94 protein-coding genes, 2 tRNA genes, 1 pseudogene and 1 riboswitch (2 of these 98 running past the window's edge) are annotated in these 115,343 nt (G+C 63.7%); of the genes and pseudogenes, 55 read left to right on the top strand and 42 right to left on the bottom strand.

The window, feature by feature from the left end:
- From VOM14_RS10080 to VOM14_RS10060, 5 genes are all read left to right on the top strand, one after another.
- A protein-coding gene (locus tag VOM14_RS10080) for an NCS1 family nucleobase:cation symporter-1 (protein ID WP_327628547.1) crosses the window boundary here: on the top strand, window positions 1–382 show its end. The gene continues 1,130 nt to the left of window position 1, outside the view; the window shows 382 of its 1,512 coding nt (coding positions 1,131–1,512); its start codon lies beyond the left edge, outside the window; the stop codon is at window positions 380–382.
- A 72-nt stretch (window positions 383–454) separates the two neighbouring features.
- The gene (gene hydA / locus VOM14_RS10075) at window positions 455–1,906 is read left to right on the top strand and encodes a dihydropyrimidinase (protein ID WP_327628546.1); all 1,452 of its coding nucleotides are present in this window, start codon (window positions 455–457) and stop codon (window positions 1,904–1,906) included.
- Window positions 1,907–2,259: 353 nt separating this feature from the next.
- Window positions 2,260–3,042, top strand: coding sequence for an amino acid ABC transporter substrate-binding protein (locus tag VOM14_RS10070; RefSeq protein ID WP_327628545.1), 783 nt, complete (start codon window positions 2,260–2,262; stop codon window positions 3,040–3,042).
- Window positions 3,043–3,064: 22 nt separating this feature from the next.
- Window positions 3,065–3,742 (top strand): amino acid ABC transporter permease, encoded by a 678-nt coding sequence (locus VOM14_RS10065; RefSeq protein WP_327628544.1) that lies wholly within the window; start codon window positions 3,065–3,067, stop codon window positions 3,740–3,742.
- Entirely contained in the window at window positions 3,742–4,509 is a 768-nt protein-coding gene (locus VOM14_RS10060; protein WP_327628543.1) for an amino acid ABC transporter ATP-binding protein, read from the top strand. The genes VOM14_RS10065 and VOM14_RS10060 overlap by 1 nt, the downstream gene beginning before the upstream one ends.
- Window positions 4,510–4,613: 104 nt before the next feature.
- Here the strand turns inward: VOM14_RS10060 and leuA are convergent, their stop codons facing one another.
- The 5 genes from leuA to VOM14_RS10035 form a co-directional block, all read right to left on the bottom strand.
- Entirely contained in the window at window positions 4,614–6,332 is a 1,719-nt protein-coding gene (gene leuA, locus VOM14_RS10055; RefSeq protein ID WP_327628542.1) for a 2-isopropylmalate synthase, read from the bottom strand.
- Window positions 6,333–6,600: 268 nt separating this feature from the next.
- Window positions 6,601–7,254, bottom strand: coding sequence for a hypothetical protein (locus VOM14_RS10050; RefSeq protein WP_327628541.1), 654 nt, complete (start codon window positions 7,252–7,254; stop codon window positions 6,601–6,603).
- A 343-nt stretch (window positions 7,255–7,597) separates the two neighbouring features.
- The gene (locus VOM14_RS10045; RefSeq protein WP_327628540.1) at window positions 7,598–9,469 is read right to left on the bottom strand and encodes a glycosyl transferase family 1; all 1,872 of its coding nucleotides are present in this window, start codon (window positions 9,467–9,469) and stop codon (window positions 7,598–7,600) included.
- A gap of 141 nt (window positions 9,470–9,610) precedes the next feature.
- The gene (locus VOM14_RS10040; RefSeq protein ID WP_327628539.1) at window positions 9,611–10,879 is read right to left on the bottom strand and encodes a DUF3443 domain-containing protein; all 1,269 of its coding nucleotides are present in this window, start codon (window positions 10,877–10,879) and stop codon (window positions 9,611–9,613) included.
- 129 nt (window positions 10,880–11,008) lie between these two features.
- A complete protein-coding gene (locus tag VOM14_RS10035; RefSeq protein ID WP_327628538.1) occupies window positions 11,009–11,473 on the bottom strand; it encodes a DUF2844 domain-containing protein in 465 nt (154 codons plus the stop codon).
- A 345-nt stretch (window positions 11,474–11,818) separates the two neighbouring features.
- On the opposite strand from VOM14_RS10035, the gene bamC reads away from it, so the two are divergent.
- On the top strand, window positions 11,819–13,054 hold the full coding sequence (gene bamC, locus VOM14_RS10030) for an outer membrane protein assembly factor BamC (RefSeq protein ID WP_327628537.1): 1,236 nt from the start codon (window positions 11,819–11,821) through the stop codon (window positions 13,052–13,054).
- Between the two features lie 150 nt (window positions 13,055–13,204).
- A complete protein-coding gene (locus VOM14_RS10025) occupies window positions 13,205–13,360 on the top strand; it encodes a hypothetical protein (protein WP_327628536.1) in 156 nt (51 codons plus the stop codon).
- 452 nt (window positions 13,361–13,812) lie between these two features.
- Here the strand turns inward: VOM14_RS10025 and VOM14_RS10020 are convergent, their stop codons facing one another.
- From VOM14_RS10020 to rnk, 6 genes are all read right to left on the bottom strand, one after another.
- The gene (locus VOM14_RS10020; RefSeq protein WP_327628535.1) at window positions 13,813–14,739 is read right to left on the bottom strand and encodes a DMT family transporter; all 927 of its coding nucleotides are present in this window, start codon (window positions 14,737–14,739) and stop codon (window positions 13,813–13,815) included.
- A gap of 359 nt (window positions 14,740–15,098) precedes the next feature.
- Window positions 15,099–16,697 carry an L-lactate permease gene (locus VOM14_RS10015; RefSeq protein WP_327628534.1) on the bottom strand — a complete coding sequence of 533 codons (1,599 nt, stop codon included), beginning with the start codon at window positions 16,695–16,697 and terminating at the stop codon, window positions 15,099–15,101.
- Between the two features lie 227 nt (window positions 16,698–16,924).
- Window positions 16,925–17,458 carry a hypothetical protein gene (locus VOM14_RS10010; protein ID WP_327628533.1) on the bottom strand — a complete coding sequence of 178 codons (534 nt, stop codon included), beginning with the start codon at window positions 17,456–17,458 and terminating at the stop codon, window positions 16,925–16,927.
- A gap of 262 nt (window positions 17,459–17,720) precedes the next feature.
- Window positions 17,721–17,933 carry a glycine zipper 2TM domain-containing protein gene (locus VOM14_RS10005; protein ID WP_327628532.1) on the bottom strand — a complete coding sequence of 71 codons (213 nt, stop codon included), beginning with the start codon at window positions 17,931–17,933 and terminating at the stop codon, window positions 17,721–17,723.
- A gap of 223 nt (window positions 17,934–18,156) precedes the next feature.
- Window positions 18,157–20,088 carry a phosphomethylpyrimidine synthase ThiC gene (gene thiC, locus VOM14_RS10000; RefSeq protein WP_327628531.1) on the bottom strand — a complete coding sequence of 644 codons (1,932 nt, stop codon included), beginning with the start codon at window positions 20,086–20,088 and terminating at the stop codon, window positions 18,157–18,159.
- A gap of 139 nt (window positions 20,089–20,227) precedes the next feature.
- Window positions 20,228–20,346: riboswitch (TPP riboswitch) on the bottom strand.
- A 98-nt stretch (window positions 20,347–20,444) separates the two neighbouring features.
- Window positions 20,445–20,855 carry a nucleoside diphosphate kinase regulator gene (gene rnk / locus VOM14_RS09995; protein ID WP_327628530.1) on the bottom strand — a complete coding sequence of 137 codons (411 nt, stop codon included), beginning with the start codon at window positions 20,853–20,855 and terminating at the stop codon, window positions 20,445–20,447.
- A 932-nt stretch (window positions 20,856–21,787) separates the two neighbouring features.
- Between rnk and VOM14_RS09990 the strand changes: the two genes are divergently transcribed.
- Window positions 21,788–22,717: an EamA family transporter gene (locus tag VOM14_RS09990; protein WP_327628529.1), complete on the top strand. Its 930-nt coding sequence runs from the start codon at window positions 21,788–21,790 to the stop codon at window positions 22,715–22,717.
- 94 nt (window positions 22,718–22,811) lie between these two features.
- Here the strand turns inward: VOM14_RS09990 and VOM14_RS09985 are convergent, their stop codons facing one another.
- Window positions 22,812–24,863, bottom strand: coding sequence for an NADPH-dependent 2,4-dienoyl-CoA reductase (locus tag VOM14_RS09985; protein ID WP_327628528.1), 2,052 nt, complete (start codon window positions 24,861–24,863; stop codon window positions 22,812–22,814).
- 361 nt (window positions 24,864–25,224) lie between these two features.
- Here VOM14_RS09985 and VOM14_RS09980 point away from each other — a divergent pair, with 361 nt between their 5' ends.
- Entirely contained in the window at window positions 25,225–26,022 is a 798-nt protein-coding gene (locus VOM14_RS09980; protein WP_327628527.1) for a DUF4397 domain-containing protein, read from the top strand.
- Window positions 26,023–26,416: 394 nt separating this feature from the next.
- On the opposite strand, the gene VOM14_RS09975 is transcribed toward VOM14_RS09980, so the two are convergent.
- Both VOM14_RS09975 and VOM14_RS09970 read right to left on the bottom strand, forming a co-directional pair.
- Window positions 26,417–26,551: an entericidin A/B family lipoprotein gene (locus tag VOM14_RS09975; RefSeq protein WP_327628526.1), complete on the bottom strand. Its 135-nt coding sequence runs from the start codon at window positions 26,549–26,551 to the stop codon at window positions 26,417–26,419.
- A 199-nt stretch (window positions 26,552–26,750) separates the two neighbouring features.
- Window positions 26,751–28,253 (bottom strand): sensor histidine kinase, encoded by a 1,503-nt coding sequence (locus tag VOM14_RS09970; RefSeq protein WP_442955528.1) that lies wholly within the window; start codon window positions 28,251–28,253, stop codon window positions 26,751–26,753.
- Window positions 28,254–28,450: 197 nt separating this feature from the next.
- Here VOM14_RS09970 and VOM14_RS09965 point away from each other — a divergent pair, with 197 nt between their 5' ends.
- The 5 genes from VOM14_RS09965 to VOM14_RS09945 all read left to right on the top strand — a co-directional run bounded on the left by VOM14_RS09965 (window position 28,451) and on the right by VOM14_RS09945 (window position 30,867).
- The gene (locus VOM14_RS09965; protein WP_327628525.1) at window positions 28,451–28,627 is read left to right on the top strand and encodes a DUF1328 domain-containing protein; all 177 of its coding nucleotides are present in this window, start codon (window positions 28,451–28,453) and stop codon (window positions 28,625–28,627) included.
- A 123-nt stretch (window positions 28,628–28,750) separates the two neighbouring features.
- Window positions 28,751–28,912 (top strand): DUF1328 domain-containing protein, encoded by a 162-nt coding sequence (locus VOM14_RS09960; RefSeq protein ID WP_006052455.1) that lies wholly within the window; start codon window positions 28,751–28,753, stop codon window positions 28,910–28,912.
- Between the two features lie 128 nt (window positions 28,913–29,040).
- Window positions 29,041–29,613, top strand: coding sequence for a ferritin-like domain-containing protein (locus VOM14_RS09955; RefSeq protein WP_327628524.1), 573 nt, complete (start codon window positions 29,041–29,043; stop codon window positions 29,611–29,613).
- A gap of 172 nt (window positions 29,614–29,785) precedes the next feature.
- Window positions 29,786–30,418 (top strand): response regulator, encoded by a 633-nt coding sequence (locus VOM14_RS09950; protein ID WP_042322477.1) that lies wholly within the window; start codon window positions 29,786–29,788, stop codon window positions 30,416–30,418.
- A 20-nt stretch (window positions 30,419–30,438) separates the two neighbouring features.
- Window positions 30,439–30,867 carry a response regulator gene (locus VOM14_RS09945; RefSeq protein ID WP_327628523.1) on the top strand — a complete coding sequence of 143 codons (429 nt, stop codon included), beginning with the start codon at window positions 30,439–30,441 and terminating at the stop codon, window positions 30,865–30,867.
- Between the two features lie 11 nt (window positions 30,868–30,878).
- On the opposite strand, the gene VOM14_RS09940 is transcribed toward VOM14_RS09945, so the two are convergent.
- Complete coding sequence (locus VOM14_RS09940; RefSeq protein ID WP_327628522.1) at window positions 30,879–32,075, bottom strand: MFS transporter; 1,197 nt, start codon at window positions 32,073–32,075, stop codon at window positions 30,879–30,881.
- 226 nt (window positions 32,076–32,301) lie between these two features.
- Between VOM14_RS09940 and VOM14_RS09935 the strand changes: the two genes are divergently transcribed.
- Complete coding sequence (locus tag VOM14_RS09935) at window positions 32,302–32,799, top strand: DUF2569 domain-containing protein (RefSeq protein WP_327628521.1); 498 nt, start codon at window positions 32,302–32,304, stop codon at window positions 32,797–32,799.
- 16 nt (window positions 32,800–32,815) lie between these two features.
- Here VOM14_RS09935 and VOM14_RS09930 read toward each other — a convergent pair whose 3' ends face one another.
- The 6 genes from VOM14_RS09930 to VOM14_RS09905 all read right to left on the bottom strand — a co-directional run bounded on the left by VOM14_RS09930 (window position 32,816) and on the right by VOM14_RS09905 (window position 38,698).
- A complete protein-coding gene (locus VOM14_RS09930; RefSeq protein WP_327628520.1) occupies window positions 32,816–33,643 on the bottom strand; it encodes a phosphodiesterase in 828 nt (275 codons plus the stop codon).
- A 47-nt stretch (window positions 33,644–33,690) separates the two neighbouring features.
- On the bottom strand, window positions 33,691–34,743 hold the full coding sequence (locus tag VOM14_RS09925; protein WP_327628519.1) for an ABC transporter ATP-binding protein: 1,053 nt from the start codon (window positions 34,741–34,743) through the stop codon (window positions 33,691–33,693).
- Entirely contained in the window at window positions 34,740–35,645 is a 906-nt protein-coding gene (locus VOM14_RS09920) for an ABC transporter permease (protein WP_327628612.1), read from the bottom strand. Before VOM14_RS09920 ends, VOM14_RS09925 begins: the two co-directional genes overlap by 4 nt.
- Before the next feature lie 50 nt (window positions 35,646–35,695).
- Entirely contained in the window at window positions 35,696–36,520 is an 825-nt protein-coding gene (locus tag VOM14_RS09915; protein WP_327628518.1) for an ABC transporter permease, read from the bottom strand.
- Window positions 36,517–37,551 (bottom strand): ABC transporter substrate-binding protein, encoded by a 1,035-nt coding sequence (locus tag VOM14_RS09910; protein ID WP_442955531.1) that lies wholly within the window; start codon window positions 37,549–37,551, stop codon window positions 36,517–36,519. Before VOM14_RS09910 ends, VOM14_RS09915 begins: the two co-directional genes overlap by 4 nt.
- Before the next feature lie 79 nt (window positions 37,552–37,630).
- Complete coding sequence (locus VOM14_RS09905; RefSeq protein WP_327628516.1) at window positions 37,631–38,698, bottom strand: LacI family DNA-binding transcriptional regulator; 1,068 nt, start codon at window positions 38,696–38,698, stop codon at window positions 37,631–37,633.
- 183 nt (window positions 38,699–38,881) lie between these two features.
- Between VOM14_RS09905 and VOM14_RS09900 the strand changes: the two genes are divergently transcribed.
- Both VOM14_RS09900 and VOM14_RS31410 read left to right on the top strand, forming a co-directional pair.
- A tRNA-Leu gene (locus VOM14_RS09900) sits at window positions 38,882–38,966 on the top strand.
- 128 nt (window positions 38,967–39,094) lie between these two features.
- Window positions 39,095–39,409, top strand: a pseudogene (locus tag VOM14_RS31410) (Arm DNA-binding domain-containing protein); the annotation flags it as partial.
- 2 nt (window positions 39,410–39,411) lie between these two features.
- Here VOM14_RS31410 and arsB read toward each other — a convergent pair.
- From arsB to VOM14_RS09875, 4 genes are all read right to left on the bottom strand, one after another.
- Window positions 39,412–40,482, bottom strand: a complete 1,071-nt coding sequence (arsB, locus tag VOM14_RS09890) for an ACR3 family arsenite efflux transporter (RefSeq protein WP_327628515.1) — start codon at window positions 40,480–40,482, stop codon at window positions 39,412–39,414.
- A 22-nt stretch (window positions 40,483–40,504) separates the two neighbouring features.
- Complete coding sequence (locus VOM14_RS09885) at window positions 40,505–40,999, bottom strand: arsenate reductase ArsC (protein WP_327628514.1); 495 nt, start codon at window positions 40,997–40,999, stop codon at window positions 40,505–40,507.
- Window positions 41,000–41,167: 168 nt separating this feature from the next.
- Complete coding sequence (locus VOM14_RS09880) at window positions 41,168–41,503, bottom strand: ArsR/SmtB family transcription factor (RefSeq protein WP_327628611.1); 336 nt, start codon at window positions 41,501–41,503, stop codon at window positions 41,168–41,170.
- 340 nt (window positions 41,504–41,843) lie between these two features.
- The gene (locus VOM14_RS09875; protein ID WP_327628513.1) at window positions 41,844–43,031 is read right to left on the bottom strand and encodes a hypothetical protein; all 1,188 of its coding nucleotides are present in this window, start codon (window positions 43,029–43,031) and stop codon (window positions 41,844–41,846) included.
- Window positions 43,032–43,961: 930 nt separating this feature from the next.
- Here VOM14_RS09875 and VOM14_RS09870 point away from each other — a divergent pair.
- The 6 genes from VOM14_RS09870 (at window position 43,962) to VOM14_RS09845 (ending at window position 51,326) form a co-directional block, all read left to right on the top strand.
- Window positions 43,962–45,158, top strand: a complete 1,197-nt coding sequence (locus VOM14_RS09870) for a TIGR03118 family protein (protein ID WP_327628512.1) — start codon at window positions 43,962–43,964, stop codon at window positions 45,156–45,158.
- Between the two features lie 645 nt (window positions 45,159–45,803).
- Complete coding sequence (locus VOM14_RS09865) at window positions 45,804–47,315, top strand: sugar ABC transporter ATP-binding protein (RefSeq protein ID WP_327628511.1); 1,512 nt, start codon at window positions 45,804–45,806, stop codon at window positions 47,313–47,315.
- Between the two features lie 16 nt (window positions 47,316–47,331).
- Window positions 47,332–48,357 (top strand): ABC transporter permease, encoded by a 1,026-nt coding sequence (locus tag VOM14_RS09860; protein ID WP_327628510.1) that lies wholly within the window; start codon window positions 47,332–47,334, stop codon window positions 48,355–48,357.
- Window positions 48,358–48,457: 100 nt separating this feature from the next.
- A complete protein-coding gene (locus VOM14_RS09855; RefSeq protein WP_327628509.1) occupies window positions 48,458–49,399 on the top strand; it encodes an ABC transporter substrate-binding protein in 942 nt (313 codons plus the stop codon).
- A gap of 37 nt (window positions 49,400–49,436) precedes the next feature.
- Entirely contained in the window at window positions 49,437–50,735 is a 1,299-nt protein-coding gene (locus VOM14_RS09850; protein ID WP_327628508.1) for an L-fuconate dehydratase, read from the top strand.
- 87 nt (window positions 50,736–50,822) lie between these two features.
- Window positions 50,823–51,326, top strand: a complete 504-nt coding sequence (locus VOM14_RS09845; protein WP_327628507.1) for a M48 metallopeptidase family protein — start codon at window positions 50,823–50,825, stop codon at window positions 51,324–51,326.
- Window positions 51,327–51,330: 4 nt separating this feature from the next.
- On the opposite strand, the gene VOM14_RS09840 is transcribed toward VOM14_RS09845, so the two are convergent.
- Window positions 51,331–53,700, bottom strand: a complete 2,370-nt coding sequence (locus VOM14_RS09840) for an FdhF/YdeP family oxidoreductase (RefSeq protein WP_327628506.1) — start codon at window positions 53,698–53,700, stop codon at window positions 51,331–51,333.
- A gap of 166 nt (window positions 53,701–53,866) precedes the next feature.
- On the opposite strand from VOM14_RS09840, the gene VOM14_RS09835 reads away from it, so the two are divergent.
- Window positions 53,867–55,300: an aminotransferase-like domain-containing protein gene (locus VOM14_RS09835; RefSeq protein ID WP_327628505.1), complete on the top strand. Its 1,434-nt coding sequence runs from the start codon at window positions 53,867–53,869 to the stop codon at window positions 55,298–55,300.
- A gap of 33 nt (window positions 55,301–55,333) precedes the next feature.
- Window positions 55,334–55,657, top strand: coding sequence for a helix-turn-helix domain-containing protein (locus tag VOM14_RS09830; protein ID WP_327628504.1), 324 nt, complete (start codon window positions 55,334–55,336; stop codon window positions 55,655–55,657).
- A 45-nt stretch (window positions 55,658–55,702) separates the two neighbouring features.
- On the opposite strand, the gene VOM14_RS09825 is transcribed toward VOM14_RS09830, so the two are convergent.
- Together VOM14_RS09825 and VOM14_RS09820 are read right to left on the bottom strand one after the other, a co-directional pair.
- Window positions 55,703–56,452 (bottom strand): SDR family oxidoreductase, encoded by a 750-nt coding sequence (locus VOM14_RS09825; protein ID WP_327628503.1) that lies wholly within the window; start codon window positions 56,450–56,452, stop codon window positions 55,703–55,705.
- 136 nt (window positions 56,453–56,588) lie between these two features.
- Complete coding sequence (locus VOM14_RS09820) at window positions 56,589–57,155, bottom strand: lysozyme inhibitor LprI family protein (RefSeq protein WP_327628502.1); 567 nt, start codon at window positions 57,153–57,155, stop codon at window positions 56,589–56,591.
- A gap of 252 nt (window positions 57,156–57,407) precedes the next feature.
- Here VOM14_RS09820 and VOM14_RS09815 point away from each other — a divergent pair, with 252 nt between their 5' ends.
- The 5 genes from VOM14_RS09815 (at window position 57,408) to VOM14_RS09795 (ending at window position 63,250) form a co-directional block, all read left to right on the top strand.
- A complete protein-coding gene (locus VOM14_RS09815) occupies window positions 57,408–59,705 on the top strand; it encodes a putative bifunctional diguanylate cyclase/phosphodiesterase (protein WP_327628501.1) in 2,298 nt (765 codons plus the stop codon).
- 62 nt (window positions 59,706–59,767) lie between these two features.
- The gene (locus VOM14_RS09810; RefSeq protein WP_327628500.1) at window positions 59,768–61,168 is read left to right on the top strand and encodes an FAD-containing oxidoreductase; all 1,401 of its coding nucleotides are present in this window, start codon (window positions 59,768–59,770) and stop codon (window positions 61,166–61,168) included.
- A gap of 126 nt (window positions 61,169–61,294) precedes the next feature.
- Window positions 61,295–61,870, top strand: coding sequence for a TMEM175 family protein (locus VOM14_RS09805; protein WP_327628499.1), 576 nt, complete (start codon window positions 61,295–61,297; stop codon window positions 61,868–61,870).
- A gap of 2 nt (window positions 61,871–61,872) precedes the next feature.
- Window positions 61,873–62,679: a hypothetical protein gene (locus tag VOM14_RS09800; protein ID WP_327628498.1), complete on the top strand. Its 807-nt coding sequence runs from the start codon at window positions 61,873–61,875 to the stop codon at window positions 62,677–62,679.
- Window positions 62,680–62,761: 82 nt separating this feature from the next.
- On the top strand, window positions 62,762–63,250 hold the full coding sequence (locus VOM14_RS09795) for a metallophosphoesterase family protein (RefSeq protein WP_327628497.1): 489 nt from the start codon (window positions 62,762–62,764) through the stop codon (window positions 63,248–63,250).
- A gap of 60 nt (window positions 63,251–63,310) precedes the next feature.
- Here the strand turns inward: VOM14_RS09795 and proP are convergent, their stop codons facing one another.
- From proP to argA, 3 genes are all read right to left on the bottom strand, one after another.
- Window positions 63,311–64,810 (bottom strand): glycine betaine/L-proline transporter ProP, encoded by a 1,500-nt coding sequence (gene proP / locus VOM14_RS09790; RefSeq protein WP_327628496.1) that lies wholly within the window; start codon window positions 64,808–64,810, stop codon window positions 63,311–63,313.
- A 697-nt stretch (window positions 64,811–65,507) separates the two neighbouring features.
- Complete coding sequence (locus VOM14_RS09785; protein WP_082855080.1) at window positions 65,508–65,783, bottom strand: oxidative damage protection protein; 276 nt, start codon at window positions 65,781–65,783, stop codon at window positions 65,508–65,510.
- Window positions 65,784–65,894: 111 nt separating this feature from the next.
- Window positions 65,895–67,283: an amino-acid N-acetyltransferase gene (gene argA, locus VOM14_RS09780; protein ID WP_327628495.1), complete on the bottom strand. Its 1,389-nt coding sequence runs from the start codon at window positions 67,281–67,283 to the stop codon at window positions 65,895–65,897.
- A 23-nt stretch (window positions 67,284–67,306) separates the two neighbouring features.
- Between argA and hrpA the strand changes: the two genes are divergently transcribed.
- Window positions 67,307–71,503, top strand: a complete 4,197-nt coding sequence (hrpA, locus tag VOM14_RS09775) for an ATP-dependent RNA helicase HrpA (protein ID WP_327628494.1) — start codon at window positions 67,307–67,309, stop codon at window positions 71,501–71,503.
- A gap of 185 nt (window positions 71,504–71,688) precedes the next feature.
- Here hrpA and VOM14_RS09770 read toward each other — a convergent pair whose 3' ends face one another.
- Entirely contained in the window at window positions 71,689–74,631 is a 2,943-nt protein-coding gene (locus VOM14_RS09770; protein WP_327628493.1) for a YadA-like family protein, read from the bottom strand.
- A 569-nt stretch (window positions 74,632–75,200) separates the two neighbouring features.
- Between VOM14_RS09770 and VOM14_RS09765 the strand changes: the two genes are divergently transcribed.
- The 4 genes from VOM14_RS09765 to VOM14_RS09750 all read left to right on the top strand — a co-directional run bounded on the left by VOM14_RS09765 (window position 75,201) and on the right by VOM14_RS09750 (window position 79,163).
- Complete coding sequence (locus VOM14_RS09765; RefSeq protein WP_327628492.1) at window positions 75,201–76,217, top strand: YVTN family beta-propeller repeat protein; 1,017 nt, start codon at window positions 75,201–75,203, stop codon at window positions 76,215–76,217.
- A gap of 63 nt (window positions 76,218–76,280) precedes the next feature.
- Window positions 76,281–77,276: a sterol desaturase family protein gene (locus VOM14_RS09760; RefSeq protein WP_327628491.1), complete on the top strand. Its 996-nt coding sequence runs from the start codon at window positions 76,281–76,283 to the stop codon at window positions 77,274–77,276.
- 192 nt (window positions 77,277–77,468) lie between these two features.
- On the top strand, window positions 77,469–78,302 hold the full coding sequence (locus tag VOM14_RS09755) for an EI24 domain-containing protein (protein ID WP_327628490.1): 834 nt from the start codon (window positions 77,469–77,471) through the stop codon (window positions 78,300–78,302).
- A 30-nt stretch (window positions 78,303–78,332) separates the two neighbouring features.
- A complete protein-coding gene (locus tag VOM14_RS09750; RefSeq protein ID WP_327628489.1) occupies window positions 78,333–79,163 on the top strand; it encodes a competence/damage-inducible protein A in 831 nt (276 codons plus the stop codon).
- A gap of 120 nt (window positions 79,164–79,283) precedes the next feature.
- Here VOM14_RS09750 and VOM14_RS09745 read toward each other — a convergent pair whose 3' ends face one another.
- On the bottom strand, window positions 79,284–79,748 hold the full coding sequence (locus tag VOM14_RS09745) for a rhodanese-like domain-containing protein (RefSeq protein ID WP_327628488.1): 465 nt from the start codon (window positions 79,746–79,748) through the stop codon (window positions 79,284–79,286).
- Window positions 79,749–80,183: 435 nt separating this feature from the next.
- Here VOM14_RS09745 and glnA point away from each other — a divergent pair, with 435 nt between their 5' ends.
- From glnA to VOM14_RS09725, 4 genes are all read left to right on the top strand, one after another.
- Window positions 80,184–81,599 (top strand): type I glutamate--ammonia ligase, encoded by a 1,416-nt coding sequence (glnA, locus tag VOM14_RS09740; protein ID WP_327628487.1) that lies wholly within the window; start codon window positions 80,184–80,186, stop codon window positions 81,597–81,599.
- 140 nt (window positions 81,600–81,739) lie between these two features.
- Window positions 81,740–82,882 carry a nitrogen regulation protein NR(II) gene (glnL, locus tag VOM14_RS09735; protein WP_327628486.1) on the top strand — a complete coding sequence of 381 codons (1,143 nt, stop codon included), beginning with the start codon at window positions 81,740–81,742 and terminating at the stop codon, window positions 82,880–82,882.
- Between the two features lie 47 nt (window positions 82,883–82,929).
- Window positions 82,930–84,453 carry a nitrogen regulation protein NR(I) gene (gene ntrC / locus VOM14_RS09730; protein ID WP_327628485.1) on the top strand — a complete coding sequence of 508 codons (1,524 nt, stop codon included), beginning with the start codon at window positions 82,930–82,932 and terminating at the stop codon, window positions 84,451–84,453.
- 90 nt (window positions 84,454–84,543) lie between these two features.
- A complete protein-coding gene (locus tag VOM14_RS09725) occupies window positions 84,544–86,694 on the top strand; it encodes a prolyl oligopeptidase family serine peptidase (RefSeq protein WP_327628610.1) in 2,151 nt (716 codons plus the stop codon).
- 31 nt (window positions 86,695–86,725) lie between these two features.
- On the opposite strand, the gene xth is transcribed toward VOM14_RS09725, so the two are convergent.
- Window positions 86,726–87,502: an exodeoxyribonuclease III gene (gene xth, locus VOM14_RS09720; RefSeq protein ID WP_327628484.1), complete on the bottom strand. Its 777-nt coding sequence runs from the start codon at window positions 87,500–87,502 to the stop codon at window positions 86,726–86,728.
- A 190-nt stretch (window positions 87,503–87,692) separates the two neighbouring features.
- On the opposite strand from xth, the gene VOM14_RS09715 reads away from it, so the two are divergent.
- Both VOM14_RS09715 and VOM14_RS09710 read left to right on the top strand, forming a co-directional pair.
- Window positions 87,693–87,980 carry a hypothetical protein gene (locus tag VOM14_RS09715; RefSeq protein ID WP_327628483.1) on the top strand — a complete coding sequence of 96 codons (288 nt, stop codon included), beginning with the start codon at window positions 87,693–87,695 and terminating at the stop codon, window positions 87,978–87,980.
- Window positions 87,981–88,082: 102 nt separating this feature from the next.
- Window positions 88,083–88,159, top strand: a tRNA-Met gene (locus VOM14_RS09710).
- 114 nt (window positions 88,160–88,273) lie between these two features.
- On the opposite strand, the gene VOM14_RS09705 is transcribed toward VOM14_RS09710, so the two are convergent.
- Window positions 88,274–88,972, bottom strand: coding sequence for an aspartate/glutamate racemase family protein (locus VOM14_RS09705; protein WP_327628482.1), 699 nt, complete (start codon window positions 88,970–88,972; stop codon window positions 88,274–88,276).
- A gap of 184 nt (window positions 88,973–89,156) precedes the next feature.
- Here VOM14_RS09705 and VOM14_RS09700 point away from each other — a divergent pair, with 184 nt between their 5' ends.
- Window positions 89,157–90,449, top strand: coding sequence for an amidohydrolase family protein (locus tag VOM14_RS09700; RefSeq protein WP_327628481.1), 1,293 nt, complete (start codon window positions 89,157–89,159; stop codon window positions 90,447–90,449).
- A 142-nt stretch (window positions 90,450–90,591) separates the two neighbouring features.
- Here the strand turns inward: VOM14_RS09700 and VOM14_RS09695 are convergent, their stop codons facing one another.
- The 4 genes from VOM14_RS09695 to fixL form a co-directional block, all read right to left on the bottom strand.
- Window positions 90,592–92,700, bottom strand: a complete 2,109-nt coding sequence (locus VOM14_RS09695; protein WP_327628480.1) for a M3 family metallopeptidase — start codon at window positions 92,698–92,700, stop codon at window positions 90,592–90,594.
- Between the two features lie 372 nt (window positions 92,701–93,072).
- Complete coding sequence (folD, locus tag VOM14_RS09690) at window positions 93,073–93,933, bottom strand: bifunctional methylenetetrahydrofolate dehydrogenase/methenyltetrahydrofolate cyclohydrolase FolD (RefSeq protein ID WP_327628479.1); 861 nt, start codon at window positions 93,931–93,933, stop codon at window positions 93,073–93,075.
- Window positions 93,934–94,330: 397 nt separating this feature from the next.
- Window positions 94,331–94,975, bottom strand: coding sequence for an oxygen response regulator transcription factor FixJ (gene fixJ, locus VOM14_RS09685; RefSeq protein ID WP_062129599.1), 645 nt, complete (start codon window positions 94,973–94,975; stop codon window positions 94,331–94,333).
- On the bottom strand, window positions 94,972–97,488 hold the full coding sequence (gene fixL, locus VOM14_RS09680; protein WP_327628478.1) for an oxygen sensor histidine kinase FixL: 2,517 nt from the start codon (window positions 97,486–97,488) through the stop codon (window positions 94,972–94,974). Before fixL ends, fixJ begins: the two co-directional genes overlap by 4 nt.
- Window positions 97,489–97,763: 275 nt before the next feature.
- Between fixL and aceE the strand changes: the two genes are divergently transcribed.
- The 3 genes from aceE (at window position 97,764) to lpdA (ending at window position 104,231) form a co-directional block, all read left to right on the top strand.
- A complete protein-coding gene (gene aceE, locus VOM14_RS09675) occupies window positions 97,764–100,460 on the top strand; it encodes a pyruvate dehydrogenase (acetyl-transferring), homodimeric type (RefSeq protein WP_327628477.1) in 2,697 nt (898 codons plus the stop codon).
- An 86-nt stretch (window positions 100,461–100,546) separates the two neighbouring features.
- Entirely contained in the window at window positions 100,547–102,190 is a 1,644-nt protein-coding gene (gene aceF / locus VOM14_RS09670; protein WP_327628476.1) for a dihydrolipoyllysine-residue acetyltransferase, read from the top strand.
- Window positions 102,191–102,446: 256 nt separating this feature from the next.
- The gene (lpdA, locus tag VOM14_RS09665; protein ID WP_327628475.1) at window positions 102,447–104,231 is read left to right on the top strand and encodes a dihydrolipoyl dehydrogenase; all 1,785 of its coding nucleotides are present in this window, start codon (window positions 102,447–102,449) and stop codon (window positions 104,229–104,231) included.
- A gap of 322 nt (window positions 104,232–104,553) precedes the next feature.
- Here the strand turns inward: lpdA and VOM14_RS09660 are convergent, their stop codons facing one another.
- The gene (locus tag VOM14_RS09660; RefSeq protein ID WP_128589476.1) at window positions 104,554–105,126 is read right to left on the bottom strand and encodes a phasin family protein; all 573 of its coding nucleotides are present in this window, start codon (window positions 105,124–105,126) and stop codon (window positions 104,554–104,556) included.
- Window positions 105,127–105,896: 770 nt separating this feature from the next.
- Between VOM14_RS09660 and pbpG the strand changes: the two genes are divergently transcribed.
- Window positions 105,897–107,078 carry a D-alanyl-D-alanine endopeptidase gene (gene pbpG, locus VOM14_RS09655; RefSeq protein ID WP_327628474.1) on the top strand — a complete coding sequence of 394 codons (1,182 nt, stop codon included), beginning with the start codon at window positions 105,897–105,899 and terminating at the stop codon, window positions 107,076–107,078.
- A 110-nt stretch (window positions 107,079–107,188) separates the two neighbouring features.
- Here pbpG and VOM14_RS09650 read toward each other — a convergent pair whose 3' ends face one another.
- Window positions 107,189–108,004, bottom strand: a complete 816-nt coding sequence (locus tag VOM14_RS09650) for an IclR family transcriptional regulator (RefSeq protein WP_327628473.1) — start codon at window positions 108,002–108,004, stop codon at window positions 107,189–107,191.
- 179 nt (window positions 108,005–108,183) lie between these two features.
- Between VOM14_RS09650 and VOM14_RS09645 the strand changes: the two genes are divergently transcribed.
- Together VOM14_RS09645 and VOM14_RS09640 are read left to right on the top strand one after the other, a co-directional pair.
- On the top strand, window positions 108,184–108,906 hold the full coding sequence (locus VOM14_RS09645) for a (Fe-S)-binding protein (RefSeq protein WP_327628472.1): 723 nt from the start codon (window positions 108,184–108,186) through the stop codon (window positions 108,904–108,906).
- A 10-nt stretch (window positions 108,907–108,916) separates the two neighbouring features.
- Window positions 108,917–110,332: a lactate utilization protein B gene (locus tag VOM14_RS09640; protein ID WP_327628471.1), complete on the top strand. Its 1,416-nt coding sequence runs from the start codon at window positions 108,917–108,919 to the stop codon at window positions 110,330–110,332.
- Window positions 110,333–110,464: 132 nt separating this feature from the next.
- Here the strand turns inward: VOM14_RS09640 and VOM14_RS09635 are convergent, their stop codons facing one another.
- The gene (locus tag VOM14_RS09635; RefSeq protein WP_327628470.1) at window positions 110,465–111,007 is read right to left on the bottom strand and encodes a hypothetical protein; all 543 of its coding nucleotides are present in this window, start codon (window positions 111,005–111,007) and stop codon (window positions 110,465–110,467) included.
- A 240-nt stretch (window positions 111,008–111,247) separates the two neighbouring features.
- Here VOM14_RS09635 and VOM14_RS09630 point away from each other — a divergent pair, with 240 nt between their 5' ends.
- From VOM14_RS09630 to hscB, 7 genes are all read left to right on the top strand, one after another.
- Window positions 111,248–111,487, top strand: a complete 240-nt coding sequence (locus tag VOM14_RS09630) for a hypothetical protein (RefSeq protein ID WP_327628469.1) — start codon at window positions 111,248–111,250, stop codon at window positions 111,485–111,487.
- A gap of 134 nt (window positions 111,488–111,621) precedes the next feature.
- Window positions 111,622–112,119, top strand: coding sequence for a low molecular weight protein-tyrosine-phosphatase (locus VOM14_RS09625; RefSeq protein WP_327628609.1), 498 nt, complete (start codon window positions 111,622–111,624; stop codon window positions 112,117–112,119).
- 133 nt (window positions 112,120–112,252) lie between these two features.
- Window positions 112,253–112,783: a Fe-S cluster assembly transcriptional regulator IscR gene (iscR, locus tag VOM14_RS09620; protein WP_327628468.1), complete on the top strand. Its 531-nt coding sequence runs from the start codon at window positions 112,253–112,255 to the stop codon at window positions 112,781–112,783.
- A gap of 73 nt (window positions 112,784–112,856) precedes the next feature.
- A complete protein-coding gene (locus tag VOM14_RS09615) occupies window positions 112,857–114,080 on the top strand; it encodes an IscS subfamily cysteine desulfurase (protein WP_327628467.1) in 1,224 nt (407 codons plus the stop codon).
- A gap of 103 nt (window positions 114,081–114,183) precedes the next feature.
- Complete coding sequence (iscU, locus tag VOM14_RS09610) at window positions 114,184–114,597, top strand: Fe-S cluster assembly scaffold IscU (protein ID WP_327628466.1); 414 nt, start codon at window positions 114,184–114,186, stop codon at window positions 114,595–114,597.
- A 129-nt stretch (window positions 114,598–114,726) separates the two neighbouring features.
- Window positions 114,727–115,050 carry an iron-sulfur cluster assembly protein IscA gene (gene iscA / locus VOM14_RS09605; RefSeq protein WP_327628465.1) on the top strand — a complete coding sequence of 108 codons (324 nt, stop codon included), beginning with the start codon at window positions 114,727–114,729 and terminating at the stop codon, window positions 115,048–115,050.
- Window positions 115,051–115,214: 164 nt separating this feature from the next.
- On the top strand, window positions 115,215–115,343 hold the start of the coding sequence (gene hscB, locus VOM14_RS09600) for a Fe-S protein assembly co-chaperone HscB (protein WP_327628464.1). 399 nt of this gene lie beyond the right edge of the window; 129 of the gene's 528 nt are visible here — the first part of the coding sequence; the start codon lies at window positions 115,215–115,217; the stop codon falls past the right edge of the window.

The following is a 115,343-nucleotide window of genomic DNA, read 5'->3' as shown; positions in this document are numbered from 1 at the left end:
TGCCACCACGCAGGGCTATATCTTCACGTGGCTTGTCGGCTATTCGGCGCTGCTCGGGCCCGTGGCGGGCATCCTGATGGTCGACTACTTCCTGATTCGCGGCACGCGGCTCGACACGCGCGAACTGTTCGACGAGCGCGGCGAGTACAGCTATACCGGTGGATGGAATATCGGCGCGGTGGTCGCGCTCTTGATCGGCGTGCTGCCGAATCTGCCCGGCTTCCTGCACACGGCGTTTCCGGCATCGTTCGCGAACGTGCCGTCGATCTTCAATACGCTCTATACGTATGCATGGTTTGTCGGTCTCGCGTTGGCTTCCATCGTGTACAGCACGTGGATGAAGTTCAGCAAAGGTCCGAGCCCGCGGGTCGCACGCGCGTGAAGAATGCGCGCAATACGCGGTACAGGTAGCAGCGAAATGCACAAGTTCAGCAAGTAACGAGGAGGCGCAAACATGACGACCCTGATTCGCGGCGGCACCGTAATCGACGCGGAAAATACATACCGTGCGGACGTGCTGTGCGCCGACCCGCAAGACGGCGGCACGATTCTGCAGATTGGAGCGGACCTGGAAGCGCCGGCGGGCGCTGCGATAGTCGATGCCGGCGGGCAGTATGTGATGCCGGGCGGCATCGATCCGCACACGCACATGGAGTTGCCCTTCATGGGCACGACCGCCAGCGACGACTTCTTCACCGGCACCGCGGCGGGCTTGTCAGGCGGCACGACGAGCATCATCGACTTTGTGATTCCCAGTCCTAAGCAAAGCTTGATGGAAGCGTTCAGGCAATGGCGCAGCTGGGCGGAGAAGGCATCGGCGGATTATGGCTTTCATGTCGCGGTCACGTGGTGGGACGACTCGGTGTATCGCGACATGGGCACGCTCGTCCACGAGCACGGCGTGTCGAGCTTCAAGCACTTCATGGCCTACAAGAACGCGATCATGGCCGACGACGAAGTGCTCGTGAACAGCTTCTCGCGATCGCTCGAACTCGGCGCGCTGCCCACCGTGCATGCGGAAAACGGCGAACTGGTGTTTCAGTTGCAGCGTCAGTTGCTCGCGAAAGGCTTCACGGGGCCGGAGGCGCATCCATTGTCACGGCCGCCCGAAGTGGAGGGCGAAGCGGCCAATCGCGCGATTCGCATCGCGCAGGTGCTGGGCGTGCCGGTGTATATCGTGCACGTGTCCTCGAAAGATGCAGTCGATGCCATTTCGCGCGCGCGCAGCGAGGGTCTGCGTGTGTTCGGCGAAGTGTTGCCGGGGCATCTCGTGATCGACGAAGCGGTGTATCGCGATCCCGACTGGACGCGCGCGGCGGCGCATGTGATGAGCCCGCCGTTTCGCACGTCCGAACATCGCGAGGCGTTGTGGCGCGGTCTGCAAGCCGGGCAGTTACACACCACGGCGACCGATCACTGCGTGTTCTGCGCGTCGCAAAAGGCGATGGGCCGCGAGGACTTCACGAAGATCCCGAACGGTTGCGGCGGCGTGGAAGATCGCATGGCGGTGCTGTGGCATCACGGCGTCAACACGGGGCGTCTCACGCCGAACGAGTTCGTGCGCATTACATCGACGAATGCCGCGCATATTTTCAACCTGTATCCGCGCAAGGGCTGCGTGCAGGTGGGCGCGGATGCCGACCTCGTCGTGTGGGACCCGCACGCGAGCAGGACGATTTCGGTGAAGACGCATCATCAGAACGTCGACTTCAATGTGTTCGAAGGCATGACGGTGCAGGGCGTCGCCATGCATACGCTCATGCGCGGCGCGCTCGCGTGGACCGACGGCGACTTGCGTGCCGTGCGCGGCGCCGGGCGCTATCAGAAGCGCCCGCCGAACCCGGCCTACTTCGACGCGATCCGCGTGGCCAACAAACTGAAAGAACCGCATCCTGTCGAGCGGTAGAGCCGCTGCTTCTCCTCCCCATGCGCCGCGGGCATGCAAGCCCGCGCGCGCTTTCTCGGGTCGCCGCGCATTCGTCGCGGCATGACTGTCTCGCGTTTTCCCCGATGGCGGCGCCCTCATGTTCCATGTTGCGATGCATGCCGCGTCTTCGCATCTGCTGTAAAGTCGAAGGTCACGCGATAACGGAGACGATGGCTGCGGCTTAGCATGCATGCGCATATGGATTGAAAAGCTGATTCTTTGTAAAAAGGCAGGCCGTTTGCTACAGTCCGCCCACTCCGCCGGGCGCAAGTGCCGGCGGGACTGCCAACACAAGACCAGGCATACGGTCTGGCCACTTTAGGGAGCCACTCATGAAGTCGATTCGTTCCATTCTGCTGGTTGCGCTGTTTCATGCGGTAACTGTGACCCCCGTCTTCGCCGCCGATGAACTTGCGCAGATCAAGTCCTCGGGCGTGTTCAGGATCGGCACCGAAGGCACCTATGCGCCGTTCACCTTTCACGACGAAGCGGGCAAACTGACCGGCTTCGACGTGGAGATCGGCACGCAGATTGCGCGGCGTCTCGGCGTCAAGCCGCAATTCGTCGAAGGCAAATGGGACGGGCTGATCGCCGGTCTCGACGTGAACCGTTACGACGCGGTGATCAACGAAGTGGCGGTGACCGACGCGCGCAAGGTCAAATACGATTTCTCCGACCCGTACATCACGTCGCACGCGGCGCTGATCGTGCGTTCGGACAACAGCGCGGTCAAGAACTTCGACGACCTGAAAGGCAAGAAGTCGGCCAATACGCTGACCAGCAACTTCGGCAAGATCGCGGCTGCGCACGGCGCGGAAGTGATTCCCGTGCAAGGCTTCAATGAATCGATCGATCTGTTGACGGCGGGCCGCGTGGATGCCACCGTCAACGATTCGCTGTCGTTCCTCGACTTCAAGAAGCACAAGCCGGATGCGAAGGTGAAGATCGCGGCGCTGGATACATCGTCGGAAAGCAGCGATAAATCCGCGGTGCTGATCCGCAAAGGCAGCCCGGACCTGGTCGCGGCGATCAACAAGGCGCTGGCGGACATGAAGAAGGACGGCACGTACCTGAAGATCTCGGAGAAGTACTTCGGCAAAGACGTCTCCCAGTAAACGCCTTTTGCGAGTCTGAATCATGCCGGCATGGTTGCATCTGATGGCGCAGTCGCTGTGGCCGCTGCTTTACGCGGGGCTCGTGTTCACGGTGCCGCTCACGTTGGCGTCGTTTGCCATCGGGCTCGCGCTTGCGTTTATCGTCGCGCTCGTGCGGCTCTTCGGGCCGAAATGGGCGGTGGCGGCGGTGCGCTTTTACGTGTGGCTCTTTCGCGGCTCACCGTTGCTCGTGCAACTATTCGTGATCTTCTACGGGTTGCCGAACGTCGGCATCGTGCTCGATCCGTTGACCGCGGCGATCATCGGCTTCTCGCTGAATGTCGGCGCGTACAACTCCGAAGTGATCCGCGGCGTGATCGAGTCGATTCCGAAAGGGCAATGGGAGGCGGCATATTCGATGGGCATGACGCGCGAGCAGGCGCTGCGCCGCGCGATTCTGCCGCAAGCGGCGCGCGTCGCGTTGCCGCCGCTGTCGAACTCGTTCATCGCGCTCGTGAAAGACACCTCGCTCGCCGCCGTGCTGACCGTGCCCGAAGTGTTCCAGGCCGCGCAGCGCATTGCGTCGGTCACTTACGAGCCGTTGATTCTCTACACCGAAGCCGCGCTGGTGTATCTGCTGTTCAGCTCGGTGCTGTCGTCGGCGCAAGTGAAGCTCGAACGCAAGTTCGGCCGCCATGCACTTTTTCAGGCGGGGAACTGATGATCCGACTGGAGAAAATCGACAAGTATTTTTCCGGGCACCGTGTGCTCAATGCCGTCGATTTGCAACTCGCGCAAGGCAACGTCACCGCGTTGATCGGTCCGTCGGGCAGCGGCAAGAGCACGCTGTTGCGCTGCGTGAATCTGCTGGAAATTCCCGAGGCGGGTTCGCTGCAGATCGGCGATCAGCAACTCAAATTCAGCGCCGATGAGCGGCCCTCGCGCGAAACGGTGCTGACCATTCGCCGCCGCACCGGCATGGTGTTTCAGAACTTCCAGCTGTTTCCGCATCTCACGGTTCGTCAGAACGTGATGGAAGGTTTGCTGACCGTGCTGAAGTGGAACAAGGACAAGGCGCGCGCCCGAGCCGACGAATTGCTGGAGAAAGTGGGCATTGCGCACAAGGGCGATGCGTGGCCCGTCACGCTGTCGGGCGGCCAGCAGCAGCGCGTTGCGATTGCGCGGGCATTGGCGCCGTCGCCGGAAGTGTTGTTGTGCGATGAGCCGACTTCCGCGCTCGATCCCGGCCTTGCCGCCGAGGTCGTCGAAGTGCTCAAGCAACTCGCGAACGAAGGCATGACCATGCTGATGGCCACGCACGATTTGCGGCTCGCGGCCACCATCGCGCGCGATGTGGTGTTTTTGAACAACGGCGTTGTCGTGGAAGCGGGCCCGTCGCGCGAGGTGTTCATGCGGCCGCGCGAGGAGGAAACGGCGCGCTTCGTGTCGACGCTCACGCATAGCTTGCCCGACGCCTGGACTGAGTGACGCCGCGCTGCGGAGTGTGGAACCCGAAATAAAAGGGGCGCCTCAGTTTGAACTGAGACGCCCCTTTTTGCAGATCGGGCCGTCACGGCCCGGATAGCCGCGTTTTATGCTTCGGCGCGCTCGGCTTCATCGTTCAGGGCGGTTTCGAAGAAGCGTTCTTTCGCCGCCGCATTCGCTCGTGCATACGCGCGATTCACGCCGCTGATCACCGCGCGGATCGACGCGGTCACCAGATTCGCGTCGATGCCGACGCCGAACGCGCTGCCGGTCACTTCGGCGCCCGCCATTTCGGCGACGGCGACCGCGCGCGCATCGGCGCCTTGGGTCAACGCGCGCTCTTCGTAGTGCTGGATGCGCACGGGCACGTTCATCGCGTGCATGAGCGCGTCGAGCGGACCATTGCCTTCGCCGTTCAGCACGCGCCGCACGCCGTGGATCTCGACCGTGAGCTTGATGCGCTCGCGTCCGTCCTGCTCCGCGAGACTGTGGCCGATGTAATGCACCGGCGCCGTGTTCTGCACGTATTCCTGCTGGAACAGTTCCCAGATCTGCGACGACGTGACTTCCTGGCCGCTCTCGTCGGTAAAGCGCTGCACGGCCGAGCTGAAATCGACCTGCAAGCGGCGCGGCAACACGACGCCGTAAGTCTGCTCGAGCAGATAGGCAATGCCGCCTTTGCCCGACTGGCTGTTCACGCGAATCACCGAATCGTACGTGCGGCCGAGATCGTTCGGATCGATCGGCATGTACGGCACTTCCCAGAGCGCGTCGGGCTTCTGCACCGCCAGGCCTTTCTTGATCGCGTCCTGGTGGGAGCCGGAGAACGCGGTGAACACGAGATCGCCGACATACGGATGACGCGGATGCACCGGCAATTGCGTGCACTCTTCGGCGGTGCGCGCGACTTCGTTGATGTTGGAGAAGTCGAGGCCCGGATCGACGCCCTGCGTGTACAGATTCAGCGCGAGCGTGACGAGGTCCACGTTGCCGGTGCGCTCGCCGTTGCCGAACAGGCAGCCTTCGATACGATCCGCGCCCGCCATCACGGCGAGTTCGGCGGCGGCGACGGCGGTGCCGCGATCGTTATGCGGATGCACGGAAACGATCAGCGAATCGCGGCGCTCGAGATTGCGGTGCATCCATTCGATCTGGTCCGCGTAGACGTTCGGCGTCGCCATTTCAACGGTGGCCGGCAGGTTGACGATGGCCTTGTGCTCGGGCGTGGGTTGCCAGATGTCGAACACGGCGTCGCAGACTTCCTTGGCGAATTCGAGTTCGGTGCCGCTGAACACTTCGGGGCTGTATTGCAGCGTGAAGTGCGTTTCGGGCGCGGCATCGGCGAGGCGCTTCATCGTGCGCGCGGCTTTTTGCGCGAGTTCTTTCACGCCACTCTTTTCGAGGCCGAACACGATCTTGCGGAATTCCGGCGCGGTCGCGTTGTACAGATGGACGATCGCGCGCGGCGCGCCACGCAGCGATTCGAAAGTGCGCTCGATGAGGTCGTCGCGCGCCTGCGTCAACACTTCGATCGTGACGTCGTCGGGAATGTGGCCGCCTTCGATCAGCTCGCGCACGAAATTGAAATCGGTTTGCGACGCGGACGGAAACGCGACTTCGATTTCCTTGAAGCCGATCTGCACCAGCGTCTTGAACATGCGCATCTTGCGCGCGCCGTTCATCGGCTCGAACAGTGCCTGATTGCCGTCGCGCAGGTCGGTGCTCATCCAGATCGGCGCGCGCGTGATGGTGCGCGACGGCCACTGGCGATCCGTCAAATTGATCGGCTTGAACGAGCGGTACTTGGTGGCAGGGTTCTTCAACATTTTCATCATCCGTAGGTTCGACAAGCGGGTAGTCGACCGGACGACAAAAACGCAAAGCAGGGCCGCCGGTCGGAAACCGGGGCTGGGTCAGTTACTGGGGAACTATGCGGTGCTTCGGGTGTTTCAGATTCAGATGGAAGCGCGCAGCAGCAGACCTAGCCCGGTAGAGCGGGCTAGTAGTAGCGATAGGGTGGTCTGGGCGCGGTACATGGTGTGCAATGGAAACATATTATTAGGAAGGCGTCAAGCAAGCGCTCCGACCCGCCGCCTAAGCTACAATTCGCGACGGCTCGAAAAACGGAACGTCAATGAAAATTCGGATTCTCACCCTCGCGTGCGCCACGACCGCCACGGCGCTCCTCGCGGCCTGCACCGCTGTCAACAAAAACTCGGACGCGTGCGAGCAGATGATGCGCAGCAAGCTTGCGGAAACGTCATCCGATACGTTGAAGATTGGCCATACAGGCGCTGGGATTCGCGGGTCGCGGGTTGTGGTGGAAGGGTCCATCGAGCATGTGATGACGGCGTCGGAGGTGGCGGCAGCGGCGGCGCCGCTGGGCGCTTCGGCGGTGGGCGTGGCGCGGGCGGTGGGTGCGTCGGGTGTGCGGGGGAGTGGGGGCTCGGCGGGCTCTGCTAGTTCTGTGGGTTCTACTAGTTCCATGGGTTCTGCTGGTTCTGCGGGTTCCTCGAACTCCGTGGCTTCCGCGACTTCTATGGATTCGGTGGCTTCCTCGACTTCCATGAATTCAACCGTTCCCATAGGCTCTGCGGCCTCCATCGATTCCACCGTTTCCAGCTCCACCTCGCCTGAGGGCTTGAGCGGGGCGTCGGCGGCGTCTGGCGTGTCGGCTACGTCGGGAGTTTTGAGCGCGTCGGATTCGGCGGCTTCGGAGGTGCGAGCGCTCGCCGTCAAGCCGGCCAAGCCCAAAAAGACTCTTCAGGCCGCGGCCGCCGAATGCACTTTCCACGGCCCCACGCTCGACGTTTTCCGCTGGCTCGCGCCGGCCAAGCTGGCTGAGCCGGCCCCGTCGGCGGACAGTGGCGCCGACGAGTAAGGTCTTCGCCGCGACGATGCATCGCGTGCCTTTGAGTCGGCCCGCGTGCGCGCACGCGTCGAAGCACGGCTACTCAGGCACATACGCATGCACGCATGCGCCTAGCAGCCAATCGTAGACACAGAGCCGCGCGACTACTCTCCCGCGGACCGAATCGCGCGGCGACTCCCGCACCCCCGCGAAGCAATTGCTTCCATCTTCACTGGAGCATCAACTGACCGCCTCAGCGCGACGCCGGCGACGACTCTTTTTCATCAGCGCCAGGACGCTTTCCGCAAACGCCTCCGGCCTGCCTTCAAAGCAACTCTCCACCGCGTGCGTATCGATCAAACGCTGCCGCAGCGCAATGCGTTCGTCGTGCCCGTCGATCATGCGGACGGCCGCTGCGATATAACTCTCGACGCTATCTGTGATAGTCCATGGCGGCAAGCTCACACGCTCGAACAGCGCGCCGTCGATTTGCTCGAACACTTCAGGCCCGCGCTTGCACACACCTGGCAAACCGAGCGTGAGCGCGTCGACAATGCCATTCGTATTGCCGAACGGAAACGGGCTCAGGAAAAGATCCGAGCGATTGACGCGCTCCAGGTAGCTTGGATACTGATGAAAGCCATGCACGACAGCGCGCGGCAGCGCGTGCCCGATGACGCCGCGCATGTGATCGAGCGCGAGACCGGCCGGCACGCCGCTCATGAAATGAAATTCGACCGGCGTTCTGGCGCGTGCGCCGATCTCGCGACACGCATCGAGAAACGCGGGGTTCAGCTTCATCGCGCTCGCGGTAATGACCACTTCGAGCGTTTCGCGCGCCGGCGGAATAGAAGCGCCGATGTCCGGCAGCGCGACCGACGGCCGGTACGGCTGGCCGACTTTCGGCAGCTTCATTAGCTTTTCGCTGAAGCACGCTGGATCGCCGACATAATCTTCCTCGACGCTGACGTAATCGATCTTGTCGGAATGCGTGGTGGCCGGATGGCCAAGCCCCGCGATCTGCAGCGGTGACACGCGCAGATTCGACATGAATACCGTCATGACGAACATGCCGACGCTCGGCATATACAGCACGTCGGGTTGCTCGCGCTCGGCGAAATCACGGATGGTTTGCAGGCACTCGCCAATGTACTCGGGCTCTTCCAGTTCGATAAAACGGTCGAAAGCCGTTCGCCCGATGTCGTCGATTGCATAACCGAAGCCGAAGCCCACTACCTCGAAATGCTCGCGCGCGGCCTCCAGTGTGCGCGAGTGCGTGCGGTAGATCGAATGAGCGCCGCCGAACCACTCGATCACAACCATCATCAAAGGCTTCTTGCCGCGTTTTTTTGCGCCAGGCGCGCGCGGCGCCGCCGGGAGATCGGTCAGGCCGAGTTGCACGAGTTTGCGGCGCACCAGCACGTTGATGTCGCGTTTGATCTCGTGGCGGCGCGGCGTGTCGGCGTAGCTGCAAAACATGTAGGCGTTATGCAGCAAGGCCGTGGGCAGGTCGTCCAGGTCGGGAATCTGCTGGAGTTTGCCAGGCAACCACTCGATCAGCGCTTCACGCTTGATATGCGCGCTTAGCGAGCCCTTGAAGACAGGCGCGAGCAGCACGAGCGCAAGGCAGGCCGCGAGGACTTTGTCGTAGGCCCACAGCGCCGCGAAATCGAGTTCCAGTTCCGACTCGGTCGAATACAGCACGCAGAGTTTTTCCACGAAGCTGTCGCCGGGCAGAAATTGCCTGTCTTGTGCGCCGCGCGGATTCAGATGGCACGCGACGTGGTCGGCGGTTCCGAACGGCGTGACCGAAAACATCAGTTCGACCCATTCGTGCAGCGTGAGAAAGAGCCTGAAGCACTCGGCGGGCAGTTTGAATTCGGCGTCGGCGAACAAGACGGAGGCCGCGCTCGCAAGACGCGTGCAGAAGCGCGTGCGTTGCTCGGCGGGGGTAAGGCCGGTCATGCCCGACGCAAGAAAGCTCTCGTCCAGCATCCCGCGTTTTTGCTGAAACAGAGCCAACGCGGACAGGAGCTGGATCGACGCCCGGATATGCTGCCGTGTGTAAACGAGCTGCTCGAAATCGTCGAGCGAAAAGGTGGCTTCTTGCATCGGGTAATGAATTTAGTTATGCATGACTAACGATTTTTGGGAGGTGCTAGCCGCGAGCGGCAATTATGGCAGGCGGCCAATATCGAATTCGCGGCGCGCCCCAGTTTGCGAATTTTCGGCACTTCAAATACGGCGTTCGATTCAGAAGGCGTAATAAGGACCGGGCCCCGCGGACGTTTCGCGCGAGGCGATCGCCGTGTAGACACGCCGGCCGAAAAAGAACGGCAAGCCCCAGCCGAAGCCGCTGCCGACCGGGCCGGCAAGATTGTCGAAGGCATTGTTCGCCGACGCGAACAGCGCGCGTGAATTGCCGACTTCGAAGGTCACCGTGTTCGATGCGCCGTTCGTCCCGCCAAGCGTCGCGTTCGCGGTTTGCGTGGTGCTCGGGCAATACCAGTAGCCGCACTGCGGCAATTGCGTATTGCGATAGAAAAGGCCGTTCGAGCCGGTGTCGAGATAGCTTTGCGCATAGGTCTGGCCGCCGCTCGTCGTCGTCACGTAGCCGGTTTGCGAATTGCCCTTCAGCACGCCCGCGCTGCCGAGCGTGTTGTTCGCCTGGGTGTCGATGCCGAAGATCATCGAGCCGGACACGGTGACGGCGCCGCCGTCGGGGACCGCGGGAAGATCGATCACGACGCCGTTGTTGTCGAGAGCGAAACGGCTGACCGGATTCACCACTTGCTGCGCGAGCGCCTGCGCGACTGGCGCGCACGCGCCGCTCCCGTCGCAACTGTAGTACCAGCGAGGCAGCGCGGCGTTCACGCAGGCGCCGCCGCAGTCGGCCGCGAACGTGCCGACGCCGAGAATGCCGTTGGCCCGCAGCGTGTCGACGGTGAGCATGGCGGGGCCCGAGCCGGCGCAGTCCGCCGGTACAGTCGGCACGGAAGGATCGGCGATCAGGTGGATCGGAATCGACGCGGCCAGTTGCCCGGCCATGCGCACGTCCGCGCTGCGCACCGCGCCCCATGCGTAGCCGCCGCCGAACACCGCGCATTCGCCCGAAATGCCCGCGCCCGACGCGAGCGCGGCGAGCGGCAGGTTCGCCGGCAGCGCCGAAGCGAGAATGCGCAAGCCGTGCGAGCCGGTGTCGACCTGAATGTTGTCGATGGTCGCGCAGGTGTCCGTGCCGGGCTGACAAACGGTGACGCTCGTCGTCAGCATGTTGCGCGTGAGATGCGGCGCGGCCGTCACCGTGATCGGCTGGACGTTCGGCGTGTTCGACTGCGGGACGCTGGCGCCGCTATCGCTGGCGGCGGCCGGCGCAGCAGGGGTCGAAGGCGCGCCGGGAGCGCCGGGAGTGCTCGCGCCGGTGGCGGCGGGCGCGCCGCTGCCGCTGCTGCCTCCACCTCCGCCGCAAGCGGCAAGCACGGCGCAAAGGAAGAGGGCGGGGAGAAGGAAGTTTTGCGTCATGGCGTCAGGTCCGATCGACGGTTGTTCGGGTTGTTGTGAGACGCAGGGTCTTGCCGGGCGGGCGTCGGGCCGGGCTCGTCCGGTTTGGCATTGCGCTGGAAGCGCACCTCGCGTGCGCCGGACGCGGCCTCAGCGGAAATCGTCGGCTGTGACGCCGGGCGGCAGCGCGCCCGGCAGCCACGCGCGGCCCACATAGCCGCGCATCGCGCCGCCCGATTCCACGACGACGTCCGGCCGCACGATGCGCGATGCATGCAGATTGCCGTCCGCAGGCGCCGCCGCCGCGCCCGCCTTGTATGAGCCGGCGTACTTCCCCAGCAGGCCGACGAGATCCGGCATGGTCGGTCCTTGCCACGTGTACGCCACGATCTCGCCGGCGCCGTCCGCGTATTCGTTGATGGTCGTGTTGCCCGCGTCGGTCGAGGTGCGCAGGCGCAGCGCGCCGTTCAGGAGGCTTTGCGGCGCCGTGGCGCTCGCGCCGGGCTTGAGCGGCATCACGCCGCCCAGTTCCGCGCAAGCGTCGGCACTGACGCACAATGTCGCGGCGGCCATCGCGGACGCCGCAAGGGCATGAATGAAGGAAATTGTGGGCATGGGCGAGTCTCCGGCGCGAGCCGTTCAGGCTTTATTGGGATGTCGATTTGAAGATAGCATCCGACCTTTCCAACGAAGCCTGGCGCGCGTTTGGCCGCCTCATGACATCTCGGAATTATGGCGCTCGGGAGCGATGAAAGTGCCTTTGTAATCAATGTTCTGACACAGCGACGTCATAGGTCTGACAGACGGTTGGGAATAGTTGGCGATTGTTAAAAAAGGCGCATGCGAGGGCGCCTGCGGGAGGGGCAAACCCGGGTTTTTGCACACGGCTCGCCGGGATCGGTAAAATGTTGGGTTGATCCACGGAAACTTGCCGTGGCGTAGCGGAAGGATTCCCCGAACATGACTGATCTTCGTCTTACCAAGCGGTTTGCAGTAATGCTGATGGCAGGCGGGCTGGTCGCCGGCTGCGGCACGTCGTCGCCGACCAGAATCGACTACAAGAGCGACTCGAAGTCCAAGCAGGTGTCACTCGCCGTCCCGCCGAACATGATCGATGAGACGCCCGATCAGCGTTCGTTGCCCCCGCAAGGCGGCGAAACCTCGCTGTCCACGCTGCGCCAGGTTCAGGCGCAGGCGCCGGCGGCCAATACGCTCGCCGTGGTGCCGCCCGTGAACGGCATGCACATTCAGCGCGACGGCACCGAGAGCTGGCTCGTGATCGACGGCAAGGCGCCCGCCGACGCATGGCCACAGATCCGCCGCTTCTGGCAGGAGCAGGGCTTTCTGCTGGTGGTCGATCAGCGCGACAAGGGCGTGATGGAAACCGACTGGAACGAAACCCACGCGCAGATCAACGACGGCCTGATCCGCAGCACGCTCTCGAAAGCCATGGGCAACAGCTATGTGACTTCCGAGCGCAACAAGTACCGCACGCGTCTCGAAGCGGCGCCGAATGGCGGCACGTACGTGTTCATCAGCCAGAAGGGCATGCGCGAGGCGCTGACCGGCACGAACAACGAGTCGAGCAAGTGGGAGCCGAAGGCGAACGATCCCGGCCTCGAGCAGGAGTATCTGAAGCGGCTGATGGCGGCGCTCGCGCTCGCCGATTCGCGGGCGAAGTCGGGCGGCACGCAGACCGCGGAACTGTCGCCGGCCGGCGCGCAGACGGCGCCTAACGCGGCCACCGCGGGCGCAAAAAACGCGGCGGCGGCCACGGCGGCGCAGAACGTCGCGCTGGCGGCCCAGCAGCCGGCGCGCGATCCGGACGCAGCGAACGCACCGCCGGCGCAGTTCTCGTCCACGGAACTGACGCTGGGCGAACCCTATGACCGCGCGTGGCTGCGTGTGGGTCTGGCGCTCGACCGCAGCAACTTCACCGTCGACGACCGCGATCTGACCCGCGGCATTTACTTTGTGCGCTACGTCGATCCGAAGGATATGACGTCGGTCGAACAGGGCTTCTGGAGCCAGGTGTTCCACGGCAAGAAGGAAAAGGTGGCCAAGCAGTATCGCGTGAACGTGCGCGCGCTGACGCCTGACCAGACCCGCGTGGCTGTGGTCGACGACAAGGGCGGCATCGACGAAAGCCCGCAGGCGAGGCAGATCATGAGTCTGATGGCCGACCAGTTGCACTGAGCGAAGTCGCGGCAAGCCACTCTCAAAACCCGCCCGGGGCATTGTCCCGGGCGGGTTTTTTACGTTCGGCCGAAGGGTGCAGGGCGGCGTGCACAGGTTTTGCTCCCCGCAAAGACACCAGCGCGTAATGGCGTTCAACGGGAGATGGCTATGTTCGACGTGATCCCTTATTGGATGTGGGCGGCGAGCCTGCTCGTGCTCGCGCTCGTCTGCGGCGCCGCCTTGAGTTTCCGGGAACACGAGCGGCCGCCCACGATGCCGGGTCGCCATCCTGAAGTGCTACGGCCGAAGTGGCCGGCGCGTTGAGCTTCGCTCATTCTTCGCTCATGGGTTCGCGCTCCAGTTTGCGGCATCTTTTTCCCGATGCGCGCCCGACGTGCACCCGCATGTAACGTGACGTTACCCCGGTGACGTAACGCTCCCGCCCTTTGCAATGGGCTCCCCAAACGGCCGTTGCTCGTTGCAAATACTTTGCATAATCAAGGTGTTGTGCCGAATTTATCGTGCGTCGCGATAACTGGCACGCAAGGTGCTTTTAAAGACTCAAGAGGCCGGATTGGCCCAGCCTGTGTAGTCAGCGGCGAGTCACTTCAACGGCAGTTCCAACCCGTCGAGCCTCGGCCATGGAGCCGAGGCGAAGCCCGATGTCGGCCGCGCGTTTCGACGCGCAGGCCTCGGTGGCCCCGTCGCCTATCCTCGTAGGGCGACGGCTTTTGCCCGCGCTCCCAAGGAGCGCGGGCTATTTTTTTGTTGATCTCTCAGGTATCCGCGCGCCGCGTGCCCATCCACGGCAAGCGCTTGATGACACCCGTCGCAAGCGCGGTGCCAACCAGAATCACGCCGCAGCCTTCGAGCATGCCGGGCGACACGCCCTCGCCGAGAAAGAGCGCGCCCCACAGAATGCCGAAGATGGGAATCACGAAAGTTACCGTGATCGCCCGCGCCGGCCCCGCCACGGCGATCAGGTGGAAGAACAGCATGTAGGCGATGCCCGTGCAGGCCACGCCGAGGGCGAGCACCGCGCCCCATGCGTGCAGCGAGACCGGCGCGGAAGGCCAGAAGATCACGGCGAGCGGCAGCAGTACGATGGTTGCGCCGGTCATCGTGCCGGCGGCGACGGTCAGTGCATCGACGCCCGTCAGATAGCGCTTCGTGTAGTTCGCGGCAATGCCGTAGAGCAGCGTGGCGCCGAGCGCCGCGCCGGCCGCGAGCGCCGTGGTCAGCGGCGTGGCGGCCGAGCCACTCGGCGCGGCGATCTGATCCCAGACCAGCATCAGCACGCCGAGGAAGCCGATCACGAGACCGAGCGTGCGCATCGCGCTCAGGCGATCGCGCAGCCACAGAAACGCCACGAGGCCGCCCCACAGCGGCGTGCTCGCATTGATTACCGACGTCACGCCCGCCGACAGCGTCAACTCGGCATACGCGAACAGGCAGAAGGGCGCCGCCGAATTCAGGATGCCCACCACCAGCAGCGGAAACGCCCGCGTGCGCAAAATCGTGGCCGATTGTTGCAGCGGACGCCGCGCGAGCAGCACGACGAGCAGGAACGCCGCGCCGATGCCGACACGCAGCGCCATCAACGGCGCCACGCCGAAGTCGGTCACGCCGACGCGGATAAACAGGAACGACGCGCCCCAAAGGGCCGCGAGGAACAGCAACTGGAACAGGTTTTTGGCATTCATGGTGAGTGGCGTCGCGCGCGGTTGAGTCGAAACGCCTGCGCATCGTAACAGCGCGATCGGACGAAACGTTTCACGCTCGAATGAAACGGCAAGTTTCGGGAGAAGGGGCGTCTGACAGAGGTGATCGTAAGCGCAGTAGGAATTCGCGCAAAGCGAGCAATTCTCACGCTGATGTGAGAAATATTGCGACAAGCCGGATGAGGCGATGCAAGCGGGCGACGCGCCAGGCGCAGACTCGCCGCCCGCAAGCACGAATTATTTTGCGGCAGGCCGACACGCGCCGACACTGCGCCTTCCGCAAGCCGGCACGCGAAACACGACGGGCGCGCCGAGCCAAGGCAAACGCGCGCCTTGCGTCTTCAATGCGGAATCATCCCTTGCAGCACGTTCTGCTGGAGCCAAACGAGAATGCCGAGCAGCACCGTCAACAGAATCGAATGCTTGAAGGTTTTCGCGAACACCACGCCTTCCTTGCCTTTGAGTTCCGTGGTGGCCACGCCCGTCGAAATGTTTTGCGGCGAGATCATCTTGCCCATCACGCCACCCGACGAGTTGGTCGCCGCCATCAACACCGGGTTCAGGTTCAGCTGGTGGGCCGCGACCACTTGCAGGTTGCCGAACAGCGCATTGCCCGATGTGTCGCTGCCCGACAGGAACACCGCGACCCAGCCGAGGAATGCCGACACGAGCGGGAAAAACGGTCCGACCGAGGCGACGCCGAGTCCCAGCGTGTAGGTGAGCCCGGAGTAGTTCATCAAATACGCGAGTCCGACGATGGTCGCGACCGTCAGAATGGCGATGCGCGTCTGCACCCACGTGTCGGCGATCGCCGCGCCGAATTCACGCGCGCTCAGCTTCACCACCAGGCTCGTGATGATCGCCGCCACCAGAATCGCCGTGCCGGTGGCGAGCGGCTGGAAGTCCCAGATCGCGCCATACGGCGTGTTGTAGAGCGTGATGAACACGGCCTTGTCGAGTCCCGGCCAGGACACCTTCACGTCGCCGATCAGGAAGATTTTGGCCACCGTCCACACGATCACCACCACCGACACGATGATCCACGGATACCAGCCCTGACCGCCGGCCACTTTGCCGCGCACTTCGCCGACGCGATCGATATTGATGGCGAACGCGGGATCGGCCGCTGGTTTCCAGACGCGCAAAAACGCGATCGTCACGATGAGCGACACCATCGACGACAACACGTCGGTCAGGCTGTAATTCACATAATTCGACGCGACGAACTGCGTCAGCGCGAAGCTCGCGCCCGACATCAGCAGCACCGGCCAGATGCGCAGCATGTTGCGAAAGCCGGCATAGACGGCGATCACGTAGAAGGGCAGCACGAGCGCGAAGAACGGCAACTGGCGGCCGACCATTTTGGCGAGCGAATCGGCGGGCAGGTGCGTGACCGCGCCGAGCACGGTGATCGGCACGCCGAGCGCGCCGAAGGCGACCGGCGCGGTGTTGAAGATCAGTGTGAAGACCAGCGCCTCAAGCGTCGGAAAGCCGAGCAGGATCAGCAGCGAACTCGTGATCGCGACCGGCGTGCCGAAGCCGGAAATGCCTTCGAGCAGCGCGCCGAACGAAAAACCCACCACGACGAGCACGACGCGCCGGTCGTTCGGCAGGTTGTCGATCATCCACATCCGAAAAGCCGCGAAGCGGCCCGAGCGCTGCGCGATGTTGTAGAGAAGAATCGCCGTGAACACGATCCACATGACCGGCCAGCACGCGAACACGACGCCCGCGGCGACCGAATCGAGCGCGAGTCTCACGGGAAACTGCCAGAGCGCGATCGCGACAATCAGGCCGACGATCAATCCCGCCAGCGACGCCTGCCACGCCGGCCGGCGCGCCCAGCCGAGCAGCACGAGCACCACGATAATCGGCAACGCGGCGACGATAAACGAAGGAAACAGGGAGTTGCCGACCGGGGTGAGTAGTTGATGAAACATCACGTCTCCTTCGTTGTTGTTCGAAATCGACGCGGACTGCAAATGACGGCACGCGCGTCGCTCGGGCAGGACGGATGAAGGCCGGCCGCGCAACACTTCGGCCCGGCTTGGTTATTTAAACGATTGCTGCGTGTGGCTTCACCAAGGATAGAGCCCGAGGCTCACGCGTCAAGAAGGGAAACTACCGGAGCAAGGCCGGGCGCGATACCGGCACCGGTTCAATGCGCTCAATGCCAATGGCCGCGCCCGCGCCCGCCCCCGCCCCACGACCAGCCGAAGCCGATCGACACCGCGGGCCCGTACCAGCCGGGATAGCCGTAGCCATACCAGGCCGGATAAACCGGTGGCGGATAGTAGGTAGGGTAGGCCGGCGCGACATACACCGGCGGCGGCTGTGCCGCGACATACGCGGGCGGCAGTTGTTGCACCGCTTGGGCTTGCTGTGCCTGCTGGGCGTATTGCTGCTGATCGTATTTCTTCTGAGCGGCTATATCGCCGGCGGTGACGGCCGGCACTTCGCGCTGGGTCGCGCTGGCGGGCACGGTTGCGTAGTAGGCCGGATAGGCGCCGGAGTAATAGCCAGGATAGTAGCCGTAAGGGTAATAGCAGCCCGACAGCAGCAAGGCGCCGGCAGCGCAACTGAAAGCGCGCTGGCCGCGGCCGTAACGCAAGCCATGAAAAACGCCATGAAAAACGCGCCGAAGAGCGCGCGTCGAACATCTGACGGCAGCGTGGAAAGAGTCGATGACGCGGGACTTCATGACGCGCTCCTGTTTGCAACGGACGCCGCCGTCGAGACCTGATCGCACAAGCTTACGCTCTGGCGACGCAAACAGGATTGCAAAACCGTAACGGCGTATTTCACCCCATTGCCGCAAGGCGCGCGCGTTACCGAAGCACTACGGAGGCACTCCGGGAACACTGCATTTTCCGCGAAAGGCGAGCCGGGTCTTGCGCCCGGTCTACGCTCCCACCCCTGTAGTCCGCTTATTTCCCCGCTTATTTCACCGCTTATGTCCCCGCTTACTTCCCAACCTGATTGCCGATGATGCCGCCCGCAGCCGCGCCGCCAAGTGTGGACAGTGCGTTGCCGCCGATCACCGCGCCCGCCGCACCGCCGACACCTGCGCCGATGGCGGTGTCGCGTTGCCGCCTCGTCATGCCGTCGCAGGCGGAAAGGCTGGCGACGACCGCCACGATGACTGCAAGCGCACCCATTTTGCGAATGGATTTCATGATGCTCCCTCCCTCGGTTGTGACTGGAAGCCGCCTGTCGTTTTGCGTTGTAATGCAATTGATCTTATCGCCGCAACGGGTTTCGAGATGTATGAGGTTGTCAGCAGATTGACGGTTTCGTAATCAAATGTTTCCCTGCGCGCAGCATGCCGCGTGCCTGGCCGCAGCACGAAAAAAAGCCCGCGCGTGGCGGGCTTTTCACTTGCAGGCAATTTGGCGCGTGTTACTGCCGCTGATAAATCTCGGCGCCTTTCTTCATGAACTCGATCGACTTCACTTCCATGCCTTTCTTCAGCGCTTCGTCGTCGGTGACGCCTTGTTGCGCGGCGAACTCGCGCACGTCCTGCGTAATCTTCATCGAGCAGAAATGCGGGCCGCACATCGAGCAGAAATGCGCGACTTTCGCCGAGTCCTTCGGCAGCGTTTCGTCGTGGAATTCGCGCGCCTTGTCCGGGTCGAGACCGAGGTTGAACTGGTCTTCCCAGCGGAATTCGAAGCGCGCTTTCGACAGTGCATTGTCACGCACCTGCGCGCCCGGATGGCCCTTCGCCAGATCGGCGGCGTGCGCGGCGAGCTTGTACGTGATGATGCCGGTCTTCACGTCGTCCTTGTTCGGCAAGCCGAGGTGTTCCTTCGGCGTGACGTAGCAGAGCATGGCCGTGCCGAACCAGCCAATCATCGCAGCACCGATGCCCGACGTAATGTGGTCGTAGCCCGGCGCGATATCGGTGGTGAGCGGCCCGAGCGTGTAGAACGGCGCTTCGTCGCACCATTCCAGTTGCAGGTCCATGTTCTCCTTGATCAATTGCATCGGCACGTGGCCGGGGCCTTCGATCATCGTCTGCACGTCGTGCTTCCATGCGATCTGCGTGAGTTCGCCGAGCGTTTTCAGTTCGCCGAGTTGCGCTTCGTCGTTCGCGTCGTAGATCGAGCCGGGGCGCAGGCCGTCGCCGAGCGAGAAGGCCACGTCATACGCCTTCATGATTTCGCAGATGTCTTCGAAATGCTCGTACAGGAAGCTTTCCTTGTGATGCGCGAGACACCACTTCGCCATGATCGAGCCGCCGCGCGACACGATGCCGGTCATGCGCTTCGCGGTGAGCGGCACATATTGCAGGCGCACGCCCGCATGGATCGTGAAGTAGTCGACGCCCTGTTCGGCCTGTTCGATCAGCGTGTCGCGGAAAATTTCCCACGTCAGGTCTTCGGCCTTACCGTTGACCTTTTCGAGCGCCTGATAGATCGGCACCGTGCCGATCGGCACCGGCGAATTGCGGATGATCCACTCGCGCGTTTCGTGGATGTGCTTGCCGGTCGAGAGGTCCATCACCGTGTCGCCGCCCCAGCGGATCGCCCACGTCATCTTGTCGACTTCCTCGCCGATCGACGACGTCACCGCCGAATTGCCGATGTTCGCGTTGACCTTCACGAGGAAGTTCCGGCCGATGATCATCGGCTCGCTTTCCGGGTGATTGATGTTGTTCGGAATGATCGCGCGGCCGCGCGCGACTTCCTCGCGCACGAATTCAGGCGTGATTTCGGTGAGCCCGTTCGGACCGAACGCGCTCGCGCCGAATGCCTGGCCCGGATGCTGGCGGCCCATCATCGCGGCGAGCTTCTCGCCGTTCGGGCCGCTCGTCTTGAGGCTCTCCAGATACTCGGCGCGGCGCTGGTTCTCGCGAATCGCGATGTATTCCATTTCCGGCGTGATGATGCCTTGCTTCGCGTAGTGCATCTGCGAGACGTTCTTGCCGGCGATCGCGCGGCGCGGCGTGCGATGCAGGCCCTGGAAGCGCAGCTCGGCGGTGGCGGCGTCGGCGGCGCGCTCGCGGCCGTAGTCGCTCGTGAGGCCGGCGAGCGCTTCGGTGTCGCCGCGTTCCTCGATCCAGCGCTGACGCAGCGCGGGCAAGCCGGCGCGGATGTCGATCTTCGCTTCGGGATCGGAGTACGGGCCCGACGTATCGTAGACATACACCGGCGGATTCTTTTCGCCGCCGAAGCTGTCAGGCGTATCGGCCTGGGTGATTTCGCGCATCGGCACGCGGATGTCGGGCCGCGAGCCTGTCACATAGATCTTGCGGGAGTTCGGCAGCGGTGCGACCGCGGCTTCATCGACGTGGGCGTCGGCGGAAATGAATTTTGGATTGGCGTTCATGCGTATCTCCTGTGTCGACCGGAGTTCGCATTTCAATGCGAGACGCCGGTCCCATGCAAAGCAAGCAATGTGGGGCGGCTAAGCAGGAGACGAGATGGAAGTGGTCGGAAGTCGCGAGAGGTGAGGCGGTGGAGCTGGAGTGCGAAATCCGTACGCTTCCCTGCGCTGGCATTATCCAGATCAGGTTCAAAGGGTATTTCTCACCCACGCGGCACGGACCTCCAACCCCCGTGCTACGCAGGACCCCCGCGTTAGCAGCGCACACGATACCCTGGGCAGCCGCAGCTTGGCAACCGGTTTGCGCCCGAGCATCCGTCCCTCCCGGCCGGGCGCCTTACAGGGCGCTGCGGGTTGGCTTACAGCGTGAAATCGTCGGCGGCTTCGGGTTGATACAGGATTTTCTCGAGCTTCAGCACTTTTTCGTCGCCGCTCGGCGGCGTGAAGCGAATCTGCTCGCCGCGTTTCGCGCCGAGCAGCGCGAGGCCGACCGGCGAAAACACATTCAGGCGGCCGTGCGCAAAGTCGGCGTCGGTCGGATAGACGACGGTCCAGGTCATCTGCTCGCCGCTCTTTTCGTCGACGAGCGTGGCCTGCGAATTCATCGTCACCACGTTGGCCGGGATCTCGCGCGAGTCCACGATCACGGCGCGTTCCAGCACGTCGTCGAGCATGTCCTGCAAGCGCGCGTCGGCGCCCGGCGCGGCGGCATGCTTCTCAAGACGGGCGACGTCGAGTTCGGTGAGGAAACACTGCTTGGTCCTTTTCACGGCGGATACTCCAGTTCGATCTGCAATCAATCAGCGGAAGGTGGTGGGAAAGCTGCGCGGCAGCGCGTGCGGATGTGATCGGCCCGGCGTCCCGAGAAATCCCCTGAGGGGACGACGCGGCTGCGGGCAACGAGCGAACTGCGTCAGATGGGGCGCCGGGCGGCGGGGAGCGGAAGCGTTCTTGGCGGAAGCGTTCGCGACGTCGCGCCGGCCGATCGCGGCGCGAACTGCACGCGCGCGCGGGCGGCTGCGCGGCGAGGGCGCAAGCGGGCGAGGGCACGTGAACTCGAGAAACGCATCGGGCGGCAGGCAGTGATGGACGGAACGTGAGCGGCGCGCGCTGTGCCCGGCGAAACGGATGAGGCGAGCAGAGCAGCGCGGATGGATACGGACATGGTAGCACGGCGTCTTCCGCTGGCCCGCGCGCTGGGCGAACGTCGCGTGGGTGGGGCGTGTGTCGTGTGTGTGTCGGGCGCGTGTGCCGGAAAAAGCCGCGTCGGGCCGTCACGACCGGCTCGGCGCCCTGCAAAAGAAGCTCGCCAATTCCGACGAACCCGCGCCGTTCGCCGGCCGCTTTGCGCCGCTTCATCGCCACGTCTTGCGCCGATGTCAATGCGAAGAATTGGGGCAAAAAGCGAATGCGCGGTTCGCCGGCGTTTGTGTTGCAACCGCACCAAAAGTTACGATTCTTTCGCCTGGCGCGGTGGGCGCTTACTGCATAATGCGATGCGCGTCCGGCAGTCGGCGCGTGTCAGCCGCAGGTCGATTCGACCGCCGCGGCGTTGCAGTCTGATTCTGGCTTTCTCCGTTAGCCAACCCTCGTCCTTCGCTCCACCATCATGTCCGCCAGCCTCGCCCGTCAGACCGCATCGCCGATGCGGTGTCCGCCGTCCCCACAGCGGGCCCCACGAACGGCGTGGGTGGGTTGAGGCATGTCGCAGGAATTCTCAAGCCGTTTTTCGCGTGGTTTCCCGATCCGTTTGCCGCGGTCGCGCAACGGACAGATCGCGCTCGCGCTCGGCGTCGTCTATCTCGTGTGGGGCTCGACTTATCTCGCGGTGCACGTCGCGCTCGGCTCGTTTCCGCCTTTGCTGATGTCCGGCTTGCGCAACCTGTTCGCGGGCGTCGGGCTGTTCGTCTTCGCGGCGCGCCGCGATCCCGTCTGGCCGAGCGCGGCTGAGATCCGCAATGCCGGACTCGTCGGCACGATGCTGGTCGGCTTGTCGAGCGGCATGCTCGCGTACGGCATGCGCACGGTCGGCACCGGCACGGCCGCGGTGATGGTCGCCACCGTGCCGCTTTTCGCGACCGTGATCGCGGTGGTGGCGGGGCGCAAGATCGGCAAGGGCGAGTGGTTCGCGGTCGGGCTCGGGCTCGTCGGCATTGCGATTCTGAGCCACGGCGACAGCGCGCCGGGATCGGCGGGCGGCAGTCTCGCGATTCTATGCGGCGCGCTTTTCTGGGCGGGCGGCGCGCATCTGGCGAGTCGCCTGAAACTGCCGTCGGACCTCTTTCTATCGACATCGCTGCAGATCGGTCTCGGCGGCGCGATGTCGACTATTGTCGCGTGGGTCTCCGGCGAACGGATGCTCGACATCCATTTCCTGCCGATGCTGGCGTTCATCTACCTGATGCTGATCGGCACGATGACCGCTTATGTCGCGTACGGTTTCCTGATCCGCCACACGAGCCCGATCATTGCGAGCAGCTGCATGTACGTGAATCCGGTCGTGGCGGTGGCGCTCGGCGCGTTGTTGCTGGGCGAGCCGGTCACGCATTCCACGGTGATCGCGACGGTTGTGATTCTGCTCAGCGTGGGCTTGTCGTTCTGGCTCGACCATCGCAAGAAGGGGCGCGTCTGAGGCGTGGCGCGGTGCGGCGGAGCTTCAAGGCTCCCAGCCTCACAGCGCCAAAGCCTCAAAGCCTCAAAGCCTCAAAGCCTCAAAGCTCCCAACCTCAAAGCCGCGCTGCCAGTTCCGCGCCCTCGCGGATCGCGCGCTTCGCATCCAGTTCGTTGGCGAGCGCCGCCCCGCCGATCACGTGATAACGCGGGCTGCCCGAAGTGCTCGCAGCGCCTGATTGGTCCGCTTCGCGCGGATGCAGATCGCGCAGCGATTCCTGCCCCGCGCACACGACGATGTTGTCCACCTCCAGCCATTGCTCGGCGCCGTCATGCGCGATCTTCAGACCGCGCGCGCCGATTTCCAGGTACGTGACGCCGGCCAGCATCGTGACGCCGTTTCTCGCGAGCGTCGCGCGATGCACCCATCCCGACGTCTTGCCGAGCCCCGCGCCAGGCCTGCCGGGCTTACGCTGCAACAGCCAGATCTGTCGAGGCGGCGTGGCCGGCGCGGCCGGCTTCAGGCCGCCGCGTTCGCGCACGGCGAGATCGACGCCCCATTCGTCCAGCCACGCATCGCGCGGCACCGGCAGTGGCTCGCCCGCCCGATGCAGCAGGAATTCGCTGACGTCGAAGCCGATGCCGCCCGCGCCGATTACCGCGACGCGGCGTCCGACCGGCGCGCCGCGCAGCACATCCACGTAAGACAGAACATTGGTTGCGTCGATGCCTGCAATAGCCGGCCGACGCGGCACGATGCCGGTCGCGATCACGATGTCGTCGAAATGTCCGGCGGCGAGCAGCTCGGGATCGACGCGCGTGCCGAGCCGCACGTCCACGCCATGCCGCTCAAGCTGGCTCCGGAAATAGCGGATCGTCTCGCCGAATTCTTCCTTGCCCGGCACGCGCATGGCCAGATTGAACTGGCCGCCGATCGTTGCGGCCGCATCGAACAGCGTCACGCGATGCCCGCGCGACGCCGCCACCGTCGCCGCCGACAATCCCGCCGGCCCCGCGCCGACCACCGCGATCGCGCGCACGGCTCGCGAGCCCGCGAGCGGCCGGTACAGCAGTTCGGTTTCCCGTCCCGCGCGCGGATTGACGAGGCATGTCGCGCGCTGATTCCTGAACGTGTGATCGAGACAGGCCTGGTTGCACGCGATGCAGGTGTTGATTTCGTGCGCGCGTCCTTCGGCGGTTTTGCGCACGAACTCGGGATCGGCGAGTAGCGGCCTCGCCATCGAAACCAGATCGCCCGCGCCGTCGGCGAGCAAGGCTTCAGCGACCTCCGGCGTATTGATGCGGTTCGAGACGATCACCGGCACCTTCACGGCGCGCTTGAGCCGCGCGCTCAATTCGGCAAACGCGGCGCGCGGCACCGAGGTGACGATGGTCGGCACGCGCGCTTCATGCCAGCCGATTCCCGTGTTGAACATCGTCACGCCCGCGCGTTCGAGCGCTTGCGCGACCTGCACGGTTTCATCCCAGGTATTGCCGCCTTCCACGAGGTCGATCAGCGAGAGCCGGTACACCACGATAAAGCGCTCGCCGCACGCCTCGCGCACGCGTTCGACGATCTCGCGCGCAATCCGCATACGGTTTTCGATGCTGCCGCCATAGCCGTCCGTGCGCCGGTTGGTGCGCGGGCAGAGAAACTGGTTGAGCAGATAGCCTTCGCTGCCCATGATCTCGACGCCGTCATAGCCCGCGCGCTGGGCAAGCTTCGCGCAGCGCGCGAAGTCGCGCACGGTCCGCGCAATGCCGGCTATGCTCAACGCACGCGGCTTGAACTTCGAGATCGGTGACTTCAACGCGGAAGCCGACACGACGAACGGCTGATAGCCATAGCGTCCCGCATGCAGGATCTGCAACGCGATCTTGCCGCCTTCCTCGTGAACCGCCTGCGTCAGCCGCCGATGGTTGCGCAGATCGAGCATCGAGTTGAGCGTGCCGCCGAACGGCAGCAGCCATCCTTCGCGATTCGGCGAAATGCCGCCGGTGATGATGAGTCCCACGCCGCCCTTCGCGCGCTCGCGGAAATACGTGGCCAGCTTCGGGTAATTCCAGAAGCGGTCTTCCATGCCCGTATGCATGGACCCCATCACGACGCGATTCGCGAGCCGCGTGAAGCCCAGATCGAGTTCGGCAAGTAAGTGTTGGTAAGACATACAGGCCGCCCTTGTAAGTATGGGATGCGCACGAACGATACACCGCGCATTCGTGCCCGCCGTCCGAAGAATGCTTCTAAAACGCCGGAACGTTGCGGCGTAAGACATTGTGCTGGCCCGATAAGCCAATTCGATGATCGCGGCACACCCATTGCTGATTGCGAGCGTCCATCCGCATGGACCGCGCGGCGCCCTGAAAACAGGGGCGATGCGTGCAGGGACAGGAGGGAATGCTGCGCTTCGGAGAGTCGGACTGAAACCGCTTTAACGATCAACCAACAAGGTTTCAGATGGCGCGATGGCCGAAGCGGGCGCCCGCATATGAATGGGCGGCGGCCCGACATCGAGAAAGGTGAACAGCATGAAACTGATCCGAACCATGGCGGCCATGATGGCCGCCGCATCCGTGCTCGGCGCGTGCGGCGGCGGCGGCTCCAGCGACGTAGGCAAGGAACTCGGGCTGACCAACCCCGAGATCCATTTCGTGCATGCGATTCCGAGCGGGCCCGCCGTGGATTTTCTCGTGAACGGCAGCGCGCCGTCGGGACAGACGAATGTCTCGTATAAAGGTGCGACGAACTTCACGAACATCAACACCGGCTCGACCAATGTGGCGTATGCGGCGACCGGCACGACGACCGCGCTCGCGAGCGGCAATTTCCCGAACGTCGCGAAAGGCCACGAATATACGGTGATCGCGTTGCCGGGCACGACCGCGCCGGACATCGGCCTGATCGACGATCCGTTCGACAAGGGCCTGCTGTCCAATAGCGCGCGCGTGCGCGGCTTCAACGCGTCGAGCAACGCGCAGAATCTCGACCTCTATCTGGTTCAGGCCAGCAACACGAATATCAGCAGCACGTCTCCCACGATTCCTGCGCTGTCGTTCAAGAACGCGGTGCCGGCAAGCGGCCAGGATTCCATCTATGTCTCAGGCGGCCAGTACGTGCTGATCGCGACGGTCGCGGGCAGCAAGACGCCGATCTACCAGTCGCAGTCGTTCTCGCTGTCGAACAATGCGGACTGGCTGATCACGTCGGTGCCGTTCGGCGGCGCGGCGAGCACGCTTGCTCCGGGCCAGATTCATCTCTTGATCGTGCAGAACGGCAATACGACCACGCCGACTACCGAATTGTCGAACACGCTGACGGGCGTATAAGCTCGCGACGAAGCGCGCGCGCACAGCAGCGCACGCGGATAACGGCGAGTCCTGGGGAGGACGGGGCGGCGATCCACGCAAGTGGGTCGCCGCTTTGTTTGTGCGCATGCATCGGCATCGCTCTCACGCGCAAGCACGGAGCGCGTGCAAGCACGGCAATCGCGGCAAGCACGGCAAGCACGGCAAGCACGGCAAGCACGGCAAGCACGGCAAGCACGGCAAGCACGGCAAGCACGGCAAGCACGGCAAGCACGGCAAGCACGGCAAGCACGGCAAGCACGGCAAGCACGGGCTGCGGCATCCAGCAAAAAGCCCGCCGCGGTTTCCCGCGGCGGGCTTCGACATGGGCTTCGGCCATGCGCCGCCATGGCGCGCGGCCTTCAGACGGTTGCGATTACTTCGCCTGTTCGGCCGAGTTGGTAATGGCGTGGCCACCCTTCGAGATGTCCTGGCCGGCACCTGCCATCGTGTTGCAGCCGGCGAGCGCAGCCGTGCCTGCAATAAGAAGCAAAGCGATCAGTCGATTCATGGAAGTTCTCCTTGTCGAGAAGGTATCGGTTGACGTGCCCATCCTGCGCGGCACGCGCTAGCGACTGCGCTAGCTGCCGACCGTGGCTTGCGCCAATCTGTCCGGTCTGATTGCATGGTAAAAAAAGGGCGCATGCCGCGCTGTCGGTTGCGCTGCGATTTTCTTGTAGGCGTGCTCCGGTGTTTGCGTCGGCGCACTCCTACAACGGCGTTCGCGCGGGCGCGCCGGTACTCGTCACGTTCGGCATGCTCGGCATCACGACGTGGATGTCGGTGCCCTTCGGCACGCCGCGGCGAATGTCGAACCGCCCGCCATGCGCGGCGACGCGCTGGCGCATGCCGAGCAGCCCATGCGTGTGCGTGCGCTTGAGGTCGGCCGGCATGATGCCCACGCCGTTGTCGGCGATGTCGAGCGTCACGTGGCCGTCGCCGATCTGCAAACCGATCGACACCTGCGACGCGCGCGCGTATTTCGCGGCATTCGTGAGCGACTCCTGCGCCACGCGAAAGAGCGCGATTTCGGTTTGCTCGTCGAGTTGAATGTCGTCGGCGGGAAGCTGCAGGTCGAGCGTCCAGTTGTTGCGCTGCGCGGCTTCGTCGGCGAGCGTGCGCAGGGCCGTGACGAGACCGAAATTCGCGAGTACGGTAGGCCGCATGTCTTCGATGATGCGCCGCTTGAGCGCAATGCCCTGGTCCAGATTGGCGAGCGCGCGTTTCAATTTCTCGGAGATGTCGGGCTCGCTGTCCTTCAGCTTGCGGTTTGCCCACGCCACATCCATCTTGCTCGCGGTGAGGATCGCGCCAAGCTCGTCGTGCAATTCGCGCGCGAGCTGCGTCTTTTCGTTTTCGCTGACGGCCTGCAAGTGCCAGCCGAGCGCCTCAAGCTGACGTGTGCGTTCGTTGACGAGCTGATCGAGTTCTTCCTGCTGGGTGATCAATTGACGTTGCACGCGCGCCTGCCTGTCGATCTGAATGCCGAGATTGCGAAACAGCAGAATGAACAGCACGATGTTGAGCGCCGAGAGGCCGGCCGCGCACAGCGTCGAAATGCGCTGATCGGCGCGGCTTGCGGCGAGCGCGTGCTGGGCGCGCCGTTCTTCGTTGTCGCGCAGAAGGCTCAGCGTGCTGTCGACGAGCGAGGCGTCCGCCGCTTCTTCGGCGCTCGTGCTGCCACATGCCGCGAGGTCGAGGGGATGCGTCGCGGCGCGCTGCAACGCGGCGGCGCCCGTGCCGATCCGCGCTTCGATCAGCGCGCGGATCTGCGTGAAGCTCGCGAGTTCGGCGCCGTCGGCGTTGGCGCTGCTGTAAAAGCGTTCGAGCGGCTTTTCGCTCTCGCGGATGGCGGCCGCGCTCGCGCAGTAGTCGCGCGCGGCGCCGTCGCGCTTCGTCAGAAGAAAGTCGCTTTGCTGCGCGCTCAAACGCGATAACTGGCTCGCGAGCGTGCTCAGTTGCACGGTGACGTCGCGTGCTTCCAGCGCCGTTTCATATTCGGCGGCGATGCGCTCGCGCGCGGTTTCCAGAATGACGAGGCCGCCGACGGTAATCACGATCGCCACGGTCATCGCGATGGCCCAGCTGCGGCTGCGCATCCAGGCGCTCAGGCGGGCCGTGGCGCCCGGCTTTTGCGCTGTGTTTTGCGCTGCGTTCTGCGCCTCGCTTTGCACCTCGTTCTGCACATGCGGTGCGTTCTGCACGTTCGACACGTTCGACTCCCCGGATGAGCAATCAGTGTAACGTCCGCCGCCCGTTCCGCGCGCGGCGACGAGGCGCGGCGTAACGCTGCCGTAATCCAATGTAAGCGGATTCTCACACGAAAACCGGCGTGCGTCGGAATGCGCGCCGCGCCGCCGGTGGATACGATGAACCTGACCGTTCAATCACATTGAAGGAGGAAGCCATCATGCTGAAGTGGGCGTTGTTCTTCGCCGTCATCGCGGTGATCGCCGGCCTTCTTGGGTTTACCGGCGTGGCCGCGGGCGCGGCGGCGATTGCGAAGTTCCTGTTTGTCGTGTTTGTGATTCTGTGCGTGGTGTTTCTCGTGCTCGGCTTCGTGGTGACGAAGAAAATGGTCGATTAGCGGCGCTTTGCATCGGCAGGGCGTCTGAAGCGGACGCCACGCAAAGCGGCCTCGACTTGCCGGCCGATACAGGGCCATGCAGTACGGAAATCCACGCGGATACCAACAAGAAGGAGAATCGCCATGCTTCACTATGCCATCGTCTTTTTTGTCATCGCCATCATTGCCGCGGTGTTCGGTTTCACTGGAATCGCGGCGGGCGCGGCTGAAATCGCGAAGATACTGTTCTACATTTTCCTCGTCGTGTTCGTGGTCACGCTGCTGCTTGGCGTGTTCCGAACCTAGACCCGACATGAATCGCATCAACGCAGTGACTGACACGAAGTGACTTATACGACCTGACCCTGGCGACGCATCGCGCGAGCAGATTGCGCGATGCGCGCATCCCCCCATACGGAGAAAGGAGAAATTCAATGGCGAACACACCTGGCGCCAAGGGCGCGGCATCTCAATCGGCCGGCTCGTTCGTGCTCGATGTTCAGAAGATCCGCGCCGACGCCCGCAAGCACATGTCGGATGGTCCCGTCACGCAAACCTACGGCGCGGACCGCGAGACGGTGGTGAAGCTGCTCAACGACGCGCTCGCGACGGAGATCGTCTGCACGCTGCGCTACAAGCGGCATTACTTCATGGCAAAGGGCATCAATTCGGAAGCCGTCGCGACGGAATTCGCCGAGCACGCCGCCGAAGAACAGGAGCATGCCGACCGCATCGCGGAGCGCATCGTGCAGTTGGGCGGCGAGCCGGATTTTGCGCCGGACGGCCTGAAGACGCGCGCGCATTCCGAGTACAAGGAAGGCGAGAACCTCACGGACATGATCCGCGAAAACCTGGTGGCCGAGCGCATTGCCATCGACACGTATCGCGAGATCGTCCGCTATCTCGGCGAAAAGGATGTCACGACGCGGCGTCTCTTCGAGGAGATTCTCGCGGTCGAGGAAGAGCATGCGGACGATATGGCCGATCTGCTCCAGGGCCGCGAGTAAATCGGTCATCGCGCCGGAAGCCGCGTCGCAACCCGCGTGCAATTCCGGCGCAAACCGCGTGCACGTGATGGCGCGGGCATCACGGGAGTCCGGCCGCTCCATGTTCGGAGCGCGGCCGGACGTCATTACAATGTCTGCTTTGGAGCGATTCCATCGTACGGACACCAAGCCGATGATTCGAGTGTTGATAGCTGACGACCATGCGATCGTCAGAGGCGGTTTCAGACAGTTCGTCGCCGACGAGCCGGATATGTGCGTCGCGGCGGAAGCCGCGACCGGCGACGAAACCATCAGCCTCGTGCGCGAGCAGGCATTCGACGTCGTGCTGCTCGACATCGCGATGCCCGACAAGAACGGCATCGACACGCTGCGCGTGATCAAGCAGGTGCGCCCCGAGCAGGGCGTGCTGATTCTCTCCGGCTATCCGGAGAGCCAGTATGCGATCAACCTGCTGCGCGCGGGCGCGAACGGCTATCTGAACAAGGATTGCGAACCCGACGAAATCGTGCGCGCGATTCGCGCGGTGGCGCGCGGCCATCGCTATCTGTCGGAGGCCGTGGCCGACACGTTGGCCGACAATCTCGACAAGCCGGCGGCGGGGCGGCCGCACGAAGCGCTGTCCGAGCGCGAGTTTCAGATTTTTTGCAAGCTGGCGGCGGGACAGATTCCCACGCAGATTGCCGAGGAGCTGCATTTGTCCGTGAAGACGGTGAGCACATACCGGGCTCGCGTGCTCGAAAAGATGCGGTTGGCGAACAATGCCGATCTGACTTATTACGCGATCAAGAATGGTTTGATCGAATAATGGACGATCGAGAGATCCCGATGAACAGCGAATCGAACACCGTTGCCGAGTCAGCCAGCCACGCGCCGTTGCGCGTGCTGCTTATCGAAGACTCGCCGCTGATCCGCCGCAGTCTGGTGGAAGCGATCGACGCATCGGGTTCGCTGCGCGTGGCCGCTTATGCCGATTCCGCCGACGAGGCCATCGCGCTGCTGAGCGGCGAGGCGTTCGACGCGGTGATCGTCGATCTTCAATTGAAGCAGGGCTCGGGCGTGCCCGTTCTGGCCTACTTGCAGCGCGAAGGTCTGATCGACGCCGTGTTCGCGGCGGTGCTGACCAATCACGCGTTGCCTGCGTATCGCGCGCGCTGCGAGCAGTATGGCGTGCGCCACTTCTACGACAAGTCGTTCGAGTTCGATCGCGTGATCGACGCGCTGCACGAGTACGCATTCGCGCGAAGCAGCGGCTGAGCGCCGCGCGCTCAATCCTTCGCGATACGCGCTTGTCGCGTCAGGTGGTTCCATGCTGCGAAGCCCGCAAACAGCAACCCCGCGACGCTCACGCCGACCCATCCGAACACCGGCCACACGGCCGCGCCGACCCCCGAGCCAAGCGCTCCGCCGATGAAATACGCGACCATGTACACGGTATTCACGCGGCTGCGCGCTTCGGGCTTCAGTGCATAGATGCGCGACTGATTGGAAATCTGCGCGGCCTGCACGCCGACGTCGAGAATGATCACGCCGATCACGAGTCCCACGATGCTCTTCGCCGACACGCCGAACACCGCAAACGAAATCGCCACGAGCACGATGGAAAGCGTGATGACCGCGCGCGGTCCGCGCCGGTCCGCGAACTTGCCCGCGAGCGGGGCGGCGAGCGCGCCCGCCGCCCCGACGATGCCGAACAGTCCCGCTGCCTGCGGCCCGAGATGAAACGGCGCGCCGGCCAGCAACAACGCGAGCACCGACCAGAAGATGCTGAATGCGCCGAACATCGCGGCGCCCGTCAGCGACGCTTCACGCAGCGCGCGATGCTCGATCAACAGATGCCACATCGACACGAGCAGCTTGCCGTAGGGCAGCGTGGAAGTGGGCTTGCTCTTCGGCAAACGCAAAACAATGACGACCGCGAGCGCGAGCAACGCGAGCACGGAAGCCCCGAACACCGCGCGCCAGCCGAAGTATTGCGCGACGAGCCCCGACGCCGTTCGCGCGAGCAGAATGCCGAGCAGCAGACCGCTCATCACCGTGCCGACCGCGTGGCCGCGTTCCGACGGCGGCGCGATTTCGGCCGCGAACGGCACCGCCTGTTGCGCGATGGTGGCGAGCACGCCGATCGCGAGACTCGCGGCCACCAGCACCGGCAGCGTGGGAGCGGCGGCAGCGACGACGAGCGCGACGCCCATGCAGGCCACCTGCAACAGGATCAGCGCGCGCCGGTCGAAGCGGTCGCCGAGCGGCGCGAGCAGCAGCATGCCGCCCGCGTAGCCGAGTTGCGTGACCGCCGGCACCACGCCGACCCACGACGCGCTCGCGGGAAACGACTGCCGTAAGTTGTCGAGCAGCGGCTGGTTGTAGTAGATGTTCGCGACCGCGACGCCCGCGATGGTGGCGAGCAGAAGCAACAGGCCGCGCAATGACGGGTTGGCGGAAGCGGAGGCGTCGGAAGTGGACATGAAGTGAACGGGAAGCGGGCAGGAAGCGGACCGGAAGCGGGCAGGAAGCGGACCGGCCCAGGCGCGATCCTCAAGCGTGCCGATCATACCGGAGCGACACGAATCGTGCTGACGCGCGGACATCCCTTGCTTTGGGCGCTTTTGACAAAAATGCGAGATTTGCTGGGCTCGCCTTCGTAGAATCGGCGCGCTGTTTTTTCGAACCACGGCCCACTCGCGCGATTCCATGAACAACCCCACGACTCATTCGAAGACGCGCCAGCCGAGGCGAATCGGCGGGAGCCTGCTCGTCGCGCTGATCTGCCTCGCTGCCTGGGCGATTGTCACCGCGATCGCGCTGCGCGATCCGCTCGAAACGATGCTCGAATGGGAACTGCTGGCCGTGTTCGCGCGCCGCGAAACGCACGGCTGGTATCGCGCGGTGATCGCGATGGTCGGATTCGACGCGATTGCCGGAGTCTTCATTCTGGCTGGCGTGGGATGGTTCGCGCTGCTCGCGTGGCGCAAGTCGGCGCGCTTTCCGGCTCACATGCAGGCATGGCTCGGCGCGATTCTCGCGATGCGCGCCGGCGCGTATCTGCTCGGCGATTACATGACGCATGCGATCGGTATCGACATCGCCATTCCGTTCGACGGTTTGCTCCAGGCCGTCATCGCGGCCGCGCTCGGGATACCGTATTTCAAGGTATCGCGGCGCGTGCGTCAGACCTTCGTCAACACGTGAGTCGAGGCGAACCCGTTCAGTCGATCAGCGCGCCTTCGGGTTCGTAGAACGGATACGGGCCCTCGGCGACATCGACATACGCGTGATGCGTGACCATGCCCGCCGCGCGCTCGTAGTAATGCAGCGCATACGCGGGCGGCTCCATCATGAACGCGGACGGCGCGTCGCTGCGAATGTCGAGCGCGACCTGGTGCGCGGTGGCCGGCACGGCGCAAGCGATCGTGCCGCCAAAGCGCACGAACATCGGACGATGCACGTGTCCGCAAATCACGCGCTCCACATTCGGATAACGCGCGATCAACGCAGCGAGTTTGCTGGCCGCGGCAGCATCGAGCCGCAATGCGTCCATATGCCCGATACCGCAGGCAAACGGCGGATGATGCAGCGCGACCACGGCCGGCTTGCCATTGGCCGCATCGAGTTGCGCCGCGAGCCAGGCGAGCCGCGCGTCGCACAGCGTGCCGGCGCTTTGGCCCGGCACCAGCGAATCGAGCGCGATCACGCGCAGCGCGCCGACATCGACCGCGTAGTGCACGAACTCGCCGCCGTGCTGCAACTCCGCGTGATCGGGAAACGCGGCGCGCAACGCCGCGCGGTCGTCGTGATTGCCGACCAGCAGCAAGTACGGAATCTCGAGCGGCGCGAGCAGCGTCTTCAGATGTTCGTATTGCTCCGGATCGCCCTGATCGACGAGATCGCCCGTCATGATCACCGCGTCCGGACGAGGATCGAGCGCATTCAACGCGGCGACGCAGCGTTCGAGATACGCTGCGGTATCGACGCGGCGATACGCGAGCGCGCCGGGCCGCTTGATATGCAGGTCGCTAATTTGAGCCAGCAGCATGGGGAATGTCCTTGTTTTCCAGCGCGCCCGCGAAGGGCGCGGCTTCATTACGATAGCGCGATCAGCGCGTCCTGCCCGATCGAGATGCCGACCGGCGTGCCGCGCGCCAAAGCGACGCGGCCCGCGACGTCGACGAACAACGCGTCGGGCGCCGCGCCGCTAATCGTGAGACGCGTGCGCTCGCCGAGAAACGCGCTGTTTTCGATGTGTCCGCGCAATTGCGCGTCGGCGGGATCGGCAAGGAACGCATCTTCGGGGCGAAAGAAGATTTCGCGGGCCGAGGCCGCGTGCGCCGAAGGCAGCGGCACCGCGCCGCCGGTGGTGTTCAGCATGCCGTCGCGGCACTCGCCGGCCACGCGGTTGATCGTGCCGACGAACTGCGCGACCGTGCGATTCGCGGGCCGATAGTAGATGTCGCGCGGCGCGCCGATCTGCTCGATGCGTCCCGCGCTCATCACCACGATGCGGTCGCCGAGTTCCATCGCTTCGGCCTGATCGTGCGTCACGTAGACCGTGGTGATGCCGAGTTCGCGCAGCAGCGCGTTCATCTCGCTGCGCAGGGCGTCGCGCAAACGCGCGTCGAGCGCGGTGAGCGGTTCGTCGAGCAGCAGCACGCGCGGCTCGACGGCCAGCGCGCGCGCAAGCGCCACACGTTGACGCTGGCCGCCGGAAAGCTGATCGATCGGTTTGTCGGCGTGGGCGGACAGACGCATCATGTCGAGCAAGCCGTCGACGCGTTGCCGTGCGGTTCGCGCCGGCACGCGCCTGATCTTCAATCCATAACCGATGTTGCCGCGCACGCTCAGATTCGGAAACAGCGCATAGCTCTGGAACACCATGCCGACCTGACGTTTTTCGATAGGCAACGCGGTCACGTCCTCGTCGCCGAACGCGATGCGGCCGCCCGCGTCGGGCGTTTCGAGCCCCGCGATCATGCGCAGCGTGGTGGTCTTGCCGCAACCGGACGGGCCGAGCAGCACGACGGTCTCGCCGGCCGCGATATGCAGATCGAGCGGTTCGAGCACGCGTGTGCCGCGATACGTTTTCGCGCATTGCGACAGCGCGATGGGAACGGAGACAGGTGCAGAAGCGGGTTTCATGGCGTCGTGATGGCTTTCGAAACAGAAACGTCGGCGCGCTTTTTCGCCGCGCTGCGCTGGCCGGTCGCATCGACGCCGAGCCATTGCATTGCGACGAGCAGCGGCATCGTCATGATGAAAAAGAGAATCGTGTACGCGCTGCCGAGCTCGATGCGCAACGACGCATACGTGTCGGCGAGACCGACCGGCAGCGTCTTCGTATCGGGCGTGTGCAGCATCCACGTGAGATTGAATTCGCCGATGGAAAGCGTCAGCACCGCGAGCGCGCCCGCCACGATGCCCGGCCTCGCGTTGGGCAACACGATCGTCAAGAAGCGCTGCATGAAGCTCGCGCCGAGACTCGCCGCGCCTTCTTCGAGCGTGCGCAAGTCGTTGCTCGCGCAAATCGCGGCGACCGCGCGCACCATGAACGGCAGCGTGAACACCACATGCCCGACGACAATAAACGCCACGCTCATGCGAAACATCGTGAAGCCGCCATACACCACGAGCAGCGCCAGCGCGGACGCGAGACCGGGCAACGCGATCGGCAGCACGAGAAATTCCTCGATGATGCGCGAGAGCCGCGTCTTGCTGCGCGCGAGCACATAGCCCGCGGGCACGCCGGTCAGCAGCGTGACGAAGAGCGTGGCCGCCGCGACTTCGAGCGAGAGCAGCACCGAGCCGTGATATTGCGTCCACACTTCGCCGAGCCAGCGCAGCGTGAATCCGCTGGACACGCCCTTGAAGTAATTGACCGTGAGCCCGGCGAGAATCGACATCACGACCGGCACGATCAGGAACGCGCACAGCAGCAGCGTGACGAGCCACTGGCCCGCCGCGAGCCATGTTCTCGCATCCGGCATGCGAAGGCGTGGGCGCGGACGGGCCGCGGGAGGAGTAGGCACAGCGATGGAATTCATCGGGAGGTTCTGTTTCGGGTTGGGCGCCTGGCCGCGATCGATCATGCCGCTCATGCGCTGGCCGCCACGGCCGAGCCGCTCACGCTGCGCGCGAGCGCCAGCACCGCCCACGTGACGATGCCGAGCACGATGGAAAGTCCGGCCGCCGTCACCATGTTCGCGTTCAGCGTGAACTCGGTATAGATGGTCATCGGCAATACGTCGATGTCGGTCGCGAGCGTGAAGGCGGTGCCGAATGCGCCCATGGCGGTGGCGAAACACACCGCGCCCGCCGCGATCAGACCGGGCGAGAGCGCGGGCAACACGATGTCGCGCGTGATGCGCCACGGCGATGCACCGAGCGAACGCGCGGCTTCTTCGAGCGACGCATCGAGCTTCGTCGCCGAGGCCATCACCGTGACGATCACGCGCGGAATCGAGAAGTACAGGTAGCCGAGAAAGAGGCCGCTCATCGAATACGCGAACACCCAGCGGTCGCCGGTGAGCTTGAGCGACAGCGCGCCGACGAGGCCCTGGCGTCCCGCGAGCATGATGACCATGAAGCCGACCACCACGCCGGGAAACGCGAGCGGGAATGTCAGCAAGGCGAGCAGCGTGCGCTTGAACGCAAACTCGCGGCGCGCGAGCAGCAAGCCGGCGATCACCGAGAGCACCAGCGTCGCCGCCGTGACCGCCGCCGATAACACCACGGTTGCCGCGAGGCTCGACATGTAGCGCGAATTCGTCAGCATCGCGCGATAGGTGGCGAACGCGTGGCCGTCGCCGCTCAGTTGCACGAGCGCGCCCATCGGCAGCAGCCAGAACGCGATGAACACTGCCAGCGCCGGCGCGAGCAACGCAATGCGCCAGCGCAGCGGGAACGTGATGTCGTTCAATGCATCACCTGAAGGTAACGCTCGCCGAAGCTCGACTGCTTCTCGGCCATCTTGCCGAAGTCGACGGGCTTCGCGCGTGCATACTCGCTGGCCGGCAGGAATTTCGCGGCGGTCTGCGCACTCATCGCGTTCGGGCGCACCGGACGCAGATACGCATCGGCCCACAGTTTCTGGCCTTCGTCGGAGAGCACGAAGTCGAGCACCTTCTTGCCGTTCGCTTCGTGCGGCGCGCCCTTCACGAGACTCATCACGTACGGCACGGAAATCGTGCCTTCCTTCGGAATCACGAATTCGACATTCGCGTGATCCTTGTATTTCGCACGATACGCGTCGAAATCGTAGTCGAGCAGGATCGGAATTTCGCCCGACATCACGCGCGCGTAGGCGGTCTGCTTCGGCACGATCGGCGCGTTGGCCTTGAGCTTGCGAAACCAGTCGAGGCCCGGTTCGAAGTTATCGAGCGTGCCGCCGAGCGCCTGATTCACCGCCACCGCGCCCGCATAGCCGACAAACGCGCTCGACGGATCGAGGTAGCCGATCATGCCTTTGTATTCGGGCTTGAGCAGGTCGGCCCACGAGCGCGGCACCGGCTTGCCTTCGAGCGCGTCCTTGTTGACGAAAAAGCCCAGCGTGCCCGAGTGGATCGTGAACCAGTAGCCTTGCGGGTCTTTCATGTTCGCCGGGATGTCGTTCCAATGCGCGGGCTTGTACGGCTGCACGACGCCCTTGTCCTTCGCCTGGAATGCCGAGGAAACGCCGAGATACACCACGTCGGCAACCGGGCTTTTCTGCTCGGCCATCAACTGCGCGATCGCCTGGCCGGAGTTCTTGTTGTCGAACGGCACGCGGATGCCGGTTTTCTGCTGGATCGCCTTGATCTGGCTCGCCCAGTCGGCCCATTCGGGCGGGCAGTTGTAGCAGATCGCGGTTTCGTCGGCGTGGGCGGTTTGCGGCGAGACGCCGCCGAGCGCGGCGCTGAGGACGATGCCGGCGCACAGCGCGGTTGCCGTGGAAGCCGCGAAGCGGCGCATCAGCGGTATCAGCGCCGAAGCAGGACGGAGGGAATGGCGGATCACTGCGGTTCTCCAGGAGAGAAAGAGAGCGGGTGGTTCAGGGTTGAAGTTGAAAGCGCGCGGACGCACGTGTCGCGGCCGTGTCGTTGCGGCTGGAAATAGCGGCGATGGTCGCGCCTTCGCGCAAGCTGTGCGGCAGCGTCAGCGCGAGCGGCGTTTCGCCGAGGCCTTCGTAGCTGCCGGTCACGCGAGCGAGCAAACGGTGCCAGGCCGCGCAGCCGATCTCGCGATTCGGCGCGCACACGCTCGCGAGCGGCGGCGACAGCAGTTCGCCCATCGCGAGGCCGTCGAAGCCGAGAATCGACATGTCGCGCGGAATCTGCAGACGCGCGCGGCGCAGGCCGCGCATCACGACCATCGCGAGCAGATCGTTGCTGCAGAAGAGGGCGCTTGGGCGGTTCGCGCCGCTCGTCAGATGGGCGAGCACCGAGGGCGCGAGTTCATCGGCATTGAAATCGACTTCGAGCGCGGGCGCGGGCGCGAGGCCGGCTTGCTGCATCGCCTGTGCGTAGCCGAGATGGCGTTGCCGCGCGCGGTCGGACGCGGCGAGCGTGCCGGCGAGCATCAGGATGCGGCGATGCCCGTGCGCGATCAGCATGCGCACGCCTTCATAGGCGGCGAGGCGGTTGTCGACGGATACCGACGGACGCCACACCGTGTCGTTGTGCATCAGCACATAGAGCAGGCCGTCGCGGTCGAGTTCGTCGAGAAGCGGATGCGTGTCGGCGTCGGCCACGGTCAGGATCAGGCCTTCCACGCGATGTTCTCGCAGCGTTTCGATTGCGTGGCGTTCGCGGTCGGCGTCGTACTGCGTGGTCATCAGCATGAGCCGGTAGCCTTGCGCGGCCGCGAGTTCGTCGATGCCTTGCAGGCACTCGGCGAAGACGGGATTCGCGAGCGTCGGCAGAATCACGCCGATCAGGCGCGTGCGCTCGCCGCGTAGTTGACGGCCGAGCGGGCTGGGCCGGAAGTTGAGCGCGTCGATGGACTGCCGCACCTTGTCGAGCGTGACGGGGTTGACGGTGTGCGGCGCGTTGATCGCGCGCGAGACCGTCGCGATGGAAAAGCCCGCGTGCGCTGCGACATCCTTGATCGTCGGGGTCATGATTTCCGCTTCGTTGTAAACGTTTTCGGAAGCGGATTATCGGGAAGGTTTGTGACTTGCGGATGACTTGAGTTCTGGCGGCGCAGCGATGCGGCCTGGCGGCTTGGGGGCCGACAGGGCGGCCGGTTGGTCCGCCTGGCGGCCAATGGTAGAATGCGCGTCCACGCGTTTTGCCCCACCCTCGCCGGGGTGATGAAATTGGTAAACATAGCGGACTTAAAATCCGCCGCTTCACAGCTTGCCGGTTCGAGTCCGGTCCCCGGCACCAGGAAGTCTTCCCACAAGTTCTCGTGAATTCCGCAAAGTCGCCGTCCCATAGGGATCTGCGGCTTTTTTTGTACCTGCATGTCCCGGGATTATCGCGGCGTAGTCTGCCGTCTCGATCGGGACATACCCATGCCGCTTACCGACAAAAAAATCAGGAACGCCCGATTCAATCCGGACGGTGCAGGTAACCGACTGTCCGACGGCGGACGGATGTATAGATAGGTCGGGCTCGAAATACTGGCGCATGAACTACCGGTTCGCGGGAAGGCCAAGACGCTCGCACTCGGCGTGTACCCCGATGTGTCACTCGCGGCCGCGCGGGAGAAACTCGACGGCGTGCGTGAGAGACCGGCGGCGGGGATTGACCCTGGCGAAGCGAAGCGGCTGGAAAAGCGTGCAATGCGTGTTGCCGCGGCGAACTCGTTCGGAGTGGTTGCGCATGGCCTTCAGACGCACTCGTACCAGTTCTTCGAACGGTTGACGATGCGTACGACAAGCAGCATGACCGGCACCTCGATCAGCACGCCCACGACAGTCGCGAGCGCGGCGCCGGAGTTGAAACCGAAAAGGCCGATGGCAGTGGCGACGGCCAGCTCGAAGAAGTTCGATGCGCCGATCAGGGCGGATGGGCAGGCAATATTGTGCTTCTCGCCGACCGCCCGGTTAAGCCAGTACGCCAGCGCCGAATTGAAGAACACCTGGATCAGGATCGGCACGGCGAGCAACACGATGACGAGCGGCTGCTTCAGGATAGCTTCGCCCTGGAAGGCGAACAGCAGCACCAGCGTTGCAAGCAGCGCCGTGATCGACCACGGGCCGATCTTCGCCATCGCCGCATCAAGTGCAGCCTCACCTCGCGAGCGCAGTGCCTTGCGCAGAATCTGCGCGAGCATCACGGGAATGACGATGTAGAGCACGACCGAGGTGAGCAACGTCGCCCACGGCACAGTAATGGCGGAAATGCCCAGCAGCAGGCCGACGAGCGGCGCGAACGCGACCACCATGATGCTGTCGTTGAGCGCGACCTGAGAAAGCGTGAACAGCGGATCACCGCCGGTCAGCCGGCTCCAGACGAACACCATCGCCGTGCAGGGCGCGGCAGCCAGCAGGATCAGCCCGGCCACGTAGCTGTCGAGCTGCGCCGCGGGCAGCAGCGGCGCGAACAGATGCTTGATGAACAGCCACGCGAGGAACGCCATCGTAAAAGGTTTGACCAGCCAGTTCACGACGAGCGTAACGCCGATTCCCCGGATGTGCTGACGCACTTCATGCAGCGAACCGAAATCCACCTTGACCAGCATCGGAATGATCATCACCCAGATCAGCAACCCGACTGGGAGGTTGACCTGAGCGTACTCCATCCGGCCAATCGCCTGAAACACGCCGGGCGACACCTGGCCGAGCAGGACGCCCGCGACGATGCACAGCGCGACCCACACGGTCAGGTATCGCTCGAAGAAGCTGATGGCCGGACTCGAAGTGGTCTTGCGCGAAGCGGCGACGTGGGGGGTATTCATGGACAAATCGATGGAGAAGAGTTCAGCTTTGCAGGATGTCGTTGAGCGCCTGCTGAAGCTCGGCATTGCTCAAACGATTCAAGGGAAGTTCAAGCAGTTGAAGCATGCGATAGCCGATTGCCTGGCGTGTCAGTTCGAACGCCTGACGCTTGCCTTCATCGCCGCCGGGGGCGTTCGACGGGTCGGCATAGCCCCAGTGCACCTTCACTGGACTACCGGGCCAGAACGGGCACTGCTCGACGGCCGCGCTGTCGCATACCGTGACGACGATGCGCATTTGCGGCGCGCCATCCTGCGCAAATTCATCCCAGCTCTTGCTGCGATAGCCTTCGGTATCGATGCCGGCGTTCGTCAGCGCTTCGAGCGCGAATGGATTGATGCGGCCGCTCGGGGTACTTCCCGCGCTAAACGCGCGCACGTCCTTGCCGAGCCGGTGAGCCCAGTGGTTCAACATACCTTCAGAGAGCACGCTGCGCGCCGAGTTGTGCGTGCACAGGATCAATACGTTGGTGGTCATACGCTCCTCGTTGAATTGCGCGCCGGACTCAGCAGCACGACGAAGACTTGACCGGAACACCGACCGGTTTGTTTGACGGCGGCGCGCCGAAGACGCGATGTCGTGTCGCCGTCACGGATCTCCATGCGAGCATCCATTTCTATTCGGCGACGTGAATGTGAAAGCGCTTCATGACCGCTTCTCCTTGATGGGAGAACACGCTGAGGCCGGCGAACAAGGGTTGCCGCCGCAGCAGTTCTCGGTGAGATAGACCAGCAGACCGTTCATCGTTTCGAAGTTTGCGCAGTAATAGACGAACCGGCCTTCCTGCCGACTGGTGACGAGCTGGGCGTGCGACAGCTCCTTCAGATGGAAGGAAAGGGACGACGGCGCGACGTCCAGCAGCGTGGCGATCTGGCCTGCTGGCATGCCTTCGGGGCCTGCCTGCACCAAGGCGCGAAAGACAGCGAGCCGTGACTCGTGCGCGAGCGCCGCCAAAGCGGCGATGGTCTGGTTTGTTTCCATATTTCGATAATAGTCGAATTGTTGTTTGAATGACAAGAATTTTGCTGGCTTCACCTTCCTGTGATGGGGAGGTGAATACTGCAATCAATGACGAGGCGTTGGGGCGGTCATGCCTGTCGAACGACTTCGAACAGGGTTGGCTATCCGACGATGAGCGGCCGCTCATAGGGTGACAATGGTCGAAGGCCTCGCGTACTCAACTGGCTGATGAGGACCGAAAGTACGCATTCGTTGACTTGGCGACAGCGGCTGCCCGTCACGTCGCTCTGCTGTACTGGGTCGGTTCGCCCAGTACAGCAGAGTCGGCGTGACGGCGCCCGGGTTCACTTGCTCGCTTCCATCACTGACTGTTAAACGGCAGTGTCCATACCGTAATGTCGTTCGGGCTTGCGTTATCGTCGACGGCGCCAAATTGCACCATGTCATGATGTACCTGTGAGAACGCGATGCCGAAAGCACCGCCTGTCGCTGGATCGACTGACAGTTGCGCGACAAAACGGCCCTGCGGCGTGAACTCGGTCAACTCGCTAGGATTTGCCGGATCAGGATTGATCGCGTCGCCATTTGCGGTGAACAGATCGCCGTTCGGGCCGAGCGCCAGCGCGAGCGGGCCGTGCAGATGCTTGTTGTCCGCATAGATCACCACGCCTTTGCCGCCGTCGTATTGCGTCGTTCCCGCGCCGAAGAGCGCGAAGATCGCGTTATCGGCGGTTGACGCGACATACAGCACGTCGCGTTGCGGATCGTATGCAAGTCCGGTCGGACCGACCACCAGTGCGGACGGGTCGCTGTGATGCGGGTAGCCGGACGCGATCCGCGTCTGGCGGACGATGTGGACGCCGCTGCTATCGACCGTGACATCGAAGCGCACGACCGTCCCGCTCAGCACATTCGACACGAAGATCTTCGCAGAGTCGCCGTGATCGAAGATTGTCAGGTCCCAAGGCCCGTGGATGTCCGCCTTGGTCTTGAGGAACGACCATTCTGCGGCAACGCCGCCATTACGATTGAGCACCAGCAGTGAGCCATCCTGGATCGTGGCGAAGGTGCCGTCGCTGGTGGGGGTGTTCCCGACCAGCACGAAGCCGCCCCTTAGCACGCCAAGCGCGGTGGTCAGGCCAAGACCATTCGGACCCTGGAAGAACACGACCGGGTTGCTATTCGGCACGATCTTGACGATCGTCGTACCCGTGCCCTGCTTATTGGCTGAATTGTTGAAATTGGAGACGAGCAGATCGCCCGGCGAGATCGTACCGAAGGACGGGAAGCCATCGGGCACGAACGCGACGCCATACGGGTTGAGGTCGCCGTTGGGGGGCACCGTCGGCGAAGTGACGAGCGGCGGCGGCAGCAACTGCATGAGGTCGCCGGCCACCGCGCTGCCCCCAGCGGAAAACGCGAGGCTCGTGCCGCATAGCGTGGCCAGCAGTAATCGCTTCCACGCGTGGCCTGAGTTGCGGGCCGCTCGATTGCTCGACTGCGGGTCAGCATTCGATTCAAAGCCTTGTCCTTGTATGAGGTAGTTCATGACTGGCTCTCCACGAAAGCTGCGGGGCGGCAAGTCTGCTGTCGCTGCACGCATCGTGCGCCGGCCGCCGCAGGCAACAATCGCCCCTGCCCATCGCGATGGGCATTGACGCCTCGGCCCTGCGACCCGAACGCGGGCCGCGCAGCGTTGGCCGCGGCGGGGCGAATTCCTGGATACAGGCAAACCAGGCCCTTGCCGGCTGGACTACCGGAAAAGGGCCTGCGACCTGCACGGGCAACTGGAAATGGCTCGCTCGACAGCATGCGCGAAGGCGGGCGAAGCGTGGGGAGTAAACGGCTGACCAAGGGAAATATTCCGTGGCGAACCGGCGGGGCAAGAGTGGATGACTGCTGGATGACTGCTTCGGCCGATGGCTTTGCAGCAGCGCAATGACCTGAACGATATCGACACATTCAGGGCTATACCCCGACGGATGATTTTTATCGCTTCACTCCGGCCTTGCAATGGGTGGACCATTCAACGACGCAACCTTGACCTGCGCTCAGTAACCACCGCCCGAGGAATCGGTTGAACTGCTCGACGCGCCGTTGCCGCCTTGATTCATATCGCCGCTCGCGGCCACGGATACAGAAACCGAGGCCATTCCGAGGCAAACGAGACATGCAAGAACCATCCAAAGCCGCTTCATGATGATTTTCTCCTGGGGAAGCTCGCAGGAAGTCCCACGGAGGGGCATCCTGCGAGGCATGAGCCGCGCTATTCCCGACGACGCCAAACTGCGGTTGCATTGCACACGCGTCACGCGGCTCATCGCGAACGCGGGCGTCTGTATAGCCATAAACGCGGCGCACTGACGTCTTATTCCGCATGCGCAACAACGCCAGTCCGGCCTCACACAGCAGGAATAAACCGCGCCTTCTTCTCGTTCATTGACTGTCAGAACCTTTGGGCAGAGCAAGGGGCACGGTCATGAAATCTCTACTTGACGTCTTCAGCGCCGTTGCATGCAGCGCGGCCATCGCGACTCTCGTGTCATGCGGCGGCGGGTCCGGTTCGAACACTACGAACTCGCCCATCCAGTCGTCGTTTACTGTGATGGCTCTCGTGTCCGATGGCGTGGTGCCTGCCGCCCATACGGACGCGAACCTGAAAAACCCTTGGGGCGTCGCCTTCAATCCGAAAGGTTTCGCGTGGGTCGCGGACAACGGCATCGATGTCGCGACGCTCTATGACGGCAGCGGCGTGCCGCAATCGCTGGTCGTCACGATACCCGCCGGCAAGAACGGTTCGGCATCGCCCACGGGTATCGTATTCAATGGCACACAAAGCTTCCTTGTTACGGAAAACGGCAAGTCCGGCGTCGCGGCGTTCATCTTCGCCGGCGAAGGCGGCACCATCACAGCATGGGCGCCCGCCGTCGGGCCGACCAACGCGTTCGTCATGTACGACGACGGCACGGGTGGCGCCGTGTACAAGGGTCTCGCACTCGCCGCGATGAACAACAATAATCTCCTTTACGCGACCGACTTCCATAACAATAAAATCGACGTCTTTAACACCTCGTTTATCAAGGTCACGATGCCGGGCGCCTTCGCGGACCCGGCGATTCCGGCCGGCTTCGCGCCGTTCGGCATTCAGGCGATCGGCTCGAATCTGTTCGTCACTTACGCGATGCAGGACGCAGCCAGACACGACGATGTCGCGGGCGCGGGACTCGGCATGGTCGATGTGTACGACACGGCGGGAAACCTCAAGCAGCACTTTGCGACGGGCGGCCCGCTGAATGCGCCTTGGGGCATTGCGCAAGCGCCCGGCAACTTCGGTTCAATGAGTGGCGCGATACTGATCGGCAATTTCGGCGATGGCACGATTCACGCGTTCAATGCGTCGAGCGGCCTGTCGATGGGATCGCTCAATGGGCCGAGCGGCAGTCCGATTGTCGAAAACGGCTTGTGGGGCATCGCGTTCGGCAATGACCTTAGCAATCAGCCTTCCAATACGCTGTTCTTCGCGGCGGGGCCTAATAACGAAGCCAATGGCATTTACGGAAGAATCGATCTGAATACAGTGTCGAATTCGGGCTCCGGTTTTGGCTCGGGCTCGGGCTCGGGCTCGGGCTCGGGCTCGGGCAGCAGCACGAGCGGAGGGATGGGCATGGGCATGTAACGATGACCCCACCAAAGCGGCATGCGGCACTCATGCGGCACCCATGCGGCACCCACGCCGCACCAAAGCGTTTGCCATCGTCTCCAGATTCGAGCTGAACAAACCTGGCAAATTAACCGCTGAGCTTGCCTATGTTGGCGGCTTTCGCCGGGAAGACACATCAAGAGCTATCTTGCACTGCCGCGCGCCGATCTGCGCGAGCGGCTCCAGGCGCAACAGGGCACGCTGGCGCTAGGGTGTTATTGGCGCAACGCTTGCGGCGATCGCGTCCCCGACATCCCTGCGACATTCGCGCGATGATGGACGCAATGGGCGGAACGATCGAGACCGACGAGTACAGGCAGCCCGGCGAGCGGTTGCCTTTCCTCAATCCCAAACTGTGCACAAAACCGCAGCCACGTAAGCGCTGCGGACACTGGGGAATGCCTGAACTTGAGGCGTTCGCGCCGGGCGTCGTAGAATCGTCGCACATCGATTTGGGGGTCCAGCAATGTGCCTGGCTTCTCGTTGCGATTCCAGTCAGACAAGCCGGCGCCGCCCGGTGGTCTCGCGCGCCGCGTCGCGGGTCGAGGCCTGCGGTCGCCGCGCCGCTTGCGCCGCTTGCGCCGTGTTCACCGCTTTCGCTGCTTTCGTGGGCTACGCGCCATGATCCCGCTTATCTCCGTCAAGAAGCTCAGCAAGAGCTTTCCCGGCGTGCGGGCGCTTCACGACGTGCAGTTCGAGCTGATGGCGGGCGAAGTCCATGCGCTGATGGGCGAAAACGGCGCCGGTAAATCCACGCTGATGAAAATCCTCGCCGGCGTGTACACGCGCGATTCCGGTGAAATCCTGCTCGGCGCTCAGCCGGCCGAGTTCGACAGCCCGCGCGACGCCCAAGCCGCGGGCGTCGGCATCATTCATCAAGAATTGCAGCTGATGAATCATCTGAGCGTCGCGCAGAACATGTTCATCGGCCGCGAGCCGCGCGGGCGGCTCAAGCTCTTTCTCGACGAAGACAAACTCAACGCGCAGGCGCACGAGATTCTCGCCCGCATGCATGTGCATCTGGACCCGCGCGCGCTGGTCGGCGACCTGACGGTCGCGAGCCAGCAGATGGTCGAGATCGCCAAGGCCTTGTCCTTCGATTCGCGCGTGCTCATCATGGACGAGCCCACCTCCGCGCTCAACGACGCCGAAATCGCCGAACTCTTTCGCATCATCCGCGAGCTGAAAGGGCGGGGCGTCGGCATCGTGTATATCTCGCACAAGATGGACGAACTCAAGCAGATCGCCGACCGCGTCACCGTGCTGCGCGACGGCGAATATGTGGCCACCGTCGGCGCCGCCGACACGAGCGTCGCGGCGATCATCGGCATGATGGTCGGGCGCACGCTCGCCGACACCGCACCGTCCGCGCGCGCCGCAAGCGAGGGCGAACTCGCGCTGGAAGTCCGCCATCTCAATGCAGGGCCGCTCGTGAAAGACGTCAGCTTTGCGCTGCGCAAGGGCGAGATTCTGGGCTTTGCCGGTTTGATGGGCGCGGGCCGCACCGAGGTCGCGCGCGCGGTGTTCGGCGCCGATCCGCTCGAATCCGGCGAAATCTTCGTGAAAGGCGCGAAGGCGGCAATCAGAAAGCCGAGCGACGCGGTCGCGCACGGCATCGGTTATCTGTCGGAAGACCGCAAGCGCTTCGGCCTCGCGACCGGCATGGACGTGGAATCGAACATCGTCATGTCGAATCTGCGCGAATTCCTGTCGCTCAACTTTTTCCTGCGCCGCGCGCGGATGCGCCGCCGCGCGACGCATTTCATCAATCTGCTTGCGATTCGCACGCCGTCCGCCGCGCAGGAAGTGCGGCTGCTGTCGGGCGGCAATCAGCAGAAAATCGTGATCGCGAAGTGGCTGGAGCGCGACTGCGACGTGCTCTTCTTCGACGAACCGACGCGCGGCATCGACGTCGGCGCGAAAAGCGAAATCTACAAGCTGCTGCGCTCGCTCGCGGACGAAGGCAAGGCGATCGTGATGATCTCGTCGGAATTGCCGGAGATCCTGCGCATGAGCGATCGCGTCGTCGTGATGTGCGAGGGGCGCATTACCGGCGAGCTGTCCGCCGAAGACGCCACGCAGGAGCGCATCATGCATCTCGCGACGCAGCGCCAAACCCTAAAAGCGGCGTGAGCCGCAAGAGGACGCCATGACACTGCAATCGGATTCTCCGGCGCTCAGCGGCCAGGGGCGCCTGAGCGGCCTCAGAGCCCGCATCTTTTCGCCGACGGCTTTGCAGAAGCTGCTCGCGTTCGCGAGCCTGATTCTGCTGCTGGTGTTCTTCAGCTTCGCATCGCCCGCTTTCATGCAGATGGACAACATCCTCGGCATTCTGCAGGCGACGGCGGTCAACGGCGTGCTGGCGATCGCCTCCACGTTCGTCATCATCACGGGCGGCATCGACCTGTCGGTCGGCACGCTGATGACATTCACCGCGGTTATTTGCGGCGTGTTTCTCACTTACTGGCATTTGCCGATGTGGCTCGGCGTGCTGGCCGCGATCGGCACGGGCGCGATCTGCGGGACTATTTCAGGCACGCTCACGGCGAAGATGAAGATCCCGCCTTTCATCGCCACGCTCGGCATGATGCTGCTGCTCAAGGGACTGTCGCTGGTGGTCTCGGCGGACAAGCCGATCTATTTCACCGACACCGAAAACTTCTACATGATCTCGCAGGACTCGCTGATCGGCTACGTGCTGCCGAGCCTGCCCATTCCGAACGCGGTGCTGATCCTGTTTGTTCTCGCCATTGTGAGTTCGATCATGCTCAATCGCACGGCGCTCGGCCGCTATACGTTCGCGCTCGGCAGCAACGAAGAAGCGGTGCGGCTGTCCGGCGTGAACGTCGACCGCTGGAAGATCGCCATTTACGGCCTCGGCGGCGCGATTTGCGGCGTCGCGGGACTGCTCATCGCATCGCGCCTGAATTCGGCGCAGCCGGCGCTCGGCCAGGGCTACGAGCTGGAAGCCATCGCCGCCGTGGTGATCGGCGGCACGTCGCTGTCGGGCGGCTCGGGCACGATACTCGGCACCATCATCGGCGCGTTCATCATGAGCGTGCTGACCAACGGTTTGCGCATCATGTCGGTCGCTCAGGAGTGGCAGATCGTGGTGACCGGTCTCATCATCATTCTCGCTGTCTACGCCGACATCCTGCGGCGCAGAAAACGCTGACGCTCAAGCCGTAAAACATCCGCAACGGGCGGCGCGGCGCGCTGTCCCGACGGCGGAAGAAGCGGAAGAAGAAGGGTCCACACCATAGAGGAGAGTTGCCATGTTGAATCGAAAGCTATTCGGCGCGGTGGTCGGGTTGAGCGCGCTTGTCGGCGGGACGAATCTCGCGCACGCGGACGATGTCTATATTCCGCTCATCTCGAAGGGCTTCCAGCATCAGTTCTGGCAGGCGGTGAAATCCGGCGCGGAGCAGAGCGCGAAGGAGCACAACGTCAGGATCACGTTCGAAGGACCGGAAACCGAGGCGATGGTCGACAAGCAGATCGACATGCTGTCCGCTGCATTGGCGAAAAAGCCGCAAGCGCTCGGCATCGCCGCGCTCGACAGCAAGGCGGCCATTCCGCTTCTGAAGAGAGCGCAGTCCGCGAAGATTCCGGTTATCGCATTCGACTCGGGCGTGGATAGCACGATTCCGCTCACGACCTGCGCGACCGACAATCTCGCCGCGGCTGCGCTCGCCGCCGACAAGATGGCCGAGGCGATCGGCAATGCGGGCGAGGTCGGCGTGATCGTGCACGATCAGACGAGCCGCACGGGCATCGACCGGCGCGACGGTTTTCTCAACGAGATGAAGAGCAAGCATCCGAACGTGAAGATCGTTTCCGTGCAGTATGGCGCGGGCGACCATCTGAAGTCGGCGGAAATCGCGAAGGCGATGATCCAGGCGAATCCGAATCTGAAGGGCATTTTCGGCGCCAATGAAGGCTCGGCCGAAGGCGCGGCGATCGGCGTGAAGGAGTCGGGCAAGAAGCTTGTGCTGATCGGTTACGACTCGGGCAAGGAGCAGAAAGACGATATCAATTCCGGTTTGATGGCGGGCGCGATTACGCAGAACCCGGTCGGCATCGGCAAATGCGTGGTCGATTCGGCGGTGAAGGCGCTCAAGGGCGAAAAGCTGCCGAAGAAAGTCGACACGGGCTTTTACTGGTACGACAAGAGCAACATGAGCGATCCGAAGATCGCCGCCGTGCTCTACGATTGATCGCCGCCCAACCCGCCGCCGTCGAGGAGCGTGTCAGATGACCACGATCACCCAGTTGTCCGTGCGAGACATCCGGTTTCCGACCTCGCGTTCACTCGATGGCTCGGATGCAATGAACGCCGCGCCGGATTATTCGGCCACTTACGTCACGCTCGAAACGGATTCGCCGCAACGGCTCAGCGGCCACGGCCTCACGTTCACGATAGGGCGCGGCAACGAGATCTGCGTGAGGGCGGTGGAGGCGCTCGCGCCGCTCGTGGTCGGCAAGACGCTTGAGGAGATTGCCGCGAACATGGGCGCTTTCTGGCGCGAGATCACCTCCGACAGCCAGTTGCGCTGGATCGGTCCTGACAAGGGCGCGATTCATCTGGCGACGGCGGCGGTGGTCAACGCGGTGTGGGATCTGTGGGCGAAGGCGCAAGGCAAGCCGGTGTGGAAGCTGATTGTCGACATGAGTCCCGAGGAACTCGTGCGCTGTCTCGACTTCCGCTACGTGAGCGACGCGATCACGCCGCAGGAAGCGGTCGCGATGCTGCATCGTCATGTGGAGACGAAGGCCGTGCGCGAGAAGGAGATGCTCGCGCACGGCTATCCGGCCTACACGACATCCGCCGGCTGGCTCGGCTACGACGACGAGAAAATCCGCCGGCTCGCGCGCGAAGGCGTCGCGCAAGGGTGGATGCATTTCAAGCAGAAAGTGGGCGGCAATCTCGACGAAGACATGCGCCGCGCCCGCATTCTGCGCGAAGAGATTGGCGCGCACCGCAAGCTGATGATGGACGCCAATCAGGTGTGGGACGTCGACGAAGCCATTGCCAACATGCGGCGTCTCGCGCAATTCGATCCGTGGTGGATCGAGGAGCCCACGAGTCCCGACGACATCCTCGGCCACGCGGCCATCCGCGAACGGCTTGCGCCCATCGGCGTGGCGACGGGCGAGCATTGCCATAACCGCGTGATGTTCAAGCAGTTGCTGCAGGCGCGGGCCATCGACTTCTGTCAGGTGGACAGTTGCCGCCTCGGCGGACTGAACGAAGTGATCGTCGTGCTGCTGATGGCGGCGAAGTTCGGCGTGCCCGTGTGTCCGCACGCGGGCGGCGTCGGTTTGTGCGAGTACGTGCAGCATATTTCGCTGGTCGACTATATCTGCGTGTCGGCGTCGCTGGAAAACCGGGTGCTCGAATACGTGGACCACTTGCACGAGCATTTCGTCGATCCCGTGGTGATCCGCAATGGCCGCTATATGCCGCCGCAGCGGCCCGGCTACAGCATCGAAATGCATGCGGCCTCGCTCGACCGGCATGGCTTTCCCGACGGCCCGGCATGGCGCACCTGAAGCACACCTGAAGCGCACCTGCTGCCGCACACGAAGCAACAGATCGCGTGGTCGTGTAAACTCGGCGTCTCATGTCAGGCCACGTCCATGTCCCATCTGAAATACCTGAGCGGCTATCCGCCCGCGCTGCTCGACAAAGTCAACAAGCTGATCGCCGACAGAGCGCTCGGCCCGTATCTCGCTGCGCGCTATCCGAACACGCATGAGGTGCAAACCGATCGCGCGCTCTACACGTATTGCGCGGAACTGAAGCGTGACCATCTGCGCAGCGCGGAACAGATCGACAAGGTCACTTACGACAGCAAGCTCGATGTGATGCGCCACGCGTTGGGCCTGCACACCAGCATTTCGCGCGTGCAGGGCGGCAAGCTGAAGGCGAAGAAGGAAATTCGCATCGCGTCGCTCTTCAAAACGGCGGCGCCGGAATTTCTGAAAATGATCGTGGTGCATGAACTCGCGCATCTGAAAGAGAGCGATCACAACAAGGCGTTTTATCGTCTCTGCGAATTCATGCAGCCGGGCTACCATCAGATCGAATTCGATCTGCGGCTTTACCTCACGCACCGCGAGTCGATGAAGAATCAGGCCTGATTTTTCAGCTCGCGGCTGCTTTTAACGCTTCAGCCGCTGCTTTAACCCCTCCAACCGCCGACGCCTTCAACAACACCGGAATCGACTTCGAAGTCGGCGTGCCCGCGCCATCCGCCACCGACGACAACGGCACGAGCGGATTCGTCTCCGGATAGTAAGCGCCGAGGTAGCCGCGCGGAATGTCGTACTCCACGAGCAGAAAACCTTCCGCGTGACGCTCGATGCCGTCCGCCCACACACTCGTGATATCCACGCGCTGTCCGGCCGCAAAACCCAGCATCGCGATATCGTCACGGTTCGCGAACAGCACGCGGCGCTGCCCGTACACGCCGCGATAGCGGTCGTCGAGGCCGTAGATCGTCGTGTTGTACTGGTCGTGCGAACGCGTCGTCATCAAGGTCATCAGGCGCTCGCCGTGTTCCTTGCGCGCGCGATGAATCGGCGTATCGAGCGCGATTGCGTGCACGAGGAACTGCGCCTTGCCGCTCGGCGTTTTCCAGATCCGCTCGCGCGACGCCACGCCGAGATGGAAGCCGCCCGGAAGCTTCAGACGCTCGTTGTAATCGTGGAAACCGTCGATCACCTTCGCGATGCCGTCGCGAATCAGCGCGTAGTCCGCCGCATGCGCGAGCCAATCCACCTTGGTGCTGCCGAGCGTCGCATGCGCCATGCGCGCGACGATCGCGATCTCGGACAGCAGATTCTCCGAAGCCGGTTTGTTCATGCCGTACGACATGTGCACCATGCTCATCGAATCCTCGACGCTCACGCCTTGCGCCACGCCGTTCTGCAAATCGATCTCGGTGCGGCCGAGCGTCGGCAGGATCAGCGCGTCGCGGCCATGCACGAGGTGGCTGCGGTTCAGCTTCGTCGTGACGTGCACGGTCAGATCGCACGAACGCATGGCATCCCATGTGCGCGGCGTGTCCGGCGTCGCAATCGAGAAGTTGCCGCCCAGCCCGATGAACACTTTCACCTTGCGATCGAGCATCGCCTGAATCGTGTTGACGACGTCGAGCCCATGCTCGCGCGGCGGCTCGAAGCGATAGACCTCGCCGAGCCGGTCGAGAAACGCCTGTGTCGGCTTTTCCTCGATGCCGACCGTGCGGTCGCCCTGCACGTTCGAGTGTCCGCGCACCGGGCACAGACCCGCGCCGCGCCGGCCGATATTGCCGCGCATCATCATCAGGTTCGACAGCAATTGCACCGTCGCCACCGAATTCTTGTGCTGCGTGAGACCCATGCCCCACGTCGAGATGACCGCACGGCCCTTCACGTAGATGTCGGCCAGTTTCAGCACGTCCTCGAACGGCACGCCTGCTTCGGCCACGATCGTGTCCCAGCTTTCGGCACGCAGGTCGTCGGCGAAGGCCTCGAAGCCCACCGTGTGTCCGGCGATGAAGTCCACGTCGAGCACGCGCGCGAGACCCGACATCTGCGCTTCGTCGTCGAGTTCGATCACGCGCTTCGCGACGCCCTTGATCAGCGCGAAATCGCCGCCGACTTTCGGCCGGAGGAACACGGAGCTGATCTTCGTGCTGCCCATCGTCAGCATTTCCACCGGATGCTGCGGGCTCGCAAAACGTTCGAGGCCGCGCTCCTTGAGCGGATTGATCGACACGATGGTCGCGCCGCGCTTCGCGCACTCGCGCAACTCGCCGAGCATGCGCGGATGATTGGTGGCCGGATTCTGGCCGAAGATCAGAAGCGTGTCGGCGTGTTCGAAGTCGTCGAGCGTGACCGTGCCCTTGCCGATGCCGACCGTGCCCGGCAAGCCGCGGCTCGTCGCTTCGTGGCACATGTTCGAGCAGTCGGGGAAGTTGTTGGTGCCGTACATGCGCACGAACAGCTGATAGAGAAACGCGGCTTCGTTGCTCGCGCGGCCCGACGTGTAGAAGGCGGCGCGGTCCGGATCGTCGAGGCGTTTCAGATGGCTCGCGATCAGATCGAACGCTTCGTCCCAGCCGATCGGCACATAGCGGTCGAGCATCGCGTCGTAGACGAGCGGGTCGGTCAGGCGGCCGTGCTGTTCCAGCTCGAAGTCGGACTGCGCCATCAGTTCCTCGACCGTGTGCTGCGCGAAGAACGCGGGCGTCACGCGCTTGCTGGTCGCCTCGGCGGCCACTGCCTTCACGCCGTTCTCGCAGAATTCGAAGGTCGATGCATGCTCGCGGTCGGGCCACGCGCAGCCTGGACAGTCGAAGCCGTCCGGCTGATTCTGCTTGAGCAGCGTGCGGTAGTTGCCGCCCGTCACCTTTTCCTTGATCAGATTGATGGCGACGTATTTCAGCGCGCCCCAGCCGGCGGCCGGATGCTTGTACGGTTCAATTCGGGCGTCGGAACGCGATTCGCCGCGAAGGTCGGTTTTCTTCATGATGTTGCCGCACGTGGTCTTGACAAGGCTTTTCAGCCGATGGTGACAAGACTACTGTGTTCCAATCGCAGTGCAGCATACAGAAAATCAAAAAGGGAAGGGATACAGTTGTGCGCGTTTTGTCATAGACTGGCGCTTCGCACAACCCGTTGCTCGACCCACGTCCTTGAAACTGTACGAAAAGCTCGCCGATGAAATCACCGAAGCCGTGCGCCGCGGCGTGTTCGCCGCGGGCGAGCGGATTGCGTCGGTGCGCCAGGCGAGCCAGCAGCATGGCGTGAGCATCAAGACCGTGTTGCATGCGTATGCGCTGCTGGAAAGCCGCGGCATCGTCGAAACGCGTCCGCAGTCGGGCTATTTCGTGCGCGAGGGCGCGCTCGCCGCGTTCCGGCGCGAGAAGCCGCAGCCGGGCGGGAAGGCCGCGCCGCCGGCGCCGCCCGTCGCCGCCGAAGTGGACGTGAGCCGGCTCGTGCTGTCCACCTTGCGCAGCATCCGCGCGCACGATGCCGTGCCGTTCGGCTCGCCATATCCCGATCCGTCGCTGTTCCCGTGGCGGCGCATCAATCAGTACGCGAACGCGATCGCGCGCCGGCAAGCGAGCTGGAATCTGATCGACGATTTACCGCCCGGCAATCCCGAACTGATCCGCCAGATCGCGCGGCGCTACACGGAAAACGGCATGCCGGTCGATCCCGGCGAAATCGTCATCACGCTCGGCGCGACCGAGGCGATCAACCTGAGCTTGCAGGCAGTCGCGAAACCCGGCGACACGGTGGCCGTCGAGTCGCCCACCTATTACGCGATGCTGCACGCCATCGAGCGTCTCGGCATGCGGGCGATCGAGGTCGCGACGCATCCCGTCGAAGGGATCGATCTCGACGCGCTCGCCGCCGTGATCGCCGCGCAGAAGATCGCCGCCTGCATGGTGATGCCGAATTTCCAGAATCCGCTTGGTTTCCAGATGCCGGACGCGCGCAAGCGCCAGCTCGTGGAACTGCTCGCCGCGCATCAGATTCCGTTGATCGAAAACGATGTGTATCAGGAGCTGTATTTCGGCGAGACGCGGCCGTCCGCGTTGAAGAGCTTCGACACGCAAGGGCTCGTGCTGCATTGCGCGTCGTTTTCGAAGAGCCTGACGGCGTCGTACCGGATCGGCTGGGCGCTGCCGGGGCGTTACCGCGCGCAGGTCGAAAAACTGAAGTTCCTGAACACGCTGACGACGCCTTCGGTGCCGCAGGTCGCGGTCGCGGATTATCTCCGGCAGGGCGGCTATGACCGGCATCTGCGGCATGTGCGCAAGGTTTACCGGCAGCAGGCGAGCATCATGACCGCGATGGTGCGGCGCTTCTTTCCCGCCGGCACGCGCATTTCGGCGCCGCAGGGCGGCTACGTGCTGTGGGTGGAGCTACCGGAGCGCGTCGATTCCATGCGGCTCTATCAGGCGGCGCTCGCGCGCAGCATCACCGTGGGGCCAGGCATGATGTTCTCGACGCGCAACGATTTCCGCCACTTCATCCGGCTCAATTACAGTTATCCGTGGACGGCGCAGAGCGAGGCGGCGTTGAGGACGTTAGGGGAATTGGTGGCGCACATGGCGTGAGGGCGCGGCTGGCCAAACCAAAAGGAGACGAGGATGGAAGACGATATCGACCCGGCACTGTTCGCGGTGCTGACACAGCTTTGGCGCGCCTGTCAGGAAAGACCGGACGGCGCGTGGTCGCTCGCGAAACTGTCGAAGCAGGCCGGCGTGCCGATGAGCGCGCTCAGGCGGCAGTTGACGGCGCTGGTGGACGGCGGTCTCGTCGATACGAGATTCAACGAGGAGGGCACCGGCACCGCGCGTCTCACCGAGGCCGGCCAGGAGCTATGCGGGGCTGTGTTCGGCGACGGCGGCCCAGCCGGCGAAGACGACGACACGCCCGAAGAGAACGACGAGCCGCCGCCAAGGCTTCATTGACTGGCCGGTGGCTCGGGGCTGGCTTCGAGCTGGTTCGAAGCTGCCTTAGAGCTGGCTCATCCCGCCATCCACGATGATTTCCGTGCCGACGATAAACGCCGATTCCGGCGCGGCCAGATGCAGCACGGTCGAGGCGATTTCGTCCGGCGTGCCGAAGCGCCCGAGCGGCACCTGGCCGAGAATCTGCGCAGCCGTGGCTTCGAGCGCGGCGGCGTCGAGGCCGAGCTTGCCGTAAAGCGGCGTCTGCACCGGGCCGGGACTGACCACATTGACCCGCACGCCTTGCGGCAGCAATTCCGCCGACAACGTCTTCGCGAGCGAAATCAGCGCGGCCTTGCTCGCCGCATACACCGACGACGCCGGCATGCCGAGGTGCGCATTGATCGAACCGTTCATCACGATCGACGCCCCGCGATTGAGCAACGGCAACAGCGCCTGGATCTGGAAATACGCGCCCTTGACGTTGGTGTCGAAGGTCGCGTCCCACAATGCTTCGTCGACGGCGGGGAACGGCGCGAACTTCGCCGTGCCCGCGTTCACGAATACCGCGTCGAGCCGGATGCCCGCCGCGCCGATCGCGGCGGCCAGTTCGCGCGCCGACGCCACCGAGCCGGCGTCGTTAGGCAGCGCGACGGCTTGTGGGCCGAGGGCGGCGCGCGCCGATTCGAGCGCATCGGCGTCGCGGCCGGTGATGACCACGCGAGCGCCTTCGCGGGCAAAAGCTCGAGCCGCGGCGAAGCCGATACCGCTGCTGCCGCCGGTGACGAGGACCGAGTTTCCGTTAAAGCGAGTCATTCTGTTTCTCCGCAAGAGTGAAAGGGGTTGGTGTCAGGTATCTTGCGCCTCGAAAGCGCGCCTGCCGTGCCATTTCTCCGATGCACTCGTTCGGAAATGTCGAACGTGTTGCAGGGCCGCGGCCCGTTGCGCCGCCTTAGGTGCGTCCGAGCATCGCGACGCCGCAGAACCAGTCGCCGCCGCGCGGCCGGTATTTCCACTGGCGGCTGTTCTGCTGGATCACGGCCGGACACTGCTCTTCCATGACGATGCCGGGATGCGCGGCCGTGCATTGAAGCATCGCGACATCCGTGCGCGGCGCAATGCGCGAAGGCTGGGGCAGCGCCGTATCGACAGGTTCGCGCGGTTGCGCCGGCGCGGCCAGAGGAACCGGCGCGCCGGTCTGCATGCTCGCGATCAGCCGCTGAAGCTCCTCGATGCGCGTCGTGTACCACGTGCCGAGGCACTCCGCGTCGCGGCAATTCGCTTCGCGCCACGCCCATTTGCTATCGCTGTCGGTGATAAACGCATGCCGGTCTATCACTCTTCGGCGCGCTTTCCAGTAGAGTTGTCCCAGCGTATCGTCGAGGCGCGAAAGCGCCGGGTCGTTGCAGATCATTCTTTCGGTCAGCGAGCGTCCTTTATTGCAATTGAAGCTCGCGGCATGGGCGGGCAGGTGCGCGACGAGCAGCGCGGCGATCAGAAAGGGGCGGACGATTTTCATTGCGTTTCACGCGATGCAGGGTTTTTCATGCAACCGATGATCGTCCGTTCGTCCATCTTGCGGACGCCGGAAAAACGCAGCACTTGGGGCAAGTGCTTACAAGATCTTCCTTGCACGACGCGGGCGGGAGCCCGGCGGTTCGAGGCGCGGCGAGGGTGAGGGCCCAACGGCGGAGATTCCCGAGTAAATTACGGGTATACCCTGATGCGCTCCTTACCCAATCTTGCCGATGTTGGATTGGGGGGCGCATCTATGACTCGCGAAGCGACATCATGCAAGAAGGTGGAAGCGGCGTCCGAGGACAGCCGTTATTGGCCGGATATGGCTGAAGAGGTGCTGGCGTCGGAGCGCGGCGTATTGCTGCTGATTTCGCGCAACACGCCGCTGCCGGAATTACTCGATGAAGTGTGCCATCGCGCCGAAGCACTGCTCGGCGCGGGCACGTGCTGCACGATCCTGTTGCTGGACGAAGACGGCGCGCACATCAGAATGGGCGGCGCGCCGTCGCTGCCCGCGCATTTCAGCGCGGCGATCGACGGCGCGTGCATCGGTCCGCGCGCGGGCTCGTGCGGCACCGCGATGTACGAGCGGCGGCTCGTCGCCGTCGAGGACATCGAGACCGATCCGCTGTGGGTGGATTTCCGCGACCTCGCGCTGCCGCTGGGGTTGCGCGCATGCTGGTCGGTGCCGTTCGAAAACGAGGCGGGCGCCGTGCTGGGCGCGTTCGCCGTCTATCATCGCGAGCGGCGCCGGCCCACCGCGCAGGAAGAAACCATACTGCGCGACATTGGCCGCAGCGTGGGGCTCGCCGTGCATCAGGACGCCATGGCGCAGCGCCTCGCGCATAGCGAGGAGCATCACCGGCTGGTGGTCGATCATCTGATCGAGGGCATTGTCGTGCTGTCGCGCACGGGCGTCGTGCTCGCCTGCAATCCGAGCGCGCAGCGCATGCTCGGCACCGGGCCGCAGATCGTCGGGCGCAGCATCCGCACGGTGATGGTGCGCGGCTTCAACGAAGACGGCTCGCCGGTAGCCGAGGAAGAGCGGCCCACCGCGAAAGTGTTCGCGTCCGGCAAGCCGATGCTCGGCGTCACGCTCGCCATCGAACTCGTGAGCGGCGAGGTGATCTGGATCGTGCAGAACGTCGTGCCGATCCTGAAGCCGGGCGAGAGCCAGCCCGACTCCGTGCTGATTTCCTTCACCGATATCGGACCGGTGCGCGACGCGCAGCGCCAGTTAAAACGCCTCGCGACACGCGATTCGCTCACCGGGCTCTACAACCGCGCCTATCTGACCGAGCGGATGAATCGCCTGTTCGCGCCTGGCGGCCAGAACGGCACCGGCGAGCTGACGAGCGTCGCGGTGCTGTTCGTCGATCTGGACGGCTTCAAGAAGGTCAACGACACGGCCGGTCACGAGGCCGGCGACGCGTTGCTGAAGAGCGTCGCCGAGCGGCTCGCCGCGTGTGTCGGCCCCGACGACACGCTCGCGCGCGTGGGCGGCGACGAGTTCGTGATCGTGGTCAGCGCATGTGAGGACCACGATCAGTTGATCGGCCTTGCCCGCCACATCCTCGGCGCGATCGCGGTGCCTTTCGCGGTGGCGGATAACGAGTATTACCTGGGCGCGTCGATCGGCATCAGCCTCTTTCCGGAAGACGGCCAGGACGCGCCGACGCTGATGCGCAACGCCGATTCGGCGATGTATCACGCGAAGCAGCGCGGCCGCAACAACTTCCAGTTCTTTACCGCCGAGCTGAACCGGCAGTTGCAGCGCCGCTTCGTGATCGAGCAGTCGCTGCGCCGCGCGCTCGCCGGCGACGAACTGAGCCTCGTGTATCAGCCGATCGTCGATAGTCACGCCGGCCGGACCATCGGCGCGGAGGCGCTCCTGCGCTGGTACAACAGCGAGCTGGGCAATGTCTCGCCGGCCGAGTTCATTCCGGTCGCGGAAGACGCGGGCCTCATCGTCGAGATGGGCGACTGGGTGCTGGCGCGCGCCTGCGAGCAGCTCGCGCAATGGCGGCGCACGCTCGCGCCGGATCTGATCGTCGCGGTGAATCTGTCGCCGCGTCAATTCAACGAAGGTCTCGTCGAGCGGATCAAGCGCTGTCTCGAACAGTCCGGGCTCGAACCCGCCGCGCTCGAACTCGAAATCACCGAGCGGCTCTTGATGAGCGATACCGACACCGTGCTGCCCATGCTGCTCGCGCTGAGCGCGACGGGCGTGCGCATTTCCGTCGACGACTTCGGCACCGGCTATTCGTCGCTGTCTTATCTGAAGCGCTTTCCGCTGCACAACCTGAAGATCGACCGCTCTTTCGTGGCGGGCTTGCCGGATCACCGCGATTCGATTGCGATTACCCAGGCGGTGGTGGCCATGGCGCATTCGCTCGGCATGAACGTGACCGCCGAAGGCGTGGAGACGCCGGAGCAGGCGGCGTTTCTTCGCTCGATCGATTGCGACAAGCAGCAGGGCTATCTGTACAGCCGGCCGGTGGGCGCGAGCGCGTATGCGCGCGGCCTGGCCGACGAATACGCGGCGACCTGAGCCGCGCCCAGGTCTCTGGCGTAAGATGCAACGACCTGCATGCGAGTCCCAGGAGAGTTGCCATGGCACAGCATTTCGACGCGGTTGTTATCGGCACGGGACAAGGCGGCGCGCCGCTCGCCGTGCGTCTTGGCGAGAGCGGACGGCGCACGGCGGTCGTCGAGCGCGCGGCCTTCGGCGGAACGTGCGTGAACGTGGGCTGCACGCCCACTAAAGCGTATGTGGCGAGCGCCCGCGCGGCCCACGTCGCGCGCCATGCCGCGAGGCTCGGCGTGCTCGTCACCGGCACGGTCAACGTCGATCTGTCGGCGGTCAAGGCGCGCAAGGACAAGATCATCGGCCAGTCTCGCGACGGCGTGGAAAAATGGCTGCGCGGCACGGAGAACGTGACGGTGTTCAACGGCCACGCGCGCTTCACGGGGCCGAAGACGCTTGCCGTCAGCGGCCCGGACGGCAGCGTGCTGCATGAACTTGCCGCCGACGAAATCTTCCTCAATACCGGCGCGCGCGCGGTGGTGCCCCCGCTCCACGGCATCGAGCGAATCCGCTATCACACCAACTCCAGCCTGCTTGAGATCACTGAGTTGCCGAGCCGGCTCGTGATCGTGGGCGGCAGTTATGTCGCGCTCGAATTCGCGCAGGTATTTCGCCGCTTCGGCAGCGAGGTGACGGTGCTGGTGCGCGGCGAGCGCGTGCTCACGCGCGAGGACGCCGATCTCGCCGAGTCCGTGCAGAACGTGCTGGCGCGCGAAGGCGTCGAATTCCGTTTCGGTGTGCAGCCTTCGCGCGTCGAACCGCATCCGCATCGCGAGAACGAAGTGTGTATCGGCTTCGAGCAGAACGTGCCCGCGCTGGAGGCATCGCATCTGCTGTTCGCGACCGGCCGCGAGCCGAATACCGACGACCTCGGCCTCGCCGCCGCCGGCATCGAAACCGACCGGCACGGCGCGATTCCGGTGGACGGCGAGTTGCGCACCAACGTGCCGGGCGTGTGGGCCATCGGCGACATCAACGGACGCGGCGCCTTCACGCATACGTCATACGACGATTACCGGATCGTCGCGGCCAATCTGCTCGACGGCGGCGCGCGCACGGTCGACGCGCGGATCATGGCGTACGCGGTGTTCGTCGATCCGCCGCTCGCGCGCGTCGGCCTCTCCGAAGACGACGTGCGCAAGAGCGGCCGCGACGCGCTGATCGCCACCTTGCCGATGTCGCGCGTGGGCCGCGCGCGCGAACGCGGCGAGACCGACGGCTTCATGAAAGTGCTCGTGGACGCGCGCAGTCAACAGATTCTCGGCGCGGCGATTCACGGCATCGAGGGTGACGAAGCCATTCATACGTTCATCGACATCATGACGGCGGGCGCGCCGTATCCCACGCTGCAATACGCTATGCATGTTCATCCCACCATCGGCGAACTGGTGCCGACCTTGCTCGACGGTTTGAAGCCGCTGAAGTAAGCGCGCAGGCGCGGCGCGCATCGACAAGGGCTGGCGGCATCGCGGATAATCGCGAGCGGCGCGGGCCGTCCGCGCAGCGCAGGCGGCCGCATTCGGGCGCATTCATTCGAATTCGAGGAACAGTTGATGGGCAAGGGACGCGTCGAAGCCTTCAGCGATGGCGTGATCGCCATCATCATCACGATCATGGTGCTGGAGATCAAAGTGCCGGCAGGTCTGGACCTCGCCGCGCTGCGTCCGCTCGTGCCGGTGTTCTGCGCGTATGTGCTGAGCTTTATCTACGTGGGCATTTACTGGAACAATCACCACCACATGTTCCATGCGGTGCAGAAGGTCAATGGCGGCGTGCTGTGGGCCAATCTTCATCTGTTGTTCTGGCTGTCGCTGCTGCCCGCGGTCACGCATTGGGCCGGCGAGAATCACCTGGCCGCGTGGCCGACCGCGATGTACGGCGTGGTCCTGTTCATGTCGGCCATCGCGTATTTCATTCTGACGCGTGCGCTGATCCACCAGCACGGCCACGAGTCGAACCTCGCGAAGGCGGTCGGCAACGATGTCAAGGGCAAGGTGTCGGTGGCGATCTATCTCGCGGGCATCGTGCTCGCGTTCGCCGCGCCGTGGATCTCGGCCGCGCTCTACGCGCTGGCTGCCGCCTGGTGGCTGGTGCCGGACCGGCGCATCGAACACGTGCTGGAAGCCTGAGCGTGCTCGCGCTGAAACTCGCGCTCGTGCCGGCCTTTCTCGCGGCGCTGACGCTGGCGGGGCGCGTGTGGGGGCCGTCGGTGGCGGGTTGGCTCGCGGGGCTGCCGGTCGTCGCGGGGCCGATCGTGCTGCTGCTCGCGATGGCGCGCGGGGCGCCGTTCGCGGCGCAGGCTTCGGTCGCCTCGATTGCGGCGATTGCCGCGTCGGAAGCCTTCAACTTTGCGTATGCGTGGAGCTGCCGCCGTCTGTCGTGGCCGCTCGCGCTCGTGGCGGGCATGACCGGCTGGATCGTCATGGCGATGCTGCTCGCGCATCTGCCTCATTCGTGGGTGTCGGCGCTGGCCGCGGCTTGTGTGGCCGTGGCGATGTCGCTAGGCGGCTTGCCGCGCGTGACGGGCCACGTGCCGGCCACGCGCGCGGGCGCGAGCGAGCTGGCCGTGCGCATGCTCGCCGGCGCGCTGCTGACGCTCGCGGTCACGACCTTGTCGGCGTCGATGGGCGCAACCTGGAGCGGTCTGCTCTCGGTGTTTCCACTGCTGGGCATCGTGCTCGCCGTGTCGGCGCAGCGCGCGCATGGCGCGGACTTCGTCGCGTTGCTCGTGCGCGGCATGGTGATCGGACGCGGTTCGTTCGCGGCGTTCTTCGCCGTGACCGCCGCGATGCTGCCGCGCCATGGCGTGTGGTTGAGTTTTGCGTGCGCGTCGGCGGTTTCGATCGGCGTGCAGGGCGCCACGCGGCGTATGCTCGATGCGAGGCGGCCGGTGCAAGCCGCGTCGCGTGAGATCGCCGTGCAGGAGACGGTGGAGTGATGTGCTTGTGGCTCGCCGGCGGCTGGCTGGTGGCTTGCCCGCGGTTTGCTGGTGACGCAGGGTCATCGCGGATACTGTCGTCATGACTTCTTCTGCCCGAACTTCGCCGCCGAGCCGCATCGGCTTGATTTCCGACATGCACAACCTCGTGCGTCCGGAGGCGCTCGAATATCTCGCCGGCTGCGACGCCATCGTCCACGCGGGCGACATCTGCAACCCGGCGGTGCTGGATGCTCTCGCGCAAATCGCGCCGCTCACGGTCGTGCGCGGCAACAACGACACCGGCGACTGGGCCGCCTCATTGCCGACCCATGCCACGCTCGCCGTGCAGCAGGTCACGATCCTGGTCGTGCACGACATCGCCGATGTGCGCGGCGATCCACGGCAGGAAGGTATCGGCGTGGTGGTGAGCGGCCACTCGCACAAGCCGTCGATCACCGAGCGCGGCGGCGTGTTGTTCGTCAATCCCGGCAGTGCGGGGCCGCGGCGTTTCAAGCTGCCGGTCTCGGCCGGCATCCTGATGGTGGAAGGCGCGCGGGCTCACGCGAGGGTTGATTTGCTGCTCGAATGAAAAACGGGCCGGCAAATCTGCCGGCCCGTCTGTGTCAGCTACTTCTTTTTATTGCCGCGATCAGGCGCGCGCCGTAGCGGTCGCCGCGTAGCGTTCGTCCATTTCTTCGGCTTCACGCTCGCCGCGCAGCACCGCGTGCGCTTCCGCGCGCGTCGCCACGCACGGGCCCGAGCCGAGCAGCGGCTTGCGGGCGGTTTCGCGCAACGCGACCACGGAAACGATACCGATCAGCGACGCGCCCATCAGGTAGTACGCGGGCATCATCAGATTGGCGGTCCGGTCGACAAGCCATGCCGTCACGAGCGGCGTCGTACCGCCGAACAGCGACACCGAAACGTTGAAGCCAATGGCGAGCGCGCCATAACGGATCTTCGTCGGGAACAGCGCCGGCAGCGCCGACGGCATCACGCCGGTAAAGCACGACAGCAGCACGCCGAGAATCATCAGGCCGGCGAACACCGGCAGCACGGTGCCCACGCGGATCAGCAGCAGGGCGGGAATCGACAGCGCGAACAGACCCACGCAGCCGAACAGCATGACCGGCTTGCGCCCGATCGTGTCCGACAGGCGGCCGGCGGCGAGCGTCATCGGCATCATCAGGACCATCACGAGCAGCACGATGAAAAGACCATGCGATTCGTTAAAGTGCAGCGTCGCCGACAGATAGCTCGGCAGATACGACAGCGCCATATAGTCGGTCACGTTGAAGATCAGCACGAGGCCGACGCACAGCAGCAGCGGCTTCCATTGTTGCGCGAGCAACTGGCGCAACGATTGCTTCGGGAGCGCCTTTTCTTCGGCTTCGCGTTGCTCGGCCTGCTTCTTGAACGCAGGCGTTTCTTCGAGCTTCATCCGGATGTACAGACCCACGAGACCCAGCGGACCGGCGATCAGGAACGGCACACGCCAGCCCCACGACAGCAGCGCGTCGTTCGACAGCGTCGAGGTGAGGAGCGCGACCGTGCCCGCGCCGAGCACGTAGCCGATCAGCGTGCCGAACTCAAGGAAGCTGCCCATGAAGCCGCGCCGCTTGTCCGTCGAGAACTCGGCGATGAAGGTGGCCGCGCCGCCATATTCGCCACCGGTCGAGAAGCCTTGGACGAGACGGGCCACGAGCAACAGGACCGGCGCGAGAATGCCGATCGAGCCGTAGCTCGGAATCAGGCCGATCGCGAAGGTGCCGAGCGCCATCATGATCATGGTCATGGCGAGTACCCGCTGACGGCCGATGCGGTCGCCGAGCGGCCCGAACACCATGCCGCCGACCGGGCGAACCAGAAACGCCGCGGCAAACGTGCCGAAGGTCGCGATCAACTGGGCGGACGGATTCGACGATGGGAAAAACACTTTGCCGAGCGTGACGGCGATGTAGCTGTACACGCCGAAATCGAACCATTCCATTGCGTTGCCGAGCGCCATGGCGCCGACGGCCCGCTTGAGGAGAGAGTTGTCGACGACGGTGATGTCGTCGAGGGAGAGGCGTTGTTCTTGTTTGTGTCGCCAGAAGCCGTTGCTGGAAGCGGTCAAGGTAAAAACTCCGATGACTGCGACGAAACTCATGATGCGTTCCGCCACGGTTGCTGGAGAGTGCAGTTTCGCAAACAGGGCGATGGCATCCCGCGCCTTTTGAAGGCGGAAGAGCGGGCGCGCGCAAAAAGCGGCGAAAAAAAGCAAACGCCCATGCCTCGCGAGCCAGGTCGCGAAAAAACACTCGTCTAGATTGTGCTGACTTTGCACCTGCGTGGCCGTGGAAGGGGGGCAGATGCATGAGGACGCGGGTGGCTGGAAGCCGGCCCAAACGCCACTGGAAGGCCTGAAACGAAAAAGGCCGGTGCTGTATTTGCCATGAATCGCCTTTAAGGGCGAACTCAAACGGAGATACGACCGACGAGCCTTCTTGTATAAAAAACTGTTCTCTTCAGTGGACTCGCGAGGTGCGAAGCACACGGCGGGTCACAATGTCAAAGAACGTGAATGAAGGTGAATTGCTGTTGGAACGATGCACATGTTAGCACGATGACAGAGGATCGTGCAAACCGGGTTGGCTTTCAAAGGCCGGGCGGAGCGCGCAATCCCTTACGGGGCGGGCGATCCGGCGAAATCGCGGCTGCCTCGAAAAGAGGCGTCGAATGGCCTGGAAATGTACCGGTTGGAGAATTTCGCGCGGCGCTGGGGCAAAAAAAATCCGCGCATGAGGCGCGGATTGGGGTGCTGCTTGTCGGCGAAAAACCGGCGAATAACCGGCAAAAAAGCATGCTCACTCGGCTGCGGGCGGCACATAGCCCTGCGCGGTGTCTGCGCCTTCGCCGAAGAAGAACTTTTCGGTTTGCTTCATCAGATATTGGCGTGCGCGCGGATCGGCCATGTTGAGGCGGTTTTCGTTGATCAGCATGGTTTGCTGCTTCAACCACGCCTGCCACGCTTCCTTCGAAATGCTTTCGTAGATCCGCTTGCCGAGTTCGCCCGGCAGCGGCGGAAAATCGAGGCCTTCGGCTTCCTTGCCGAGCTTCGCGCATTGAACCATACGAGTCATGCTGTGCTTCTCCTGTGTCGACCGGAGTGTATGCGTGAGCACCTGCTCCGGTCCCATAAAAAGGGTTGTTGTGTCGATGTGGGGCGGGGAGTCGCCTTATAGGGGGGCCGCTCAGAGCTGTTTCATCAGCACGAGCGATTTGCGCTGCCAGTTGTAGAGCCGGCGGCGGTCTTCTGGCAGGTCGTCCACTGTGACCTTGACGAAGCCGCGTTTCAGGAACCAGTGTTCGGTACGCGTGGTCAGCACGAAAATGCGCGTGAGGCCGCGCGCCCGCGCGCGTTGCTCGATGCGCTTGAGCAGCCGCTCGCCGTCGCCCGTGCCTTGCGCTTCGGGCGCGACCGTCAGGCACGCCATTTCGCCGATGCGCTCCTGCGTGTACGGATACAGCGCCGCGCAGCCGAACAGCACGCCGTCGTGCTCGATCACCGAGAAATGGTCGATGTCGCGTTCAATCTGGTGACGTCCGCGCCGCACCAGCGTACCGTCGGATTCGAGCGGCTCGATCAGCGAGAGAATGCCGCCGACGTCGTCCGGCGTGGCTTCGCGCAGACTTTCGAGGTTCTCGTACGAGATCATCGTGCCCACGCCGTCGTGCAGGAAGAGTTCGAGCAGCAGGCTGCCGTCGAGCGCATAAGGGATGATGTGCGCGCGCGCCACGCCGCCGCGGCACGCGCGAATCGAATGCTTCAGGTAGAAGCCCGCATCGCCGGTGACTTCGCCGCTTTCGTGCAGCTTGTAGGCGTCGTCGAGCGACAGTTCGCGGATCAGTTCGGGGCCTTCTTCGCCGGCCTCCATGAGGCCCGGCGTTTCGGTCAGGAACACGATCTTGTCGGCGCGCAACGCGATGGCGGCCGCCGACGCCACGTCTTCCATGGCCAGATTGAAGGCCTCGCCGGTGGGCGAGAAGCCGAGCGGCGACAGCAACACCAGCTTGCGGCTCGCGAGCGAATGGCGGATCGAATCGGCGTCGATCTTGCGCACCACGCCCGTGTGGGCGAAGTCCACGCCGTCGAGAATGCCGACCGGCCGCGCCGTGACGAAGTTGCCCGACACGACGCTGATGTGCGCGTGCGCCATGGGCGTGTTTGGCAAGCCTTGGCTGATGGCCGCCTCGATATCCAGACGCACTTCGCCGGCTGCTTCCTTCGCGGATTCGAGCGCGCGCGCGTCGGTAATGCGCATGCCGTGCGAAAACTCCGACTCGACGCCGTGCAGGCTCATCTGCTCTTCGACCTGCGGGCGCGAGCCGTGCACCAGCACGATCTGGATGCCCATGGCCTGCAACAGCGCGATGTCCGACACGAGCGCATTCAGGAGCCCCTGATGCACCACCTCGCCGCCGAAACCGACGACGAACGTCTTGTTGCGGAACGCGTGAATGTAAGGGGCGACTGAGCGCATCCAGTCGACGAATTGCGCGTGCTGGGCGAGGTCTTCCGCTCCCCCGGAAGGGGCCGGAACGCTCGCGGGCGCGGGGACGAGGTCGGTTTGGGAATTCATGCCGGGGATTATAATGCGCCCCCATGTCGAATGTACCCAAAAGTCCCGCCGCGGCGAACGAGAATGCGGCGCCGGCCGCCGACCGCGAGCACGCCGGCCAAGCGAAGCGCCGCCCCGAACAGGGCGTGAAGCGTAACAAGCCGAACGCGCCTGAGAAGGCGCGTGAGTCGCGAGAGCTGCGTGAGCAACGAGAACCGCGCGAGCAACGAGAACCGCGCGCGCGCCGCGCGCCGCGCGTCGTCGCCGAGCCGAACCCGATTCCGCCGATCACCTTCCCCGAAGCGCTGCCGGTGTCCGGCCGCCGCGACGAGATCGCGAAGGCGATCGCCGAAAATCAGGTCGTGATCGTGTCCGGCGAAACCGGCTCGGGTAAGACCACGCAGTTGCCGAAAATCTGCCTCGCCTTGGGGCGCGGCCTCGGCGCGGGCGGTTCGGGTCTGATCGGCCACACGCAGCCGCGCCGGATCGCCGCGTCGGCGACGGGCCGGCGCATCGCCGAGGAACTTGGCACGCCGTTCGGCGAAGTGGTCGGCTACAAGGTGCGCTTCACCGACAATCTGTCGCCGGGCGCGTCGGTCAAGCTGATGACCGACGGCATTCTGCTGGCCGAAACGCAGACCGACCCGCTGCTGAAAGCGTACGACACGCTGATCATCGACGAAGCGCACGAGCGCAGCCTCAATATCGATTTCCTGCTCGGCTATCTCAAGGAAATCCTCGTCAAGCGTCCCGATCTGAAGCTGATCGTGACCTCGGCGACGATCGACGCCGATCGCTTCGCGCGCCATTTCGGCAGCGACGAAAAACCCGCGCCGGTGATCGAAGTGAGCGGGCGCTTGTATCCCGTCGAGGTGCGCTACCGTCCGGTCGAGGAAGACAGCCCGGCGGTGAAAGCCGCGCAGGGCACGTCGGGCGCTTCGGCCGCGCGTGAACGTCAGAAAACCTCGCGCGAATCCGGCAAGGATCGCGACCGCGATCTGATGGAAGCGATTGTCGACGCCGTCGACGAACTGTGCCGCGAAGGCCCCGGCGACGTGCTGGTGTTCCTGCCCGGCGAGCGCGAAATTCGCGACGCCGCCGAGGCGCTGCGCAAGCACCATCCGCCGCATACGGAAATTCTGCCGCTGTTCGCGCGCCTTTCAGCCGCCGAACAGGAGCGCGTGTTCCGCACGTCGAACGCGCGGCGGATCGTGCTCGCGACCAACGTCGCCGAGACCTCGCTGACCGTGCCGGGCATCCGCTACGTGGTCGACACCGGCCTTGCGCGCGTGAAGCGCTACTCGTATCGCAACAAGGTCGAGCAGTTGCAGGTCGAGTCGATTTCGCAGGCCGCCGCGAATCAGCGGGCAGGGCGCTGCGGGCGCGTGGCCGACGGCATCTGCATTCGCCTGTACGACGAGAGCGATTATCAGAGCCGCGCGCGCTTCACCGATCCGGAAATTCTGCGCTCGTCGCTGGCGTCGGTGATTTTGCGCATGAAGTCGCTGCATCTGACGGCGATCGAAACCTTTCCGTTTATCGAGCCGCCGCCCGGCCGCGCCATCGCCGACGGTTATCAGTTGCTCAACGAGCTCGGCGCCGTCGACGACGACAACCAGCTCACGCCGCTCGGCCGCGAACTCGCGCGTCTGCCGCTCGATCCGCGCGTTGGCCGGATGATCCTCGCCGCGCGCGATCAGCAGGCACTGAAGGAAGTGCTGATCATCGCGAGCGCGTTGTCGGTGCAAGACCCGCGCGACCGGCCGATCGAGGCGCAGGAGCAGGCGGATCAGGCGCATCGCCGGTTCGCCGACGAGCGCTCGGAATTCCTGCAATGGCTGAAAATCTGGAACTGGTTCGAAGAAGCGATCGCCCATAAGAAGTCGAACAAGCAGTTGCATGAGGAATGCCGCAAGAACTTCCTGTCGCAATTGCGGCTGCGCGAATGGCGCGACGTGCATTCGCAATTGCTCACGGTGGTGCGGGAGCACGGCTGGCGTCTGAACGAAGCGGAAGCGACCTTCGAGCAGATTCATCTCGCGTTGCTGACGGGCCTGCTCGGCAACATCGGCCTGAAAGCCGACGACGAGCCGTATTACCTCGGCGCGCGCAGCATCAAGTTCTATTTGTGGCCGGGCTCCGCGCTCGTGAAGAAGGCAGGCAAGTGGGTGATGGCCGCGGAACTGGTCGAGACGAGCCGTCTCTACGCGCGCTGCATCGCAAAAATCGAACCGGAGTGGATCGAGAAGATCGGCGCGCATCTGCTGAAAAAGTCGCTCTCGGAGCCGCATTGGGAAAAGCGCGCGGCGCAGGTCTCCGCTTTCGAGCGCGCGGTGCTTTACGGGCTGCCGGTTTATCACCGGCGGCGCGTGAGCTTCGGCAAGCAGGACCCGGCGCGGGCGCGCGAGCTTTTTATTCGGGGCGCGCTCGTCGAAGGCGAGTTCGACACGAAACTGGGCTTTTTCGCGCACAACCGCAAGCTGCTCGCCGACATCGAGCAACTCGAACACAAGTCGCGCCGCCAGGACGTGCTCGTCGACGACGAGCTGATTTTTGCGTTCTACGATCAGGCGTTGCCGAAGGGCATTTATACCGGCGCGTCGTTCGAGCGCTGGTATCGCGACGAGGTGAAAAAGAGCGGCCAGCCTGAAGACAAGCTGCGCCTGCTGTATCTGTCGCGCGACGATCTGATGCGGCACGAAGCCGCCGGCGTGACGACCGACCTGTTCCCGAAACGGATGACGATGTCGGGCGTCGAAATGGCGCTCACGTATCACTTCGAGCCGGGCTCGCCGCGCGACGGCGTCACGCTTGCCGTGCCGCTCTACGCGCTCAATCAGGTCGACGCGCGGCGGTGCGAATGGCTCGTGCCCGGCATGCTGAAAGAGAAGACGCAACTGCTGTTCAAGTCCTTGCCGCAGAAGCTGAGGCGCCATTGCGTGCCGCTGCCGGAATACGCGGCGGGTTTCGTCGAGCGGCATGCCGCGCCGCGCTTTGCGGCGGGCGGTTTGCTGGAGGCGCTGATCGCCGATGTCCGCGAGCAGAAGCAGGTCGCGTTGAAGCAGTCGGACTTCAAGCTCGAGACGTTGCCGCCGCATCTGTTCATGAACTTCAAGATCATCGACGAGCACGGCCGGCAGCTCGCCATGGGCCGCAATCTGTCGCAATTGCGCGCCGAGCTGGGCGGCCAGGCGCAGCAGCATTTCCAGAAGATCGCGTCGAGCGCGGCGGGCGCCGCGCTGGCCGATGCGGCGGGTTCGGCGGCCGGCGCTTCGACGCGTGACGCTTCGACGGCGCCCGGCGCGGCGCAGAGGGGCAAGGGCGCCGCCGCGCCGGGACCGCAAACGGCGTCGCGCGGAGGCGCGGCGGGCGGCGCGGCAGGCACCGCGCTTTACGAAAAGCTGACCACGTGGAATTTCGGCAAGCTGCCCGAGCTGCTCGAAATTCGCCGCGGCGGGCAGACGCTGTTCGGCTATCCGGCTCTCGTGGATCGCGGCACGCATTGCGACGTCGAAGTGTTCGATTCGCCGGACGAGGCGGCGCGGATTCATCGCGCGGGATTGCGTCGGCTGTTCGCTTTGCAGTTGAAGGAGCCGATCAAGTATCTTGAGAAAAATCTGCCGGGCTTGCGCGAAATGGCGATGCAGTTCATGACGCGCGGTACGCAGGAAGAGTTGCGCGATCAGTTGATCGACACCGCGCTCGACCGCGCCTGCCTGCAAGATCCCTTACCCGACGACGACGTCAGTTTCCATACGCGCCGCGACGAAGGGCGCAGCCGGTTGACGTTGCTGGCGCAGGAGATCGCGCGGCTGGTCGGGCAGATTCTCGGCGAATACGCGACGGTGCAGAAGAAGCTTGTGCAGGCGAAGTCGTTCACCGCCGCGCATGCCGACATGCAGAATCAACTCGACGCGCTCATCGGCAAGCAATTCGTGGTCGACACGCCTTACTCGCAACTCACGCATTTTCCGCGCTACCTGAAGGGGATCGCGTTGCGCGTCGACAAGCTGAAGGCCGACCCGGCGCGCGATGCGCGGCAGTTCGCCGAGTTCCAGCCCTTGTGGCAGAACTATCAGCGCGCGGTCGCGCAACGTGGCGGCGTGCCGGACGCGCGTCTCTCCGAATTCCGCTGGCTGCTGGAGGAGCTGCGCGTTTCGCTATTCGCGCAGGAATTGCGCACGCCAATGCCGGTGTCGGTCAAGCGGCTTTACAAGGTGTGGGATTCGATGCAGCGGTGATGCAGTTCCGCGTGGCGTGGGGCGAGCGCATCTCCTCCACCTGTTTTCGCGGGAAAGAGGCGCGTGACACCTTCCTTGTGAGGGCGGCGTCACGCGCAAAGTGCGCAGGCTGGGGGTGGACCTGCGCTTGACTGCTCAGTGCCTGATCATCACCGGCGGGCTACATCCATTTCCCGCGATGTTGCTTACCAGTGCATTCCCGCACCGAACGACGCGCCGAACTGGCCGCGCGAGTCCGTGCTGCCTTGCAGCTTGTAGACCCATTTGCCGGTTTCCGACAACTGCGACACGCCGATGGCCAGCGCCGACTGGCCGCCATAGGTGCCGCCGGCCATCGCGACCATGCCGTGGCCGGGCAGGACGGCTTGAGGCAGGCCGGCCATGGCCAGCGCCGATGCGGTGCCACCGTAGGAGTCGCGCCGGGCGGAGCGGATCTGGTCGTCGGTGTAGCTCTTTGCCTGGCCGAGCGCGCCGCTCACGCTTTGCTGCAACTGATTGACGTTGACCGCGTCGGTGCCTTGCACGCCTGCGGCGACATTGGCGATCTGCCGCTCCTGACCTGCCGCGCCGACCGATACCGTGTTGGCCCGATCCGCCACGGAGCCTTGGCCCAGGGCGACGGAGTTCTCGGCACTGGCGGTGGCCGCCGCGCCGATTGCGGTTGCGTTGTTCCCACTTGTGGCGGAGTTGGCGCCTAGCGCGGTTGCGTTATTGCCGCTTGCGATGGCGTTAGCGCCCATTGCGGTTGCGTTGGCGCCGGTGGCCTGCGCGTTCGCGCCGGCTGCGACGGAGTGCGCGCCGGATGACACGGCACTTTCGGTGTCGCGATCGCCTTCGGCGCTGAAGAACGGATTCGCCGCATTGACGACAGCGTTCACCACGGCGGTATCGACAGCGCCGGCAATGGCCGCGTTGAGTTGACCCAGGTTGACGGCGTCGGAAGCGTCGATGCCGTTCGCCACGTTGTGAATGATGGTGCCGCCGCCCGTTGCATCGCCGCCGAGCGTGACGCTGTTCCTGTTGATGCTGCCATCGGACTTCTGGTCGTACATCACAGCGCCGTCGAGTCGGGCGGCGTTGGCGGCGCTCTGGTCGCCCACTGCTTTCAACTGGGCGACGTTGACCGCGTCGGTAGCGGCGGTGCCGGCTGCGACGTTGGTGATCTGGCGTTCTTTGCCTGCTGAGCCAACGGAGACGGTGTTGGCGCGGTCGGCGATCGAGCCTTGGCCGAGCGCGACGGAGTTAGCCGCCGCTGCGCTCGCCTGATAACCGAGTGCCACGGAATTAGCCGCCACCGCGCTTGCCTGATAGCCGAGTGCCACGGAGCCGTCGCTGGCCGCATCGGCGAAGCCGCCGACAGCCGTGCTGAAATCGCCCTGTGCCTTGGCGCTCGTGCCGGCGGCGAAGCTCGCCTCGCCAGCAGCAAGCGACGAACTGCCGACGGCGACTGCGTTGCCGCCGGTTGCGGATGCGTCGTCGGTGCCGTCATTCAAGCCATTTGCCCTGAAATAGCGCGAGGCGTTTGCGCTGACGGCTTGCAACTGGCTGAGATTGACGGCGTCGGTGGCTTCCGTGCCGGCCGCGACGTTCGCGATCTGGCGTTCTTTGCCTGTCGAGCCGACGGAGACGGTGTTCGCCCGGCTGGCGATCGAGCCTTGGCCCAAGGCTACGGAGCCGTCTGCCGATGCGCTGGCGTCATGGCCGATCGCAATCGAGTCGCGGTTGCCGGCAAGCGCGGCATAACCGATGGCAATGCTGCCGTCCGAGGTTGCCGACGCGTACGCGCCGAGCGCGGCGGCGCCGGTTCCCGCTGCCCGCGAGTTGGCGCCCAAAGCCGTGGAGTTGCCGCCGGTGGCCGTAGCCTGCACGCCCGATGCGAGAGCATGGGTGCCGCTCGCGAGGGCATCGTCTGAGCCGTCGGCGACACCTTCCGCCTTGAAATAGTGTTGCGTACTGCTTTGCGCAATTGCATTGACCTTGGTATCGACCGCTTGCAACTGGCTGACATTGACGGCGTCCGTGGCCGCCGCGCCGGCTGCGACGTTCGTCACGCGGCGCTCGTTACCGCTCGCGCCAACCGATACTTCGCCTTTTGCGGCGGCGCCGGCGATTGTCGTCGGATCGGCGTCTTTGGGCACGTAAGCCTGTACGCCGAGATTAGCGGTGGTCGTGGAAGCCGCGCCGAGCGCGACGCTGTTTTCCGCGGATGCCGTCGCGGCATAGCCGAGCGCGACGGAGTTCAATGCGCTGCTGCCGGCCGCATAGCCGAGCGCGGTGGAATTGTCACCTGCGGCCGTTGCCGACGCACCACCGGCGAACGCGCTGTTGCCAGCAGCTGTTGCGGCATAGCCCACAGCAACGGACTGCGTTCCTTTCGCTTGTGCTGCGCTGCCGAAGGCGGTGCTGGAGTCGTTGGCCGCGACGGCGTTGGCCCCCGCCGCAATCGAATCTGCCCCGTTGGCCTGTGTCCCCAAACCGGCTGCCACCGAGCGGGCGCCGGCCGCAATCGATCCCTTCCCGGTTGCAATCGAGCTTTCTCCGGCCGCAATCGCTCCCGTCCCGGTTGCAATCGAACTGTCTCCGGCCGCGTTAGCAGCCAACCCTGCCGCTATGGAGTTGCTGCCGTGAGCAGTCGCGAAGAACCCGGAAGCAATCGAATTGTCGCCTTCTGCGTGCGCCGCGGCTCCCGTGGCGACTGAATTCTCGCCCGTGGCCTGCGCGGTGAGTCCCGTCGCGATTGCATTGTTCGCCGTAGCGGCCGCACCGGCCCCGAAGGCCAGCGAACTCTGGCCGCTGGCGTTCGCATTGAATCCGGCGGCAATCGAGCTGTCGCCCGAGGCGCTCGCGAGCGCTCCCGCAGCGATCGCGCTGGCTCCCGTTGCCTTTGCCAGTGTGCCTAGCGCGATTGAGTTATCCCCCGCCGCATTCGCGCCGTTACCGTTCTGAATTGCGTTGATACCCGCTGCCATTGCATTCGCCCCGGTCAACGTCACCGCGGCAACCAGCACCGCCTCGACCACCTGCTTCTTTCGGGTGGAACTGCGCTTCGTCTTCGACCTCGACGTTTCCGGCGTTGCCACCCATGTTGCCGTCGCTTCACACCAGACTGACTGGTAAATCTTGTTCATTGTTTTAAAACTCCGCGCTGTTGTTTCGTGGTCGGCGTGAGCGCGGATAATCTGATGGGCGTCATCGCCCAATGTCAAAGCGCGCCAGGAATTGGCGGCTATTAATGGTTGAATCTATCGATTGCCATTTCCCGCGTGTTTAGCCGCGTGCCGATTACCTGCATCACGCCAGCATGTCCACAGGATTGATGGGCTGGGCGATGAGAGGAAAGATTGTCGGGGCGCGGAAGGGGGGCAAAAATAAGCCGAATCCGAAACAGGTAAATTTAATTTTTTAATCTTATTTGCATGATCGGTTTTGTCTATAAAATTAAGGTAAATAAAGAGCGACAAAGATAAATCTTAATTATCGTCCCGAGAATTTTAAAATTTCTTAAATAGACGCATTTAAAATAAGAACTATCCTCGCGAGTCATCTGCAGGACAGGCGCAGCCAATGCAAAGTCCTGCGACCGGCCCGTCCCGGGCGATCCGTCCCTTCATTTTCCCCGCGCCGCAAGCCGACCTGCGTCAACCGCAGGCATCGGCAAACGTTCTACAATGACAGTCGTTCTCCGAAGTGAGTTTTCATGCGTAAATTTTTTCTTCCCGGCGTGACAGCCACGTTCGCCGCGGGTTTAGCGCTGGTCGCCGCCGCAGGCTTTTTTTCTCCGGCGGCCCACGCCAACAACGTGATCGTGCTGAATTCCGCCGAAGCCACGCTGAGCCTGATTGACGAGACGACGCACCAGGTCGTCGGCACCGTGCCGACGGGCAAGGAACCGCACCACTTAATGGCGACGCCGGACAATTCCTCGCTGATCGTCGCGAACTCGGTGTCGAACAACCTGATGTTCGTCGATCCGAAAACGGGGCAGGTCCAGCGCTGGGTCGAAAACATCGAAGATCCGTATCAGATCGGCTTTTCGCCGGACCACAAATGGCTCGTCACCACCGGTCTGCGCCTCGATCGCCTCGACATCTACCATTACGACCAGAAGAACCAGATGACGCTCGCCTCGCGTCTGCCGCTCGCGGTCATGCCGAGCCACATGGCTTTTACGACCGACAGCAAAACGGTTTTCGTCACGCTGCAGGTTTCCGGCGAACTCGCCGCGATCGACCTGGCCACGCAAACCGTAAAGTGGAAAATGAAGGTCGGCAAGGTGCCGGCCGGCTTGTGGATGACGCCGGGCGAAAAGTATCTGCTCGTCGGCATGACCGGCGCCGACTACGTCGCCGTGGTCGACTGGCGCACGCAGAAGGTCGTCAAGACGATCCACACCGGCAACGGCGCGCACAACTTCCGCTCGCTCGCCGACGGCAAGCACGTCGCGGTGTCGAACCGCGTGGCGAGCACCATCAGCATCATCGACGAAGACTCGCTCACCAATGTCGGCGACATCACCGGCCTGATGCCCGGACCGGACGATATGGAACTTTCCGCCGACAAACGTTATCTGTGGGTAACGTTCCGCTTCGCGAAGCACGTCGGCATCATCGACCTGAACACCCGCAAGCTCATCCAGACGATCGCCGTAGGCCGCTCGCCGCACGGCATCTATTTCTTTAATCGCGCGCCGGTCACGGCGCCGAACGGCGCGTGATAATGCGTGCATGCATGCCGCGAATGAGCGCGCCGAAACGATCGAAGTAACCCGACTAGCGCCATGTTCCATCTGATCTTCTCTTCCCTCGACAACTTCGTCTCCGCCGTGCAGACGTTGCTGTACGTCGACGTGGTGCAGCCGCTGCTGTTCCACTTCGACCTGATGGACTATGACGAAGACACGTATGACAGTCTGTATTGGGTGATCGTGGGCGTTCTCGAGGTGCTGGCCATGTACGCGGTGCTTCGTCCGCTGGAGGCGCTGCGTCCGGTCGAGCAATGGGACAACCGCAAGGCGGTGCGCGTGGACGTCATCTACACGTGGATCGCCAAGCTGGGCATTCTCAACCTGTTTTTTTTCTTCGCGCTACAGCCGTTTTTCGACAATGTCCAGGCATGGCTGCGGCTGCGCAACATCTCGAATATCGAGTTCGACAATCTGTGGCCCGGCGTGACGACGCAGCCGCTCGTCACGTTCGTGATGTATCTGCTCGCGCTCGATTTCGCCGGCTACTGGTATCACCGCTGGCAACACCGCATTGGCGTGTGGTGGGAGCTGCACGCGGTGCATCACAGCCAGCAGCAAATGTCGCTATGGGCGGACGACCGCAATCATCTGCTGGACGACCTGATGCAGGCGTCGTTCTTCGCAGTGATCGCGCTGGCCATCGGCGTGCCGCCGTCGCAGTTCGTCGTGCTGGTCGCGATCACGAACCTCGCGCAAAGCGTGCAGCACGCCAACATCCGCCTGTACTTCGGCTGGCTCGGCGAGCGTCTGCTGGTCAGCCCGACATTTCATCGACGTCATCACGCCATCGGTTTCGGTCATGAAGGCCTCAAATACGGCTGCAATTTCGGCGTGCTGTTTCCCTGGTGGGACATGTTGTTTCGGAGCGCCTCGTGGAGCCGAGAGATGGAGCCGACCGGCATCAGCGACCAACTCCAGGGCCGCCGTTACGGCGAAGGCTTCTGGGCGCAGCACTGGCTCGCGTTCGTGCGGATTGCCGGCCGTCTGTCGGGCAGGCGCCGCAATCAGGGCGGCGTGAGCGCCGTCTGAGCCGTTTATCCGAGCCTTCCGTCTGACCTTTTCCCTGCACGCGCAGCCGGTTTTCCCGGCGGTGCGCCACGTGGTTTATCCTGTCCACGTTCGGGCGCGCTCCGCACACGGCGCGCGCCTCGATCATCGGTCCGTTGCGCGGTTTCTATCCGCCGTTTCCATTTATCGTTGCATTCACCGGCACTGGCTCGCATGAATGATCTTCTGCGCTCGTTCGGGCGTGCGCTCGCAAGCGCGCTCCACCCGCGCATGCTCTGGCTGACCTTCATGCCGTTCCTTGCGGCGACGGTCGGGTGGGGCGTGATCCTGTGGTTTTCCTGGCAGACGCTGATTGGCGCGACCCGCGCCTGGCTCGAAAACTGGTCGTTTACGGTCACGCTTTACCATCTGTTCGACTCGCTCGGTTTTTCCGGCCTGCACGTGGCCATGGCGCCGTTTCTCGTGATCGCGATGACGATTCCGCTGATCGTCGTCACGGTGTTGCTGCTGATCGCCACGCTGTCCATGCCTGCCGTCATCCGCTTTCTTTCGACGCGTCAGTTCGCGAGCCTCGAAATGCGCCGCGGCGGAACGTGGTACGGAAGCCTCGGCCAGGCGCTGTGGACAACACTGGTATGTCTCGTGCTGCTGATCGTCACGCTGCCGCTGTGGCTCGTGCCGCCGTTCTTCGCGCTGATTCCGCCGCTGCTGTGGGGCTGGCTCACTTATCGCGTGATGAGCTACGACGCGCTCGCGCTGCACGCCACCCGCGAGGAGCGGCGCGCGCTGGTCAAGCGGTTCCGGTTGCCGCTGCTGCTGATCGGCGTCGCCAGTGGTTTGCTGGGTTCGCTGCCCACGCTGCTGTGGGCGTCGTCGGTGTGGCTGGTCGTGCTGTTCCCGGTCATCACTGCGGTGACGATCTGGATCTACGCGTTCATCCTCGTGTTCTCGGCGCTCTGGTTTGGCTACTACTGCTTGCGGGCGCTGCAACGCATGCGCGCGGACGAAGCTGGCGGCGTGCGGCACGCAGCGCCGGTTCCCTATTGATCAACGCATGATCTAACCGAAGAGGCGGCAATGGCATTTGGCGTCATCATCATTGGCGATGAAATTCTGTCGGGCAGGCGCGTCGACAAGCATCTGCCGAAAGTCATCGAACTCCTGGGCGCGCGTGGCCTCGCGCTCGGCTGGGCCGAATATGTCGGCGACGACCCGCAACGCATCACGGCGACGCTGCGGCGCACGTTCGAATCCGGCGATGTCGTGTTTTCCACGGGCGGTATCGGCGCGACACCCGACGACCATACGCGCCAATGCGCGGCGGCGGCGCTCGGCGTGCCGCTGGCGCTGCATCCGGAGGCTCGGCAGGCGATTCAGGAACGCATTCGCGACATGTATCCCGCCAACGCGGCCACGCCGCTCGATCTGAACTCGCCGGAGAACCTGCATCGCCTGAATATGGGCACGTATCCGGAAGGCGCGTCGATCATTCCGAACGGCTACAACAAGATTCCAGGCTTTTCGATTCGCGAGCACTACTTTGTGCCGGGCTTCCCGGTCATGGCGTGGCCGATGATTGAATGGGTCCTCGACACGCATTACGTGCATTTGCATCACGCCACGCCGCATGCGGAAAAATCGCTGCTGGTGTTCGAGTTGCCGGAGTCGCGGCTCACGCCGCTCATGGAAAAGATCGAGCACGATTTTCCGGGCGTGCGGGTGTTCAGTCTGCCGAGCGTGGGCGACGCCGAGCGCGGCGGCGTCTACGCCCGGCATCACATCGACCTTGGTGTGAAGGGCGAGCCGGAGGCGGTGGCGGCGGCCTTCGTCAAGCTGCGCGAGGGGGTGCACCTGCTGGGCGGCGACGTCGTGGAACACGAAGCCGCCGGGACGAAGCCGCGCGCCTGACCGGTGCGATGAGGCGGCGCGCGTGTGAAGGGACGGTCGGCGGCTGCGTTGCCGCGCGTCCTAAACGGTGTGCGACCGGATACGTCCCGTCCAGGTCCGGTTCAGGTCGGGCTTACCTCATCAAGCGCCGATCCACGGCAAGCCCCGAAAGCACCAGCCCGATACCGTTTTCCGGTGCCCTTGGCCGTCCTTGTCGCCTTCGAAGCCTTCCAGCAGGTCGTACGCCTTCGTGAATCCGACCTGCGCGGCGGCGATGGCGGCGAGCTTGGAGCGCGCGGCGCTGCGGCACAGGAACAGCACCGGCGTATCGTGTGAGGCAACCTCGCTCAACTGATGCAGAAACTCCTGATTTGGCACGGCGCCCGGATAACGCGTCCATTCCAGATGCACGTATTGCCCGTCGCCGATCACCGGCCGGCCGACCCAATCCAGCTCGGCGCGCGTGCGCACATCGACAAGACGCGTGCGCGGGTCGATCTGAAGCAGTTCGAACGCTTCAACCGGGGAGACCGCGCCCGCGTAGGGCAACTGATTGTCGGTGCGGCGTTTCTCAGCGTGCGAATACAACTCTTCCAGCGTGCTCATGAGCCAGTCTCCTTGACCAAATAAACATTCTAGCGCGCGGCGCCGGGCCCGCGACGCCTGGCCACGCGCAGAACAGAGCGCGTCGCGCAAGCCGCCTCGCGCTCGATATTGGTGCAAAATTGAATGGATGCACCACAATGGAATGTCGGGGCGCGCAGCGCGACTGAGGTGCACTTTTTTGGTGCCCGCATCGGCTGCTGGATTTAGGGGCTGCATGCCGAGCGGTGCGCGGATTCCCTGCAAACGCGCGCGCCGCGTGGTTTTGCGCCTTGCTGGCGCACAGATGGCACAGATGCTGCTTTATTGGTGTCGATCGATCCGCGACGGCTGATTTTCATATTCGCTCCTCACAATTGAGGGGTGGACGCGCCGGGACGGGTCAGCTAGATTGGGCGGCGGCTGAATCCGCCGAATTCGTTAATCAGGAGATAGGTTATGAGTAAATCCGTGGCCGACGTCGTTCAACTCGTCAAAGACGAAGACGTCAAGTTTGTCGACTTTCGTTTCACCGACACGCGCGGCAAAGAGCAACACGTTTCGGTGCCGGTGTCGGCATTCGATGAAGACAAGTTCGAAAGCGGCCATGCGTTTGACGGTTCGTCGATTGCCGGTTGGAAGGGCATCGAAGCATCGGACATGTTGCTGATTCCGGACGCGAACACGGCCTTCATCGACCCGTTCTATGAAGAATCCACTCTGGTCCTGACCTGCGACGTCGTCGAACCGGCGGACGGCAAGGGCTACGAGCGCGACCCGCGTTCGCTCGCCAAGCGCGCTGAAGCCTATCTGAAAAGCTCGGGCCTCGGCGACACGGCATTCTTCGGTCCGGAACCGGAATTCTTCATTTTCGACTCGGTCCAGTGGAACACGGATCAGTCGGGCTGCTTCGTCAAGATCGGTTCGGAAGAAGCGCCGTGGTCCTCGTCGAAGGAATTCGAAGGCGGCAACACCGGCCACCGTCCGGGCACGAAGGGCGGCTACTTCCCGGTCGCGCCGGTCGACACGTTCCAGGACATCCGCTCGGAAATGTGCCTGCTGCTCGAACAGATCGGCATTCCGGTCGAAGTGCATCACCACGAAGTCGCGGGTCAAGGTCAGAACGAAATCGGCACGAAGTTCTCGACGCTCGTGCAGCGCGCCGACTGGTTGCAGCAAATGAAGTACATCATCCAGAACGTTGCGCACACGTACGGCAAGACGGCTACGTTCATGCCGAAGCCGATCGTCGGCGATAACGGTTCGGGCATGCACGTTCACCAGTCGATCTGGAAAGACGGCCAGAACCTGTTCGCGGGCAATGGCTATGCAGGTCTGTCGGAATTCGCGCTGTTCTACATCGGCGGCATCATCAAGCATGCTCGCGCGCTGAACGCGATCACGAACCCCGGCACGAACTCGTACAAGCGCCTCGTGCCGCACTTCGAAGCACCGGTCAAGCTCGCTTACTCGGCGCGCAACCGTTCGGCATCGATCCGTATTCCGCACGTGAGCAACCCGAAGGGCCGCCGTATCGAAACGCGCTTCCCGGACCCGCTGGCGAATCCGTACCTGTGCTTCTCCGCGCTGATGATGGCGGGTCTGGACGGCGTGCAGAACAAGATTCACCCGGGCGAAGCCGCCGACAAGAACCTGTACGACCTGCCGCCGGAAGAGGATGCAAAGATCCCGACCGTGTGCGCCGGCCTCGACCAGGCTCTGGACGCGCTCGACGCGGACCGCGAATTCCTGACGCGCGGCGGCGTGTTCACGGATTCGATGCTCGACGCGTACATCGAACTGAAGACGAACGAGCTGCAGCGTTATCGTCAGTCGGTGCACCCGATCGAATTCGAAATGTACTACTCGCTGTAAGCGGCCATGGCGCTTCGCTCAAACGGCGAAGCGCTTTGTCCGACGCTCGCGATCGGTCACGAAGGGACGGCGGCGCCGTCCCTTTTTCGTTAGACCGGTCGCAACGGTTTGCCACCATCTCCTATCGGCCGGACTGCAAGATGGTTCTAAAGAATCTGATCAAGGCGAGGAAAGGGCACGAAGAGACGCTGTCCGATGACGCGCAGCTCGTGGCTTCCGGTCTGCTGCCGGGCTTCGAGGCATTGCCCACGGTCGTGCTGATACTCGACAAGCGCACGCTGCGGGTCGCGTTCGCGAATCCGTCGGCGGAGTCGATGCTCGAACTGTCGCGCAAGCAACTGACGCAGATGGCGTGGCCGGACATCTTCTCGAATGCGGACGAACTGATCGCCACCATCACCGCGATCGCCGCACACCGTTTTCAGGCGACGCATCTCGACGCCGTGCTGGAGCGTCCCGGCCACGAGCCGCTGCACGTGCACGCGATCGTCGGCTTTCTGGAAAGCGCGCAAGACTACGTGCTGCTCGAACTGTTCGAGAACGAGCGGCATTTGCGCACCGACCGCGAGGAGCGCATCAACGACCTCACGGCCGTCAACAAACATCTGATCCGCAATCTCGCGCACGAGATCAAGAATCCGCTCGGCGGCATTCGCGGCGCGGCGCAGTTGCTCGAATTCGAACTCGGCGAGCGACAGCGCGACGAATTGCGCGAGTACACGCAGGTCATCATCAAGGAATCGGACCGCTTGCAAACGCTGGTCGACCGTTTGCTCGAACCGCACCGTCATCCGCATATTGTCGGCGACGTGAATATTCACGAAGTGTGCGAACGCGTGCGACAGGTGATTCTCGCCGAGTTTCCGCGCGGCCTCACGATCGAACGCGATTACGACGTGAGCGTGCCCGACTTGCGCGGCGACAAGGAGCAACTGATCCAGGCGCTGCTGAACATCGTGCGCAATGCGGCCGAAGCCTTGCGCGAACGCATTTCCCAAGGCGACGCGCGCATTGAATTGCGCACACGCATCGCGCGCAAGATCACGATCTCGAAACGCTTATGTAAGCTGGCACTGGACTTGCATATCATCGACAACGGCCCGGGCATTCCCGAGGAAATCCGTGACCGCATTTTCTATCCGCTCGTATCGGGGCGCGAGGACGGCAGCGGTCTCGGTCTGACGCTCGCGCAGACGTTCGTGCAGCAGCACGACGGTCTGATCGAGGTGGAAAGCCGGCCCGGCCACACCGAGTTTCAGATTCTGCTGCCGCTCGACTACTGACGCGCCTCTGCACACTGCATGCATCTCAAGACTTCTGACCGACCTATATGAAGCCGATCTGGATAGTAGACGACGATCAATCGATTCGCTGGGTGCTTGAAAAAGCGCTCGCTCGCGAAAACTTCGCGACCCGCAGCTTTGCGAATGTGCGCGAGGCGTCGGCGGCGCTCGAACACGACAGCCCGCAGGTGCTGGTGTCCGACATCAGGATGCCTGGAGGTTCCGGCCTCGAATTGCTGCAAACGGTGCGCGACAAGGTGCCGGGCTTGCCCGTCATCATCATGACCGCGTTTTCCGATCTGGATAGCGCGGTCGCCGCATTCCAGGGCGGCGCCTTCGAATATCTCGCGAAGCCGTTCGACGTCGACAAGGCGGTCGAGCTGATCCGCCGCGCGGTGGACGAGAGCATGCGCGGCGAACAGACGTGGGACGAGCGCGTCGCCGATGCACCGGAAATGCTCGGCCAGGCGCCGGCGATGCAGGACATGTTCCGCGCGATCGGCCGTTTGTCCCATTCCGCGGCAACCGTGCTCATTACCGGCGAATCGGGCACCGGAAAGGAACTGGTCGCGCGCGCGTTGCACCGTCATAGCCCACGCGCGAACGGTCCATTCATTGCGCTCAACACGGCGGCGATTCCCAAGGATCTGTTGGAATCCGAACTATTCGGACACGAGCGCGGCGCGTTCACCGGCGCTCAGGCGATGCGCCAGGGGCGCTTCGAACAGGCCGAGAACGGCACGCTGTTTCTCGACGAAATCGGCGATATGCCGTTCGATTTGCAGACGCGTCTGTTGCGCGTGCTGTCGGACGGCCAGTTCTATCGTGTCGGCGGACACAATCCGCTGCGCGCCAATGTGCGCGTGATCGCGGCGACGCACCAGAATCTCGAATCGCGCGTCCGTCAAGGGCTGTTCCGCGAAGACCTGTATCACCGGCTCAACGTGATCCGCTTGCGTTTGCCGGCGTTGCGCGAGCGCAGCGAAGACATCCCGTTGCTCACGCGGCACTTCCTGCAAAAGAGCGCGCGCGATCTCGGCGTCGAGCCGAAGCGCGTGTCGGAAGAAGCGCTCGCCTATCTCGCGTCGCTGCCGTTTCCGGGCAACGTGCGGCAGTTGGAGAATCTCGCCAACTGGCTCACGGTGATGGCGCCCGCGCAGACTATCGAGATCAAGGACTTGCCACCGGATCTCGGTCCGGTGCAAGGCGGCGCGACGGACGCGGGCGGCGGCGTTGCCGTCGGCGTCGGTATGCCCGTTACGGCGGACGCGAGCCTCGCGGGCGGCGCGCCATTGAACGGGGGAATAGCGGCGGCGCTTCCGGCGGCAAGCGGCATGCCGGTCGCCGCGCCGGTCAGCGCGTGGGAAGGCGGCCTGCGCACGGAAGTCGCGCGCATGCTCCGCGAGAATTCCGCCGATGTGATGGACGAACTGGCGCGCCGCTTCGAAGCCGCGGTGATCCGGGAGGCCCTCGACTTCACGCGCGGACGCAAAGTCGAAGCGGCCGAGCGTCTTGGCATCGGCCGCAATACGATTACCCGCAAGATCCAGGAACTCAACCTCGAGTCCTGATTTCCGCGCGGCGGGGGCGGAGCGGAGCGCAAGCGGCTGCTCCGGGCGTCGCAAGGCATAATGAACGCTGTTTTCCATCAACAGCCGACGATGCCCGCTGCTTCCTCCGTTCCTCCCGCCTCCCGTTCCGACTCTTTTGCCTGGCCGCTTTCGCCCGATCCTTTTCTATCGCTCGAAGCGCTCGACGATCCCGACGCGCTCGCGTGGGTCGAGAAACAGAATGCCCGCACGCGCGCCGCATGGTGCAGCGGCGCACCCTTCGAAGCGCTCAAGCAACGGCTCGCCGACGCCTATCTGCCGCACGAGCGGCCGGTCATTCCCGATCGGTGGAAAGACTGGGCTTACGACCTGTGGCAGGACGAACGCAATCCCAAAGGCATCTGGCGGCGCACGACGTGGGCGGCGTGGCGCGGCGGCCAGCCCGAATGGCAGAACCTGATCGACTTCGACGCGCTCGGCGAGGCCGAAGGCACGCCGTGGGTGTGCGTCGAGTTCGACATTCTTTATCCCGATGGCGATCGGGCCCTGATCACGATGTCGCCGGGCGGATCGGACGCGCTCGTGGTGCGCGAGTTCGATATCGACGCGCAACGTTTTCTCGACGATGGCTTTGCGATTGCGAAGGCGGGCAAACACACGGCATCGTGGATCGACCGCGATACGCTTTATGTCGGCTGGGACAATGGGCGCAAAAGCCTGACGCGCTCCGGCTATCCGCGCGAAGTGCGGCGCTGGACGCGCGGCGCCGCGCTCGCCGAGGCGCCCGTGGTGTTCAGGGGCGCGTTCGGCGACATCGGCGTGGAAGCGCATTACGATCCCGTGGAAAAGCGGCACACGGTGGTGAGCAGCGTCGATTTCTTCGATTCGCACACGTATCACCTCGACGGCACCGACGCAGCCCCGATCACCGCCGATGCCTGGCGGCGCTACGACGTGCCAGCGCACGTGGCAGTGGGCGGATGGCAAGGTTGGCTGCTGCTGGAGCCGCGCCTCGATTGGCATTGCAACGGCAGGGTCTATCCGGGCGGCGCGTTGCTGGCGATTCGCGAAGCGGCGTTCCTGCGCGGCGCCCGCGACGTGACGCCACTCTTTACGCCGAACGCGCGGACGTCGGCGTGCGAGTGGACCCATACGCGCAACCAGCTCATCGTCTCGTATCTGGAAGACGTGGAGAACAAGACGCTGCTGTTCACGCCGTCGCAAACGGACGATGACACGTGGCACTGGCAGCAGCGACTCTTTCCCACGCACGGCGATGCACAAGCCGATGTTTCGCCGGTCGAATCGACGCTGAACGACGAGGTGTTCGTCGATACCGACGACTACCTGCAACCGCCCGCGTACTGGCTCGCCGATCTCGCGCGCGAGGCGCTGAGCGAATGGGAGTTGCTCGATCGCTGGCCGACCCAGTTCGACGCGACGCGCTTCACGGTGACGCGTGGCCATGCGATTTCCGCCGACGGCACACGTGTGCCGTACACGGTGATCGGACCGCGCGTCGAGCAGGATGCGGCGCGCGCGCAGCATGCCTCGCGGCCATGCCTGCTCACCGGCTACGGCGGTTTTGCGATTCCGTTGCTGCCGACCTATCTGACGGGGCAGGGCATCGGCTGGCTCGAGCGCGGCGGCGTGTACGTGGTCGCGCATATTCGCGGCGGCGGCGAGTTCGGCACGCGCTGGCATACGGCGGCGCAAGGCGAGCATCGGCAACGCGCGTTCGACGATTTCATCGTCGTCGCCGAGGCGCTCATTGAAAGCGGCGTGACAAGCGCTGCGCAGCTCGGCATTCAGGGCGGCAGCAACGGCGGCCTGCTGGTGGCGGCATGCATGGTGCAGCGGCCCGAGCTGTTCGGCGCGGTCGTGTGCGAAGTGCCGCTGCTCGATATGAGCCGCTACCACCTGCTGCATGCGGGCGCGTCATGGATCGACGAATACGGCGATCCCGACGATGCCGGCGACGCGCGCGCGCTGGCCGCTTACTCGCCCTATCACCGCGTGGCGGCGGGCGTGAAATATCCGCCGGTGCTGTTCACGACATCGACTGCGGACGACCGCGTGCATCCGGGCCACGCGCGCAAGATGGCCGCGCGCATGCAGGCGCTCGGCGCGGACGGCGTGTGGTATCGCGAGAATACGGAAGGCGGCCACGGCGGCTCCGATGAACTGGAGCAGGCCGAGCACGATGCAATGGTGTTCGAGTTTCTTTGGACGACGTTGAACGCTTCCGGCCTGAGCGCTTGAGATTCGCGAAGCATTCTCCGGCAGGGATTGCTCAGCCGATTTGCGCGACGACCGGTGCGTGGTCCGACGGCTGCTCCCACTTGCGCGGCACCTTGTCGATTTCACACGACGAGCATGCTTCGGCCAGCGCCTTCGACAGCAGAATATGATCGATGCGCAGGCCTGCGTTGCGGCGGAACGCCATCATCCGGTAATCCCACCACGAGTAGATTTTTTCGGGCTGCTCGAATTGACGGAACGCGTCGGCGAGCCCGAGTTCGATCAGCCGCACGAACTCCGCGCGTTCTTCCGGCGAGACGAGATTTTGGCCTTCCCACGCCTTCGGATCGTGCACGTCGCGGTCATCCGGTGCGATGTTGTAGTCGCCGAGCAGCGCGAGTTTCGGATACAGCGCCATCTCGCTTTTGACCCAGTCGTGCAGCGCGGCCAGCCAGCGCAGTTTGTACGCGAATTTGTCGGTGCCCGGCGCCTGGCCATTGGGGAAATAGGCCGAAATGACACGCACGCCGTCGATGGTCGCCGCCACCACGCGCTGCTGCAAGTCATCGAAGCCAGGAATATTTCGCACGATGCTGGTTTCGTCCACGTTCAATCCTTCGCGCACGAGGATGCCGACGCCGTTGTAGGTCTTCTGGCCCGCGAACCAGCTCCGGTAGCCTTTTTCCTCCAACTCGGCGCGCGGAAATTTCTCGTCCGGCAGCTTCAGTTCCTGAAGGCACAGCACGTCGGTGCGGCTGGTTTCGAGCCAGTCGATCACGTGCTGCTGACGAACTTTGAGGGAATTGACGTTCCAGGTGGCGATTTTCACGGGAAATTCTCAAACTGATTGGCGCAGGAGCCGTAGCTTACCAGCGCACGCGCGGGCGGGACGACTTTCGCGTGACTTGAGGGCCCGAGCGCGAGTTGGAAATAAAATGCGGATGCACGCCGCGCGCGGCGTATAGTGGGCTCAGTCACAGTTGGACTCACTCAGGCACAGATGTGCGGCGGAGGGCATCATGGCTCGGACTTATCCGGAAGTTTATAAGGACTTCGAAGTACATCCGCTGGTTTTTTCAAGAACGTTCGACAAATTCGACGGCCACAAGCGCGACGCGGAAGGGTACGACGTCGCGGTGCGTGTCTGTCGTCCTGGTGCGATCAGCGGGTCGAAAGCGAGCCGTGTGTTCCGTCTCGTGTTGCCCGCAACGTTCGCGGATTTCGGCGTGGCCAAACGCAGCGCGTGCCGGTACGGCGCGGATATTATCGACGGCAAGATCGAGGGCGCGACGGTTCAGGATCTTTGAGCCGCGGCATCGACCTCTTCGCTTCGGGCAGAATTTTCACGCGATTTCTCGCTTGATGATTTGACGTTTTACTCGCGTCTCTATACAATCTCATTTCTCTGACGCGGGGTGGAGCAGTCTGGCAGCTCGTCGGGCTCATAACCCGAAGGTCGTAGGTTCAAATCCTACCCCCGCAACCAAAGCATTAGTGAGAAGCCCGCTGGCGCAAGCCATGCGGGCTTTTTCATTTGCAGCGCCGGGTTCATGCAAAAAGGCCGCTGTGCTCTGCGACGAATCGCAGCCTCTTCACTCTTTCACTCTGCTCCCACCGCCCACGCCACCGCTGCCTGCGCATGCAAAGCTGTCGTGTCGAATACAGGCAGAGCGGAATCTTCCGGCTTGATCAGCAGCGTAATCTCGGTGCAGCCGAGAATCACCGCTTGCGCGCCACGCGCGGCCAGCGATTCGATCACACGTTGATACACCGCGCGCGACTCGCTCTTCACGTTGCCGTGACACAGCTCGTCGTAAATGATGCGATGCACGTCCGCGCGTTCCGCTTCGTCAGGCACGAGCGTATCGAGCCCGTGGCGCTCGCGCAGGCGGCCTGTGTAGAACGCTTGCTCCATCGTATAGCGCGTGCCGAGCAAACCGACCCGTTCGACGCCGGCCGCCACGAGCGCGCTGCCCGTCGGATCTGCGATATGCAGGAAGGGCACGCCGATCGCCTGCTCGATCGATTCATACACGCGATGCATCGTGTTGGTCGCGAGCATCACGAGTTCCGCGCCGCCGCGTTCGAGTTGGCGCGCGGCATCGGCCATTTGTTGGCCGAGCGCGGCCCAATCGCCCGCGCGCTGATTCGCCTCGATCGGCGCGAAGTCCACGGTCAGCATCAGACTGCGCGCGTTGTGATGGCCGCCAAGGCGCGCCTTCGCGTAACGGTTCAGCAGCCTGTAATACTCGGCGGACGATTCCCAGCTCATCCCGCCGATCACACCGATCGTTTTCATCTGCATGCTCCCGATTGAATCAGCCGAGTATAGGCGGCGGCCGCGCGCGCAGCCGGTACACATCGAGCGCCACGCGCCGGTACGCCATCTTGATAAAACGCCGCGTAAAGCCGTCACGCGCTTTCTGTCGCCGATAGAATTGTCATGAGCAGCAAGCGGACACGGACAAACACGGGAGCGACCTATGGATCTGATCATCCGCCGCGCGATGTTGCCGCGAGGCGCCGCGCCGCAGCAGCACGAGGCGCTCGACATCGGCATTGAGGCGGGGCGCATCGTCGCGGTCGAGGCGAATCTCGCCGCCATCGCGCGCGAGGAAATCGACGCCGCCGGCTCGCTCGTCACGCCGCCGTTCGTCGATCCGCACTTCCATATGGACGCCACGCTTTCCTACGGTTTGCCGCGTGTGAACGCGTCCGGCACGCTGCTCGAAGGCATCGCGCTGTGGGGTGAGCTTAAGCCGCGGCTCACGCAGGAGGCGCTGATCGAACGCGCGATGCAGTACTGCGACTGGGCGGTCGCGCGCGGGCTGCTCGCCATTCGTAGTCACGTGGATGTGTGCGATCCGCGCCTACTTGCCGTCGAGGCGCTCGTCGAAGTGAAGCGCCGTGTCGCGCCGTATCTCGACTTGCAACTGGTGGCTTTTCCGCAGGACGGCGTGCTGCGCAGCGCCGGCGCTTTCGACAACCTCAAGCGGTCTATCGCGATGGGCGTCGACGTGGTCGGCGGCATTCCGCATTTCGAGCGCACGATGGCCGACGGCGCGCAATCCGTGCGCATGCTGTGCGAATTCGCGGCCGAGCAGGGCTTGCGCGTCGACATGCATTGCGACGAATCGGACGATCCCATGTCGCGTCACATCGAAACGCTCGCGGCCGAAACGCATCGTCTCGGCTTGCACGGGCGCGTCACCGGCTCGCACCTGACGTCGATGCATTCGATGGACAACTACTACGTCAGCAAACTCCTGCCGCTCATGTGCGAATCCGGCGTTGCGGCCATCGCAAATCCGCTGATCAACATCACGTTGCAGGGACGCAGCGACACGTATCCGAAGCGGCGCGGCATGACGCGCGTACCCGAGATGATGGCGGCGGGCATCAACGTCGCGTTCGGCCACGATTGCGTGATGGACCCGTGGTACAGCCTCGGTTCGGGCGACATGCTCGAAGTCGCGCACATGGGCTTGCACGTCGCGCAGATGACGGGCGTCGAGGGCATGCACGCGTGTTTCGACGCGGTCACGGTGAACGCCGCGCGTATTCTCGGCCTCGACGGCTACGGTGTGGCGCCGGGCTGCGCGGCCAATCTCGTGCTGCTCGACGCGCGCGATCCGGTGGAAGCGATCCGCCTGCGCGCGACGCGCCTCGCGGTGGTGAGCCGCGGCAAAGTGGTGAGCCGTGCGCCGGCGGCGCGCGCGACGCTGTCGCTCGAAGGGCGTGTCTCGCAGATTGATTTCAAACTGCATCGCGATTGAGCGATGCGACGTGTGGAGTGGCCAGCGTCGAGCGTCGCCCAAATAAGAAAGCCGGCGTCCGCGCGTGCGGACACCGGCTTTTTCAGAGCGGCGCTGAAATACGCGCCGCGCGCTTTTTCCTAGCCCGGCATTGATGCGAGTTTCAATGCGCGGCGGCGGGCGTCATGCCGTTGTGCCGCAGCAAGGCGTCGATATTCGGCTCGCGTCCACGGAATGCCTTGAACGATTCCATCGCCGGACGGCTGCCGCCCACTTCGAGAATCTCCTTGCGATAACGCATGCCGGTTGCCTGATCGAGCACGCTGCCGCTCGACGCTTGCGCGGCTTCTTCGAATGCCGCGTACGCGTCGGCGGACAGCACTTCGGCCCACTTGTAGCTGTAGTAGCCCGCCGCATAACCGCCCGCGAAAATATGGCTGAACGTGTTCGGCCAACGCGAGAAGGGCGCTTGCGGCACGACATGGAAACGCTCGTTGATCTCGCTCGCGAGTTCGGTCGCGTTCTTCGTGCCGGCCGTGTCGAAGCCGGTATGCAATTGCATGTCGAACATCGAGAACACGATCTGGCGCAAGGTGCCGAGACCGCTCTGAAAATTCTTCGCGGCGAGCATCTTGTCGAACAGCTCGCGCGGCAGCGGCTTCGCGGTTTCGACGTGCGACGTCATGTCGGAGAGCACGTCCCACTCCCAGCAGAAGTTCTCCATGAATTGCGACGGCAATTCGACCGCGTCCCACTCCACGCCGTTGATGCCGGACACGCCGAGTTCATCGACACGCGTCAACATGTGATGCAGACCATGACCGAACTCGTGGAACAGCGTGATGACCTCGTCGTGTGTGAAACAGGCGGGCTTGCCGCCGACGGGCGCCGAGAAGTTGCAGGTGAGATACGCAACCGGCGTCTGCACGCCGCCGTGCGTATGCTTGTGGCGGCCGCGCGCGTCGTCCATCCAGGCGCCGCCGCGTTTGCCTTCGCGTGCATACAGGTCGAGGTAGAACTGCGCGACGAGGCCGCCGTCCTGATTCTCGACGCAGAAAAAGCGCACGTCCGGATGCCAGACGGCGGCCTCGTCGCGACGGATGCGCACGCCGAAGAGCGTCTCCGTGACCTTGAAAAGGCCTTTGAACACGGCGTCTTCAGGGAAATACTGCTTGACCTCGTTTTCGGAGAACGAATAGCGCCTCTGACGCAGACGTTCGGCGGCGAACGTCATGTCCCACGGTTGCAGGTCGCTCAAACCGAGTTCGTTCGCGGCGAATTCGCGCAGCTCCGTCCAGTCCTGCTCTGCATGCGGGCGGGCGCGCGTGGCGAGGTCTTCGAGGAAAGCCATGACCTGTTCCGGCGACTCGGCCATTTTCGGCGCGAGCGACACTTCGGCGAAGTTGCGGTAGCCGAGCATCCGCGCTTCTTCGGCGCGCAGCTTCAACTGTTCGGCGAGCACCGCGGTGTTGTCCCACTCGGCTTTGCCGTTGCCGTATTGCGGGCCGAGTTCCGACGCACGCGTGACATACGCGCGGTACATCGCTTCGCGCATCGGACGATTTTCCGAGTACTGCATGACGGGAAAATACGACGGGAAGTGCAGCGTGAACTTGTAGCCGGTTTTGCCTTCGCGCTCGGCCGCTTCCTTCGCGGCTTCGATCACGTCTTCCGGCAAACCGGCCAATTCGGATTCGTCGCCGGTTTCGACGACGTACGCGTAGCCGTTCGTCGCGTCGAGCACGTGATCGGAAAACGCTTTCGACAACGCAGCCTGGCGTTCCTGCAATTCGGCGAAATGCGGTTTCTGGTCTTCCGGCAATTCCGCGCCGGACAAGCGGAAGTCGCGCAGCGCGTTGCCGAGAATCTTCTTGCGCTCGCCCGTCAGCGAGGCGAATTCGGCGCTCGCATTGAGCGCCTTGTACTTTTCGTACAGCGCGAGATTTTGCCCGACGCTCGACCAGAACTCGGTGACGCGCGGCAGGTTTTCGCCATACACGGCGCGCAACTCGGGTGTGTCGGCCACGGCATTCAGATGGCCGATCACGCTCCACGCGCGCGACAGCGGTTCGGTGGCGCGCTCGACCGGCTCGACCACGTCGGCCCACGAAGCGGGTGTAATCGGCTGGGCGGCCCGCTCGACGGCGGCGGACGCGTCGGCGAGCAACACATCGAGCGCGGGCGTCACATGGACAGGGCGGATTTCGCCAAAGCGCGGCAGGTCGGAAAAATCGAGGAGCGGGTTGTCGTGATTCGAGGCGGTAGTGGACATGAGGCTTCCTGTCTGACGCGGGTGAACGGGTAATCGGTCTTGTGCTTGAGTGGGCGCGCGTGGCGACGCCACGTCGGACGCCACGTCGGCGACCCCAAGCGCCGGATATCAGCATTATTGGGGCAGGGCGCGCCGATTCCAATCGGCCGGCAGACAAATTACCAGATTCGGGGCGGGGGGCGTGCGGTGTGGGGCGTGCGGTTAGCGGCGTGGAGTTCGTGGTGTGCGCCCAGCGGCGTGTGGCCAGCGGAGCCGCCAGTTGAAACCGCTCATCGAAACTGCTCATCGAAACTGCACGTCCGACCGCACAGCGAACGTGGCGAAAGCGCCGGTTGCGTATCGCCCGGCGCTTTCATCTTCCCTCTTCCGGCGTCAGGCGTGCTTCGAGGCCTCGCGCTCCGCGGCTTCGATCGTGTTGACGAGCAGCATCGTGATGGTCATCGGGCCGACGCCGCCCGGCACCGGCGTAATGTAGCCGGCCACTTCCTTCACGCCCGCGAAATCGACGTCGCCGCACAGCTTGCCCGCTTCGTCGCGATTCATGCCGACGTCGATCACGGCCGCGCCCGGCTTCACCATGTCGGCGGTGAGAATGTTGCGCAGACCGGTGGCGGCGACCACGACGTCTGCGTTACGCGTGTGCGCGGCGAGCTCGCGCGTCTTGCTGTGGCAAATCGTGACGGTCGCGCCCGCTTCGAGCAGCAGCAGCGCCATCGGCTTGCCGACGATGTTCGAGCGGCCGATCACCACCGCGTTCGCGCCTTGCAACGCAATCTCATAAGCGGCCAGCATCTTCATCACGCCGTACGGCGTGCACGGGCGGAACAGCGGCTTGCCCGTCAGCAACGCGCCGGCATTGGCGACGTGAAAGCCGTCCACGTCCTTCTCCGGCGCGATCGCCTCGATCACCTTGTGACTGTCGATATGCGGCGGCAGCGGCAATTGCACCAGAATGCCGTGGATGAGCGGATCGCGATTGAGTTCGTCGATACGTTCCAGCAGTTCGGCTTCCGAGAGATCGGCGGGATAGCGGTCGAGCATCGAGCCGAGACCGTTGTCGTGACACGCCTTGACCTTGTTGCGCACATACACTTCGCTTGCGGGATTGTCGCCGACCAGCACGACGGCGAGGCCCGGTTGATGGCCGCGGGCGGTCAGGGCGGCAGCGCGTGCGGCGGCGTCGGCGCGCAGGGTCTTGGAAAGGGCGAGGCCGTCGATCAGTTTGGCAGTCATGGTCGGTCGAGAGGGGCAGTATGGAAAGCCGGGCAGCGTGCGGGCCGCGCATCATGGCGTTTTTCAGCGGGAACGAGTCGGCACATGAAAAGCGCGCGACGCGGTTCGGAGCTAGGCGCGGCTGCAAAGTCCGACATTATACCGGCGCGCGTGGCCAGGCTTAAGGCGCCCGAATGACCGATGCATCGGCTGAATCAAAGATCGTGAAAAGGAAGCGAGGGGCGAGCGGACTGAAGCAGATGAAAGGCCGGACTGGAGGGCCCGGCCGGCGCGGCCTTGTGAAGACGGCCGCTTCGGAAGTTGCCGAAGCGTGCCGCCGGTGCCGGATGTAATGCCGGATGTAGCTGACTGCGGCGGCAAACGGCGGCGGCAAACTGCGGCCGCCCGCTGCGGCCGCCTACTGAGCCGTTTGCGGCTTGTTGGACAGCGCGAGTCGCAACAGATCGGCGACCGTGTTGACGTTGAGCTTTTCCATGATGTTGGCGCGGTGCGCTTCGACCGTCTTGATGCTGATGCCGAGGTCGTCGGCAATCTGCTTGTTCAGACGGCCCGCGATGATGCGCTCCAGCACCTGATGCTCACGCGCGGTCAGCTTGCCAAGACGTTCGGCGGCGGCGCGCTGCTGCTGGACGCTCGTGCTTTCGCTGCGCGCCTTGTCGAGCATGCGCTCGACAAGCTTGCGCAGTTCGGCTTCGTCAAACGGCTTTTCGATAAAGTCCATCGCGCCTTTTTTCATCGTGGACACCGCCATCGGCACGTCGCCGTGGCCCGTCACGAAGATGATCGGCAGCGACGCATTGTCGGCGATCAGACGTTCCTGCAATTCCAGTCCGCTCATGCCGGACATCCGCACATCGAGAATCAGGCACGCGATCTGGCCCGGGTGCTGATGCGGCTGCCAGGCGTCGATGAACTGCTCGGCGCTGGAAAAGCACTGCACGCGGTACCCGTTCGCCTCCAGCAGCCAGCGCAGTGAATCTCGCACGGCCTCGTCGTCGTCGACGACAAAGACAGTTTCCTGTGTGGTGACTGGGCTGTTCATAGCTCTCCCGTAACGGTTTGTGGTGTCGGCGCCTCGGACCCGCCGTTGCTCGGGCCGTCAGGCTCTCCAATAGGCAGACTGCAATGGAACGTGGCGCCTGTGACGTGGCCGTCGGATTCGACATTGTTCACCACCCACAGACGCCCGCGGTGCGATTCGATAATCGAACGGCAAATGTTCAGCCCCATGCCCATGCCGTCGGACTTGGTGCTGTAAAACGGTTCGAACAGCCGCTCGGCTGTTGCTTCGTCGACGCCCGGACCCTGGTCGACGACGCTGATGCAGACAAAGCCGCTCTCCAGCCGCACGACCACGCGGATCACCGGATCGACGGCATTGGGCCGCGCTTCGGCCATGGCCTCGGCGCCGTTCTTCAGCAGGTTGACCAGCACCTGCTCGATCAGCACCGGATCGACGTAGATCACGGGCAGCCGCGAGCGCATGTCCGTGACGATGCGAATGCGCCGCTTGCGCGCCTCGATCTCGGCGAGACCCACCGCGTCCGCGACGATGTCCGCGACGCGCGTGGCCTGGCGCTTCGGCTCGCTGCGTTTCACGAACTCGCGAATGCGCTTGATGATCATGCCGGCGCGCACCGCCTGTTGCGCGGTTTTTTCGAGCACGGGCAGCAGGTTATCAGGCGTCGTCCGACCGGATTTAACCAGCGCGACGGTTCCCGAGCAATAGTTATTGATCGCGGCGAGCGGCTGATTCAGTTCGTGCGCGAGCGACGATGCCATTTCGCCCATGGTCATCAGGCGGCTCGTGAATTGCAGCTTTTCGTCCTGCTGGCGCGACAGCTCCTGCGCCTGCTTGCGGGTGGTGATGTCGGTCGCGATCTGCATCTGCGCGAGGTGGCCGTCTACCCACTGTATGTACTGACGCCTGACTTCAAACCATTTCTGGATGCTTTGCACGTAGATTTCCTGCGCGTCCGCCGTGCTCTCGGTCAAGGCGGCGGCGGGGAGACCCGCGTAGGTGTCCACCATATCGATCGAATCCGACGACGCCTGTGCGCTATCGAACCCGCCGCCCGCCAATTCCAGATGGCCGTCCGGACGAATCCCGAACAGATGGCGGTAATAGCGGTTGGCGAACAGCAGCTCGGCTTCGTCGGCGGCCAGGACGGAGACCGCGGCGTCGAGACTTTCGAGCACGGTCGTGAAGCGCTCGTGCGCGGCGGCGAGTTCCTCGCGTGCGCGCTTCGGCTCGGTGATGTCGGTCATCGACGACATCCAGCCGGTCTGGCGCCCCGAGCTGTCGATCAGCGGCGACACGTAAAGGCGCGCGTGGAACGTGGAGCTGTCCTTGCGGCGCACGCGCAATTCGAAGCCGGACGAGGGCGCCTTGCCGCGCAGCGTCATGTCGAGCTGGCGCTGCATTTCCGGATAGGCGTCGCGCGGCCAGTAGGCGAACGGCGCGATCTTGCCGACGAGATCGCTTTCGTCCCAGCCGGTCATGCGGCAAAAGGCCGGATTGACGTGCGTGATGCGGCCGTGCATGTCCAGCACGCGCATGCCGATCAGCACGGAGTTTTCCATCGCGCGGCGGAAGAATGCTTCGGCGTACAGCGCCTGCTGCGCCTCGAAGCGCTGGCGCGTGTGTTTCCACAGGCTCCACAGACTCCACAGCACGAAACACGACAGCCCGGCGACCAGCCACACGAGCGTGTTGTTCGTGAAGTTGGTCATTTGCGGGAACGCGTAGACGCGCACCGACACGCCCTGGCCCGGCGGATCGAGCGGCAGGTCGTAGAACATGTCGCGCGGCAGGCGCGGGCGGGTCGACGTGGTGGTCAACTCGCGGTTGTTCGCGTCGATGATCGAAATCTTGTACTTGGCCGACAGCTCGGGCGGGATGTCGTGCTTCAGGATGCCTTCCACCGAGAACACGGCGGCGATCGAGCCGAGAAACTCGCGGTCGCGATAGACGGGCGTCTGCAACGTGATGTAACCGTTGCCGAGGTCGTCGTAAATGAGCGGCGAATAGACCTGGCGGCGCGTGCTGCGCGCCTCGTTGAAGGCGGCTTTGACCGCTTCGTCCATTTGCGAGTCGTTCGGTCTGGCAAGGCGCTGGCCGAACACGGGCAGCGCGGTATTGGGCCAGCGCGGCTGTTGCTGGCTCGTGTACCAGTTCATGTAGAGGATCTCGGGATGCCCCTGCATGATGTCCGTGGTGGACACCTGGAACGAATGCGGATCGGCGTGGCCGGCGGCGAGGTCGCGCGCAAGCGCCTGGATCTGTTCCTGCGCGCCGGTCATGGACAGGCGGATCTGCTGCTGCGCCCAGGCGACGTTGCGGTAAAGCGTATCTTCCTGTTGTTGCTGCTCGCGCCGGTTCAGGCTCCACAAAATGAGGCTCATGACGACCAGGAATACCAGGATCGACAGGAGGGGCGTGAGCAGATAGGAATTGGACCACCATGGTCCATGGTGCCAGCGGGAGGACGGCGTCGCATCCGCCGGCGAACCAGCGGTGCGCGCCGATCGAGCGAAAAGCCGTTCGGTCAACATGCGTGGCATTGTAGCGCAGCGCGTCCCTGGCAAATGGCGCAAAAAATCGCGGAAAGTGCCGTTAATCGGCGCACACTAGCCGACGTATCCCGCAAATGGCAGTCAAATCAGGTTGCGCCGCAACAATTTTTCGCATTATGAGAATCAATCTCGTAATTCGAAAATTTTGTTGCGCGGACGTCGGGACCCTTATTACAATCGGCCGAAGCTGCCGCGGCCGTGCTTCGTCCGCGTCGTCTGTTCTCAGAGCGTTCCTCTATATCCAGGAGACGAGCATGTCCGCTGTACCCGACGAAGTCATGAAATATGTCGCCGCCGAAAAAGACGACGATCCCCAGGAAACCGGCGAGTGGCTTGAAGCGCTGGATGGCGTGATTTCTGCTGTTGGCCCCGACCGTGCCCACTACCTGATCGAAAAGCAGATCGAATTTGCCCGCGTGCACGGCGAACATCTGCCGTTCTCGGCCAACACCCCGTACATCAACACGATCCCGGTCGCTCGCCAGGCGAAAATCCCCGGTGATCAGGACATCGAACACCGTATCCGCTCGTACACGCGCTGGAACGCCATTGCCATGGTGCTGCGCGCCGGCAAGGAAACCAACGTGGGCGGCCACATCGCGTCGTTCGCTTCGGCGGCCACGCTGTATGACGTCGGCTTCAACCATTTCTGGCATGCGCCGTCGCCCGAACATGGCGGCGACCTCGTGTTCGTGCAGGGCCACTCGTCACCGGGTGTCTACTCGCGCGCGTTCCTGCTCGGCCGTCTGACCGAACAACAGCTCGACAACTTCCGCCAGGAAGTGGGCGGCGAGGGCATTTCGTCGTATCCGCATCCGTGGCTGATGCCGGATTTCTGGCAGTTCCCGACCGTGTCGATGGGTCTCGGCCCGATCATGGCGATCTATCAGGCGCGCTTCATGAAGTATCTGCAAGCGCGCGGCATCGCGAAGACCGACGGCCGCAAGGTCTGGGCCTTCCTCGGCGACGGCGAGACGGACGAGCCGGAATCGCTCGGCGCGATCGGCATGGCCGGCCGCGAGCGGCTCGACAACCTCGTGTTCGTGATCAACTGCAACTTGCAGCGCCTCGACGGTCCGGTGCGCGGTAACGGCAAGATCATTCAGGAACTCGAAAGCGAATTCCGCGGCGCGGGCTGGAACGTCATCAAGGTCGTGTGGGGCAGCCGCTGGGATGCGCTGTTCCAGCGCGACAAGTCGGGCGCGCTGATGCGCCGCATGATGGAAGTCGTCGACGGCGAGTACCAGACGTACAAATCGGAATCGGGCGCGTTCGTTCGCGAGCACTTCTTCAACACGCCGGAACTGAAGGCGCTGGTCGCCGACTGGTCGGATGAAGACGTGTGGAACCTGAACCGCGGCGGCCACGATCCGCACAAGATCTACGCCGCGTTCAAGGAAGCGACGCAGTCCAAGGGCCAGCCGACCGTCATCCTCGCGAAGACGATCAAGGGCTACGGCATGGGCGAAGCCGGCCAGGCCATGAACATCACCCACCAGCAGAAGAAGATGCAGGTGGAGCAGCTCAAGAAATTCCGCGATCAGTTCCGTCTGCCGATCTCCGACGAAGATCTCGTCGACGTGCCGTACCTCAAGTTCGAAGAAGGTTCGAAGGAACTCGAGTACATGCGCGCCCGCCGCCAGGACCTCGGCGGTTATCTGCCGGCGCGCCGCCAGAAGGCCGAGTCGCTGCCGGTGCCGGAGCTGTCGGCATTCGAGCCGCTGCTCAAGGGCACGGGCGAAGGCCGCGAAATCTCCACGACCATGGCGTTCGTGCGGATTCTCAACATCCTGCTGAAGGACAAGGCGCTCGGCAAACGCGTGGTGCCGATCGTGCCGGACGAGTCGCGCACGTTCGGGATGGAAGGCCTCTTCCGTCAGATCGGTATCTGGAATCAGGACGGCCAGAAGTACATTCCGGAAGATTCCGATCAGCTGATGTTCTACCGTGAGTCGGAAACCGGTCAGATTCTGCAGGAAGGCATCAACGAAGCCGGCGGCATGTCGGACTGGATCGCGGCCGCGACGTCGTACTCGACGCACGGCGAGATCATGATCCCGTTCTACATCTTCTACTCGATGTTCGGCTTCCAGCGCATCGGCGACCTCGCATGGGCGGCGGGCGACATGCGCTCGCGCGGCTTCCTGCTGGGCGGCACCGCAGGCCGCACGACGCTGAACGGCGAAGGTCTGCAACACGAAGACGGCCACTCGCTGCTGTGGGCCGCCTCGGTGCCCAACTGCATCAGCTACGACCCGACGTTCGGCTACGAACTCGCGGTCATCATGCAGGACGGCCTGCGCCGCATGGTCGCGGACCAGGAAGACGTGTACTACTACGTCACGGTGATGAACGAGAACTACGAGCACCCGGCAATTCCGCAGGGCGAGAGCGTGGCGGCCGACATCATCAAGGGCATGTACGCGTTCCGCAAGGCCGACGCGGACAAGAAGGCGCCGCGCGTGCAACTGATGGGCGCGGGCACGATCTTCAACGAAGTGATCGCCGCCGCCGAGCTGCTGAAGAACGACTGGGGCGTCGCCGCCGACCTGTGGAGCGTGCCGAGCTTCACCGAACTCGCGCGCGAAGGCCACGAAGTCCAGCGCTGGAACCTGCTGCATCCGACGGAAGAAAAGAAGCTCTCGCACGTCGAGAAGCTGCTGAAGGACGCGCAAGGTCCGGTCATCGCATCCACCGACTACGTACGCGCGCTGACTGAGCAGATCCGCGCGTTCGTGCCGCAGAAGTTCGTCGTGCTGGGCACGGACGGCTACGGCCGTTCGGACACGCGTGAAAAGCTGCGCCACTTCTTCGAAGTCGACCGCTACTGGGTCACGGTTGCCGCGCTGAATGCGCTGGCTGACGAAGGCACGATCGAACGCAAGGTGGTCGCCGAGGCGCTCAAGAAGTACAACCTCGATCCCGCCAAACCCAACCCGATGACCGTCTAAGGCATCATTCCCCGTGTGCCACGGCGTGCGCGCCTGCTCCTGATCTTCAGGGGCAGGCCGCGTGCGCGGCCCAGGAGACACTAACAATGAGTCAAGCGATCGAAGTCAAGGTGCCGGACATCGGCGATTACAAGGACATTCCTGTGATCGAGGTGCTGGTCAAGGCGGGTGACACCGTCGAAAAAGAGCAATCGCTCGTTACGCTGGAATCCGACAAGGCGACCATGGACGTGCCGAGTTCGGCTGCCGGCGTCGTCAAGGAAGTGAAGGTCAAGGTCGGCGACAACGTATCGGAAGGTTCGCTGATCGTCGTGCTGGACGGCGCAGCAGGCGGCGCGGCTGCGCCCGCTCCCGCGCCTGCCGCTGCACCGGCGCCCGCTCCGGCGGCGGCGCCCGCGCCCGCTCCGGCGGCGAGCGGCGGCGGTCTGCAGGAAGTCAAGGTGCCGGATATCGGCGATTACAAAGACATTCCCGTGATCGAAGTCGCGGTGAAGGTCGGCGATCGCGTCGAGAAAGAGCAGTCGCTCGTGACCCTCGAGTCCGACAAGGCGACCATGGACGTGCCGAGTTCGGCCGCCGGCGTCGTCAAGGAACTGAAGGTCAAGGTCGGCGATACCGTGTCGGAAGGCTCGGTGATTGTCGTCGTGGAAGCCGAAGGCGGCGCGGCAGCGCCGGCGCCGGCTCCCGCCGCGAAACACGAAACCGAGAAGCCTTCGGATGCGCCGGCCTCGCCGTCGCCCGCACCGGCCTCGCCGTCGGCGCTCGCGCAGGCGCCTCTGATTCCGGCAGGCGAGGGCGGCACGCGCCGCATCAGCCACGCTTCGCCGTCGGTGCGCAAGTTCGCGCGCGAACTGGGCGTCGACGTGACGCAGGTTCAGGGCACGGGTCCGAAGGGCCGCATCACGCAAGCCGACGTGACCGCGTTCATCAAGGGCGTCATGACCGGTCAGCGCGCTGCGCCCGCCGGTGCGGCGCCCGCGGCGGCTGGCGGCGGCGAGCTGAATTTGCTGCCGTGGCCGAAGGTCGACTTCACGAAGTTCGGTCCGATCGATCCGAAGCCGCTGTCGCGCATCAAGAAGATTTCGGGCGCGAACCTGCACCGCAACTGGGTCATGATTCCGCACGTCACGAACAACGACGAAGCGGACATCACCGAACTCGAAGCGCTACGCGTGCAGTTGAACAAGGAAAACGAAAAGGCCGGCGTGAAGATCACGATGCTGGCGTTCGTGATCAAGGCCGTGGTGTCGGCGCTGAAGAAATTCCCGACGTTCAACGCGAGCCTCGACGGCGACAACCTCGTGTTCAAGCAGTATTACCACGTGGGCTTTGCCGCCGACACGCCGAACGGTCTGGTCGTCCCGGTGATTCGCGACGCGGACAAGAAGGGTCTCGTCGAGATCGCGAAGGAAATGACCGATCTGTCGAAGGCCGCGCGCGAAGGCAAGCTGAAACCGGATCAGATGCAAGGCGGCTGCTTCTCGATTTCGTCGCTGGGCGGCATTGGCGGCACGAACTTCACGCCGATCATCAATGCACCCGAAGTCGCGATTCTCGGTTTGTCGCGCGGCGCGATGAAGCCGGTGTGGGACGGCAAGCAGTTCGTGCCGCGTCTCACGCTGCCGCTGTCGCTGTCTTACGACCACCGCGTGATCGATGGAGCCGAGGCGGCGCGCTTCAATGCGTATCTCGGGTCGATTCTTGCCGATTTCCGGCGTGTGATTCTTTGATGTGATGTTGCGCGGGGCGCTGTGTTTTTTGTCGGTGATCCGCGCGCGTCTGTACCTGCTTTCTTTTCGGTCTATTAGCGCTGTCCCTGTGCGGGGCGGCACCTGCTTTTCTTTGCCTTGCCAAAGAAAAGCAGGCAAAAGAAAGGCGCGTCCTTCGGCGGACGGCAAAAAATGAACCTGTCCGCCGTGCTGCCAGCTTTTCTGGGTCGAAAGTTCCAGGTCTTGCTCATCACGATCAACAAGAGAAGGGGACACTATGAGTCTCGTCGAAGTAAAAGTGCCGGATATCGGCGACTTCAAGGACGTCGATGTCATCGAAGTCAATATCAAGCCGGGCGATACGATCGAAAAAGAGCAGTCGCTGCTGACGCTCGAATCGGATAAGGCCTCGATGGAAGTACCGAGCGACACGGCCGGCACCGTCAAGGAGGTCCGCGTCAAGGCCGGCGAGAAAGTTTCGCAAGGCACGGTGATCGCGCTCGTCGAAACGTCGGGCGAAGCCGCGCCGGCGAAGGAAGCACCGAAGGCCGCAGCCAAAGAGCCGGAAAAAGCACCGGCGCAAGCCGCTGCTGCGGCCGCGCCCAAGGCCGCCGCGCCGGCGCCGCAAGCCGGCAGCTTCTCGGGCAGCGCCGACATCGAATGCGACATGCTCGTGCTGGGTTCGGGCCCGGGCGGCTATTCCGCCGCGTTCCGTTCGGCCGACCTCGGCATGAAGACCGTGCTCGTCGAGCGTTATTCCACGCTGGGCGGCGTGTGTCTGAACGTCGGCTGTATTCCGTCGAAGGCGCTGTTGCACACGGCGCTCGTGATCGACGAAGCGGCCGAACTTGCCTCGCACGGCATCTCGTTCGGCAAGCCGCAGATCGATCTCGACAAGCTGCGCGATTTCAAGTCGGGCGTCGTCAAGAAGCTGACGGGCGGTCTCGCCGGCATGGCGAAAGCGCGCAAGGTCGAAGTGGTGACGGGCACCGGCGCATTCGTCGATCCGAACCACATGGAAGTGCAGACCGAAGGTGGCAAGAAAGTCGTCAAGTTCAAGCAGGCGATCATCGCCGCGGGTTCGGAGGCGGTGAAGCTGCCGTTCATTCCGGAAGATCCGCGTGTGGTCGATTCGACCGGCGCACTCGAACTGCGTCAGATTCCGCAGCGCATGCTGGTGATCGGCGGCGGCATTATCGGTCTGGAAATGGCGACGGTGTACGCCACGCTCGGCGCGCAGATCGACGTCGTGGAAATGCTCGACGGCCTGATGGCCGGCGCGGACCGCGATCTGGTCAAGGTCTGGGAGAAGTACAACAGCAAGCGTTTCGCGAACGTCATGCTGAAGACCAAAACCACGGCGGCCGAGGCGAAAGACGACGGCATTTACGTGTCGTTCGAGGGCGAGAAGGCGCCGGCCGAAGCGCAGCGCTACGACCTCGTGCTGGTGGCGGTCGGCCGTGCGCCGAACGGCAAGCGGATCAGCGCGGACAAGGCCGGCGTGGCGGTGACGGAGCGCGGCTTTATCGAAGTCGACAAGCAGCAGCGCACGAACGTGCCGCATATCTTCGCAATCGGCGATATCGTCGGTCAGCCGATGCTCGCGCACAAGGCTGTGCACGAAGGTCACGTTGCGGCCGAAGCGGCTCACGGCGAGAAAGCGTATTTCGACGCGATCCAGATTCCGTCGGTGGCTTACACCGATCCGGAAGTGGCGTGGGCCGGCAAGACGGAAGACCAGTTGAAGGCCGAAGGCATCAAGTACGGCAAAGCGGTATTCCCGTGGGCCGCTTCGGGCCGCGCGATCGCCAACGGCCGCGACGAAGGCTTCACGAAGCTGCTGTTCGACGAGGAAACGCATCGCGTGATCGGCGGCGGGATTGTCGGGCTGAATGCAGGCGATCTGATCAGCGAAGTGTGTCTCGCGGTCGAGATGGGTGCGGACGCAACGGATATCGGCAAGACGATTCACCCGCATCCGACGCTCGGCGAATCCATCGGCATGGCCGCCGAGTTGTACGAAGGCGTGTGTACCGATCTGCCGCCGCAGAAAAAGAAGTAACGCGTCGAGTTCATCCGCTTTCGTGCAGATGAGCCCGGCGAAAAAAACGGCGCGCCCTTTGCGGGGCGCGCCGTTTTTATTTGAGGTGCCGGCGTGGACTGAAACATGCGGCCACGCGCCGCGCAAAAAAATCCCGGCGCTTCGCCGGGCAAACGATACGCCATTCAACGTATCGGAGCGTTCGGCCAATTAGAACCGTGTGAGCGGCAACGGCACGACGCTGTTGCTGACAGCAACGCCGGCGCAGCGGTTGAGCTGGGCCGGCGCAATTGATGCCTGCGAGCGAGGCTCGAAGCGAGCGGGTTTGAAACCTGGCTGAAACTTAGGCCGGCTTCTTGGCCGAGCGCGATGCTTGCGCAGCGGCTTGCGAGGCTGCCTTCGACGCGGCCGTGGCGGCTGCGTTGAAGTTGCTTTCCGCGATTTCGACAGCTTGCTTGGTTGCCTTGTGAACCGTTTCGTACGTGGTGTTGGCGGCGGTGATGGCCGACTTGATCACGGCGACGGCGGTTTCCGAACCGGCCGGTGCATTCTTCGCGACGTTTTCGACGAGCGATTGCACCTTGCGGTTTTGCTCTTCGAATTGGGCTTCGGCGACGCGGGCGAATTCGCCTTGGGTTGCCGAGACGATTTCGTACACGTGACGGCCATACGACAGCGCCTTCTCAGCGACCGGCTGAGCGAGGCTTGCTTGCAGGGCCAGCAACTCTTGCGCGTCTTTCACCGACAGCGCGCGTTGGGCATTTTCCTGGCTTTCCGCGAGCGTGGATTTCACGACTTGCAGGTTCAGCTCGACCAGCTTTTCCACGCCTTCGAATGCCTTGGTCGTCAGGCCGAACAGCGTTTCAAAGTTGGCTTTCTGGGCTGCAGCGAATTGCTCGGGGGTCAGCAAAGTCATGGTTTACGCTCCTGGAGTGCGGCCGATCTGTGTGGGCCGCATTGGGTAATGGCGAGACGCACAATTTCGTCTGCCCGGACCGCGATGTATTGTGCATCGCAGCAATGGGTTCTATTTTAGGATGACGCCAACGAATGTCAAGCGGTTTTTGTGCATCGCACAATGTTAAGAAACCACTTATAAAACAATACGTTATGCGGTTGGCATGACAGACGAATGACGCAGGTCAATTTGACCGTTGCACCGGGATAGCGCGTGAGCGAAGCGGTATTTTGTGCCGTTTTCAAGGCATTTTTGAGGCACGAAAGTGCGCCGCAAAAACCACCGGGGTGTCTATTTAACAAAAGCTCGCCAAAGAAGCGAATTGATGTAAACCATAAAGTGTCACGGAACGTTAATCGTTGATGCCGGTCGAAAGCGCGTCTGCGGTTTCGCAGCAGGCATTTAACACCGGGCGCTGTGCGCGGGGTTGGCGGCAAAGCGTCCGCGGCGCAAAGACTTCTGTCGGCGCCACGACCGTGTTTCCCCTCATCAAGATTGTCTCGATATTGCCGTTATGCTGAAGGGATCACCCCTTTCGGGCGTGACGGCGGCGACGAGTCGGAACGCCTGGCGATCGTTTTTTTCGATCAAGGCGCGGCACTTATTCGTGTTTTTGCGATCGGAGCTTACAAGCCGGTTTAAGGAGCGCCCATAAGTGCTTCAAATTGCTAAATTTTCGTTGTTTTACTACACTTGCGGAAACTCACGCCGCTCCCTACAGAACACCCATGAAAACCGACATGTTTTCGTCGCTGAAAGTGATGCACGGCGCGGCGCGTAGCACCGCTCTGTCGGTGGCCGCCTCCATGGTCATCGCGGCGGCGTTTGCCACGCCTGTCAGCACTTTCGCCGCCACGCCCGCGGCACCCGCAAAAACTTCGAAGCACGCCAAGGCCGTCAAGAAGCCGGCAGCCGCCACCGCCAAGGTGTCGGCCAAGGCATCGAAAGCCGAGAAGGGCGCCGCCGTCAAGGCAGCCGCCGACGACGAAGCGCCGCGCGCGAGCGTCAAGCGCAAACGCGTGACTTATACGTCGAACGGCCGTCACCACTCGGTGATGCGCCGTGTTGCGTATGAGCCGCGTCAGCCGAGCGTCGGCCAGGCATTCGGCCTGCACGAAACGCCGGACGCGCTGATGCTGCGCTCGAGCGTCGCCTACGTTGTCGATCAGAACACTGGCGAGCCGCTCTTTGACAAGAATTCGCGCGCCGTGGTGCCGATCGCGTCGATCACCAAGCTGATGACTTCCATGGTCGTGCTGGATTCGAAAGAGCCCATGACCGATCAGATCGAAGTCACGGACGAAGACCGCGATTACGAGAAAAATACGGGCTCGCGTTTGTCGGTCGGCTCGGTGCTCTCGCGTGAAGACATGCTGCACATCGCGCTGATGGCGTCGGAAAACCGCGCCGCTGCGGCGCTCTCGCGCTACTATCCGGGCGGCCGCCCGGCGTTCCTCGCAGCCATGAACGCCAAGGCGAAGCAACTCGGCATGACGGACACGCACTTCGAAAACCCCACGGGTTTGACGAGCCAGAACGTGTCGAGCGCGCGCGATCTCGTGAAGATGGTCAACGCGGCGTATCAATATCCGATGATCCGCAAGTTCTCCACCGATCATAGCTACGAGGTCTACACGGGCAAGCGCACGCTGGCTTATAACAGCACGAACGCGCTGGTGCGTAATCCGACGTGGGACATCGGCCTGCAGAAGACTGGCTTCATCAACGAAGCGGGCGAGTGCCTCGTCATGCAGGCCACGATTCATGGCCGGCCGATGGTGCTGGTGCTGCTGGATTCGTCGGGCAAATACTCCCGTTTTGCGGACGCTACGCGTCTGCGCACGTGGCTCGACAACGGCGGCGACCAGGCGCGCATTACGAGCGCCGATGCGGGCGGGCCGGGTACCTGAGCGCTTGCGCCCGCGTTTTTTCCGCGGCCGGTTTCCGAACCCGCCGCTCCAAACAAAAAGCCCCGCGCTCTTGCGGGGCTTTTTTCATGCCGCGACGCGCAGCTTCCGGCTCACGCGTGCGAGTTCGAATGATGATGGCCGCGATCTTGCGACGCTGGCGGCCGATATCCTAGCGCTTCGGAAATCATGAGCGCCGTCTGGCTGAGTTGCCCGAGCCACGAATCCTGCAAGCGATCGGCCGGCGCCGACAGCGACAGACCCGCGACCAGCTTGCCGGTGTCGTCGTAAATGCCGGCGGCGATGCAGCGCACGCCCAGTTCGAGTTCTTCGTTGTCGCGCGCGCAGGCCTGCTGACGCACGTGGGACAGTTCGCGCTCGAGCTTGGCGAGGTCGGTGATGCTGTTTTGCGTGTGGCCGGACAAGCCGGTGCGCGTGGCGTAGGCGCGCACGCGCGTGGATTCGTCGGCGGCGAGAAAGAGCTTGCCGACCGACGTGAGATGCAGCGGCGCTCGCCCGCCGATAGCCCGAACCACCTGCATGCCCGAACGCTCGGAGTAAGCGCGTTCGATATACACGATTTCGTCGCCCTGACGGACCGAGAGATTCACCGTCTGTCCGGTCTGCCGATGCAGTTCCCGCATGGGCGTGAGCGCGGCGTCGCGCACCGACAGGCGCGCCTTCACCAGATTGCCGAGTTCTAGCAGGCGCATGCCGAGCCGGTACGTGCCGGGATCGGACCGGTCGACGAGGCGGCACATCACCATGTCGTTCAGGATGCGGTGCGCGGTGGACGGATGGAGCTCCGTGCGAAGGGCGAGTTCTTTCAGGCTGACCGGGTCGCTGTGCTCAGCGAGGGCGTCGAGCAAGCGCATCATGCGTTCGATCACTTGGATCGAGGTCTTGGAATCCGGGTTCGTATCGCTCATGTGAGGAATCTATTGACGCGTCAATCAGCGGAAAATTGATTGTATCTCGTATCGTGAAAAAAGCGAACGCGCCTGGAAGGGCCCTTCGAATTCGACTGGCGTTCGTCCTATGCCTTCCGGGCGTTGGTATTGTGCGCCAAACAGCGGATAATCAGGGACGTTTTCCCGGAGGAGGGCTCATGCGAGTCGGATTGTTCGTCACCTGCCTGATCGACCTGATGCGGCCTGAAATTGGTTTTTCGGTCATCAAGCTGCTGGAAGGCGCGGGCTTCGAAGTGGTGGTTCCTCCGGCGCAAACGTGCTGCGGACAGCCCGCCTACAACTCGGGCGAGCGGCGCATCGCCCGCGATCTCGCCGAAAAAACCCTGCGCGAGTTCGAACAGTTCGATTACGTCGTGGTGCCGTCGGGCTCGTGCGGCGGCATGATCCGCGCGCACTACGGCGATCTCTTCGCCGACGACCCCGAACTGATGAACCGCTTCGGCCGGTTGCGCGGCAAGGTCTTCGAGTTGACCGATTTCCTCGTCAATGTTGCCAAGGTGCAATTGCAGCCGGGCGAGTTCTCGGGCCAGGTCACCTATCACGACTCCTGCTCCGGCTTGCGCGAGCTTGGCGTCAAGGCGCAGCCGCGCGAGCTGCTCGCGCAAATAGGCGTGGCGGTGACCGAGATGAAGGACTGCGAGCACTGCTGCGGCTTTGGCGGCACGTTCGCGGTCAAGTACGGGAACATTTCCACCGCGATCGTCGACGAAAAATGCGCGAATATTCGTGCGAGCGGCGCGGATGCGGTCGTGCTCGGCGACCTCGGCTGCATGCTCAATATCGAAGGGCGTTTGCGGCGTACCGGCGACGCCACCACGCGCGTGCTGCACATCGCGCAAGTGCTGGCCGGAGACGTGTGAGGATATCGCCATGCAAATCCAGTCGATGCAGTTCAAGGCGCGCGCCGGTCAGAAACTCGCGGACCAGCGGCTGCAGCAGAATCTGACCAAGCTGTCCACGAAGTTCGTCTCCGCGCGCGCCGCGGCGCTCACGGCGATCGACTTTCCGGCCACGCGCGCGGCGCTCAAGGAACGCCGCAACCGCGCGCTCGAGAATCTCGACGTGTGGCTGGAAACCTTCGAGCGCGAGGCCGCCCGGCGCGGCGTCACGGTGCTCTTCGCCGAGACGACGCAGGAGGCCGCGCGGCTGGTCGGCGACATCGCGCGCCGACATGACGTGAAGAAGGTGATCAAGACCAAATCGATGGTCACCGAGGAAATGCGCCTGAACGAAGTGCTCGGGGAAATGGGCGTGCAATCCATCGAGACCGATCTCGGCGAATACATCCTGCAGATCAACGGCAACGAGCCGCCGAGTCACATCATCGCGCCGGTCGTCCATAAGGATAAGGACGAGATCGCCGATCTCTTCGCCAGGACGCATGGCCGGCCGCGCCTTACCGAAATTCCGGACATGACGCTGGAAGCCCGGCAGATGCTGCGTCCGCACTTCATGACCGCCGACATGGGCGTGACGGGCGGCAACTTCGTGATCGCGGAAACCGGCTCGGTGGTGCTCGTCACGAATGAGGGAAACGAAGGCATGTGCACGGTGATGCCGCGCGTGCATGTGGCGGTCACGGGCATCGAAAAGGTCTTGCCCACGCTTGAAGACCTTGCCACTGCGATGCGCCTGCTGCCGCGCTCGGCAACCGGGCAGGCCACGTCGAATTACTTTTCCGTGCTGACCGGGCCGCGAGGCGAGGGCGATCAGGACGGACCGGCGCATATGTATGTGGTGCTCGTGGACGGCGGGCGCACGGGGCTGATCGGCGGCGATTTCCAGGAGATGCTGCGCTGCATTCGCTGCGGCGCGTGCATGAACCATTGTCCGGTGTATCAGAAGGTCGGCGGTCACGCGTATGGTTGGGTGTATCCCGGGCCAATGGGTTCGGTGCTGACGCCGAGCTATGTCGGCCTCGACAAAGCGCTCGATCTGCCGCAGGCCGCGACGCTATGCGGCGAATGCAACAGCGTCTGTCCGGTCGGCATTCCGCTGTCCGATCTGTTGCGCAAGTTGCGCGAGAAGCAGGTGGAGCGGCGCCTGCGTCCGTGGAAGGAGCGCGCGGGCCTGGCCGTGTGGGGTTTCCTCGCGATGCATCCAGACGCTTATGCGCTCTTCACGAAGCTCGCCGTGCGCGTGCTGGAGCGTATGGGTGGCCGCAACCGGTCAATCGCCAGGCTGCCTTTGGGGGGCGCCGGCTGGACTGCCACGCGCGACATGCCCGCGCCAGTCGGGCGTACGTTCAGGGAGTTGTACGCGGCGCAACGCAGCCATCTTGGGTGAGAAGGGCTGCGGTCGGCGGTTTGCTCTGCATGGCTGAGCCACTAAGCCATTAAGCCGCCGAGCCCCTGAGCCTCTGAGCCACTGAGCCACTGAGCCACTGAGCCACTGAGCCTCTGGGCCGCCAATTTCGTTTTAGTGATCCGTCATGCTGCCCGACGGACGATTCGGATTTCCTCTAACCGGCGGGCCGGAAGGCGCGTGACCTCCGGGGCCGCGCGCCTGCTCGCTCGGCGCCTGTGGCGGCGGACCGCCAACTCCGGGACGCGGTCCGTTCGGTCCTCGAGGGATCGCCACCGCGCCTTGAGGCGGCTGTCCGCCGCCAGGCTGACCATGCCAGCCGCCGTTCCCGCCACGATTGCCGTTGTCGCCGTCATTCCCACGCGGCGGCCGGCCGGGATAACCGGGGTAACCGCGGTAGCCAGGCCCCGGGCCATAGTAGCGTCCCGGAGCGTCGTAATAACCCGGGCCGTAATAGTTGCTGTAGCCCATGTAGACGTTGCTCTGCGGGGCGACTGGCACGCCGTAGCCGTCGTAGCCGTCATAGCCGTCGTAAGTGCTGTAGCCGTTGCCGTACATCGGCGTGCCGTCCGGATACATGGCGCAGCCACCCAGCAAGGCCGCAGCCGCGACAGCGCCAACGGTGGCGACAGAAGAAAAGGTTGCGAAGCGTTTCATTTCGAGCCCGAGGCGGAAGGTTTTCCTATCTATAAGACCGCAATTATCCGTATCTGTCGCGCTAGCTTTGTGTGCTTTTGTAAGGACTTCATTTTCATGCCCGGCGCGGCCTCACTGTTCCATTCCGGACAACGCTGTATCGCGCTACCGCCGGTTTTTCCCGATTGGCGATTTCTATAAGATTCGTGATGGGCATAGTGAGTAAGTAGCTCGCGAGCCGTCATCGGAAGAAACGACATCATGAGAAAGACAATAGCGGTGTACTGGCCTCTCGCACTCGTGCTCGCGTTGGCGGCGGTAGCATATCTGCATATTTGTGGGGACGCGGCGTCGCGGGCGCGGCAGGCGCCTCTTGCCGCGGATCAGGTGACTGCGGAACTCGCGCGCGCCGTTTCGTACGGCATGATCGACGACGCTGCGCCGCCGCCCGCCAGGCCGCTGCGTACGATGACCGCGGTGCCCGTCCCACAAGCCTCCTGAGCGCCCGAATGAACCCGCGGCCGAGCGCGGCCGCATCCGGCGAAATTTCCCCCGGCTTTGTATAATCGCGGCACCGCCCGCCCGGCGCCGCCCAGCCTCCCCACCGCGCCACCAAGCGACTGAAGATGCCCTCGATAAAAACCGTGTCCATCTGCTTCGTCTGCCTCGGGAACATCTGTCGTTCGCCGACGGCGGAAGCCGTGATGCGCCGTCTCGTCGAAGAAGCAAGGCTCGGCGAGCGCATTCTGATCGATTCGGCCGGCACCGGCGACTGGCACATCGGCCAGCCTCCGGACGAGCGCGCCCAGCATGCGGCGCGTGGCCGTGGCTACGACCTCGCGGCCTTGCGTGGACGGCAGATCGCCGACATCGACTTCGAGCGCTTCGACTTGCTGATCGCGATGGACGACAAGAACGTCGCCGCATTGCGCACGGTTTGCCCGCCGGACCAGCAGGACAAGATTCGCCTGCTGATGGAGTTCGTGCCCGAATCCGACGCCCGCTGGAGCGGCTCGCGTGAGGTGGTGGATCCGTATTTCGGCGACGCGGCAGGCTTCGAAGAAGTACTGGACCAATGCGAAGCGGCGTGCCGGGGTTTGATCGCGGCATTGCGTCCCCAGTTGATTGAGTAGATTCTTCGCGTCGAAGCAAAAAAGCGCGCGAAGAATTAAGCAAATGACCCAGATTTCGATAGGGATACTTGACTAAATTGCTCATGTATTTATACTTGACAAAACTTGTCGAGAATAGCGGTTCCCCCTACATATGAGACTCACCACGAAAGGCCGTTTCGCCGTCACGGCGATGATTGACCTGGCGCTGCGCCAGGAGCAGGGCCCGGTGACGCTTGCGGGTATCAGCCAGCGCCAACATATCTCCCTGTCCTATCTCGAGCAGCTGTTTGGCAAGCTGCGCCGCCATGAAATTGTCGAGTCCGTGCGCGGACCGGGCGGCGGCTACAACCTCGCGCGCCGTCCGGAAGACGTGACGGTGGCCGACATCATCATTGCGGTGGACGAGCCGCTCGACGCCACCCAATGCGGCGGCAAGGGCTCGTGCGAGGGCACCAAGCAGCACGACGGCCACTGCATGACGCATGAACTGTGGTCCACGCTGAACCAGAAAATGGTCGAGTACCTCGATTCGGTCTCCCTGAAGGATCTGGTCGATCAGCAGCGTTCACGCGAAGGCGCGCCGGCTGTCCTGCGCGACAGGCGCAGCGAGGCGCCGGCGATCGAGCCGGTTCGCGTGGCGCCGAAAGGGCCCAATTCCGTTTTCAACATGGCCGGTTCCTGAGGCGCGGCGCGACACGACCGCAGCCCGATAGCGAATCCAGAAGCCAGAGCACACGACGTCCCCGGAGCGATAGATGAACAACGAGATTCCCCACCTGCCCATTTACATGGACTACAGCGCCACGACCCCGGTCGATCCGCGCGTGGTGGACAAGATGATTCCGTTTCTGCGCGAGCAGTTCGGCAACCCCGCATCGCGCAGCCACTCGTATGGCTGGACCGCGGAGCGCGCGGTCGAAGAAGCGCGCGAAAACGTCGCGGCGCTGGTGAACGCAGACCCGCGCGAAATCATCTGGACCTCGGGCGCAACCGAGTCGGACAACCTCGCGATCAAGGGCGCCGCGCACTTCTACAAGAGCAAGGGCAAGCACGTCATCACGGTGAAGACCGAGCACAAGGCCGTGCTCGACACATGCCGCGAGCTTGAGCGCGAAGGTTTCGAAGTCACGTATCTGGATGTGAAGGACGACGGTCTGATCGACCTCGAGAAGTTCAAGGCCGCGATCCGCCCGGACACGATCCTGGTGTCGATCATGTCGGTGAACAACGAGATCGGCGTGATCCAGGACATCGAGGCGATCGGCGACATCACGCGTGAAAAAGGCATCATTTTCCACGTGGACGCGGCGCAGGCCACCGGCAAGATCGAGATCGACCTGCAAAAGCTGAAGGTCGACCTCATGTCGTTCTCGGCGCACAAGACGTACGGCCCGAAGGGCATCGGCGCGTTGTACGTGCGCCGCAAGCCGCGTGTGCGCATCGAAGCGCAGATGCACGGCGGCGGCCACGAGCGCGGCATGCGCTCGGGCACGCTGGCCACGCACCAGATTGTCGGCATGGGCGAGGCGTTCCGCATCGCGCGTGAAGAAATGGCAACCGAGAACGAGCGCATTCGCATGCTGCGCGACCGGCTGCTGCGCGGCCTGTCGGAGATCGAGGAAGTGTATGTGAACGGCGACATGGAACAGCGCGTGCCGCACAACCTGAACATCAGCTTCAATTTCGTCGAAGGCGAATCGCTGATCATGGCGGTGAAGGACGTCGCGGTGTCGTCCGGGTCGGCGTGCACGTCGGCTTCGCTGGAACCGTCGTATGTGTTGCGCGCGCTCGGCCGCAACGACGAACTCGCGCACAGCTCGATCCGCTTCACGGTGGGCCGCTTCACGACCGAGCAGGACGTGGACTATGTCATCAACCTGCTGAAGGCCAAGATTTCCAAGCTGCGCGAACTGTCGCCGCTGTGGGAAATGCACCAGGACGGCATCGACATTTCGACCATTCAGTGGGCAGCGCACTGACGCGCCGGTTGGTCGAAGCCGAAGTCATCGCGCCGTGGTGCTCGAAAGTTCATGGCGCGTTTAATCGAATTGGCAGGTTGAAAACGAATCAAGGAGTGTAATCATGGCTTATAGCGACAAGGTTCTGGACCACTACGAAAACCCGCGCAACGTCGGCTCGTTCGCGAAGGACGACGACGCGGTCGGCACCGGCATGGTCGGCGCGCCTGCTTGCGGCGACGTGATGAAGCTGCAGATCCGCGTGGGCGCGGACGGCGTCATCGAAGACGCGAAGTTCAAGACGTACGGCTGCGGCTCGGCCATCGCGTCGAGTTCGCTCGTCACCGAATGGGTGAAGGGCAAGACGCTCGATCAGGCCATGTCGATCAAGAACACGCAGATCGCCGAAGAACTCGCGCTGCCGCCGGTGAAGATCCACTGCTCGATCCTCGCGGAAGACGCGATCAAGGCAGCGGTCGCCGACTACAAGCAGCGTCACGGCGAAGCGGTCGTCGAAGGCGACAAGCAACACGCTTGAGCGGCAGCCGCAGGCGCGGTTGAGCGAACGGAAGCGGGCGGCGCGAAAAAATAGCGCCGCCGCGCTGGGCGACATTTGATGCAGGCAGGGTAGCGGTGCGTCGGCACGCATCGCGCAATGAGAAACGCTATGGCAATTACGTTGACCGAAAAGGCCGCACAGCACGTGCAAAAGTATCTGACCCGTCGCGGCAAGGGCGTGGGTCTGCGCGTCGGCGTGCGCACCACGGGCTGCTCCGGCCTCGCCTACAAACTCGAATACGTGGACGAACTCGCGCCCGAAGATCAGGTGTTCGAGAGCAGCGGCGTGAAGATCATTGTCGACCCGAAGAGCCTCGCATATATCGACGGAACCGAACTCGATTTCGCCCGCGAAGGACTGAACGAAGGCTTCAAGTTCAACAATCCGAACGTGAAGGACGAGTGCGGCTGCGGCGAGTCGTTCCGCGTGTAACTCGACCATTTCCGCGTGCGGCGGACAAAAGGCGGCGCGGGCCGCCTTTTTAGTTTGCTTCGCGATTTCGTTGTCCGCACGTTGATCGCACATTGACCGCGCGTTGACCGCTGAATGGGCTGATGCCTTTGTCGCGCTTTTCTGAACGGAGCATTTTTTATCCGATGGCCTCGCTGAACGATAGCCACTTCGACCTGTTTGGTCTGCCGGCGCAATTCGCGCTCGATCCGGCCGCGCTGGATCACGCCTATCGCACCGTGCAGGCGCAAGTGCATCCGGACCGCTTCGCCGCT

It is taken from the genome of Paraburkholderia sp. MPAMCS5, from assembly GCF_036016995.1.
Classification (GTDB): Bacteria; Pseudomonadota; Gammaproteobacteria; order Burkholderiales; family Burkholderiaceae; genus Paraburkholderia.
The sequence above is the reverse complement of the archived record's forward strand: the minus strand, read 5'-3'. Positions and strand labels throughout refer to the sequence as shown.

Bases quoted from the DNA above. Each gene is read 5' to 3' on its own strand.
- hydA (WP_327628546.1), top strand. From the start codon at position 455: ATGACGACCCTGATTCGCGGCGGCACCGTAATCGACGCGGAAAATACA.
- VOM14_RS10070 (WP_327628545.1), top strand. From the start codon at position 2,260: ATGAAGTCGATTCGTTCCATTCTGCTGGTTGCGCTGTTTCATGCGGTA.
- VOM14_RS10065 (WP_327628544.1), top strand. From the start codon at position 3,065: ATGCCGGCATGGTTGCATCTGATGGCGCAGTCGCTGTGGCCGCTGCTT.
- VOM14_RS10060 (WP_327628543.1), top strand. From the start codon at position 3,742: ATGATCCGACTGGAGAAAATCGACAAGTATTTTTCCGGGCACCGTGTG.
- leuA (WP_327628542.1), bottom strand. From the start codon at position 6,332: ATGTTGAAGAACCCTGCCACCAAGTACCGCTCGTTCAAGCCGATCAAT.
- VOM14_RS10045 (WP_327628540.1), bottom strand. From the start codon at position 9,469: ATGCAAGAAGCCACCTTTTCGCTCGACGATTTCGAGCAGCTCGTTTAC.
- VOM14_RS10040 (WP_327628539.1), bottom strand. From the start codon at position 10,879: ATGACGCAAAACTTCCTTCTCCCCGCCCTCTTCCTTTGCGCCGTGCTT.
- VOM14_RS10035 (WP_327628538.1), bottom strand. From the start codon at position 11,473: ATGCCCACAATTTCCTTCATTCATGCCCTTGCGGCGTCCGCGATGGCC.
- bamC (WP_327628537.1), top strand. From the start codon at position 11,819: ATGACTGATCTTCGTCTTACCAAGCGGTTTGCAGTAATGCTGATGGCA.
- VOM14_RS10025 (WP_327628536.1), top strand. From the start codon at position 13,205: ATGTTCGACGTGATCCCTTATTGGATGTGGGCGGCGAGCCTGCTCGTG.
- VOM14_RS10020 (WP_327628535.1), bottom strand. From the start codon at position 14,739: ATGAATGCCAAAAACCTGTTCCAGTTGCTGTTCCTCGCGGCCCTTTGG.
- VOM14_RS10015 (WP_327628534.1), bottom strand. From the start codon at position 16,697: ATGTTTCATCAACTACTCACCCCGGTCGGCAACTCCCTGTTTCCTTCG.
- VOM14_RS10010 (WP_327628533.1), bottom strand. From the start codon at position 17,458: ATGAAGTCCCGCGTCATCGACTCTTTCCACGCTGCCGTCAGATGTTCG.
- VOM14_RS10005 (WP_327628532.1), bottom strand. From the start codon at position 17,933: ATGAAATCCATTCGCAAAATGGGTGCGCTTGCAGTCATCGTGGCGGTC.
- thiC (WP_327628531.1), bottom strand. From the start codon at position 20,088: ATGAACGCCAATCCAAAATTCATTTCCGCCGACGCCCACGTCGATGAA.
- VOM14_RS09990 (WP_327628529.1), top strand. From the start codon at position 21,788: ATGTCGCAGGAATTCTCAAGCCGTTTTTCGCGTGGTTTCCCGATCCGT.
- VOM14_RS09985 (WP_327628528.1), bottom strand. From the start codon at position 24,863: ATGTCTTACCAACACTTACTTGCCGAACTCGATCTGGGCTTCACGCGG.
- VOM14_RS09980 (WP_327628527.1), top strand. From the start codon at position 25,225: ATGAAACTGATCCGAACCATGGCGGCCATGATGGCCGCCGCATCCGTG.
- VOM14_RS09975 (WP_327628526.1), bottom strand. From the start codon at position 26,551: ATGAATCGACTGATCGCTTTGCTTCTTATTGCAGGCACGGCTGCGCTC.
- VOM14_RS09965 (WP_327628525.1), top strand. From the start codon at position 28,451: ATGCTGAAGTGGGCGTTGTTCTTCGCCGTCATCGCGGTGATCGCCGGC.
- VOM14_RS09960 (WP_006052455.1), top strand. From the start codon at position 28,751: ATGCTTCACTATGCCATCGTCTTTTTTGTCATCGCCATCATTGCCGCG.
- VOM14_RS09955 (WP_327628524.1), top strand. From the start codon at position 29,041: ATGGCGAACACACCTGGCGCCAAGGGCGCGGCATCTCAATCGGCCGGC.
- VOM14_RS09950 (WP_042322477.1), top strand. From the start codon at position 29,786: ATGATTCGAGTGTTGATAGCTGACGACCATGCGATCGTCAGAGGCGGT.
- VOM14_RS09945 (WP_327628523.1), top strand. From the start codon at position 30,439: ATGAACAGCGAATCGAACACCGTTGCCGAGTCAGCCAGCCACGCGCCG.
- VOM14_RS09940 (WP_327628522.1), bottom strand. From the start codon at position 32,075: ATGTCCACTTCCGACGCCTCCGCTTCCGCCAACCCGTCATTGCGCGGC.
- VOM14_RS09935 (WP_327628521.1), top strand. From the start codon at position 32,302: ATGAACAACCCCACGACTCATTCGAAGACGCGCCAGCCGAGGCGAATC.
- VOM14_RS09930 (WP_327628520.1), bottom strand. From the start codon at position 33,643: ATGCTGCTGGCTCAAATTAGCGACCTGCATATCAAGCGGCCCGGCGCG.
- VOM14_RS09925 (WP_327628519.1), bottom strand. From the start codon at position 34,743: ATGAAACCCGCTTCTGCACCTGTCTCCGTTCCCATCGCGCTGTCGCAA.
- VOM14_RS09920 (WP_327628612.1), bottom strand. From the start codon at position 35,645: ATGAATTCCATCGCTGTGCCTACTCCTCCCGCGGCCCGTCCGCGCCCA.
- VOM14_RS09910 (WP_442955531.1), bottom strand. From the start codon at position 37,551: ATGCGCCGCTTCGCGGCTTCCACGGCAACCGCGCTGTGCGCCGGCATC.
- VOM14_RS09905 (WP_327628516.1), bottom strand. From the start codon at position 38,698: ATGACCCCGACGATCAAGGATGTCGCAGCGCACGCGGGCTTTTCCATC.
- arsB (WP_327628515.1), bottom strand. From the start codon at position 40,482: ATGAATACCCCCCACGTCGCCGCTTCGCGCAAGACCACTTCGAGTCCG.
- VOM14_RS09885 (WP_327628514.1), bottom strand. From the start codon at position 40,999: ATGACCACCAACGTATTGATCCTGTGCACGCACAACTCGGCGCGCAGC.
- VOM14_RS09880 (WP_327628611.1), bottom strand. From the start codon at position 41,503: ATGGAAACAAACCAGACCATCGCCGCTTTGGCGGCGCTCGCGCACGAG.
- VOM14_RS09875 (WP_327628513.1), bottom strand. From the start codon at position 43,031: ATGAACTACCTCATACAAGGACAAGGCTTTGAATCGAATGCTGACCCG.
- VOM14_RS09870 (WP_327628512.1), top strand. From the start codon at position 43,962: ATGAAATCTCTACTTGACGTCTTCAGCGCCGTTGCATGCAGCGCGGCC.
- VOM14_RS09865 (WP_327628511.1), top strand. From the start codon at position 45,804: ATGATCCCGCTTATCTCCGTCAAGAAGCTCAGCAAGAGCTTTCCCGGC.
- VOM14_RS09860 (WP_327628510.1), top strand. From the start codon at position 47,332: ATGACACTGCAATCGGATTCTCCGGCGCTCAGCGGCCAGGGGCGCCTG.
- VOM14_RS09855 (WP_327628509.1), top strand. From the start codon at position 48,458: ATGTTGAATCGAAAGCTATTCGGCGCGGTGGTCGGGTTGAGCGCGCTT.
- VOM14_RS09850 (WP_327628508.1), top strand. From the start codon at position 49,437: ATGACCACGATCACCCAGTTGTCCGTGCGAGACATCCGGTTTCCGACC.
- VOM14_RS09845 (WP_327628507.1), top strand. From the start codon at position 50,823: ATGTCCCATCTGAAATACCTGAGCGGCTATCCGCCCGCGCTGCTCGAC.
- VOM14_RS09840 (WP_327628506.1), bottom strand. From the start codon at position 53,700: ATGAAGAAAACCGACCTTCGCGGCGAATCGCGTTCCGACGCCCGAATT.
- VOM14_RS09830 (WP_327628504.1), top strand. From the start codon at position 55,334: ATGGAAGACGATATCGACCCGGCACTGTTCGCGGTGCTGACACAGCTT.
- VOM14_RS09825 (WP_327628503.1), bottom strand. From the start codon at position 56,452: ATGACTCGCTTTAACGGAAACTCGGTCCTCGTCACCGGCGGCAGCAGC.
- VOM14_RS09820 (WP_327628502.1), bottom strand. From the start codon at position 57,155: ATGAAAATCGTCCGCCCCTTTCTGATCGCCGCGCTGCTCGTCGCGCAC.
- VOM14_RS09815 (WP_327628501.1), top strand. From the start codon at position 57,408: ATGACTCGCGAAGCGACATCATGCAAGAAGGTGGAAGCGGCGTCCGAG.
- VOM14_RS09810 (WP_327628500.1), top strand. From the start codon at position 59,768: ATGGCACAGCATTTCGACGCGGTTGTTATCGGCACGGGACAAGGCGGC.
- VOM14_RS09805 (WP_327628499.1), top strand. From the start codon at position 61,295: ATGGGCAAGGGACGCGTCGAAGCCTTCAGCGATGGCGTGATCGCCATC.
- VOM14_RS09795 (WP_327628497.1), top strand. From the start codon at position 62,762: ATGACTTCTTCTGCCCGAACTTCGCCGCCGAGCCGCATCGGCTTGATT.
- proP (WP_327628496.1), bottom strand. From the start codon at position 64,810: ATGAGTTTCGTCGCAGTCATCGGAGTTTTTACCTTGACCGCTTCCAGC.
- VOM14_RS09785 (WP_082855080.1), bottom strand. From the start codon at position 65,783: ATGACTCGTATGGTTCAATGCGCGAAGCTCGGCAAGGAAGCCGAAGGC.
- argA (WP_327628495.1), bottom strand. From the start codon at position 67,283: ATGAATTCCCAAACCGACCTCGTCCCCGCGCCCGCGAGCGTTCCGGCC.
- hrpA (WP_327628494.1), top strand. From the start codon at position 67,307: ATGTCGAATGTACCCAAAAGTCCCGCCGCGGCGAACGAGAATGCGGCG.
- VOM14_RS09770 (WP_327628493.1), bottom strand. From the start codon at position 74,631: ATGAACAAGATTTACCAGTCAGTCTGGTGTGAAGCGACGGCAACATGG.
- VOM14_RS09765 (WP_327628492.1), top strand. From the start codon at position 75,201: ATGCGTAAATTTTTTCTTCCCGGCGTGACAGCCACGTTCGCCGCGGGT.
- VOM14_RS09760 (WP_327628491.1), top strand. From the start codon at position 76,281: ATGTTCCATCTGATCTTCTCTTCCCTCGACAACTTCGTCTCCGCCGTG.
- VOM14_RS09755 (WP_327628490.1), top strand. From the start codon at position 77,469: ATGAATGATCTTCTGCGCTCGTTCGGGCGTGCGCTCGCAAGCGCGCTC.
- VOM14_RS09750 (WP_327628489.1), top strand. From the start codon at position 78,333: ATGGCATTTGGCGTCATCATCATTGGCGATGAAATTCTGTCGGGCAGG.
- VOM14_RS09745 (WP_327628488.1), bottom strand. From the start codon at position 79,748: ATGAGCACGCTGGAAGAGTTGTATTCGCACGCTGAGAAACGCCGCACC.
- glnA (WP_327628487.1), top strand. From the start codon at position 80,184: ATGAGTAAATCCGTGGCCGACGTCGTTCAACTCGTCAAAGACGAAGAC.
- glnL (WP_327628486.1), top strand. From the start codon at position 81,740: ATGGTTCTAAAGAATCTGATCAAGGCGAGGAAAGGGCACGAAGAGACG.
- ntrC (WP_327628485.1), top strand. From the start codon at position 82,930: ATGAAGCCGATCTGGATAGTAGACGACGATCAATCGATTCGCTGGGTG.
- VOM14_RS09725 (WP_327628610.1), top strand. From the start codon at position 84,544: ATGCCCGCTGCTTCCTCCGTTCCTCCCGCCTCCCGTTCCGACTCTTTT.
- VOM14_RS09715 (WP_327628483.1), top strand. From the start codon at position 87,693: ATGGCTCGGACTTATCCGGAAGTTTATAAGGACTTCGAAGTACATCCG.
- VOM14_RS09705 (WP_327628482.1), bottom strand. From the start codon at position 88,972: ATGAAAACGATCGGTGTGATCGGCGGGATGAGCTGGGAATCGTCCGCC.
- VOM14_RS09700 (WP_327628481.1), top strand. From the start codon at position 89,157: ATGGATCTGATCATCCGCCGCGCGATGTTGCCGCGAGGCGCCGCGCCG.
- VOM14_RS09695 (WP_327628480.1), bottom strand. From the start codon at position 92,700: ATGTCCACTACCGCCTCGAATCACGACAACCCGCTCCTCGATTTTTCC.
- folD (WP_327628479.1), bottom strand. From the start codon at position 93,933: ATGACTGCCAAACTGATCGACGGCCTCGCCCTTTCCAAGACCCTGCGC.
- fixJ (WP_062129599.1), bottom strand. From the start codon at position 94,975: ATGAACAGCCCAGTCACCACACAGGAAACTGTCTTTGTCGTCGACGAC.
- fixL (WP_327628478.1), bottom strand. From the start codon at position 97,488: ATGTTGACCGAACGGCTTTTCGCTCGATCGGCGCGCACCGCTGGTTCG.
- aceE (WP_327628477.1), top strand. From the start codon at position 97,764: ATGTCCGCTGTACCCGACGAAGTCATGAAATATGTCGCCGCCGAAAAA.
- aceF (WP_327628476.1), top strand. From the start codon at position 100,547: ATGAGTCAAGCGATCGAAGTCAAGGTGCCGGACATCGGCGATTACAAG.
- lpdA (WP_327628475.1), top strand. From the start codon at position 102,447: ATGAGTCTCGTCGAAGTAAAAGTGCCGGATATCGGCGACTTCAAGGAC.
- VOM14_RS09660 (WP_128589476.1), bottom strand. From the start codon at position 105,126: ATGACTTTGCTGACCCCCGAGCAATTCGCTGCAGCCCAGAAAGCCAAC.
- pbpG (WP_327628474.1), top strand. From the start codon at position 105,897: ATGAAAACCGACATGTTTTCGTCGCTGAAAGTGATGCACGGCGCGGCG.
- VOM14_RS09650 (WP_327628473.1), bottom strand. From the start codon at position 108,004: ATGAGCGATACGAACCCGGATTCCAAGACCTCGATCCAAGTGATCGAA.
- VOM14_RS09645 (WP_327628472.1), top strand. From the start codon at position 108,184: ATGCGAGTCGGATTGTTCGTCACCTGCCTGATCGACCTGATGCGGCCT.
- VOM14_RS09640 (WP_327628471.1), top strand. From the start codon at position 108,917: ATGCAAATCCAGTCGATGCAGTTCAAGGCGCGCGCCGGTCAGAAACTC.
- VOM14_RS09635 (WP_327628470.1), bottom strand. From the start codon at position 111,007: ATGAAACGCTTCGCAACCTTTTCTTCTGTCGCCACCGTTGGCGCTGTC.
- VOM14_RS09630 (WP_327628469.1), top strand. From the start codon at position 111,248: ATGAGAAAGACAATAGCGGTGTACTGGCCTCTCGCACTCGTGCTCGCG.
- iscR (WP_327628468.1), top strand. From the start codon at position 112,253: ATGAGACTCACCACGAAAGGCCGTTTCGCCGTCACGGCGATGATTGAC.
- VOM14_RS09615 (WP_327628467.1), top strand. From the start codon at position 112,857: ATGAACAACGAGATTCCCCACCTGCCCATTTACATGGACTACAGCGCC.
- iscU (WP_327628466.1), top strand. From the start codon at position 114,184: ATGGCTTATAGCGACAAGGTTCTGGACCACTACGAAAACCCGCGCAAC.
- iscA (WP_327628465.1), top strand. From the start codon at position 114,727: ATGGCAATTACGTTGACCGAAAAGGCCGCACAGCACGTGCAAAAGTAT.